Below are 115,343 nucleotides of genomic sequence, written 5' to 3'. Positions count from 1 at the left end.
CCTTTATCTATTTCGCCTGCAAAATTAGGTGCCGACGTGGTGATTCACAGTTTGACCAAATTTATCAATGGTTCTAGTGACACTGTAGGAGGTGTTGTTTGTGGGACACAAGAATTTATTAACGATTTAAGAAATGTTAATGATGGTGCTTCGATGTTATTAGGTTCTACTATGGACAGTTTGCGTTCGGCTTCTGTATTAAAGAATTTGAGAACCTTACATATTCGTATGCAGCAACACAGTTTAAACGCTGCTTTTTTAGCTGAAAAATTTGAACAAGACGGATTGAAAACAGTGTATCCTGGATTGGCGTCTCACCCATCTCATGATTTATTTAAATCGATGATGAATGAAAAATACGGTTTTGGTGGTATGTTGACAATTGATGTTGGTTCATTAGATAAAGCCAATGCGTTAATGGAAATGATGCAAGAAAAAAACTTGGGCTATCTTGCGGTTAGTCTAGGATTTTATAAAACCTTATTCTCTGCGCCTGGAAGTTCAACCTCTTCTGAAATTCCTGAAGACGAACAAGCTGAAATGGGATTGAGTGATGGTTTAATTCGTTTTTCAATTGGTTTAGATGCCGATATTGAACGTACCTATCAAATGATGCGAGAATGTATGGAAGCACTTGATATTTTAGAGAAAGAAGCCGTTTTTTAATTGCTGTTTTTTAGAGCATTTTTAATCACTTCAATTTCGTTTTGAAGTGATTCGAGTTTGGTTTCCAAGGTGTTGTTTTGCGCTTTTAATGTAGCGATTTCATTCTGTTGTTCCTGAATAGCTTTTATGGCTACAACCGTAAAATAATTGTAGTTAACACCATAGAATCCTTCTTCATTCAATTTAACAGCGTCTGGAAAAATATCCATTAATTCTTGCGCCATAAATCCAGCTGATAAAGAAGCGTCGATTTGCTGATCTTTATACTGATACGTATAGGTATTGACGGTATTCAATTTTTGCATTACCTCTGTCATTGGTAAAATATTTTTCTTTAATCGCTTATCTGATGTAACAAAGTAACTACCTGTACCAGCTTCGACATAAGCTCTTCGCACTCCATTTTCAGCAAATGAAAGATGTGTTCCGCTATGGTAAATTTTCCACTCATCAGTATTACTAGGATGTTCTAAAGCTAATCCACCAGCACTAGCTTGTGTTGTGTTGGATTGCTTGATTGTTAAATCATGTGAAGGAGCTGTCGTCATAATGCCTATTCTGTCAAGATTTCCTCTCACAAAGAAAAGATAAGGTTCATTATCACTTTCAACAATAAAATTATTAGAGGCAAGACCTTGATCGTTAAAAACCGTATTTCCTGTAGTAGACATATAGTGCTGTACAATTCCATTACTGTAAAGGTAGAAATTAGCATCATCATTAATATCGAACAAATTTGCTAAAATGGTACCTGAAATAGATTCGTCATACCATTGGGTATCGCCTCCAAAATAAGTATTTCCATTATTTCTGACTTCAAAATGATTGAGTCCTGCACTTTGAACAATAAAATCACCTGCACTATTTAGGTTATGTATTAATGAATAAATACCATGTGTGATGGTCGTATCTTGATTGAGTGCACCACCTAATTGCACAGTACTTCCCAATGTATTGAGTCCGTTAGCTGCTGCTATTGTAGGCGTACTCAAGGTTGCCCAACTTACATTACCTGCACCATCGGTTTGCATCACCTGATTAGCAGTTCCTCTTGAAGCTGGCATGATATATCGATTGCCTGGAGCAGTACCTATGGAAACATTTCCTAAAAAGTAACCAGCATAACTTCCTGATTTTAATGCTTCAGAAAACACGCCATAATGGGTGCCGCCAGCACCTGATATCATTCGATTATACACACCAAACTTAGCGCCGTTTCCCGACCCACTCAATTCATTATAGATACCATAATGAGAGCCATTTCCAGAGCTATAAATATCATTTGATACGCCGTACTTATTAAAATTACTTGAACTACCAATATTATTTTGAACAGCATAATGATTTCCTTGACCCACTCCTGTAAGTAGATTATAAGTTCCAATATGACTACCACTTCCCGAGCCGCTCACTATATGTCTTGAACCATAATGAGTACCGTTTCCATCATTAGTTATCGTTGTATAGTTCCCCGTTTGCTCACCTGCTCCAGTTCCTGTTAAAGAGTTATATGAGCCATAATGTATTCCTGAACCTGAATTGGTGATTTCATTCCTAATGCCATATTGAATTCCGTTTCCATTTCCTTCAAGTTCAGAATAAAGACCATAATGTTCTCCATCTCCTGTATTATTGATATTAGCGTAAAATCCTATTTGATTACCTGTTCCTATGCTTTGAAGCCTTGTCCAGTTACCATAATGCGTTCCAGTTCCAGTTCCTCTTAATACATTATAGGATCCATAATGCAAGCCGTTACCACTGTTATCAATTACATTTATAGTTCCTAATTGTGCTCCAGAGCCTGTGCCTGATAATTGAATTTCAGTTCCGTTATGAGTTCCCGAACCGCTGCCATTCAAACGAATAAATTCGCCGTAGTGCGTATTGTTTCCTGAATTATCAATCCTTGAATAATCACCTATTTGAATACCAGAACCAGATCCTGATAGTAAATTATAAGAGCCATAATGAATACCTGCACCAGTGTTATCAATAAAATTATAATGCCCATATTGCTCACCGTTTCCTGTTCCTGATAGCAAATTATATATTCCATAGTGCAAGTTATTACCGTTATTTGTGATTCTGTTTCTTACTCCAAATTGTTCTCCCAATCCCGAACCACTTAACATATTATCCACTCCAAAATGACTACCAGCACCATTATTATTGATTACTGTAGAAACACCTAATTGAGCTCCACCTCCAGAGCCCGACAAATAGTTATGAAATCCCGTATGCACATTAGTTCCGTTGCCACTTAAAGTGGCTTGAAACCCATATTGCCTTCCATTTCCAGAATTGGTAATATTCGAAGTATAACCTCTTCTCACATTATTATCAGTACCTCCTAATAAAAGATAAGCACCATATTCAGACGTAATACTGCTAATATCTAACGGATAATCTGCTGTGTTTTTACCAATAGCTATATTTCCGAGCGTATATTTATCATCAGAAATATTATCTGGAGCATCTGCTGTGCCTTCCTCATACCAGTCATGATCATCTGTTGCTGTTAATGACGTTACTAAACGTTCCCAGACAGTTCCGTTAAAATAGTAAAAACCAACACCTGAACCTCCTGTAGTTCCTGGATTTGTGTTAAAAATAAGCAACCCTGTAGCTGCTGGATTTACACCATCTAACATGGTATCTGCAACATCTGACAAAGCTACTTTAGGGATTAATACACCTTTATCGGTTGAATTAATATCTAAAACTGAAGACGCTTCAGGATTTGTAGTTCCAATTCCCACTTGAGCACACAAACTATAAGTACATACTATGCAAAAAAATGCGATTAACAATATCTGTTTCATAAATGAATTAACTAAAAATAGACTCATGCAATAAAACTGCATTTTTATTTTTAAATAGTGCCTAACCTTATGGGTTAGTATTTATAAAACATATTTTAAATTATTGATTTTCAACTATATAAAATCATGCAATCAAGTAGACTCTAACATGTATTGAAATGCTTCTTTCCTATTATTCACGCCTAGTTTACTATACGCATTTCGTAAATGAAACTTTACAGTACTTACTGTAACAAACATATCTTCTGCAATATTTGTATTCGTTTTACCAGCAATACAAAGTTTAAGTGTTTCAAATTCTCGTTCAGTAAGAGGGGTTTGAAGTTTTTGATTCAACTCGTCCATATTCAAATCTACAGAAAGTTCAGACGGACTGCTATGAAGCTCCATGAATCGTTTTTGTAATGCTTCAACTTGTAAGGTCTGTGCAATACGTTCTGCTTTTTCTTTTTTATGTTTTATCGTAAAGAAGAGGATTAGCATACTAATAATGGCTAATCCACCAATAATAAGCATTATGTTTTCATTCCTAGCTTTTATCAAATTGGCGCTTTTTAATTGACTTTCATAAGTAAGCTTTTGGATTTCCTTCTCTTTTTTAGTTGTTTCATACTGAGCTTCCAATGCAGCTACACGAGCTTTCACTTCAACATTACTTAGCGAATCTTTAAGTACAATAGATGCATTGAGATATTCTAATGCTTCGCTTGACTTGTTATTTTTTAGTGCAATTTTATAAAGTAAATCGTAGGCTTTTTGCTCACTATTTGCAAATCCGTTAGCTGACGCTTTATCGAGTGCCTGTTTTGCAAATTTTTCAGCTTCAGTTAATTTAAGTTGTTCAATTCTAACATTTGCCATAGCCAATAAAGTCGTAATAGACTCTTCTTGATCACCTAAAACTTTAGCAAATTTATGAGCCTGCTCATAATGAGAATAAGCGCTATCAAGTAAATGTTTTTTCAGAAATATTTTTCCAAGATTAGTTTCAGCATAGACTAACATTGTTGGGTCATTAAGATTCTTGAAGAATCCCCGAGCTTTATTTAAATGATTGATTCCGTTGTCTAGTTCATTTAAATCATTGTACACCATTGCCAACCGTAAATGATTGAGTGCCATATCTGTTGTGTCCTGAATCGTTTCAGAAAGCGCTAAACATTTTTTGGTCGTTTCTAAGGCTTTATCTATTTGACCTAGTTGATAATACACACCTCCTAAATTTCCATATGTTTTGCTTAAAACGTCGTTGAGTTTAGGCTCATTTTTACCTTCAGCTATTTTCATAACTTTTTGGTAGGCATCTAAAGAGGCTTCGTATTCAGCTTTTCCCATAAAAACCAAACCACGTGTATTGTTCACCATTGCCAACAAAAAGTCTGAATGGGTATTTTGAGCAATTTTTTCAGCTTTATCCAGATACCAAAAAGAGGAATCCGCATGATTTACTTGTCCGTAAGCAATTCCCAAATTAAGATAAAAATGACCTTGTAGTGAGTCGCTGGTTTCTTCTACTACATCTTTAAATGAAAGCAAGTTGTTAATCCCTTCTCTTGGATTATCAGTTGTCATAAATTCAGTTAAGGCTTGTTTAATTTGATGTTCAGAAGTTTGGCTAATTCCAAAAAATGATATTAGTAAACAAAAACTAAATATTATTTTTTTCTTAGCATTTTTAAGTTTTAGTTGGCAAAACATATGTGTTAATAGCTTTATTCTCAAACTAATATACTTAAAATATTAAATGATACCAGAATATCTAAGTAATAACATTACCACAATTACACCATTTAAATACCCTTCATACGTTCCCAAAGCGTCGACAAAGTATCACTAAAATCATCAATTTGAGGTTCAAAAGGCTTCATATCTAATCGGTCTTCGGTTTTAAAAAGTTTCAAATTAAAAACTGCTTTATAACCAGTCTTTGTTTTAACAAGTGGGTATCTTAAATCCTTGTAGAGATAATCATTCCCTGCTAATTGTTCTACGTTATAATACCCATTACTAAACCAGGCTAAGTCTTTAATATCTTGATATTTTTCTGGTGTTAAGGCTCTTTGCTTCGGAAGTATTTTCCATTCCGAAAATGAATCAGCAGTATCAAACAACGAGTAAAAAGCAACATGATAGTCTGCTTCAGTTTCAGCAATACCATACCACAAAATATTGTTCAGTATGGAAGGTTGAACACTAAAACGTTCATAAGAAATTCCCTTTTCAGCTAATGATTGTTGAAATACATTATCAATATGGATCTTATTAAAAATGGTAAACACCATATACACAGAACTTATACCAATCCCACATTTTAACCAAAAGCGACGCTTATCACTTTGACGTTTATAACACATCAAAATAATGATACAAATTAAAAAGGGAAGCGTATACAACGGATCGGCTACAGCAATATTGTTAAATGCAACGCGATAATTTGAAAATGGCGCCAATAACTGAGTGCCATAAGGTGTAAAACAATCTAAAATAGGATGTGTACCTAAAGCCCATAAAAATAAGAGTATCCAGTCTTTTCTGGTGGTCGATTCTAATCGCTTACCTGAATCATAGAACTTGTGCACCAGCCAACCTAATAAAAAAGCCGCTAAAACCGAAAACAACAGTGAATGCATAAACCCTCTGTGAAAGAGCATAGCATCAATTTCATTGTTAAAGAAAAGGCTTCCAAAAAATACATCAAGGTCTGGTATTGTGCCACCAATGGCTCCAAACAATAAGGCTTTATTTCCTATTTTCCGACCTAGAACAGCTTCGCCACAAGCCGCTCCTAAAACAATCTGAGTTAATGAATCCATTAGATTTTGACTATTGAAGCGCTAAAGTACGGAACAATTATGATTTGCAGAATAGCCAACATTATTGTAACATTACAAGACTAACTCTAACTAAATTCAAATGAGCGACGATAATAACATTTCAGAATTTAAAGCCAATAATCAAAACATCATTGAAAACAAGGAACTTAGTTTCTTCGAAGCTATGATTCCTGTCGTGATTTTAATAGGATTATTGGCTTTTAATATCTTATTTGTTGAAGATCAAGAATGGTTTGGCACTTACACCAATCAAATTATTTTACTTCTTGGAGGTCTTGTTGCAGCTATTGTTGGTTTTTTTAATAAAGTACCATTCCGTAGAATTCTCACAGAAATATGGGAAAATTTAAAGAGTGTTTTTGTGCCTATTATGATTTTGCTTCTTGTTGGTGCGCTAGCAGGTACTTGGCTTGTGAGTGGTGTAATTCCAGCAATGGTCTATTATGGATTACAAGTATTAAGTCCTGACATATTTTTACCCGCTTCTGTAATTATCGCCGCCATAATTTCTATTGCTACAGGAAGTTCATGGACGACCTCAGCAACCGTAGGTATTGCGCTTATTGGAATTGGAACTGCTCTTGGGGTTCACCCAGGAATGATTGCTGGCGCTGTGATTTCTGGTGCTTATTTTGGAGATAAAATGTCGCCTCTAAGCGATACAACAAATCTTGCGCCTGCTATGGCTGGAACCGATTTATTTACACATATTCGATATATGACACTAACTACTGTGCCAACCATAATCGTAACCCTTATTGTATTTGCAATTTTAAGTGCAACTATTGAAACTTCAGGTAATGCAGATATCAGTGATTTATTGAGTTCTATTGATCATACTTTTAATATTTCACCCTGGCTATTTTTAGTGCCAAGCGCTGTAATTGCGCTTATATTAATGAAAACAAAACCCTTGATTGCTTTAGGTGCTGGTGTTGTGTTAGCTGCCATTTTTGCATTTATTTTTCAGCCTGAAATTTTAACAACGCTATCAGAATCCAAAATTGGAGCCCTTACTAATGCCATTTTTACAGATACTGCTATTGTCACAGAAAACATCAAGTTAAATGATTTATTTGCTGCTGGTGGGATGAAAGGTATGCTCTGGACTATTTACCTTATTATTTGCGCCATGATTTTTGGTGGCGTCATGGATGGGATTGGTGCTTTATCTAAGATCACAAAAGCTTTATTATCTATAGCGACTTCTATCTTCGGACTATTTGCAGCTACGGTCGCGAGTTGTCTAGGTTTGAATATTGCTGCATCAGACCAATATCTCGCCATTGTAATTCCTGGAAAAATGTTTAAGAAAGCTTATGAAGACAGAGGTCTTGCTCCCGAAAACTTAAGTAGAACGCTCGAAGATTCTGGTACAGTAACATCGGTGCTTATTCCTTGGAATACTTGTGGTGCCTACCAATCTGGAGTTTTAGGTGTTGGTGTTGGTGAATATTTTATTTATGCTATATTTAATTGGTTAAGTCCGTTTACAACTTTATTATTTGCTGCTTTCCGAATCAAAATCAGACAAATCTCAGGTAAATTGGCATAGACTATCAGTCTATAATTATTTAAAATAGTTCTTCATTGTTAATCGTATAGCAATACATATCTTTGCAGCCGAATTTAAATTTTAACTCAAAAAAATAAATTAAAAAATGGCTGTATTAGTAGGAAAAAAAGCACCTCAATTTAATGCACAAGCGGTAGTAAATGGTCGCGAATTTGTAAACAATTTTTCTTTGGATCAATTTGTAGGAGAGAAACATGTTGTGTTATTCTTTTATCCAAAAGATTTCACTTTTGTTTGTCCGACAGAATTACACGCATTTCAAGAAAAATTAGAAGAATTTAAATCTAGAAATACTGAAGTTATTGCTGTATCAACTGATACTGAACAATCACACTTTGGCTGGTTACAAATGGAAAAAAATCAAGGTGGTATTAAAGGCATCACTTATCCTTTAGTTGCCGACACCAATAAAACAATCTCTAAAAACTATGATGTTTTGGCAGGAGATTATTTTTATGACGAAAACGATATGTTACAAGCTGATGGAGAATTAGTTGCTTACCGTGGCTTATTTTTAATTGACAAAGAAGGTATTGTTCGTCATCAAATCGTAAATGATTTACCATTAGGTAGAAATGTGGATGAGGCGTTACGTATGGTTGATGCATTACAGTTTGTAGAAGAGAACGGAGAAGTTTGTCCAGCTAACTGGAACAAAGGAAAATCAGGAATGGAAGCGACTCATGAAGGTGTTGCTGAATTTTTAGAAAAGCACGTGAACTAATTCAAGTTCATAACTAAAAAAAAGCCACTCAAAAAGAGTGGCTTTTTTTATTTCAATAGTTCTAACAGGTTTTTAAATTGTTTGTCTAAAGCATGATCATAAGCCGATTTACCTTCATTATCTTTTAAGGATTTATCGGCACCTCTATCTAAAAGTAATTTAATGACAGCTTCTTTATTATACATGGTTGCAAAAATCAGAGGTGTTGTTCCCATTGTGTTTGTCGCATTAATGTTTGCGCCATTGTCAATCAATAATGTAGCTAGTTTTTCATTGCCTTTAAAACACACACCAATCAATGCCGTATTGCCTGTACTATCTTTAGCATCCAGTTCGGCGTGATGCTCTATTAACGTTTTTGCAGCCGCTTCGTTATCAAAATACGTTGCAAAAATAAGCGGTGTAAAACCTCTACCATCTTTAGTATTTACTAATTCTGGATTATGAGTTAACATCGACACAACTGCTACCTGGTTTTTATTTCTTATAGCTTCAAAAAAAAGTTCTATGGTGTTCATCGTTTAAGCTTTAAAATTAAAAAAAGGAATGAGTTGTCGTGTAGCACTCATTCCTTTAAACAGTTATAATTTTCAGATTATTTTAAATCGAAACGATCTAAATTCATCACTTTAGTCCAAGCGGCAACAAAATCTTTAACGAATCGTTCTTCGCCATCATTTGCACCATATACTTCACAAACTGCTCGCAATTCGGTATTAGAACCAAAAATCAAATCTGCTCGTGTTCCTTTAAATTTAACGTCTCCTGTTCTGCGATCGCGTCCTTCAAAAATGGTATCATCTTCAGACGTTGCACGCCACGTATACGTGAAATCAAGAATGTTGGTAAAGAAATCGTTGGTTAAATGTCCGACCTTATCTGTAAATACACCATAGTTAGAATTATCATAATTAGCTCCCAATACTCGTAATCCGCCCACTAAAGCAGTCATTTCAGGAATAGACAATGTTAAAAGGTTGGCGCGATCAATTAGTAAATCTTCAGCAGCCACATCTAATTTAGAGTTCATATAATTTCTGAATCCGTCAGCTAAAGGCTCTAAATAACCAAAGGATTCAACATCTGTTTGCTCCTGAGAAGCATCACCTCTACCTTGCGTAAATGGTACAGCAATTTGATGTCCTGCTTTGCTAGCTGCTTCTTCTACGCCTGCAACACCAGCTAAGACTATCAAATCGGCCATAGAAATTGTTCCGTTGAATTCATTTTGAATACCTTCAAGCACTGCTAAAACTTTGTTTAATTCTGAAGGGTTATTCACTTCCCAGCTTTTTTGAGGTTCTAATCTGATGCGTGCACCATTAGCACCACCACGCATATCTGACCCTCTATAAGTAGATGCTGAAGCCCAAGCTGTTTTTACCAATTGAGACACTGAAAGTCCGGAAGCCAAAATCATCTTTTTTAGAGCAGACACATCAGCATCTGACAACTTATAATCAACTGTAGGAACAGGATCTTGCCATAATAATTCTTCTTTAGGTACCTCAGGACCTAGGTAACGATGGATTGGTCCCATATCACGATGCGTTAGTTTATACCATGCTCTGGCAAAAGCATCTTCAAAGGCTTTATGGTCGTTATGAAAACGCTGAGAAATCTCTAAGAAACCAGGATCCATTTTTAAAGCCATATCTGCCGTAGACATCATTAGAGCTTGTCGTCCGTTTGGGTCTCCAGCTTTAGGAGCCATTTTCGCATTAGAAGCTGCCGTTGGTGTCCATTGATGAGCACCAGCAGGACTTTTGGTTAATTCCCAATCATAATTTAATAAGACATCAAAATACTCATCATCCCAACGTGTTGGACTTGGTGTCCAGGCACCTTCTAATCCACTGGTAATGGTATCATCTAAAACACCTGTACCGAATGTGTTTTTCCAACCAGTACTCATTTCTTCTATAGAGGCGCCATGAGGCTCTATACCTACATATTTTTCTGCATCTGCTGCTCCGTGAGCCTTTCCGAAGGTATGACCACCAGCAATTAATGCGACAGTCTCTTCATCATTCATCGCCATACGACCAAACGTTATACGAATATCATGGGCAGATTTTAAAGGATCTGGATCCCCATTAGGACCTTCAGGATTCACATAGATTAATCCCATATGAGCAGCTCCCAAATGCCCTTCTAAATCACCGTCACTGGTATCATAACGTTCGTCATTGTCTAACCATCCTGTTTCGCTTCCCCAGTATATATCTTGTTCTGGCTCCCAAACATCTTCTCGCCCACCAGCAAAACCAAACGTTTTAAAGCCCATAGATTCTAAGGCGCAATTCCCTGCGAGAATCATTAGGTCTGCCCAAGAAATCTTATTACCATATTTCTTTTTAACAGGCCAAAGTAACAATCGTGCTTTATCTAAGTTTCCATTATCTGGCCAACTATTTAGAGGCGCAAATCTTTGGTTTCCTGAAGCAGCACCACCTCTTCCGTCACCTACACGATAGGTTCCAGCACTGTGCCATGCCATACGTATCATAAATCCGCCATAGTGACCATAATCGGCAGGCCACCAATCTTGAGAGTCTGTCATCAAATCAAGAACATCTTGTTTTAAAGCTGCAAAGTCAACACTATTAAAAGCCTTAGCATAGTCGAAATCTTCACCTAAGGGATTAGACTTTGGCGCATGTTGACGTAAAATATTTAGTTTTAATTCGTTGGGCCACCAGTCTCGGTTTTTTGTTCCGCCACCAGCAGCTTTTTTTTGTGTTCCACTTAAAAAAGGGCATTGTCCAGCGCCTGAATCATTAATTTCCCAAGCATTCCCATCAGAATGTGGATGAGTGTTGTTATCCATAATTATATTGTTTTTAGATGATTTTCGATTCTATAAAGTTAGAAAAAAATAGTGCTAATCCCGAACGGAAATATATTAATATATTATATCAATATTGACAAAATTTATTTAAAACAAAAAAATCATAGCTAAAACAAATTAAATCATTTATCTAATCTAAAATTTTGGAATGACTTACTTTCAATTAAATCAAAATAAGTGGTACTTTTATTGTAACTTATATCTCGATTATACGTCCAATAATTAATCTCAAAATTCAATATTATGTCAGACTCAACTTATACCAAGATATTTTCAGGAAATTTTATTATTGTTCAATTAGCGATGGATCGTTTAAAAAGCGCAGGAATAAATCCGATTATAAAAGACGAATCAGAATCTGGTAGACTAGCAGGTTTTGGCGCTTCCATACAAGGCTACCAAGAGCTTTACGTAAGTGATGAAGAATTAACGCAAGCGCAAGGGATTATTGCCAGTATCAAAGAAGAACTAGAATCTCAATAAGAATTTAATTTTATAAGTGCTAAAATGCGATTACTTAGGCAGTAACTGCGTACATTTTTTCACGTAACTCTTTAATTTTCTTATCGTTCATATACTCATCAAATGTTGTATAACGATCAATAACTCCACTAGGTGTTAATTCTATAACTCTATTGGCAACGGTTTGAGCAAACTCGTGATCATGCGTTGTAAATAAGATAGTCCCTTTGAAGTTTTTTAAAGAATTATTAAAAGCTGTAATACTTTCTAAGTCTAAGTGGTTTGTTGGTTCATCGAGCATTAACACATTAGCTCTAACCATCATCATTCGGCTAAGCATACAACGTACTTTTTCTCCTCCAGAAAGTACATTTGAGGTTTTCAAAGCTTCTTCTCCACTAAAAATCATCTTACCTAAGAATCCGCGTATATAAACCTCTTCACGTTCTTCTTCGGTTGTAGCCCATTGACGTAACCAATCTACAAGGGTTAAATTATTGTTGAAATAGTCGCTGTTATCTAAAGGAAGATAAGATTGTGTGGTTGTAACACCCCAAGAAAATTTTCCAGCATCTGGTTTTTCTTTATCATTTATAATTTGATAAAACGCTGTAGTAGCTCTTGAATCTTTCGAAAAGACAACCACTTTATCTCCTTTATTCAAATTGATATCAATATTACTAAACAACACGTCACCTTCCAAAGAAGCAGCTAAACCTTCAATATTTAAAATTTGATCTCCAGCTTCACGGTCACGTTCAAAAATGATAGCAGGATAACGACGGCTAGAACGCTTGATATCTGCGATATTTAATTTATCGATCATTTTCTTTCGGCTAGTGGCTTGTTTTGACTTGGCAACGTTAGCAGAGAATCGTCGGATAAATTCTTCTAATTCCTTTTTCTTTTCTTCCGCCTTTTTATTTTGTTGCGCGTGTTGTCTTGCTGCCAACTGAGAGGATTCATACCAGAAGGTATAGTTTCCTGAGAAGTGATTAATTTTTCCGAAGTCAATATCAGAAATATGCGTACAAACTGCATCTAAAAAGTGTCGATCATGCGATACAACAATCACACAGTTGTCATAATTTGCTAAAAAGTTTTCTAACCAAGAAATCGTTTCATAATCCAAATCGTTGGTAGGCTCATCCATAATAAGCACATCTGGATTCCCAAATAAGGCTTGAGCTAAAAGGACACGGACTTTCTGTTTACCGTCTAAATCTTTCATTAAGGTATAATGAAACTCTTCTTTAATACCTAAGTTTGATAACATTGCAGCAGCATCACTATCGGCATTCCAGCCATTCATTTCTTCAAACTCAACTTGTAGCTCTCCAATTTTCTCAGCATTTTCATCAGTATAATCGGCATAAAGCGCATCGATTTCAGATTTCAATTTAAACAAGGGCTTATTCCCCATGATAATGGTCTCTAAAACGGTATGCTCATCATACAAGTTGTGATCTTGTTCTAATACCGACATACGTTTACCAGGTTCTAAATGAACATGACCAGAAGTAGGATCCTGTTTCCCTGCAAGAATCTTTAAAAACGTTGATTTTCCGGCTCCATTGGCGCCAATGATTCCGTAGCAATTCCCATTATTGAAGGTCGTATTGACTTCATCAAAAAGAACTCGTTTTCCGAACTGTACTGAAAGATTTGAAACTGATAACATAATGCGTGTTTTAAATATTTTGCAAAAGTAGAAAATTCCATCCATTGAAAGAAACTTAAGCGGCTTATTTTACAGCCAAATTACAGTAAAATCAACATTTAACAACGTATTAACAAGAGATACTATCTGCAAGTTTTATTTTTGTTACAAATAGTAAAGACCTACATTATCGTTATACCTATGAAATTTTACATAGTTGCAATTTTTATATCAACCTTTTTTTTGGGTTGTTCTTCCCATACTGATGATGGAGTTGTTGCTTATTTTGGTGGTGAAATTATTAATCCGAACAACAATTACGTAACCATTTATAGTAATGAATCTGAGCGTGATACCATCTATTTAGACAATCAAAACAGGTTTATCTACAAAATTAAAAACTTAAAATCGGGACTGTATTCATTTACACATGGTGGCGAGTATCAAACCTTACTTATCGAGCCTAATGACAGTATCTTATTTAGACTTAACACCAACGATTTTGATGAGTCGTTAGTATATACAGGCGAAGGTTCTCATAAAAACAATTACTTCATCAGAGCCTTTTTAAACGATGAAAGTGAAAACAAAAAATTTAATAAGCTTCAACGTTTAGAACCTGAAGAATTTGAGGTTCATGTCAAGCAACAAAAAAAACGCAAGCTGGCCAACCTAGAACGGTTTAAAGCTATCCATGAGGTTTCTCCGCTCTTTCTTAAAATAGCAAATGCCAGCATCAATTATGACTATTACGCATACAAGGAAATGTATCCTTTTGGGTATTTTGGAAATAATCAACTTATTCATGTTAAAGACTTACCTGAAGGGTTTTACGATTACCGTTCTGAAATAGATTTTAATGATGAAAGCCTAAGTGGTTTATATTCATACAACCGTTTTTTACTTTGGCATTTTCAAAATATTGGGCTTCAAAAATATTATCACGACGGTTCACACCTAGCGTTTAACAGACATGCATTAGATTATAATATGGATAAACTCACGATGATAGATAGTGTGATTCAAAACAAGACTATTAAAAACTATGTTTTGATGTATGCTACTCGCGAGTTTATTTTTAATAGTGATAATGCCGAAAAGTCGAAAAGCATGTTGGCAGCTTACCTCGAGAAAAGTACCGATGAAGATAATAATCAATATATAAGTGATTTGGTCACTTCTACAATTAATCTGTATCCTGGGAATATAATTCCGAGTCTTGAGATTGTTAATTTTGATAATAAGGTATTGGATTTACATTCGGTTATCAAGCAACCAACAGTAATTTATTGCTGGTCTTCTAATTTTAAATGGAGTTACAGAAATAATCATTACATGATGAAAAGTCTGAAAGCCAGATTTCCTGAAGTAAATTTTATTGCCATCAATATTAACGATATGGATATTCAGTCGTGGAAAAAAACGCTTAAACTCTTGAAGTTTCCTACAGAAAATGAATACATGTTTAAAAACCCAAACAAAGCGGTAAAAACATTTGCTATAGCGTATTCTCAAAGAGTCTTAATTGTTAATGAAAAAGGGACTATTGTTTGTTCTAATGCTGATTTGTTCAGTGATAATATTGAGAAACAAATTGAAAAGGCTTTAGTAGCAAAACAAGCCATGCCATTAACGTATACCGCTAAGTAATTCTTGAAGAGTCATAAAAAAACTCCTGACTATTTCTAATCAAGAGTTTATTCTATAATAAAGGTAGTATTTTAACTAGTTTCCTTTGTTGTAATCTGCTAAAAACTTTTCTAAACCAATATCTGTCAAAGGATGTTTTAATAATCCTACGATTGAGCTTAGTGGTCCAGTCATCACATCAGCACCAAGCTTAGCACAATCAATAACATGCATTGTATGACGCACTGAAGCTGCTAATATTTCGGTTTCAAAACCATAATTATCGTAAATCATTCGTATTTCGGCAATAAGATTTAAGCCATCTGTAGAAATATCATCTAAACGACCAATAAATGGCGACACATACGTTGCACCTGCTTTAGCTGCTAATAAGGCTTGACCTGGTGAAAACACCAAAGTCACATTTGTTTTGATGCCTTTATCAGAAAAATATTTACAAGCTTTAACACCATCTTTAATCATTGGTAATTTAATCACAATTTGATCGTGTAAATCGGCTAGCGCTTCGCCTTCTCTAATCATACCCTCAAAATCGGTTGAAATGACTTCAGCGGAAACATCGCCATCAACAATATTACAAATGTTAACATAGTGTTTCATAATGTTATCATGACCTGTAATACCTTCTTTTGCCATTAACGACGGATTGGTAGTTACACCATCTAAAATACCTAAATCCTGAGCTTCTTTTATCTGGTCAAGGTTAGCTGTATCAATAAAAAATTTCATAGAAAATTTGTTTTTATTTCCTTAGAAAAGGAAACCTATAGTTGTGTTTTAATTTTATGAGCACGAATTTACAATATTATCACACCTTCTGAAGAACTTATTATAAAATAATATTAACAATACCAAGCTTAGTCATCAATCCTAATAGTATAGTCTTTTGAAGTCGACTCAGAACACAACGGATCATCATACGTATCTGTATCAGCATCATAATTAATAGGCGGATTTACATAGAGAACAACTGTAAATGAATAGGTACCTGGATGTGTAGGCAAGCCTTCAATAGAAACGGTTCTATAATTTACTATCATAGATAAACCTTCAGGAAGATCACCATGAATTTCAAACTCGTAGCCATAATCATTATCTCTGGGCTCATTTTTAATTTGGGCGTCAAATTCATCATAATAGTATGAGTTTACAACACCTAATCGAAACGATTTATCTGGTAATTCTGGTCGGCGATTAATAACACAGTCTAAAAAATCTTCACAACTGGTGACTGTAAAAAGGCTTAAAACTAATAGTAGTGGTCGTAATTGTTTCATAGTGATGAATGCTTGTAAAAGCAATCCTCAAAAAATGTACCGAAACTATAACTTGTAGTGATTTAATAGTAACTTTTCATAAACCTTACTTGGCAAGAGATGCTTTAAAACGATAGAGAATTTTTGCATAAGCGCCCCAACCTTATAGTGTACCTTCGGATTTGACGTATTGATGATTTTATAAATCATATGCGACACCATGATTGGGTCATCACCACTATCTACATCGGCATCAATAGCTTTCAAAACGGAACCATAAGGAGTCTCATAAGGCGATCCGTTTAGTATTGGCGCATGATAACGTCCAGCAGCAATATTTGTCGCAAAGTCGCCTGGTGCCAGCGTAGTCATATGGATATTAAAATCTTTAATTTCCATTCTAAAAGCCTCTGTTATCAAACCAAGCGCACCTTTACTCGCACTATAAACACCACGATAGGGTAATCCCATATAACCTGCAATTGAAGTGACATTAATAATGAGTCCGGAATTTTGCTCACGCATTTGTGGCAACACCGATTTAATGACGTTAATAGGACCGAAAAAATTGGTGTCAAAATTCCGCTGGATTTCTTCGTTTGGAATTTCTTCAATTGGCCCAGTGATTCCTGCGCCAGCATTATTGATTAAAACATCTAATTTCCCTTCAGTTACAATAACCGAGCGAATAGCAGCACTAATGCTATCACCATCGGCAACGTCTAAAGCGACTAGTTTAATTTTAGAATCTGGATAACGCTCTGGAGATCGGCTTGTGCCATAAACAACATATCCTTTTTGAGAAAGAAACTCTCCTATAGACTTTCCAATTCCTGAAGAACCACCCGTTATTAAAACAACTTTAGACATACATTACTTGACTCATTTAGTTTCAAAAGTACAATTTAAAATGAAAAAGAAGCTAAGTACTTCATTTGAAAATATCCTGATCTTCACTGGGAATCCAAAATAAAAGATTTTGACTTAATGCCCTTTTAAAAATCTAACTTTTGGGTACAAAAAAAGGCAAGCTACCTACATCACACCGCTACGACCGCGTACCTTTGCTTCGTTCCCGACCTGGAGGATTAAGCAGGAGCTGGTTGTGTAGGACTTGCCGACCGCAAAGATACAATCTTTTAATAGTTTTGCAATGATTTTTTAAACTGAATTTTATTAAATAACTTGCGTCAAAATTACATTCACAATGCAGGCAATTAAAACTTTCATAATCACCATTTTAAGCATCACCATTATCTCATGTGGTAATTCTGGAACGCAAAAAACAAGCTTATCTATTACGACTGATGCCAAAAATAATGTGGTAAAACTTGGCGAAACCATCAAGCTTTCAATAAAAAATCCGAAAGGTTTAGACATTTCAGCTATCCATTATTCCCTTAATGGGCAACCCGTTGAAGCAACGTTTAAGCTCGCTGACGAAAAGTTAGGACTACAAACTCTAAAAGCCACCGTAACTCATGGTGATACTTCGGAAGAGATTTCAACCAAAATTACTATCCTAAACAATACCACTCCAAAAGTTTATGGCTATAAAGTGATTAATGAATATCCTCATGACATTACTTCATACACACAAGGATTAGAATTTCATAATGGCGAATTATACGAAAGCACAGGACAATATGGGGAGTCAAAACTGCGGAAAGTAGATTACAAAACCGGAGAAATATTACAAAATATCGACCTGGCTAATCAATACTTTGCTGAAGGCTTAACGATTATGAACGACCAAATTTATCAATTGACATGGCAAGAAAATATAGGCTTTGTTTATGACGTCAATACCTTTGAGAAAACCAGCAGTTTTACCTACGGAAAAAGTAAAGAAGGCTGGGGCATTTGTAACGACGGAAAAGTCATCTATAAATCTGATGGTACCGATCAAATTTGGCTACTAAATCCTGAAACACTGGTTGAAGAAGACAAAATACAAGCGTATAGAGACAAAGGAAACGTTAAAGGCCTTAACGAGTTAGAATGGATTAATGGAAAAATTTATGCCAATCGCTATCAATATAATGGTGTTGCCATCATAAATCCTAAAAATGGTGCTGTAGAAGGCGTTATTGATTTTTCACCACTCAGAGATAAAGTAACACAACACAACGGCTTAGATGTTCTTAACGGTATTGCTTATAATCCAGAGACGCAAACCATTTTTGTAACCGGAAAACGTTGGGACAAACTTTTTGAAGTTGAAGTGTTTGAAAAATAACACTTAGGTACGTTCACGCATTCAAACCTCTACTTTACTCATTTCTACTTTTAAATAAACAGCTTCTTTTGGTTCTTTGAACCATGAGAACAGCTATACATATCAATATCCCAAACCCTTGTCATGAAGACTGGAATGCCATGACACCTCAAGAAAAAGGACGCCATTGTGCTTCATGTCAAAAAACAGTTTTTGATTTTACATTAGCAACCGATGAGCAAATTGTAAAAACTTTTCTGTCGGAAGACAAACTCTGCGGCCGATTTAAATCAACACAACTCAATCGGGAACTGGTACGCAACCGAAAAGAAAAAAACAACTATTTATCGTATGTTGCCTCTACCCTTTTTGCCTTTTTAAGTTTAGGCACCCAAGAAGTCCTAGCTCAAGGCAAGCCAAAAATTGTAATGACAAACACCTCTCAATTAGACACAATAAGAGGAAAAATTGCTGTATCTGTTCTTAATGAAAAAATAGTCAAAGGCAGTGTTATTGATGCCGAAAATGGCTTAGCTATCTCAGGTGTAAACGTGGTTATTAAAGGTACCGCTCAAGGCACTATAACAGACCATAATGGGCACTTTAGTTTAAAAGTAAATAAGGAAGCTATTTTAGTGTTTTCTTTTCTTGGTTATGATAGAACAGAACTTAAAATCACAGATTCTAATCAATACAACATCCAACTTGTAGAACTCGATATGGATATAACTGGCGAAATAATCATCGAAAAAACTCCAAAAAGGTCACTCAAAAAAGTAAAACGTCAGCTTGTCAAAAACGGAACTATTGAACGCACTAATGTCGGACAATTTTTATATAAACTCTCTTCTATTTTCAGAAGGAAAAAATAATAGCTACTTTTAAGTTTTCAATAAAAGATGCATGCAAATTTACGAGCAAGAGCTTAGTGTAACACAAGCCGATTTAGATGCGAGACAACACGTTAACAATGTAAGATATGTACAATGGGTTCAAGATATTGCTGAAGCACATTGGCTTTTAAAATCTCCCGAAACAATTAGAAGCCAGTTTTATTGGGTGATGATAAGCCACCATATTCACTACAAAGCTGAAGCTGTTCTTGGAGACCATTTAACACTCAAAACCTTTGTAATTCAAACTGAAAGTGTCAAATCTGTAAGACGGGTCGAAATCTACAATTCTAAAACTCAAAAGCTCCTCGCCTCCTCTGAAACCATTTGGTGCTTTATGTCTTACGAGACTCATAAACCCACCCGAATTCCTTCAGAAATAAAAACACTTTTTAGTTAAAATAACATTAAAACTGTTGTTAAATTCTCTTAACGAAGGCAAGTCTATACTCAAAATTGACTTAATTTGAGATATCAACCATCTCAATTATTTTGAAACAGCTACAACTATTTCTGTTTTTTATTATTCCTGTTTTATCAGGTGCTCAAACTGTTAAAGGTTACGTATATGACGCCGAAGCCACAATCGCTGGTGCTAAACTCGTTAATAAAACCCAAAACATCCTTACCTATTCTAATGCTAAGGGGTACTTCGAAATTGAAGCCAAACTCAATGATTCCTTAGTAGTAAGTTCTTATTTTCATTCTGAACAAACCATAGTTATTGATCAAAAGCACTTTGGCCAAGAAGTGGTTTTTGAACTAAAAAAAATCACGAACGAACTAGACGAAGTAGAAATTACTAAAGTGAACGAAAAAGAATTTGATACCTTAGCTTTTTCAAACACAACGGCTAAGCATGGACAAATTGCTTTTAAAGAACGTATGTTTGGAAGTGGTAAAAATTTACAACCAACACTCGATTTATTAAAACTCGCCACAGCTATTGGTAAACTCTTCAAAAGAAAAACAATTGAAACACCAGTAATTAAGACTTCAGATTTTATAACATTATTTGAAACCAACTCTTTTTTTACCCAAAAGATGCTACGTGACGAATTGCATATTCAAGAAACTTATGAATACCTTTTTTTCGAATACCTTACTGCGCAACATCTAAACCTGTCATTGCTCTCCAAAGACAATCAGTTTATGCTTTTAGATTCACTTCTTACACATAGTAAAGCATTTAACGAGCTTCTAACAGAATCACAAAAAGATTAGTTTCTCATTAAATTTTCAGTTTTCATACTAAAAGATGACTTCAAAAGTTATATTTTTAAGGCCTCAAGGCACATTTGATACTTTAGGCTTGTGCAACTGAATGAAAACATACCTATGAAAAGACTAGCATACTTTCTATTTACTATTTCTATTTTAATGCTTTGGAGTTCTTGTCGGAAAGATTTCGACTTTGGACCAAGCACAGGATCATTAGAATTTTCTAAAGACACGGTTTATCTCGATACCGTTTTTACAAACATTGGGTCGAGTACTTATAACTTGAAAGTTTACAACCGAAGCGACGAAGATATTTCTATACCTACGGTTCGTTTAGGTCAAGGGCAAGCCTCTAATTATCGGTTAAACGTTGATGGTCTGCCAGGAAAAGAATTTCAGAATGTCGAATTATTAGCAAATGATAGTTTATTCATCTTTGTTGAAACCACAGCAGATATTCAAACACTGGCACAAAATAGTTTGGAGTTTTTATATACCGATGCCATCGAATTTGATAGCGGAACTAACCTTCAAAAAGTAGAACTAGTCACGCTTATTAAAGATGCTGTTTTTATTTATCCTGATCGCGACAACACTACTGGCGTCATTGAAACTTTAACCTTTGATGCTAATGGTGATGGTGAACCCGATGAAACTTCGATTCAAGGGCGATTTCTTGAAAATGACGAACTCACATTTACCAACGAAAAGCCTTATGTTATCTATGGATTTGCAGCCGTTGACGAAGGCGATGTTTTAACTATCGAAGCTGGAGCGCGTGTACATTTTCATGCTAATTCCGGACTCCTAGTTACCAATAATGCTTCCCTAAAAGTTAATGGTGAACTGAGCACAGATCAAGAACTTTTAGAAAATGAAGTGATTTTTGAAAGTGACAGATTAGAACCTTTGTTTGCCGATGTTCCCGGACAATGGGCAACAATTTGGCTTTTTAACGGAAGCGTTGACAATGAAATTAATTTCGCCACTATTAAAAATGCAACTGTCGGAATATTATGTGAGTTTAACCAAGAGGCTCCAAACGATAAACTCACGATAACCAATTCTAAAATATTTAACTCCAGTAATTATGGCATATTAGCCAGAGCAACTTCTATTAGAGGTGAAAATCTGGTGATTAATAATTCAGGACAATCCTCTTTTGCAGGCGCTCAAGGCGGAAAATATAACTTTACGCATTGTACTCTAGCTAACTATTGGAATAATAGTTTTAGACAATTTCCATCTGTATTTTTGAATAATTTCTTTACTGATGAAAATAATATTGATCAAGGCAATCATCTTACCGAAGCTAATTTTAATAATTGTATCATCTACGGAAATGATAATCCTGAAATTGGCTTAGACGAAATTTCTGGCACTAGCGGATTTGATTTTAACTTTAAATTCACCAATTGCCTGATTCGTTTTCAAGATAGTAACAACACGTTTAATGATCCAAACTACGACATCAACAATTCTGACTTATACGAAAACTGTATCTTTAATAGTGATCCAGACTTCAAGCTACCTTTTGAGAATCTTATGATGATTGGAGACAACTCTGCTGCTAATAACCAAGGAAACGATTTGTACGACTTCTTTGCTAATCAAGTTCCGATTGATATTCTCAATACAAACAGAACAGCAAGTCCCGATTTAGGTGCTTATCAGCATGTGACTTTTGAAGAAGATTGAGTTTTAGTTTTTGGAATAATTATTGTTGCTTATTAGACATTTCATCTTTTAAACTTTAAGCTCATGATTTTCAATAATGTATTCAAAACCTGTATCGTTTTATGGTGCCTATCCCTAAGTTTCACCAATCAAGCTCAAAACCACGAAATTGAACTTTTAGGACTTCAGACTATTTTAAACAATACCAATGACGCTAACGATTATCAATTTTTTGATGGCGAAATTCATTTAAAAACTGAAGAAGTACTCAAAGGAGACATTAGTGTAAACCGGATTAACGAACATCAGAAATACGCTGCAATTATAAGAATTGAAAATGAGTGCTTTTATATTGCCAACACCAAAATTAAAGAGGTGTATTTATATGAACGCATTGATAAAAGGGATACAAAAACAAAATTTGTAACGATTAACGGACACCATAAATTGTTTAGAGAAGTCTATAAAAAAGATACAGAGACTATCGTTTACGATTTAATGGACAAACCCTTTGATGGTAAAATTTTGAATGATGTCCATATCATGGAAAACGGCAACCTCCTTAGTATTTTTAATTTTTGGACTTCTGGTCCCAAAAAAGATTTAATAAACTACCTCAACAAAAGAGATAATAAAAATTATAAACGACGCGATTTTAAATCCTTAGAACAGTTATTTGCTACTTTATAGAGTAACTTAGGATTAACACCTACTTAACAGCATCCTATTCTTTAATTGTTTATTTTTCAAACGATAACCAATCTTTTATAGTCATGAAAAAATTAGTATGCATCGTCATAGTCGCTTTTGTTTCTCATTTTACGATTGCGCAAACCTCTGACACCTCTGGCGTTATTAAAGCTTGTACAAATTATATTGAAGGGTTTTACGAAGGTGATACGTCAAAACTTAAAGCGAGTTTACAACCTACACTTCATAAGTTTGGCTTTTGGAAAGACGAAGGCAAAGACAGCTACCGCCAAGTTAACCACATGTCGTTTGACCAAGCATTAGCATTTGCTCAAAACGTAAAAGACAAGAAAAATTTCCCTGCAGAAGACGCGCCTAGAGATGTCACTATATTAGATATGGGAGATACTATTGCAGCAGCAAGAGTCACGGCCTGGTGGGGCATTGATTATATCCTACTATCAAAACGGGATGACAAATGGATGATTGAACAAGTGCTTTGGGAAGGTCCATTAAAAAAGGAGCATCAAATCAAAAACTAAATAAAAAAGACCTTACGAAATGAAAGGTCTTTTTTTTAATTCTTATTTGATCACCTAAATCAATTTAGTATCATAAGTTGTTTAACTAAACAATGGTTTCCCAGACATCATACCATTAACTTTTTCGGCAATGGCTTCCAATTTACTTTCCTCTTGATAGTTCATTAATGTTTCATCAATATAACCAACAATAGTTTCCATATCCTCTTCTTTTAAACCTCTGGTTGTTATCGCAGCAGTTCCTACTCTTATTCCGGAGGTTACAAACGGACTCTTATCATCAAATGGCACCATGTTTTTATTGACAGTTATATCTGCTTTTCCAAGCGCTTCTTCAGCATCTTTACCAGTGATGTCTTTATTTCTTAAATCGATGAGCATCATATGATTATCTGTTCCTCCAGAAATAATATCATAACCTCGAGCTACAAATGCCTTAGCCATCGCAGCAGCATTATGCTTTACTTGTAACATGTAATGCATAAAATCATCAGAAAGCGCTTCACCAAAAGCAATAGCTTTAGCAGCAATAATATGCTCTAATGGTCCGCCTTGATTCCCAGGAAACACTGCAGAATCCAACAAACCAGACATCTTTCGCAAGTTCCCGTTTTTAAGTCGAAGTCCAAATGGATTCTCAAAATTCTCACCCATCATAATCAAACCACCTCGTGGTCCACGTAGGGTTTTATGCGTTGTTGTTGTAACGATATGACAATGTGGTAATGGATCACTTAAAATACCTTTAGCTATTAATCCGGCAGGATGTGAAATATCGGCCATTAAAATCGCACCTACATTATCGGCAACTTCTCTAAACTTCGCAAAGTTCATATCTCTAGAATAAGCTGAAGCACCTGCAATAATTAACTTCGGACGCTCTTTTTCGGCAACATCAGCTAACATATCATAATCAATAAGCCCAGACTCCTTCTTTACACCATAAAATGTTGGACGGTATAATTTTCCCGAAAAGTTCACAGGTGATCCGTGAGTTAAATGTCCGCCATGCGATAAATCAAAACCCAATATGGTATCACCAGGTTGTAAACAAGCGGCAAACACAGCTGTATTCGCTTGGCTTCCAGAATGTGGTTGCACATTAGCATAAGCTGCACCAAACAAGGTTTTAGCTCTTTCAATAGCTATTTGTTCAACTTCATCAACGACTTCACAGCCACCATAATAACGCTTTCCAGGATAGCCTTCAGCATATTTATTAGTTAAAACAGAACCTGCAGCTTCCATAACCTGGTCACTAACAAAATTTTCTGAAGCAATAAGTTCTAAACCGTTTATTTGTCTGTCTTTTTCAGCATTTATAAGCTCAAAAATCTGTGAATCGCGTTGCATATATAAAGTTTAAATTAAATTTTATCAAAAATAAGAAATCCTCGTATTAAAAGGATTTAAAAATACAGTTAAACCTCAACTTTTATGAGCAGGTTATCAACAGGTAAAATTCATTTAATTTTTTATGGTTTTATGCAATTAAATATGTAGGTTTGACTAGAAAAACAAAATAACAAAATCCTCTATAATATGCCATTATCTGCAAATAATCCTGATCGTTCTTCATGGTTACATGTTGGAAAAAACTCAGACTTCCCGATTCAAAACATTCCTTTTGGTGTATTCCTAACGCGTGATGATATTATCACAATTGGAACACGAATTGGAGATACAGCAATCGATCTTGGCGCTTTGCATCAATTAGGCTACTTTGATGGCATTCCGTTAACCGATGATATTTTTCTTCAGGATACTTTAAATGATTTTATTGCAGATGGAAGAAAAACATGGCGTTTGGTTCGTAATCGTATTGCTCAAATTTTTGATGCCGAAAATGACACTTTAAAAAATAATAATCCGCATAAAGAAATCGTTTTATTCCGTTTGGATGAAATTGAAATGCAATTGCCAATTCAGGTTGGTGATTATACCGATTTTTATGCCAGTAAGGAACATGCCACTAATGTTGGTACGATGTTTAGAGATCCTGATAATGCCTTGCTACCTAATTGGGTTCACATGCCTGTTGGGTATCATGGACGAAGTTCTTCAATTATTCCGTCTGGAATTCCTATACATCGTCCACAAGGACAAACCATGCCAGAAGGTGCAAAAACACCTGTGTTTGGACCTTCAAAACTAGTGGATTTTGAATTAGAAATGGCTTTTATTACAACAGATGCTAACGATTTGGGAGAACCAATTCCTATCGCTGAAGCTGAAGAGTATATCTTCGGATTGGTATTGTTTAATGATTGGTCTGCTCGTGATATTCAAAAATGGGAATATGTCCCACTTGGTCCATTTTTAGGAAAAAACTTCGCGTCATCAATGTCGCCATGGATTGTCACGCTTGATGCGCTTGAACCGTTTAGAGTAGAAAGTCCGAAACAAGATCCTAAACCACTTGAATACCTTCAAACCAAAGGAAAAAAGAGTTTTGATATCAATTTAGAAGTTGGCATCCAGCCAAAAGGCGCTAAAGAAACCACCGTTTGTAAATCCAACTTTAAGTATATGTACTGGAACATGGTTCAACAATTAGCACATCATACCGTTAATGGTTGCCCTGTGAATTCTGGAGACATGATGGGAAGTGGTACTATTTCTGGTCCAACAGAAGATTCGTATGGCTCTATGTTAGAATTATCTTGGAAAGGTACAAAACCTCTTAAAATGAACGATGGTACCGAGCGTAAGTTCATCAATGATTATGATACTGTTATCATGAGAGGTTATTGTGAAAAAGATGGAACACGTATTGGTTTTGGCTCTGTTAAAACACAATTATTACCGGTTTTTAATCCGAAGAAAAAGAAATAAATCACAAGATTTTAAAAGCAAAACTCGAAGTTAGATAACACACATTCTACTTCGAGTTTTTTGTTTGGCATCATATTTGGATTCTATAATCAAAATAATCATTAAAATCCAGAATTATGAAGCAATTACTACTCACAACAGTACTTCTTCTGGTACTAACATCATGTAGCGGAAGAAAACAAATTGAAAAAGCAATCAGTCATGGTAATTATGACCAAGCGATTAATGACGCGTTACGAAAACTCGAAAACAACAAAGACAAAAAACGTAAACAAGACTATATTGTGATGCTTGAAGATGCGTATTACAAAGTTTTAGAGGAAGACCTGCAAGATGTTGCGCATTTAAAAAAGGATGGAAATCCTGAGCAGTATAAAACCATTTACGAGATCTATTTAGATTTAGAGGCTAGACAAAATGCTATTAAGCGTGTGTTGCCATTACAAATTGATGGGAAGACTTTAGATTTAAAATTCAACGATTATACTTCAGAAATCGTCGACTACAGATATAAAACGTCTGATTATCTTATTGATCAAGGGATCGCTTTGTTAGATGCTGAAGATAAATACAAGGCCAGAGAAGCTTATAACATTTTCAGTTATATAGAAAGTATCAATCCAAACTTTGAAGAGACTCGAAGTCTGATAGATGAGGCGCACCAAAAAGGAACCGATTATGTGATGGTATCTATCGAAAATCAAACCCGTCAAATCATTCCGCAGCAACTGGAAGCCGATTTACTCAATTTTGACACCTATGGTTTAAATCAGTTTTGGACGGTTTATCACGCCAATCCTAATGCCGAAATTAATTACGACTTTGCCATGCAACTGCAGTTAAAGCGTATTAATATTTCGCCAGAGCAGGTTAATACCAAACAAGAATTAAAGCAAAAAAATATTGTTGATGGTTGGGAATACCAGAAAGACGCCGATGGAAATGTGATGATTGATAGCTTAGGAAATAAAATCAAGGTAGACAAAATTGTCAATGTAAGAGCACGCTATTTTGAAGTGAATCAGTTTAAATCTACTCAGGTTATTGCTGATGTTGTATATACCGATTTAAGAACGAATCAAATTTTAGATGCCTTTCCAATAGATAGTGAATTTGTATTTGAACATTTCTATGCGACAGTTAGAGGCGACCAAAGAGCTTTAAACAACCAAGAGTATAATTTAACTAGAAATAGGCGTATCCTCTTTCCTACCGATGCTCAAATGGTTTACGATACAGGTGAAGACCTAAAATTGAAACTAAAAAACATCATTAACTCGTATCGAATGAGACGAAGTTAATCATCTATATATTTCAAAAATAAAAACTCCCAAAAGTGTGATGCTTTGGGAGTTTTTTTGTCTTAATATTAAAGCAATATTAAAAATAGAATCTTTTTTCACGCAACCATTTGTAAGAAAGTTCATCTACTTAAAAACTCTAACACATCAGCCATGAAAAAAATAGTGCTTCTTTTAGTGATTGCTTTCTATTCTACATTTTGCTTTTCTCAAGACCCCATAGTGTATCTCACTAACGGCGGTTTAAATTATTCGGTTATTGAGGGAAACACCTACACCTTCTCTGTAAATTTGTTTAGTGCGTCTCCTACAGATGTTGTTGTTGATGTGGTTACTATTGATGGTTCGGCAGATACTTCAGATTATACGCCTATTAGTACAACCGTTACGATTCCGGCAGGACAATTAAGTAGTAATTCACTGAGCATTTCCACAGCTAATGACGCCACTATTGAAGACAATGAAATCTTTTATATAGAAGCTACAGTTACAAGTAATAATACTGAAAATTCAGAAATCAACAGTCAGATTCACCTCTTTGATAACGATGCAACGCCAACAGTTTACATTACAACCAACCCCTATTTAACTGAAGGACAATCTTATAATTACAATGTGAATCTAAGTAATTATTTTAACTCCGATGTCACTATAGATTTTACAACATCTTCTGGAACAGCTGACACATCAGATTATAATGAAACCAATACTTCGGTGACTTTTTTAGCTGGCGAACGTTATTCTCAATTCCTAATAAGTACCATTGACGATGTGCTGGTTGAAACCGACGAAACCTATACCATAACGGCAACTGTGACTTCTGGAAATACGACGAATACTACAATCCCCATTACAGTCACTATTATTGATAATGATGTAACGCCTTCAATGACAGTTTACAGTAGCGACATGCATGAAGGTAACACGGCTTATGTTAGTGTTAATTTAAACAGAGCTTTTAGTAGCGATATTATTGTACAACTCAGCACTTCAAATGGCACTGCAGACCTTACTGATTACACTAGTGTCAATCAAACTAAAACCATTTTACCTGGAAACTATGGTGTTAATTTTCAAATCCCTACGCTTGAAGATACTTTAGATGAGGCCGACGAATCTGTTAATTATACGGTTACGATCCTTTCGGGAAATACAACTAACACTTTAGAAACAGGTGCTTTTGATATCCTTGATGATGACGGTCTACCCAATCTACGTCTTAGAGCCGTTTATGATTATGAGAACTCACAAAATTATGGAGATAGTATTGCGGTTGAAGAAGGTTATCCGCTTAAATTCAGAGTCCTGCTATCAGAACCAAGTCCGGTAGATACAGCTATTAACATCACAACATCTTTTGGTACTGCCGATGCTTCAGATTTGACAAGTTCAACTTTAACAACAATTATTCCTGCAGGACAACTATTTAATTATCAGGATGATTTGAATTATCCAACCATCTTAGATCAATTAGATGAAGATGATGAAAACCTCTTTATTACAGCAGAAGTCAGCTCAGGAAACACCTACAATTCTAGTGTTACTGAAGAAGCCTTTATATTAGATAATTATGCCTTAAATGCGCAGCAAGACCGAATCACTTCTATCTTAGAAGTTGGAACCACATTTCAAGTGTTAGACAATGACACCTTCGAAGGCTTACCTGTAGTGGCCTCTAATTTGAATGTATCCTTAGTTGGAAGCAATACTATTGGTGTCACATTGAGTTCAACAGGTCTGCTCACCATACCTGCTAATGCTCCGTTTGGTAACCATTATCTTAATTATGAAATATGTGATGCTGCCAACCCAACAAATTGCGATATTGCATCTCTTTTGATAAGAGTCGAATCGCCTTTAGAAGTAAGTTCTACTGTCACCTATGTTGATTTTAATGGTGACGGATTTACCAGTGTTGGTGATACCATCGAATATTTGTTCACTGTAACCAATAACGGTAATGCAGATATAACTAATATTGATGCCGATGTATCTTTTCCCGATTTGGATATTGTTGGTGGACCATTAGCGAGCTTAGCGCCTGGACAAACAGATACGACAACATTTACCGCAACTCACATTATTACACAAGACGATATAAATTTTGGGTATTATGGTGGTGATCAGGAAGGGATAAACTTTTACGGGGCTTATTATAATCAAGAAGTTTGGGATAACCTCTATAATCCAAATCAAAATTTTCAGTTACCACAATCTGACGGTATCGAACTTAAAGCCTTTGTTGATACCAATAGTAATGGGATTCAAGATTCTGGAGAAATCAATTTTCCTTTAGGACATTTTAATTATGAAGTGAACAATGATGGTGTCATTCATAACCTTTATGTGTCACCGCATTATTTATATGAATCTAATCCCAATACAACTTACAATTTAAACTATACAGTAGATAGCGATTATGCCGGAAATAATACCACAACAAGTTATACCAATGTAACAGTTCCTGTAGGTTCAGGTATTACAACCTATAATTTTCCAATTACAGTCACGCCTTATGATGATTTATCTGTCAACCTTTCCTCTAATTTAAATGCTGCTGTTCCTGGATTCAATTATTCAAATTATATGACGTTTACCAATAACTCTAATCTTACGGTACCTTCCGGAACTATTAATTTCACAATAGATGAGGCCTTAAACTTAATTAATGTTTATGATACCTCTCAAAACTGGTACACCCTTAATCCTGTAAATTTTGTTACTACAGCTGATGGATTTTCGTATACCTTTTCGAATTTAGAACCGTATGAAACGCGAACACTTAGAGTCCTAATGAGTGTTCCGACATTGCCAACCGTTAGTTTGGGGCAGCTTGTGACCAATTCTGTAGATATCGAATTACTTTCTGGAGATATTTTGCCATTAAACAATACCTCAAGCTTAACACAAACCATTGTTGGCTCTTATGATCCTAATGATATTACTGAACGTCATGGCCCTGAGATAGTACATTCAGAATTTACAACTAATGATTACCTTACTTACACCATTCGTTTTGAGAATACAGGAACTGCTAATGCTATCAATATTAGAATTGAAGATCTCCTAGATGAACAACTTGACGAGTCTACTTTAAAAATGATAGGTGCAAGTCACGACTACACGTTAGAACGTGTTGGTAAATCTTTAGAGTGGAATTTCTTCGGAATTAATTTACCGCCTTCCGAAGCTGATGATTCAACAGTTGGTCATGGCTATTTAACCTTTAAGATTAAGCCTTTTCCTGATTATGCCATCGGTGATATCATTCCTAATACTGCGGACATATATTTTGATTTCAACCCGGCAATTGTAACCAATACTTGGCTGACAGAATTTGTTGAAGATAATTTAAGTGTAACTGAGGTTTCGTTTGAAAGTTTGAAAGTGTATCCAATTCCAGCGAATGACCAATTATATATAGAAAATAATACAGCCATTGATTCGGTTAGAATCACTTCAGTTCTTGGAAAAGAAGTTATGCTAAAAGTTATTGAAGCTTCAACAGCCGAAATAGATGTAACACCACTAACCAGCGGCATCTATTTTGTCACTTTATCCAGTAATGGAAACAAAAAAACAATTAAAATTATAAAAGAATAAATCGTAACATACAAACCATAAAAACGCCCAAAGCAAATCACTTTGGGCGTTTTTGTATGTCACTAAATCCGAAATAACTTAAACAAACTGCTCCAGATCTAACTCATTTATGGCTCCATGAGATGCATGTGCAACAGCAACACCATTTTTGATGACTAATAACTGTGGTGATTGATGTAGCACTTGAAACTTATAACCCACTTCATTCGACACTTCACGATAACTCAATAAGTCTAAATAATATAAATCCATAGCTGCATCTAAATCAAAACTACTTACAAATTGCTTCATCACCATACTACTAATGCCACAACGCGTTGAATGTTTAAAAATGACTTGTGTTTTAGTATTGGATCGCTGCTCTATTACACTTAATTGAGATACTTCCGTTAAAGCTTGCCAAGGCAAGACCTTTTCTTCTTTTGGTTCAGATGTTCCGAATATATTTTTTAAAAATCCCATAGTTAATTTTGTGTATTTTATTTAAAATGAAATGTATTTCTTTACAATAAGTCGTACCTTATTTCTAATCTTACAAACTGACTAAAAGTCACGTTATTACACACTAAATCGGTCATTTTGTCGTTTAAATTTAGTGTTTTGCAATTGGTAAGGTTATTGACTTAATGCTATCGTAAAATACTAATAAACAAAGTTGTCTTTCTGAGCATCAGCGAAGCATCTAAAATGAGATTCTTTCTGTTATTCAGAATGACACACTTAAAAATACTATAAATAACTATGAATTTTAATAATTATACCATAAAATCTCAAGAAGCGATTCAGCAAGCACAACAACTTGCTCAAAGCTTAGGGCATCAGCAAATCGAAAATGAACATATCATTAAAGCGATTTTTGAAGTTGATGAAAACGTATTACCGTTTATTCTTAAAAAATTAAACGTCAATATCGACGTCTTAAAATTAGCTCTAGACAAGCAGTTAGAAAGTTTTGCAAAAGTATCTGGAGGCGAATTAAGCATTTCTAGAGACGCAAGCAAAGCCCTAAACGAAGCATCAATTATTGCTAAAAAAATGAATGATGATTTCGTTTCCATAGAACACTTAATATTAGCCATTTTTAAATCGAATAGTAAGATTGCTCAAATGCTAAAAGACCAAGGTGTTACTGAAAAAGGCTTAAATACAGCTATTGAAGAACTCCGTAAAGGTGATAGAGTCACGTCTCAAAGTCAGGAAGACACTTATAATTCGTTAAACAAATATGCCAAAAACCTAAACCAATTGGCAAAAGATGGCAAATTAGATCCTGTGATTGGTCGTGATGAGGAAATTAGACGAATTCTTCAAATTTTATCACGTCGTACCAAGAACAATCCTATTTTAGTTGGTGAACCAGGAACTGGTAAAACAGCTATTGCCGAAGGTTTAGCGCATCGTATTGTTGATGGCGATATCCCCGAAAACCTAATAGATAAGCAAATTTATGCACTCGATATGGGCGCACTCATTGCTGGTGCTAAATTTAAAGGTGAGTTTGAAGAACGTCTTAAAGCGGTCATTAAAGAAGTTACAACCAGTGATGGTGACATCGTTCTGTTTATTGATGAAATCCATACCTTGGTTGGTGCTGGTGGCGGACAAGGTGCTATGGATGCTGCAAACATCCTAAAACCTGCTTTAGCTCGTGGCGAGTTGCGTGCTATTGGTGCAACAACACTAGACGAGTATCAAAAATACTTCGAAAAAGATAAAGCGCTTGAACGTCGTTTTCAAAAAGTAATGGTCGACGAGCCAGATACCGAAAGTGCGATTTCTATTCTTCGTGGTATCAAAGAAAAATATGAAACACATCACAAAGTACGTATCAAAGATGAAGCGATTATTGGTGCTGTAGAACTCTCAGAACGTTATATCACCAACCGTTTTCTACCTGATAAAGCGATTGACTTGATGGATGAAGCGGCTTCAAAATTACGTATGGAAATCAATTCAAAACCTGAAGAGTTAGATGTTTTAGATCGTAAAATCATGCAACTTGAAATTGAAATCGAAGCCATAAAACGTGAGAAAGATGAAGCAAAATTAAAATCCTTACGTTCAGATTTGGCTAATCTCAAAGAAGAACGCAATGAGATTAATGCGAAATGGAAAAGTGAAAAAGAAGTGGTCGATAATATTCAAACGACTAAATCAAATATCGAAGACTATAAGTTAGAAGCCGAACGTGCCGAACGTGAAGGTGACTACGGAAAAGTGGCCGAAATTCGCTACGGAAAAATTAAAGAAGCTCAAGAAGCTCTCGAAAAATACCAGAATGAATTAATGGAAAATCAATCTGGAAACTCCTTAATTAAAGAGGAAGTTACTTATGATGACATTGCTGAAGTGGTGGCTAAGTGGACAGGCATTCCGGTGACTAAAATGCTACAAAGCGAGCGTGACAAACTTTTAAAATTAGAAGACGAATTGCACAAACGCGTTGTGGGCCAGGAAGAAGCGATAACAGCCGTTAGTGATGCGGTAAGACGCTCTAGAGCAGGATTACAAAATCCGCAAAAACCTGTCGGCACCTTCTTATTTTTAGGAACCACAGGTGTTGGTAAAACCGAATTAGCAAAAGCGCTTGCCGAATACCTTTTTGATGACGAGAATGCGATGACCAGAATCGATATGAGTGAATATCAAGAAAGTCATAGTGTGAGTCGTTTGGTTGGAGCGCCTCCAGGATATGTTGGTTATGATGAGGGCGGACAATTAACTGAAGCTGTGAGACGTAAGCCGTATTCGGTAGTGTTATTGGATGAAATTGAAAAAGCACATCCCGATACATTTAATACTTTATTGCAAGTTTTAGATGAAGGGCGATTAACAGATAATAAAGGACGTGTGGCCGATTTTAAAAACACGATTATTATTATGACCTCTAATATTGGTAGTCATATTATTCAAGAGCGTTTTGAAGCGACCAAAGATGTGGACTCAGCAATCGAAGCTGCAAAGGTAGATGTACTTGCTCTGTTAAAACAAAGTGTTAGACCAGAATTTTTAAACCGAATTGATGATACCATTATGTTCACACCTTTAACAAAAGGCAACATTAAAGATATTGTTGGATTACAATTAAAAGGTGTTCAAAAAATGCTTTCGAAACAAGGCATTACGTTTGACGCAACACCTGAAGCCATCGCCTATTTAGCCGATAAAGGTTTTAATCCCGAATATGGTGCAAGACCTGTTAAGCGTGTGATTCAGAAAGAAGTATTGAATGAATTAAGTAAAGAAATTTTATCTGGAAAAGTCACTACAGATAGCATTATCCTACTCGATGCCTTTGATGACAAGCTGGTTTTTAGAAATGAAGCGAGTTTTGTTTCCGAAGAAATTTAAAACATCCTGTAACAAAATGATTATATAACAGTCTTTTAAGTGGTTGGTTAGTTGAAAAGCAACGTAAGTTTTAGAAATAAAATGCGCGTTGCTTTTCCGTTTTAAAGCCTATACTAATATTAATTTGTTTGAATTTTTAAAACAAAAATATACCAATCAGTATATTTTGTGTATATTTGATCTTATGCAAACAAAAGCAGAACTCACAAAACAGTTTATACTTGAAACTGTGGCGCCTATTTTTAATAAAAATGGTTACGCTGCAACAAGCATGAGTGACTTAACTGAAGCCACAGGTTTAACCAAAGGGGCAATCTATGGAAATTTTAAAAACAAAGAAACCCTTGCTATAGCTGCATTTAAATTTACAGTAAAAGCCTTATTAAAACGTATTTCTAAGCATTTAGAATTGAGCGACTCCCCCATTCAAAAACTCTTTTTAATCTCTGATTTTTACCGAAACTATTATGATTACAGTAAACAATTAGGGGGTTGCCCTGTTTTAAATATTGGTGTTGATGCCAATAATCAAAATGTACTCTTATTAGAGCATGTAAAAATTGTCATTGAGAAAATTCAAGATCAGTTAGCTACTATTATTGAAAATGGCATTGAAGCTGGTGAAATTTCTACCGAAATAAATGCCATGCAATACGCCAAACGTTTAGACACGATGATTCAAGGTGCTATATTTATGACCTATACGATGGATGATGAGTTTTATATCAAAGATACCATGAACCAAATTGATCAAATGATACATAACGAACTTAAAGCCTAATTTTTTTAACCAATAATATACCAATTGGTATAATTTAAAAACATATATATGATGAATTTTCAAAACATTGTTAGTAGCCAAACAAAAATCAGATTTCAACACTGTGACCCTTTCAACCATTTAAACAATGGCAGTTATATTGATTATTTTATGAATCATCGTGAAGATCAATTATTGAAACACTACGACATAGATATTTATAAAATGGCACGTACAAAAGGCATTAGCTGGGTATCAAGCAGCAATCAAATAGCCTATTTAAAACCTGCGCTATTAATGGAAACTGTCACCATAGAGTCTCAACTTATCGCCTATGATACGAGTTCATTAAAAGTAGAAATGCGTATGTACAACAGTGATAAAACACAACTTAAAGCGGTGATTTGGTGTGGTTTTGTTCACTTTAACTTATTGGAACAATCTAGAGCACTTCATTCTGATGAGATGATGAAGTTATTTGAAAGTATTCTTGTTCCTATTGGTACAACCAACTTTGAAGAGCGTCTACTAGAGTTCAAAGCTCAAAAAACGAAACTTTAATATAGTTGTAACGTTTATGCTTTAAACGCTACCTATAAAGAAATCTAAATTCTAATTATGAAAAATTTATTATGTGCTCTTGCGTTCTCTCTAACTGGCTTTTTTTCACTTCAGGCTCAAGAGTTAGACAAAGCATTACTTTGGGAAATTTCTGGAAACGGATTAACTGAAGCATCTTACCTCTATGGAACGATTCATATGACCTGTGATGCCTCTTTAGACCAAAACATCTTAAAGGCCTTAGACCAGACTAAATTACTCGTCTTAGAATTAGATATGGACGATCCTTCAATGCAAATGACGATGATGAAAGGACTTTATATGAAAGATCAAAAAACACTTAAAGACCTTGTTACCGAAGAAGAATATGCGACTATTGCAACATTTGTAAAAGAGCAAATAGGCATGCCAATTGATGCATTAGCTAATATCAAGCCTTTTTTTATAACAGCTATGTTTTACCCTAAATTACTGGGCTGCCCTGTTCAATCTTTTGAAGCAGCACTAATGAAAGTAGCACACGAACAAAAAGAAGAAGTCTTAGGCTTAGAAACTGTAGCAGAACAACTTCAAGTGTTTGATGAGATTCCTTATGAAGATCAGGCTGCAGATTTATTGCGTTCGGCAGAAGACCAACTTGCTAAAGATAAAGCCTCATTTAAAAAACTTTTAGACCTTTATAATAGTAAGGATATTGAAGGTATGATTAAAATGATGGAAGAAGACAAAGAGCTTTCAACATCAAAGCACAGTGATAAAATGCTTGACAACCGAAATAAAAACTGGATTGAAAAGATTAGTGAATTTGCAAAGGAACAACCCACATTCTTCGGTGTAGGTGCGGCACACCTTGCCGGTGAAAATGGTGTTATTAAACTTTTAAGAAAAGCGGGGTATACTGTTAAAGCTGTTCGTTAAAAATCACTTAAAATTAAATAATAAGCCTCTGTAAAAGAGGCTTTTTTGTTCAAAACCTGTTTAAAACTCTCTGTTTAGGCAATAAAACTTTATCATTTTTGGTTATGATTATAAGATTTAATTGCTAACTTTGAATTGCTATTAATTCCCAAATTTACATAAGTTAAAGCAAGCTAATTCTTCTTCAAATCAAGGATTAGTGTATAATTCACCTACTTAAAAATGAATATAAATTCAAAAATAGACCACACCTTATTAAGTGCATCTGCCACTGAACGTGACATTATTGACCATTGTAATGAAGCGAAAAAACATAAATTCTATTCCGTTTGTATTAACAGTTGCTACGTCCCATTAGCAAAACAACTTCTTAAAGATTCTAATGTGAAAATATGTACTGTAGTTGGATTTCCGCTAGGAGCTGCTTCTACAGAAGCCAAAATTTTTGAAGCGAAACAAGCCATCAATGATGGTGCTCATGAAATTGATATGGTTATGAATTTAGGAGTCTTTAAAAGCAAAAACTACGTTGAAGTATTCAAAGATATCAAAGACGTAAAAACGGCGATTGGGAGAATTCCTTTAAAAGTGATTTTAGAAATAAGCGAACTGTCTAAAAACGGTATCGTTAAAGCTTCAGAAATCTGCTTAGATGCCAAGGTTGATTTTGTGAAGACTTCTACAGGATTTACAAAAAGTGGGGCGACACTTACGGCTGTAAAAATCATAAGAAAAACAGTGCGTAACAACTGTAAAATCAAAGCTTCTGGAGGCATTAGTGATTATGAAACAGCAAGAAAATATACCGATATTGGTGTTGAGCGCATTGGCACTTCTAAAGGAGTTGCTATTGCTGTAGGAGCATTATCTGATGCCGATTATTAACTTTTAACCTTACTTTATCATTTTTCTTATAAAAGAGTTTTTATATTTGAGTTGAATCAAACTCGCTTTATATGAAATCGCTTATCACTTTAATTTTAGTCTTGACACTTAGTATTCCTGCTTTAGCTCAAGAAGAAAACCAATCTGAAACCACGACCTACTATTTTATTCGTCATGCTGAAAAAGATAGAAGTGATAAAACCAATAGAAATCCGGACCTTACCGAAGCTGGTAAAGAGAGAGCAATACACTGGAGTGAAATTCTACAACATGTAAAATTTGATGCGGTATATTCTACTAAATACAATCGTACCATACAAACAGCAACTCCAACAGCCAAAAAGAATAATCTTGAAGTCTCCCATTACGACCCAAGAACCTTATATAGCGAAGATTTTGCCAAAGCTACAAAAGGCAAAACGGTTTTAGTTGTTGGTCATAGTAATACTACACCAGCCTTTGTAAATAGTGTTCTGAAACAAAAAAAGTATGAAGACATTGACGATAACAACAACGGCAATCTTTACATCGTAACCATTTCTAATGGCTTAATTCTGGACCAGGTACTCACAATTAATTAAGTGAAACCCTAACGTTTTCTAATTCTATTTTAGAGAGTAGTTTAAGGTTTGCACTTTCAAATAATTGAGGCAATACTGTCAATGATACGGAGGCATCTTCGGGTTTGTAATTGTTATAATCTACAAATCGAATACCCTTCACATAGCGTTCGTTATAAGCCTCTCTAAACCGAATACCTTTGCCGTCATCTTCATTGTAAGAATACGCTAAATAATCAACCTTTTCTGTCGTTTTGTTAACCCAATAAACAAACACATCTTCAAAATCTTCTCCACCTCCATTTTGATCAAAGGTCACTTGAATAGTATAATAGTTTTCCCCTTTAATTGAAGTGTCTTCCAAACGTTTTTTATTAACTGCCTCATCATTCAATCCATAAGGTAATACTGAAAAATAATGCACCGAATTTACGGAAGCCGAATATTTAACCACCATAGAATCGGGTTCATTCATAGGAAAATCATTAACCAAACGCATAAATCCTTTATTATTTAAAATATCTGTGATCTGGGTAATGGTATCAAAGTATTTTAATGATGAATCCCTAAATTTTCGTTCAAAATGATAGGTTCCGTTTTGACGAAAGGCGCTATAATGTTTGTCTCTAAAATCAAAAGCAATCAACGACGAATCAATGAATTCTCCTCCAGAAACTACTATCGATTTATCAATAATGCTTTGAGCAGTGTGCTCTTCTGGCTTTTCTTGTTTGCAATTCAGAAGAAAAATAGATAGTAAAATTAATAACGAATATCTCATGAGTGATGTCTTTCAGAGTTAAGTCGGAAAACTAATCATTTCTTAACATAGGACGAGTCTAAAGTGGATGGAATTGTATTTATTTGAGTAACATTTTTTTTATTAAACTAATTTGCCCCAAATGGTAATAAGCATGTTCAATTAAACCATCAATGTTACGCTCATAACTACCATATTTTATATCTACAAAAGGCTCGTAAAGCTGTGTTTCAGACAATTGTCTGACTAAATCTATCAATCTTTCAGAATCCTCCCAAAACCTTGTCAAAAAAGTAGTCCAGGCTGTTTGAGATGCCATCGGTGGAAAATCAAAACTAAATTGATCACGTATATCTAATGTACCACCTTCAAACACGTTTTTCACCCCATTCACATAATAATGAACATGTTGCGCTAAAATTGCAATGGTATTTAAATTGTCTACTTGGGTTGTTGCAACTTTCCAATCTAAATTGGTTAACTGCGTCTTATAATTTGTATTTGCAATCCATAAGCCGTCCAGTAAAACTTCTTTTAAGCGATTGGCTAGAATAGATGTTTTTTGCATGAGTGTAAAAATTGAACAATTAAGTATAAAGGTAGTTAGTATGCTTAAAAAGCACAATAAAAATATTAGGTATATTATCTTTTTTACTCTACATTATTGAAAATTGTTCAGAAGGCTTACTTCAGTTTAAGCTCTGCCTAGTGTTTTTCTATAAAGCTGCTTTTTTAATTTGACTAAAGACTATTTTAAGTAGTGTTTTCTAAATAATTTTCAATTTATTTAAATTATAATTTACATACCTTTGCCAACCATGCAGAAACCGGTAAACATAAAGAATAAAAAAGCTAAGTTTGAATACGAGATTCTCGATACGTATACGGCTGGTATTGTCTTAACCGGAACCGAAATCAAATCCATAAGAGATAGTAAAGCCTCTATTGCTGAAAGCTTTTGTGAATTTAATGATCGCGGAGAATTATTCGTTATCAATATGACGATTCAAGAATATGTCTTCGGAAATTATTACAACCACAAACCAAAAGCCGAACGCAAACTTTTACTCAACAAACGCGAACTCAAAAAGTTAGAAAAGGAAGTCAACATCAAAGGAAATGCAATCATTCCACTTCGCTTGTTTATCAATGAAAAAGGGCTTGCTAAACTTGATATTGCCTTAGGAAAAGGTAAAAAACTCTACGACAAACGCGACACCATTAAAGATCGTGATAACAAACGCAACCTGGATCGCATTAAGAAAATTTATAAGTAATTTAGGATAGTTTAACAATTGCAACTTGGTTTTATCGTTAAGTTTGAATTTGTTTAGGCAACCATTCTTCGGAATATTACGTCTATATTAATAAGAACCATCAATCAAACTCTAAATGATTCTAAAACTACGCTTCGCATTAGTATTCGCTTTAATTAGCTTTCAAAGTTTTTCTCAAATCACAGGAACGGTTACAGATAGTAACAATCAACCGCTGCCATTTGTAAATATTTATATTGAAAACACTTATATAGGCACTACCAGTAATGAAGAAGGCAACTACGAACTCAATATAAAACAAGCTAAAAATTATACGGTCGTTTTTCAATTTTTAGGCTATAAAACGGTTAAAAAAGAGGTTGAAATTACGAGTTTCCCCTTTACACTTGATACGGTTATGGTTGATGAAGAAATCTCACTAAATGAGGTGGTGATCAATTCTGAAGAAAACCCAGCTGATAAAATTATTCGTGAAGCGATTGCTAAACGCAAGGAAAACCTTGAAAAAATAAAAAGCTATAAGGCTGATTTTTATTCTCGCGGACTCATAAGAATTAAAGATGCGCCCGAAAAAATAATGGGGACAGAAATAGGCGACTTAGGTGGTGGACTCGATTCTACAAGAAGTGGTGTAATTTACTTATCGGAAACTATTTCTAAACTCGAATTTTTAAGACCTAATAAACTCAAAGAAAAAATATTAGCTTCTAAAGTTAGTGGTGATGACAATGGCTTTAGTTTTAACAATGCTATAGATGTTGAATACAATCTCTATGAAAAAACGATAGAACTAGGCAACCTGATCATATCACCAATTGCCAACAATGCCTTTGGATATTATCGTTACAAACTTGAAGGCGTATTTTATGACGACAGAGGCAATCTCATCAATAAAATAAAAGTAACACCCAGACGGGAAAATGATCCTGTGTATGAAGGTCTCATTTATATTGTTGAAGACCAATGGACGATTTATGCAGCAGAATTAGATATTACAGGCGTTCAGGCTCGAATTCCTGCGGTTGATAAAATTAGAATTACTCAAAACTATTCGTTTTCAGAACAGGATGCTATTTGGGCAAAAATTTCTCAAAATATCGATTTTAAATATGGTATCTTCGGAATAAAAGGTGATGGCCGATTTACAGCTGTTTACAGCAATTACGAGTTCAATGCAGGTTTAACACCTAATGATTTTTCTAGAGAAATCGTCTCCTTTGCTAATGAAGCAAATAAAAAAGATTCTATCTTTTGGAAATCGGTAAGACCTGTTCCTTTAACTGAGGAAGAAATTACAGATTACATCAAAAAAGATAGCATACAAGTGGTAAGAGAATCTAAAACTTACCAGGATTCTGTAGATACAGTAAAAAACAAATTTAAACTAGGTGACATTTTTGGCGGTTATACCTATACCAATTCTTATGAGAACTGGAGTGTTGGTGTAACGTCTCCAATTCAAGCCATTAGCTTCAATACCGTTCAAGGTTGGAATGCTAATGTTGGTGCTTTTTACAGAAAAAGTTATGATGATTACAAACGGTATATTTCAATTAGTGGTAATATAAATTACGGCTTTAGTGAAGACCGATTAAGAGGCTCAGTATCGGCCACTTATAAATTTAACGATACCAGCCGACCGTTTATAACACTTTCGGGTGGTGTGGTAACCCAACAATTCAATCCTAGCGAACCTATTTCTAGCGGATTAAATACCGGATTTTCATTATTCTCTGAAAAAAACTTTATGAAAATTTATGAAAAGAGTTTTGCTCAAGTTGCCTATTCTAATGAGTTGTTTAATGGATTCCGACTTGGAGCAACCTTAGGTTATGAAAGACGAAAAGCCTTATTTAATACTACAGATCAAGCTTGGTACCCAAAAGACGACAGGGATTATACCAGTAATAATCCTCTTGATGAAACAGCTTATGGTATAGCGCCTTTTGCAACGCATAATATCATGAAACTTAATCTCTCTGCCAGAATTAATTTTGCACAAAACTATTTGAGTTATCCTGATAGCAAATACAATATCCCAAATTCTAAGTATCCAACGGTCATTTTAGGTTATGAAAAAGGCTTCTCTTCTTCCATTGATGCTTATGATTTTGATCAAGTTAAAATCCGTGTTACTCAAGGGCTTAATGTTGCAGACAAAGGTCGTTTGAGATACAATTTAAAAGCGGGAAAATTCTTTAATGCCGATGATATAGCCTTTGTAGATTACCAACATTTCAATGGAAATCAGACCAATTTTGGAGAAGGTTCCTACCTCAATGTGTTTAATAATTTACCGTATTATACGGCAAGTACGAATGATTCCTATTTAGAAATGCATGCCGAACATGATTTTAATGGTTTCCTCCTCGGAAAAGTGCCACTCTTAAAAAAGCTAAATTTCAATTTGATTGTAGGCGCTCATGCTCTGGCAACTCCAGATAACAATCCGTATCAAGAATACAGCATAGGTTTAGACAATATTGGTTGGGGAAAATTTAGATTTTTACGATTAGATTACGTACGTTCGTATCAAAGCGGATTTCAAAGTGATGCCATAATCTTTGGTCTGAAATTCTTTTAACCTTAGCGATCATGAAAAAACTAATTCTATTTTTTGTTCTAATGAGTACTTGTGTGTATTCTCAAAACAAAACAGATTACACCAAGCATGTTGAAAGTTTAGACAGCACTATCGAAACCTTGTATCGTGTGATTTCGGGAGATAAAGGTGTGGCTCGTAACTGGGAATTATTCAACTATTTGTTCCATGAGGATGCGAAGCTCATTCCGACAGGACCATCTAAAGAAGGCATAATGACAGCGACCTATATGTCTACAGATGATTATATAAAACGTGCTGGCACTTGGCTTGAAGCTAATGGTTTTCATGAAGTTGAAATCAGCCGAAAAACCCAAACGTTTGGAAACATCACTCAAGTTTTTAGTACTTACGAATCCTTTAAACAAAAAAGTGACACCCAACCTTTTATGAGAGGCATCAATAGTATTCAATTATTATATGACGGGAAGCGTTGGTGGATTATCAATATCTACTGGCAACAAGAAACAGATAAGCATCCTATTCCGAAAGAATTCTTATCAAAAGATTAGTCTTTTACAAGCTTAAAATTGCCCTGAACACCTTCTGCCGATACGTTTAAAAAATAAATGCCTGAAGCAAGCCCAGAAGTCTCAATTTCTGACTGGTTTTTATAGTGACTGATGAGTTTTCCGAAGCTATCATAAAGCTTTACCTCAAACTTAGTCAACTGAGATGTGATAGTTAATATATCTTGAAACGGGTTTGGACCTACGGCAATTGAAACGCTATCAACATCAGCAACACTTAACAAATCACAATCAGGATTTACTGTAGATGCTGTAGAAAACGAACCGTTAGTTACCGACCAATCTTCCCAAGTTGCACCTTGCTCATCCGACCAGTTTGTTAGGTCAAAATAATTATCGGCTGCATAGGTTCCAGGAATTTTAGCTACTTTAAGCGCTTCACCTCCTTGATTCCAGGTTAATGCTTGTCCGTCGACACAAGTTTCCGGTAAATAATCACCAACACAATGCGATTGCAAAAAGTAAGCATACTCAGGATAATCGGGATATTCGCCATATACATAAGCGCGACCCGAACTATCAATGCAAACAGCTGTATACTCGTTGCAGGCAATTCCAAAAGCACGTGTGTTATTATCGGTAGCATAACGTGCTAAAAATGCCGCATGACGCGCACGTCTATCAGGGTCATCGTAATGCGTATCGGTAATCACATGTTCTAAAAACGGAATCTCTAAAAAGTCATTATAACCAAGTGTCATCCGATTATGATACGGATTTGATAAAGCCTGAGCATTGGTTACGGTTCCGTTTTCAGCAGAAAAATAACCACCTCCTAAAATGGCCATTCCGGCACTGGTTCCTCCTATGACACCTTGCTTGACGTTGATGAAAGTATTGAGAACATCCTCCATCGCATTGTCTTTAAAATAACTCACATAATCATATTGATCGCCTCCAGCAAACCAAATCGCTTCGGCATTTGCTACTTTTTCTAATACATAGGGCTGTAATGCTCCAGAAGCATTATGAATCACAAAAGTTGTTACAGAATTGATGGTTACTCCTAATTCTGAATACATATAATCATTATAACCATCACTTCCTGAAGCTCGTAAAACCACCACATCGCCACCATTAGCTTTTTCTAAAAACCAAGTCATGGCATCGTCATTTTCGCTGGCGCCACCCATCATACAAATACCAAATTCATGATTAGTAACCACATCGGTAGCACTTCCTGTGGCATATTCGGTGTAACTCTGGGCAACACCAAAATAGGACACAAGCATAAAAAAACATGTAATTATTCTCATAGAGCATTATTATTTAGGAGTTTCTAACCAAGCGCAACAAGACAAAACTAATTTTTATCTTCTAAAAGTGGGACAAACCGAAATTCACCAAATTCGTGCTTTTCAAATTCTTTGGGACCTTTTCTAATAAACAAGGTCATTACTTGCACTTCGTCACCCACAGGAATCACTAAGCGTCCGTCAATTTTCAGCTGACTCAATAAAGGTTTAGGCACAAATGGAGCACCAGCAGTCACAATTATACTGTCAAAAGGCGCTTCAGATTCTAAGCCAATATAGCCATCTCCAAAAATAAGTTTTTTAGCTCTGTAACCTAATTTTGGTAAGAACTTGCTCGTTTTTTTATAAAGTTCATTTTGACGTTCAATACTAAATACTTTAGCACCTAACAAGCACAATACAGCTGTTTGATAGCCGCTTCCTGTTCCTATTTCTAAAACAGTATCACCCGATTTTACCTGCATCAATTCGGTTTGAAATGCAACCGTATAAGGTTGAGAAATGGTTTGATCGGCAGCAATTGGGAAAGCTTTGTCTTGATAAGCATGATCCAGAAAACTAGAATCCATAAATAAATGCCTCGGAATCTTACCAATAGCATCTAATACTTTTTTATCTGTAATGCCTTTCGCTTTTAATGTCGCTACTAATTTTTGTCTCAGGCCTTGGTGCTTAAACGTGTCTTTCAAAGTCGTTAGGTTTTCTATGCTAAAATAACTGAAACATTTTTATACTGAAAGTTAAAATGAATCGAATTATCAAATTGTCAAAAACTCCGATTATTTATCATTGAATTCACATAAAAAAACTCCGAAAAATCTTATTTTTGTTGAAAACGTAAAACTATGCTAAAAGCAGGCGTACTTGGTGCAGGGCATCTAGGTAAAATTCATTTAAGACTTCTCAATCAATCTGAAAAATATGAACTCGTAGGGTTTTATGATGCAGATGAAACTAATGCCAAAAAAGTAGAAGCCGAATATGGTTACAAATACTTTAATTCTATTGATGCACTTATTCAAGCTGTAGATATGGTTGATATTGTTACACCCACCTTATCACATTATGATTGTGCTAAAAAAGCGATTTCATTTGGCAAGCATATTTTCATTGAAAAGCCCATTACAAATACGGTTGAAGAAGCCGAGCATATAAGAGAATTATTAGCAAAGCATGATATTCGAGGTCAAGTTGGTCATGTAGAACGTTTTAATCCTGCATTCACTGCCGTTAAAGAACAAATTAAAAATCCGATGTTTATTGAAACGCATCGTTTGGCAGAATTTAACCCGAGAGGCACAGATGTTCCTGTGGTACTCGACCTCATGATTCACGATATTGATATCATATTGAGTGTGGTTAAGTCTAAAGTGAAAAAGGTATCGGCAAGTGGCGTTTCTGTTATTAGTGACACACCAGATATAGCCAATGCGCGTATCGAATTTGAAAACGGATGTGTTGCCAACTTAACCGCTAGTCGTATTTCATTAAAAAATATGAGAAAAACCCGTTTCTTTCAAAAAGATGCGTATATCGCTGTCGATTTTCTGGAAAAGAAATGCGAAGTGGTTAAAATGAAAGATGCTCCAGAAAACCCTGGAGACTTTGATATGATTCTTCAAAATGCTGAAGGCATCAAAAAGCAAATCTATTTTGACAATCCAGAAATTGCTAATAATAATGCCATTTTAGACGAACTGGAAACTTTTGCAGATGCTATTAATAACAACACAACCCCTATTGTAACCTTACATGATGGTACAGAAGCGTTACGTGTTGCAACTCAAATCATCAATCAGTTTTAACACTAAAAAGGCCATGAAAAATTACCTGTTGTTAACTCTAATTATTTTTATCCTGTTCCCAGCTTGCAACAGCCATAAAAAAGATGTGGTTGAAAAAATAAATCCCTTGGAAGGATCTTGGAAAATGCAAGAGATTCATTATATCTATGCCGATACCACTTATGTTGGAGAAATCACCTACGGAACACTTTTATTTGCACCAAAACGATACAGTCTGTTATATAATCCTTGGACAACAGAACGAAAAGCATTCGATACTTTGTCTAAACCCACAGATGCCGAAATTAAAGCGGCCTTTCAATCTATTGTGTTTAATTCGGGAAGTTATACTTACACAGACTCCACAGTGACGACTACTGCAGATATGGCAAAAGTACCTGGTTTTGAAGGCGGAAAACAATTTTACAATTATAGTATTAAAGCTAACAACTTAGACATTATGATGTTTGACGAAACCTATCCCGATGGTAACAAACCTGAATGGTCTGGCAAGTTGAAAGTCTTATTTAAAATGAAAAAAGAATAACAAAACATATATAAATGAAAAATGTAGCAGTAATTGGAGCAGGAACTATGGGCAACGGAATCGCCCACACCTTTGCTCAATCTGGATTTAAAGTACAACTTATAGATATTAGTGAAGCCTCGCTTCAACGTGGTATGGCAACCATTACCAAAAACTTAGACCGAATGGTCGCTAAAGAGAAAATTTCGGAAGCAGACAAACAAGCCACACTTGACAATATCACCACATTTACAGATATGACTGCTGGTGTAGAATATGCCGGACTTGTTGTTGAGGCAGCTACCGAAAATATCGATTTAAAGCTTAATATTTTCAAGCAATTAGACGAAGCTTGCGGTGAAGACACCATCTTAGCGACCAATACATCATCTATTTCTATCACTCAAATAGCCGCAGTAACCTCGCGTCCCGAAATGGTGATTGGAATGCACTTTATGAATCCTGTCCCAATTATGAAATTGGTTGAGATTATTCGTGGTTATAACACCAGTGATGCTGTGACAAACACTATCATGGAACTATCTAAAACCTTAGGTAAAACTCCAACCGAAGTCAACGATTATCCTGGATTTGTTGCCAACCGTATTTTAATGCCAATGCTTAACGAATCTATTGAAACCTTATACAATGGTGTTGCGGGTGTTGAAGAAATTGATACTGTTATGAAATTAGGAATGGCGCATCCCATGGGACCTTTACAGTTGGCAGATTTTATTGGATTAGATGTGTGTTTATCTATATTAAATGTGATGTATGATGGCTTTAAAAATCCGAAATACGCTCCTTGCCCCTTATTAGTAAATATGGTAAGAGCCGGAAAATTAGGCGTGAAATCTGGTGAAGGTTTTTATGATTATTCGGAAAGCAGAAAAGCAGAACAAGTCGCTAAACAGTTTCTGAAGTAAAATAACTTTAGGCAATAGTGATCAAAAATTCGCGTTAATTTTAACTATGAAGCACGTCTTTGTTTATTGTTTTATACTATTATCAGCTTTAGCTTGCAAAAAAAATGAAACAGTAAACGACGTCCTAAAACCTTCAGAAAACAAAGACATTATAATTGATACTGTCAGCATTTCCGAAGCAAAAACCAATGTTAGTATCCTATTTAAAAACAATTCAGAATACGTATCTGATGGTTTTGACTTTCCGGTTGGTAAACCCAATGCTCGTGGTTATTATAATGCACAAAAATTTCAGAAAAATAATCATTTAGGAGACGACTGGAATGGTGTTGGTGGCGGAAACAGTGATTTAGGTGATCCTATCTATTCTATTGCAAATGGCTATATTAGTGACGTAAAAAATTATGAAGGTGGCTGGGGACATGTTGTAAGAATCATCCATCAAGTTGACGGAAAGCTGTTCGAATCCCTTTACGCGCATTGTGACAGTACGCTGGTCACTCCAGGTGAATTTATAAAAAAAGGAATGCAAATTGCCACCATCGGAAATTGTAACGGATTATACTATGCGCATTTACATCTCGAAATAAGAGATGTTGTAGGATTAGATATTGGGCCTGGATATTCGGAAGATACCACAGGCTATGTAGATCCTACAGAATTTATAATAAAACACAGAAATTAAGTAATGTTAACTCATTTTTTTCTAAAATTTACGACTTAATGTATGGCTAAAATACGTCCGTTTAAAGCAGTAAGACCCACGCGTGATAAAGTTAGTTTAGTGGCGTCACGTTCCTATCAAACTTATACGCAAGCCGAACGTGAAGCGCGTTTAGACTACAATCCGTTTTCATTTTTACATATCGTGAATCCGGGTTATAAATACGCCCGAGAAATCACAGGAACCGAACGCTATCAATTGGTTAGAAATCGCTATCAGGAATTTAAAGAAGACCATGTCTTTGTTCATGATGATGCCGAAAGCTATTACATCTATAAAATTGTTGATAGAGATGGCCAGGTTTTTAATGGCATTGTAGCTGCTGCGAGTGCTGAAGATTATGAAGCTAATGTGATAAGAAGGCATGAAGACACCATCGAATACCGCGAACGCATTTTTAAAGATTATCTCAAAACGGTAGGCTTTAATGCAGAACCCGTCCTTCTTACCTATCCAGATAACCAGGTTATTTCTACCATTATAAAAGACCTACAACAAACACGTGCTGAGTTTGAATTTACAACAACCTATCGGGATACACATTACCTTTGGAAATTAGACCAACCCGAACGTATTGAAATTATACAAAAAGAATTTGAGAACATGCCAACCATTTACATTGCAGATGGTCATCATCGCTCGGCATCCTCCTATTTACTTTATAAAGACGAAAAAGCCCTAAATACCAATCATACGGGAAAAGAATCGTACAATCAGTTTATGACTTTTTTAATCCCAGAATCAGAATTACGTATCAACGAATTTAATCGCTTAGTTAAAGATCTGAATGGATTAACTAAAGAAGAGTTTTTAATACAACTGGATACCATTTTCAGAATAGAAAACAGAGGGATTATGCCTTATAAACCGTCAAAAAAACATCATTTTAGTATGTATTTAGATGGCGAATTTTATTCCTTATACCTTCGGAAGTCACTCTATGATTTTAAAACATCTTTGGATGCTTTAGATGCTCAGATCCTCTATAAAACCATTTTACAACCTCTTTTAGGTATTGAAGATTTACGCAACGATGTACGAATTGATTATATCAACGGAAAAAAAGACATCATCAATGTAAAAGATAAAATCGATCATGGCGAGTTTGCTGTGGGTTTTGGTATGGTTCCTGTGGATATTCATGAAATGAAACAGATTGCTGATGACGGACTCAAAATGCCGCCAAAAAGTACATTTATAGAACCTAAATTAAGAAGTGGTGTTACCATTTATGAATTTTAATGTATGAGTATTCAAAATAATTTAAATACAATCCTTTCTCAAATCCCTGAACATGTGACGCTTGTAGCTGTCTCTAAAACCAAACCTATTAGTGATTTAATGGACGCTTATAATGCTGGTCAGCGTATTTTTGGTGAAAACAAAATTCAGGAGATGACCGAAAAATATGAACACATGCCTAAAGACATTCAATGGCATATGATTGGTCATGTACAACGTAACAAAGTGAAATATATGGCTGAGTTTGTAAGCTTGATTCATGGCGTTGACAGTTTAAAATTACTTACTGAAATAAATAAACAAGCCAAAAAACACAACCGAGTTATCAACTGCTTGCTTCAGATTAAAATCGCTGAAGAAGACAGTAAATTTGGAATGTCCAGTAATGATGCTAAAGAATTATTATTATCTGAAGACTTTTCAGAATTAAAAAACGTTAGAATTACCGGTGTGATGGGAATGGCTACTTTTACAGATAATAATGCTCAAATTGAACAGGAATTTAAGCGTCTTACAGCTACGTTTGAAACCCTTAAAACCATTGATACATCTTTAGAAATCATCTCTATGGGAATGAGTGGTGATTATTCATTAGCAATTGATTGCGGAAGTACTATGATTCGGGTTGGAAGTAGTATATTTGGCAGTCGAAATTATAATAACTAACACTGTTATTTGTTATAAAGCAATACATAAAACAATAATATAATGCTTTGTGCCTCAGAGCCTCTGCAAGAAAAAAAAGCAAGAAAATTTACGCAATATTAGACATAGAAACTACAGGTGGAAAGTACAATGAAGAAGGCATTACAGAAATAGCTATCTATAAATTTGACGGTCATACAGTTGTAGACAAATTTATAAGTTTGGTTAATCCTGAACGTGAAATTCAACCCTTTGTAGTTAACCTCACAGGTATAAATAGCAATATGCTTAAAAGCGCTCCAAAATTTTATGAAGTCGCTAAACGCATCGTAGAAATCACTGAAGACTGTATCATTGTGGCTCACAATGCGCAGTTTGATTATCGCATTTTACGAACCGAATTTAAACGCTTGGGCTTTGGTTTTAAACGAAAAACCTTGTGCACTGTTGAGCTCTCTAAGCAATTAATTCCTAATCAGGCTTCCTATAGCTTAGGAAAATTAACCCGAGCTTTAGGTATTCCTGTAAGCGATAGACATCGCGCCAATGGAGATGCTATGGCAACAGTCAAACTCTTTAAAATGTTACTCTCCAAAGATTTGGAAAAACACATTATTAAAGACCATGTTAAAACAGAAATCGTCAAACGCCTTAACGATACTCATAGAACAATTATAGACAAATTACCTGCTGTTACTGGTGTTTACTATATCCATGATGAAAATGGAGATATCATCTACATAGGAAAAAGTAAAAACATCAAACATCGCATTAATCAGCACTTAACCAATACCAGTACAAAATCTAAAAAATTACAGTTACTCGTTAAATCGGTAACCTATGAAGCTACAGGAAGTGAATTGGTTGCTTTACTTAAAGAAAGTGAAGAAATTAAACGCAATAAACCTATTTATAATAGAGCTTTAAGACGAACTATATTTACACATGCGCTCTACAGTTTTATCGACGACAATGGCTATATCAACTTAAAAATTGATAAAACTTCAATGGACAAAAAACACATCACGAGCTTTAGTAATATGCAAAGTGCTAAAAGTTTTATGTTTAGAGTGGTCGAACAATACGCACTTTGTCAAAAATTAACCGGTCTCTATCCCACTAAATCCAATTGTTTTAATTACACGATCAAAAGTTGTCATGGAGCATGTATTAATGAAGAACCTCCTGAAAGCTACAACAAACGTGTTAAAGAACTTATCGCAAAAAACAGCTATGACAATAAAAACATGGTGATTATAGACCAAGGTCGAGATATTGATGAAAAAAGTGTCATCTATATAGAGAATGGTGTTTTTAAAGGTTTAGGCTTTTACGACCTCAACCATCAAATTAATAATATAGACGTTTTAGAATCTATCATCACACCAATGGAAAACAATAGAGATACACAGCACATTATTCAAAGTTATTTGAGACGAAATAAGCGTTTAAAAACAATCTCTTTTTAACACTATGAACAAAATTACCTTGCTTTTTTTATTAGCAGGCATACATCTTAGTGCTCAAAACGATCAATATGCCCTTAGTTATGAAGTTACAAGACCAGATATTGAGCGCAATCATTATGCAAAAGACTCAACAGCCAACGCCTTAATAATTTATAAAAAAGGACATAGTTTTGTTGATAAAAACTCATTCGATTTAAACACAACAATTAAATGTAAATTAAAAATACTGAATCGAAAAGGGTTTAATCACGCAGAAGTAACGATTCCTTTATACGATGACGGAAAAGGGCAAAGAGAAAGAATAAAAGCTATTAATGCCACTGTTTATAATATAGAAAATGGTAAAGTAGTTAAAACCACACTCAAAAAAACAAACATTTTCGAAGAGAAATACAATGACAATTACACACTGGTAAAGTTCGCTTTCCCGAGTATTAAAGAAGGTTCTGTTGTAAACTACAGCTATGTGATTGAATCGCCCTTTATGTACAAGTTTAAAGGCTGGGATTTTCAAACTGTGATTCCAACATTACATAGTGAATACATTGCTAGTATTCCTGGAAACTGGGAGTATAATGTCAAATTGGTTGGTGGTAAAAAACTAAGCACCAACACCATGAGGGTAGAAAAAAGATGTCTCACTGCTGGAAATGCTAGCGCCAATTGTAGTGTAAGCAACTATATCATGCTGGATGTTCCTGCCTTTATTGAGGAAGACTACATGACCACCAAAAAAAATTATTTGGCACGTATTGAATATGAATTAAAAACTTTTAGAGGCTTTAACGGAAGTGTCAACAACATTACAAAAAACTGGAAAAGTACTGATGATGAAATTAGAAAGGAAACAGATTTAGGCAAAGAACTCAACCAGCAAAATAAAGTAAGAAACCTGCTTCCTGATGCCATATCTCAACTGGACAACCCTCTTGAAAAAGCTAAATCTATTTTAAGGTTTGTTCAAGATAATTACAATTGGAATGAAGAATTTAACTTATTTCGTAATGTTTCAATTAAAGAGTTACTAAAGGACAAAACAGGTTCGGCTGGTGATATCAACATCCTTTTATACTTATTACTCAAAGAACATAATATCGATGTCAAACCTATGATTCTTTCAACAAGAAACAATGGTTTAGCAACACAATTATATCCTGTACTATCTGATTTTAACTATCTGATTGCAAAAGCAACTATTAATGGTGAAACCTATCTTCTTGATGGTACAAATGACTATCTAGCCTTTGGGCAATTACCGTTTAGATGTTTGAATCAATATGGCCGCATATTAGATTTTGAAAACGGAAGTTCTTGGTATGATTTTGAAGTAAAAACGCCAAGCCTCAAAGCCTATAATTATGAATTTGATTTAAATGAAAATGGGGTTTTAAATGGGCATACAGCTTATAAAACAACGGGATATCATGCCCTGTATTCAAAAGAAGCTTATTTAAGCAATCCTACGGCCTACACCGAACGCTTTGAAAACCAATACAGCACTTTAAATATTTCTGAATTAGAGATTGGTGATATTGTTAAATCAGAAGCTGATTTTACTGCTGATTTTAATATGGAGACAACACCAGATAGGGTTGGAAACACCCTATATATCAATCCGTTTTTAATCAAATTTTTCTCTGAAAACCCTTTCAAACTTCAAGAACGTAGTTATCCCATAGATTTTGGTTACAAAGATGTTTATATACATAGCATAAAAATAAATGTAGACCCAACTTATAAGATTACCGAATTACCCAAAGCAGCAAACTTAAAATTACCCGAAAACAAAGGTGCTTTATTATTTTCGGCCCAGCAAAATGAAAACACAATCATGTTGTTTTTTAAATTATCCTTTAATGAACCGCTCTATGAACCGGTATTTTACGATGGCTTAAAAACAATTATGTCAAAAGTAGTCGACATACAAAACAACTCTCTTATCGTCTTAGAGAAAAAAGAATAATCTTTTTAGTACATTTGATTTAATGAGTTCAAATACGACACAGCGAAATTGGAAAGATAAACTTCATGAAATTATTTATGAAGCCGACACACCTGCTGGAAAATTATTTGACATAGTGCTCCTCATATTCATTCTTGCCAGTATTGCATTGGTAATGTTAGAGAGTGTTGAGCACATTGACAGAAAGTACCACAAGATTCTCTACTATGGTGAATGGCTTGTAACCATTTTGTTTTCGATTGAATATATCGCAAGAGTTATAACCGTTAGAAAACCTTGGAAATACATTTTTAGCTTTTATGGAATTGTTGATTTTCTATCGACCATTCCTATGTACTTATCGTTTATCTTTGCCGGATCTCACGCCCTTGTAACACTAAGAGCATTACGACTATTACGTGTGTTCCGGATTTTAAAGTTAGCACGTTATTTAGGTGCTTCTAATCAGCTTAAAGATTCAATAATTGCCAGTCGTGTTAAAATTGCAGTGTTTTTATTTGCTGTTCTCGTTACTTCTGTCATTTTTGGTACAATTATGTATTTGGTAGAAGGCGAAGAAAATGGATTTACTAATATCCCTAAAAGCGTCTACTGGTGTATAGTAACCCTTACTACTGTTGGTTTTGGTGATATTGCTCCGCAAACACCTTTAGGACAATTTATTACTTCTATTATTATGATTTTAGGATATGGTATTATTGCTGTTCCTACCGGAATTGTTTCTGCTGAATATGTGAGAAGTAGCAATAAAAAAGATAAGGAACTCGCTGAAGGAAAAACGACAGAACAACTGCATTTAAATTCTCAGGTATGTAGCAATTGTAATAGCGGAAACCATAAAGACAATTCTAATTTTTGTCATAAATGTGGTTATAACTTACACACCTAAATTACGATTTAAAACCTCAAAACCATCGTATCAAACCCTCCAATATTAATTTCAATTGTTGGCCCAACAGCCATAGGCAAAACGGCTTTAAGTATAAAACTAGCCAAGCATTTTAATACTGAAATTATTTCAGCAGATTCAAGGCAATTTTATAGTGACATGCAAATTGGAACAGCAGCGCCTACACCTGAAGAACTTGCTGCAGCTAAACATCATTTTATCAAGCATATTCCTGTAGACACCTATTACAGTGTGGGTACGTTTGAAAAAGATGCTATCGCTCTATTAAAAACGTTACATGCTAATCATCGTGTTGTGATCATGGTTGGCGGCTCAGGATTGTATGTCAATGCCGTTACCAAAGGACTTGACAAATTACCTAAACTAGATCCTGCGGTTAGAGACACATTAAATTCGAGACTTTTAGCTAATGGACTCGAAGCTTTACAACTGGAACTGAAAGCATTGGATCCAAAAGCATTTAACACCATCGCTATTGATAATCCGCAGCGTGTCATTAGAGCTCTAGAAGTTTGTATCACTAGCGGAAAGCCCTATTCTTCATTTTTAAAAGCAACAACGAAAGCACGTGATTTTAAAACGATTACGATTGGTTTAACAGCACCACGAGAAGTCATCTATGAACGTATCAATAAACGTGTAGATCTAATGATAGCTGAAGGTTTGCTGGACGAAGTGAAATCACTTCAGCAGAAACGTCACTTGAATGCCTTAAATACGGTTGGATACAAAGAGTTATTTAAGTATTTGGATGGTGAATGGACCTTAGAGTTTGCCATTTCAGAAATTAAAAAGAATACAAGACGCTTTGCCAAACGCCAACTCACTTGGTTTAAAAAGAGTGAGGACACCATTTGGTTTGATTATGAAACCGACATTACAGACATTATTGCTGTCATAACTAGACAACTAAGTTAAACTTAAAGACTTTCTTTAGAAATAAAAATCAAAAACCCTTATTTTCAATTAATTAACACTACCTTCGTGGCTTAATATAATTTAATATACATTATGAGTAAAGGTACCGTAAAATTCTTCAACGATTCAAAAGGATTTGGATTTATCACTGAAGAAGGAAATGACAAAGAACACTTTGTACACATTTCAGGTTTAATCGATGAAATTAGAGAAGGAGATGAAGTAGAATTCGATTTAACAGAAGGAAAAAAAGGATTGAACGCAGTAAACGTAAAAGTTGTCTAATATTTCGATATTTTTTAAAAACCAAAAAAGCCAATCATAATTGATTGGCTTTTTTTATATCTGGATTTACTATTTAGGCTTCTTGATTGACAACTAATCTGAATCCTTCACCATGAATATTTAAAATTTCAACATTAGGGTCTAATTTTAAATACTTACGAAGCTTGGCAATATATACATCCATACTTCTGGATGTAAAATAGTTATCATCTCTCCATATTTTAGTCAACGCCAATTCTCTAGGCATTAAATCATTTTCATGAAGCGCCAGCATACGTAACAATTCGTTTTCTTTTGGTGATAATTTAATAGGATCTTTACCATCAAACTTTAAAAAGCGTAATTTAGAGTTTAAATCAAACCTTCCAATTTTAAATTCAAATTGTTTGCTGTCAGCAATAGTATCTGTTGCTTTACGCTGCATGATAGCTTTAATTTTCATTAATAGCACTTCGCTGTCAAAAGGTTTGTTTAGATAATCATCTGCCCCTACTTTATAACCTTTAAGCACATCTTCTTTCATCGCTTTAGCGGTTAAGAAAATAATAGGTACATCTGTATTTTTTTCTCTAATTTCTTTAGCTAAAGTAAAGCCATCTTTATAAGGCATCATAACGTCCAAAATACACAGATCGTAATCGTCTTTTTTAAACTTTTCGAAACCTTCCATTCCGTTTTTAGCATGAACCACATCATAATCGTTCATGTTTAAGTAGTCCTTTAAAACGGTTCCGAAGTTTGGATCGTCTTCAACTAAAAGAATTTTTTTATTTTGCTCTTCCATAATTTATGATATTAATGGTAGTTTTATTATAAACGTGCTACCTTTTCCTTTTTCACTTTCTACTGATATATGACCTTGATGGTCTTCTACGATTCGCTTAACATAAGCCAAGCCTAAACCGTGTCCTTTTACATTGTGTACATTTCCTGTGTGTTCTCTATAAAATTTTTCGAACACTCTTTTTTGAACCTGTTTTGACATTCCATTTCCTTGATCTGAAATTTTAAGCAATACATTGGTTCCTACATTTTCGGTATAAACATCAATTTTGGGCGCATCATCACTATACTTAATGGCATTGTCTAAAATATTGACAATCACATTAGTGAAATGCGTTTCATTAGCTAACACCGAAGATTTATCGGCATCTAAATGCGTTTTCACATAGCCTTTTCGATCTTCAACAATTAACTCGACGTGAGTCACAGCATCTTCTACTAAGTCGTGTAACCTCACCCGTTCCTTACTTATATTGAGTTCGTTTTTCTCTAATTTTGAAATTCGCAGTACATTTTCAACCTGAGCATGCATTCGTTTATTTTCATCTTTTATCATTCGTAAGTAACGCATTACCTTCTCTTGATCACCAATAATTTTTGGATTCTTGATAGAATCTAAGGCCAGGTTAATAGTCGCAATAGGCGTTTTAAACTCATGCGTCATATTATTGATAAAATCGGTTTTGATTTGCGAAATTTGACGCTGTTTAATTAATTGATAAATCGCACTAGAATAGGCTAAAATGATAATAGATGTAAACACAATCGATAAAACAATCATTCCTAAAATAGTAGATAACAAATACTCTCTACGTTCAGGAAAATCAACATATAAAGCATATTTACTTTTATTTTGATTGTCTTTAAAAACCGGAATCCCAATCGTTGTTTTTACATTTTTTTCAAAATTATCAGATCTAATTTTAGTAGATAAATCTTTATCGTAAATCGCGTATTCAAACTCAGTTTGTATACCACTTATAGAAAATTGAGATTCTAATAATTCTGAAACCTCCTCATTCGTGATACGTTTGTAAACTGGGTAATTGCTGTAAACTTTTTTATAATTTTCTTTAAAAATCCGTCTACCAACATCATCCATCGTACTGTAATCTGAGAATGTTTGCACAGGATCTAGACTTAATTTACCATCGATCGCATTTCGATCAAAAATTTTAGTTTCACTAAAATTACTAATTCGGCTAATGTTTATACTGTCTGTACCAATGTCAATGAACAATGATGGCACTTTAAAACTTTCTTCAGAAATTGCATTTCTAAATTGCACCGATTGGTTGGTTTCTTCATTAAAAGACTCAAAAATCAAGAGTTGTTTAATTTCAGAAGTATCTGGTGTTCTCCCATTTTCAATAGCTTCTTTGTATAATCTATTATAACTTAGAAGTTCTTTGTCTTCAATAGCCTTAGAAACTGCAAACAGAGAACGTTTAACATCAGATGTGAATTGCTTCTCCTCATTTCTATAGGTATTATTGATGAAAAATGATTGAACAAATATGATACCAATGAGTGATAAACTCATTAAAACCACCAATAAAATGAATAGCTTTTTGCCCATCGTTCAAATTTAGTATTTTAACATTTAGAACTATTAGGGTTTAACCTTACATTAACAAATATGTTAATTTTTAAGTTTCTTGATATGTTTTAGTATGGATTCATGTGTCTTCAACACTTGATTTTTAGTGCTATATAAGTCATCGTTGCGAATGACATAGTGCGACTTATCCATCTTCTCTTGATCGCTCCATTGATTCTTTAAAATAGATTCAATTTTAGACCGATTGGTATCATCTCTTTTCATAACACGTCTAATGCGCTCTTCAACATCGGCAGTAACCAAAACGATAAGATCATACTCGGAGGCTTTATCTATTTCAAAAATAATAGCCGCTTCTTTAATCACATAAGGGGAATTCTGCTTTTTTAACCAGCGTTTAAAATGAGAGGCAACCTTCGGATGAACAATCGCATTCATGGCGTCTAAATCCTCTTTGTTATTGAAAATTTTGGATGCGATATAAGGTCTGTTCAGTTCTTTACCTTCGTATGCTTTATCACCAAATAACTGAATTAATTTTCGTCTAATCACTTTTGAAGTAACCATTAGTCGTTTGGCTTCAATATCAGCTATATACACAGGAATGCTTAGCGCTTTAAAAAAAGATGCGACTGTAGTTTTTCCACTACCTATTCCTCCTGTAAGTCCGACTACTATCATTTTACAATAATAAATTCAACTTTGTTTTGTTTCATTTTGGCTGATTTCACCTGTTCTGAAAGACTAATAAGTTGAGGCGTAAAAAACGAATTATTTAGTTGTAAGGCCTCTTTATAATCACATTCTATTTTGAAATCTGTCACTTTGATATCGTTATAAGCCTCCAAACTCACATAGTAGGCTACTTTTATATGCTTCGGAAAGTAATTTAACTCCATAGCATTGGGTTTGTTTAAAATCGTAATAGGGATTTCAAAAGTTCCTTCGGTAAACTTTTCTACATTCGCATTAATTTGCACCTTGTCTTCAGACAGTTTTAAACGCTCCGATTTATTAGCAAGTTCGAGACCAATGGTTGTACTAATATCGGTTTTAATTTGATTCAAATCAAAAGGCTTTGTTTCTATAAAGTCAATTTTAGAAATTTCTTGCTGCGAGCCAATAATTTTCACCGAATCAGGAATAATCTTAACACCATTGGTCGTATCATAACCCGAAGCATAATGTATTTTAGATTTTAGAACCACCGGAACCGTTTTAGTACTTAAAATACCAAAAGGTAATACCAGCGTATCAGGTTTTACAGACACGATTTTAACCGTTTTACCTAATTGTTCTTGCAAGCTATACAACCCCTTATCTGCAGTCCAGAGGTATGTATTTTCTTTTTGGGTTGTATGATTTTCAATATCTAATTTATAGGTATTACTGTAAAAATAATAGGATAGCAAATTAAAGCCGTGTGTAGAAACGGTAACATTCACCTTTGGTGTACTATCCAGAGTAATAATATTGGTATCCGGAAGGTTATTATAAGCAATATTAAAAGGGATGGTCTCTACATAAGTTTCAGAAAGCTTTGTTACCACCAATATCAAAAACGCAATCAAGAAAAAAAGTCCGAAAACATTGAGTCTTTTGTTTTTGACTGACTTTAATAGTTTTGATTTTATACTATTTAGCATGTTTAAAGAATAGTTTTGGAAACTGTTTCTGTGGATCTTTATTTAAAACGGCTACAGCAATTGTCGATTTTAAAAATCCGTAGCCATATCCAAAGAACTGAATAAAAATAGCCAAAATAGATTGAATAGCGACACTTAAATTTTTGGTAGCTACTAATGCAAAAGCAAAGGCAATAATTATATACGATATAAAGCCAAACAAAAGCCATTTAAAACCTACTACAAACGCAAGAACCGACACTATAAAACCAAGTAAAAACACTGTTGGAAACCAATAGGTTAATCGCTTGGTGTTAGGATGCCATTTATTGAGAATAGGTCTTACCAAACCAAATTTATGTACTTGCTGATAAAACTTTTTCCAAGATATGCGGCGCTTATGATAGACATAAGCCTCTTTTAATAAAACTGTTTTAAACCCTAATGTATGAAGTCTTATCGATAAATCGGGATCTTCCCCTGGATGAATGACACCAAAACCACCTGAGGCTATAAATGCTTTTTTAGACAAGCCCATATTGAAACTACGTGGTTGAAATTTGTCAGTATTTGCTTTACCACTTCCACGAATACCTCCCGTAGTTATTACAGAGGTCATTGCAAAATTGATGGCCTTTTGAAGGTTGGTAAACGACTGATGAGCCGCATCAGGACCACCAAAACAATCCACATCGTTTGAAGACAAGTAAGCATTCACTGTTTCGAGATACTGAGGCGGAAGAAGACAGTCTGAATCTAGAATAATAAAGTAATTTCCTTTGGCTTTTTGCATGCCGTAATTTCTGGAATCACCTGGTCCAGAATTAGGCTTCGAATAGTAAGAAATGTTGAGATCGTTAGCATAGGTGTCAACAACAGATTTGCAATCTATAGAAGAACCATCTTCGACAATAACTATTTCATACAAAAAAGCACCTTGTAAGCCCTTAAAGCTTCTAAGGAGTTCATCAACCTCATCAGGTCGATTGTACACTGGGATAATAAAAGAATAATGTAAAGTAGTCATACTTTACAAAGGTAAGTAAACAAAAAACAAAAGCCACCTTTAGGGTGGCTTTTGAAAACTTATAAATTAAAGCTTATTGCTTAATAATTCTAATTGTTTCTGTAACATTACCGATAGTTACTTTTACGAAGTAAGCACCTTGGCTCATTCCGTTCATATCGATTGTACTTTCAACAGCATTAGGAGCTGTTCTAAGAACTTCTTGACCTAACATGTTATAGATAGCAACATTTTGAATGTCTTTTTGAGCAGCACTCAATGTTAACTCGTTTTTAACTGGATTAGGGAAATATGTAAATGCATTTTCATTTTCAACAGTTTCTGTACTTAATGTTGTACAGCTAACCACCATTTCAAATAATCCAAAGTCATCATTAAAACCACCTACAGAAATCCAGTACGTTGATGTTCCATCAGATGTAAAAGTCGTTTCAAAGTGATAACCTTCAGCAGAACCTCCACATTCATCATAACCTTCTCCAACATAAGTTAAATTACCAGCAGTTCCTGTATAAATAAGAGCTTCTGTATCATAATCTGTATTGGTTAATCCACAAGTTGAAAGTGTCACCTCTTCCGCAGTTCCAGAACCTGTATAAGAGTACCATACATTTCTAGAATCAGAATCAGAATTTGGACCATCAGGCGCAGTATCTTGATCTAAAGTAGCATTGGTTGTATTACCAGAGTAAGTACCTCCACATGCAATTGCAATAGCATCAGCAAAATTATTATTAGCTGGAGGTGGGCCTAAAGCTGTAGTAAAGCTAATTCCTACATAATCAGATGTGCCATCTCCTCCGCAATCAGTTTGAACATAGAACTCATACGTTGTTCCAGCAGCTAAAGCAACTGTAGACGCACTAGTTCCTGCTGCAACACCAGAATCAACAGGTCCAGCAGTACCTTGAGCAACACCATCAGGTTGGATTTCCCAATTATAACCTGTAGGAGTTCCTGCTAATGGAACAAACCAATTAATTGTAGCGCTTGTTTCCTCTGGAGTAGCATCAACATTAAGTGGTACTGAACAACTTGGAGGCGGTAAAAGTGTTACAACAATGTTAGTCCATTCTGCTTCAGAGCCTCCAAATGATTGATTTAAGGCTAAATCTAAAGCTCCATCTACTGATGGATCATAAATTCCAGCTAAATCTCCTTCAAAAAGCAAAGTTGCAGGATCACCAGAATCGGCAGCTCCGATAGGGTCAACATTAACAATTCCAGCAGCTGTAGTAACTGTTAAATCTGCTTCACTAGCCCAAGCGTTATCGGTACTAACCCAATCCGCAGTAATACTAAAAGAGGTGTAAGTACCAGCAGTAACGCCCGCTATGTTACCAGCATCATTTACAGTAATTGGTAATGCTCCATCATCAGCAACAACCGTGTAAACCGTTGCGTCAGTTGGAAAAGTAAATTGCGCAAAGGCGGTTAAAGAACCGAATAACATTGCGACAAACAATAAAGTAATTTTTTTCATATTTAGTTGAATTTAATTAATAAAACGTCTTAAAATTATGATAATTAAATTACAAACTAAAAAGAAACCTGTTTAATCGATAAAAAACATATATCATCGATGAATAGCAGTTTATAATCTGATATCCAAGAAGTTATTGTTTTATAAATTTATGGTTGATTTTACCATCATTCGTTTCTACAATTAACATATAGTGCCCCGGATTTAGGGTACTAACATTTATGGTGTTGTTAACAGGGTTTGAGACTTCTTTTACTTTTCGACCTAACACATCAACTATTGTGATGGATTTAATAGTCGCTTCCCCATAAATTTTAAATACATCTTTTACCGGGTTTGGAAAAACATAGCTTATACTTTCTTGATGTGTATCTACACTTAGTGTACTGCCTTCAATTAAATTTAGGGTTTGATTTGCAGGTATGTTATAATAAGTTTCTTCAATACCACTGAGCCAGGTAATTTTAATATAGTCAATAACAGTCGCATCATGTAATCCAAAATGTTTAGTTTTTGAATTCTGACTCATATAACCTTCTCCCAAATGTGTATAGCCATATTGTTTTTGACCATTAACAGAGAGCTCAATTCGTGAACCTATACCATCTGTATTACTGATAGTTCCAGTTAAATTTAACTTTATCCAATTAGACGTATTTACAGTCATGTTTTTCCATAAAAACACATCCATATCATCTGAATTAGTGACCACTACATCCATAAAACCATCATTATCTATATCTCCAATAGCGTTAGAGTAGCTCTCTCTATTATCATTAGGAAAACAAGAATTATTTAAGGCAAAGGTATAGTTGCCATTGTTTTGATAAAATGCTGCTGAAAGGTAGCCACCTGTAGATCCATCAAATTCACCACTAACGTATAAATCTAAATCTGTGTTATTATCAGCATCAAAAAAAACAGCCCCCCAACCTATACTATTGAAACTTGTTCCTGTTGGACCTGCGACATTAGTAAAGGTTTCATCGCCATTATTTCTTAACAAGTAATTACCACCTTGAGTGTTGGTGACATAAATGTCAAACCAGCCATCTTTATTATAATCACCTACGGTTACCGACATGGCATCTGCACTGATATCGGTTCCTGAGGACATACTAATATCTTCAAAAGTGCCATCCCCATTATTTTTATACAGTTTGTTTAGAAAACTTAACTTATCGTTGGACACATAAATATCTTGAAATCCGTCATTATTTATATCCAGAAAAGCAGAGCAAAAAGAAAATAATGGATTGGGATCTATTCCTGAAAACAAAGACACATCAGAAAATGTTCCATTACCATTATTTCTATACAGTTTATTAGGTACAATTAAGGTTCGGTTGCTTAAAAAAACATCTAGAAAACCATCATTATTATAATCTCCCCATGAAGCGCCATAGGTATACAAGTTATTTGTAGACATTCCTGTTGTAGAGGTTATATCTTGAAATGTCATGTCACCAAGATTCTCGATAAGCTTATTACCTTCGGTTTCGCTGGTAACAAATAAATCTTTGTCACCATCATTATCAAAGTCCACCCAAGTTACTGATTTGGTTTCATAGGATAAATACCCTAAGCCTAAGTTCACATCTACAAAACTACCATTGACATTTTTCAAAAACCGAACACCATCACCATCTGCTGTAGCTAAGGTAATATCATCCCAACCATCATTATCAAAATCACAAAACGATACGCCGTTACCTAAGTAAGTATCGCCAGTAGCAACATCAGCATTCAAAATTCCTGCCTGGTTTTCAAATTCTATTTGAGAAAAACTCAAGAGCATTGAAAATAAAACAAAGCAAGTTGATAAATAATACGTTTTCATTATACCAAGTTTAATCAAATCTATGAAAAATAAATATATTAAAACAAAAAAGAGGTCTTTTTACAGACCTCTTCTTTAATAGGATAAAGCAATTCTTATTCCTTAATTACTCTAATCGTTTTTATTTGGTTCTCAATAGAAACTTTCACAAAGTAAGCGCCTGCTTGAACATTTGACATATCAATGTTTTGGATTGTATTCTGGCTATCAATAGCTACAATACGTTGTCCTAAGACATTAAACACTTCTATCTTGTCAATAGTTCTTGCCGATTCTAATGTTAACACATCTTTTATTGGGTTTGGATAGTAAGTAAATCCGTCAAAAGTCGTATCATCAACTCCTAAACTAGAAGGAGACCAAGCACAAATATTGAAGTTTCCTTTAGAATTATCTTGCCATTCCCAAACTCTGATTAAAAGTACATCACCTGGTGTAAGTCCTGTTAATTCTAATAAAGAGAAACTATCTACACCACCTTCATCATCACAATCAATTTGAGTTAAATTACCTGGAGACCCAGTAAACACTTCAATCACAGTGTCAAATATTGGATTAACAGCCGCTTCAGAAGTTTCAATAGTTACTTCTCCTGAAGATGGCACTGTAAGTTTAAACCATACATCGCCTCCAAAAGATGATGTACCACATTCTGGGAATGTTTCTCCAGAATCTGTAGCTCCAACATTCGTTCCAGTATATAAATCTTCACATACTGTATCTCCAACTTCTAAATTGATAGCTCCTGCTATGTCATCATTAACTGGCGGACATACATCTGTTGAGTATTGTTGCGTGCTAAAACAAGTATCATCAGCTGCATCTTCAATTGTAATATCATAATCTGTAGCAGATGTTAAGCCTCCAACACTGTAAGGAGAACCTGATAAATCTACACCTGAATATACTGCTACTCCATCTTGCAAAATATTAACCGTTGTAGCTGTTCCTAAGCTAGAAATATCTACATCAATAACGAAACCTCCATCTGACGGACAGGTATTTCCACCATTAGATAAGGTGAATTCTGCAGGAATACATGATGGTGGTGGTGTACAGGTTACTGAAAGCCCAAATGCACCTACAGTTGTTGGATTCCATCCTTCAATAGAAATCCAATACTGAGTTCCTGCTACAGACGTAAATGACGTTTCGGCAGCAAAGCCATCTGACGATCCACACTCATCATACCCATCATCGATACAAGTTAATGCTCCTGAAGAACCGGTAAACACAAATATTTCAGTATCAAAACTTCCTGTTCCACAAGTAGATAAAGTCACTACATCTCCTGTACCTACAAAGCTATACCATACGTTTGGTGAATCTGTATCCGCATCAGTATCTTCCTCTACTGTTGCAATATCTGGTGCGTCCTCTTCATCAATTGTAGCCAAGGTTGTGTCTCCTGTATAAGTCCCTCCACATACAATTGGAATAGCATCTTCTAAGTTATCATTTTCTGGAGCTGGCTCTGGACATGTAAATTCAAATGTTCCTACTGTAAAGCTACAGTCAGAATCTAAAGCAACTAATTCGATAGTTACTTCTTCTCCACTATCATAGGGTCCAGCAGTTACTGTACCTGCTACAACTGGATAGGTATTAGTCCCATCATCAAAAACGCTTCCTGCGTCTCCAGCATTTGTCACTTCTATTTCAACAACATAAGTACCTGTTCCATCTGGATTACAAGTATCTTCTACTTCTGTTGCACTATCGATAACTGCTGCAGTACACGTTGGAGGTGCAACACAAGAAACATCTAAAGTATATTCTCCTGCATTATCTAAAAACCCATGAACTAACACATAATACTCCGTTCCAACTGTTGTTGGGAATGTAATTAAAGAAGTGGTTCCGTCTCCGCCATCATCATCACCATCTAAACACGTTAAATCGCCACAAACTCCAGTAAATACTCTAATTTTTGTATCAAATGTTGACAAACTCAAATCTAATGTAACTTCATCTCCTTCTGTACCAGCAGCTGCACCTGCGTTATTAGAATTAGCACCTACAAAGGTATACCAGACTGCTCCTCCACTACCTGCAGTGGTACCACATTCGCCTGGATCATCGTCGCCTTCAGATGAAGCAAACGTTGTATCTCCAATATATTGACCTCCACAAACGATGGTTTCAGCATTTACACACTCATCATTTGCTGGCGGTGTTTCAGAATCACATATTAATGATAATTGGTAATCACCAGCTGATGTATTAAAGCCTTCAACTCGTATTAAATAGGTTGTTAGGCCATCTGACAACCAAGATACCTCAGATTGCAATCCGCAAAAATCATCGTTGGTAGCGACTTCTGCGCCGTCACATGCGTCATAAATAGTAATAACTGTATCAAAACTAGAACCACAAAGACTTGCTGTGATATTATCATCAACGACTGTTCCTGTATAAGAATACCATACATCTAAACTTCCGTTTAAATCTGAATCACTAGCAAAAGTTGTTTCTCCAGTCACCGTATCATTACATCCTATAGCTTCAGCAGAAAGACAATCATCGTTATCTGGAATGTTTTCAGAAGCACACTCTAAAGTAAGATTGTAATCTCCAGATTCAGCATCAAACCCTTGTATCGAAATTAAATAGGTCGTTACACCATCTGAAGTAAATGTAACTTCAGATTGTAATCCACAACTATCATCGTTTGTTGCAATCTCCGTTCCGTCGCATGCATCATAAATGGTGATAATTGTATCAAATCCTGAACCACATAAACTTGCAGTTATGGGATCATCTACAACAGTTCCAGTAAATGAGAACCATACCTCACTATCAACTGATGAACTATTGCTTCCTGAAGCAGTGTTATTTACACAATCTAATGCAATTGCGTTGACACAATCATCATTAGCAGGAGGTGGCGGAGGACCGAATGTAAGCGACCAGCTATCTACAGTACCTATATCACCATCTGCACTGTCGCAAACAATTAAGCTCCAATCACCATCAGCACTTAAACCATTAAATCCAGCTAAAGCTTCGAGTGGTAAAAATGTTCCAGTAACTGGAGATGTAAAACTAGTTGGTAATGTTTCTGAGGCTGAATCATCTAAGATACAATCTGTAAAACCGTCTCCACTACTACCAATTGAATCAATTAAAAGTACAGTAATTGCTCCTGAAGGGTCTTGTAAACTCACCGTAATATCAGCATTCCAAGTGTGTGTTGCATTAAAAGTTACACTTTGCAAAACGTTACTTGAAGCATCAAGAGTACCTACACCTGAAACCGTTAATGGTAATGTTAGCTCATCTATTGTTCCGCAGGTTGCGTCTGTTCCCCCGTTTCCATTTTGAATGTCATGCACAACTCCATCTGTAAAGGTTTGAGCAAAACCGAAGGTTGTTGCCATACAAAAGCACAGCAACCATAAAGTAATTTTTTTCATTTTTGTTGGTTTTTAGTTATTGAATTAATTAACAGCACGTAAATTATTCATATTAAAAGCCTTACGAATAAAAATGACTTAACAAGATATTAACAATTCGATGAATTATAAGAAAAAGCCGACAAGATGTAATTTGGTTTTAATCATTATTTAAAGTTTTAACTAAAAAGACATACAATTGATAATAAAATTCATTTTTTAATCAAAACAATCCTAAAAATCACCTAATAAACATCGGATTTTACTGCATTTAATCTATATGGTTTGACATAATGATTAAACATTTTACAAACGATAACTAAAAAAAAGAGACCATTACTGGTCTCTTTTCAGAATAATGAAATTCTTTTATGCCTTATTGCTTTATTATTCTAATTGTATTTGTTGCGTTGTTTATAGTAACTTTCACAAAATAAGTTCCAGTTTGTAGTTGAGACATATCAATCACAGAATCCATACTATTTGGAGCCATAACCAATACTTGTTGTCCTAACATATTAACTACAGTTAGATTATCAATAGCATTTTGAGCATTTAATGTCAATGTATTTTTAACTGGATTAGGGAAATATGTAAAGCCTAGAGTTTCAAAATCATTAACAGATAATGAATTATCTACAGTTAGCTTATAATCTTCTACTTCACCTCTACCTGAACCAAAAGAACATGGTGCATCATTACCAGGATTAGAATCATTGAAATCAATCATCACACGCATTCTGTAATCTCCGTCTGAGGTTGCATCAGGAATAGTTATTGACCCTGTAAAAGGTCCGTTAGAATATCCTGTAGTACTAAATGACACCTCAGAAGTATCAAAAGTTAAATCATTATTCCAATCTACCCATACAGCACATCCTACTGTACCAGAAACGATATCAACAGTAAAATCAATAACATCATTTGATGCTCCACTCACAGTTGCTGTATCAAAATTATCCTCGTAATTACCTGTTGTAAAGCCAGATCCTAAATTAGAAATATTTACTGCGCCTCCAGTAGTACTAAAATTATCAATGTAAGTTGATTCACTAGTTCCAGATGGTACACAATGCCCCGTAAAAAATGTAAACGGACCAACCCAAGCACTTACGTCTGTTGTATTATCCATACCACAATCTGCTCGTACATAATAGTCATAAGACGTTTCAGCAGTTAAGGCAGATAAGTTATAAGGATTATCACCTGTATCGTCAACATTTGGTGTTCCTGTTGGCGTAAAGCCTTCAATACCCCATTCAATATCCCAGTTTGATATACCTCCTAACTGGGTCCATCCTAAATCTGCAGAAGTCAAAGTTATATTAGAAGCTGTCAAATCTGTTGGGTCTGGACATGTTGGAAATGGTGTACATGTAGCACTAATTTCAAACACAAGTCCAGGGCTCCCATTAACCCAATGTCCAACTTGTATGTAATATATGTTACCTGCAGCAGCAGCAAAAGTAACCGATGTAGGGTTTCCTCCTAAATCATCAACCGAAGCAATACAAGAACCTAAGGTGAATCCGCCACAAGTTCCGTCTGTGCTTTCAAAGACACCAATTTGAGCTTCTTCAACAGAGGCATCTACAGTAATAGTAACATCATTATCATTACCTGTAAATTGATACCAAACATCATCTCCAATTGAACCATTACAAGATGTACCACTTCCACCTGTAGCAGATATTGTGGTTTGATCTATAAGCGTATCACCACAAGCAATAACTGTAGCATTTTCACATAAATCATTCCCTGGAGCTGGTGGTGGTGTTCCTATACAGATATCAAAATCTGTTTGCGCTGTATTGGTTGATCCCCATCCATATACTCTAACATAATAAGTGTTTCCACCAGTTAGACCTGTTAAGTTAAGTATATTTGGATCACTCTCCCCAACTTCATTTGTAGCTGTCATATTACATCCTGCAGCATCATCAAAAACACTCATTCCCATATCTACTGAAGTTCCAATAACAGCAGTAATATTTAAAAGTGAAATTCTATGATTAGTTCCTGTTGCAACAAAGGTAAACCAAACGTCATTGTCGGGAGTACCAGTCGCATCATCAGGTTGCGGAGAAGCTGTAGCTCCTACAACCGTTGCGCTAGTTACAACATCGCAACTAAAATCGGCATTAACTGTTAAGCCTATAGCATCAGAACATTCATCATTTGCTGGTGGTGTAGGTGGTGTTATTGTTAAAACTCCAGAATCATTATTCCAAGCGCCACCTGCGCCTCCATAAGTTAACGGACCGCCATTAAGGCTAAAACGACTTGCATAGTAATAAGTACCTTCTGCAAGACCATCAGCTAAATTTGTAAAATATTCATCGTTATTTCCGACTTCAACATTAAAATCTGCAGGAATCCATGTCCATCCAACTTCTAAACTAGGATCTGTATCAGTGTCACTATATCCAATCCAAGCTGATATTCCAGGAGACTGACCTGCAGTCACATCGGTTAAACCTGCCTCATAAGCCTGAGCATAGACAAGGTACGTATCTCCTAATGGCGACGAATTTGCTCCAGTAGGGAATTGTAAATTGTAAAAGTCTAAGGTATCTGTAACAGGATCACCAACTATTACTTTATAGTCTTCTACTTCTCCTCTTCCACTAGCAAATTGAAAAGAACAAGGCTCATCATCTGGATTAGAATCATTCCAATCGATCATAATTCGCATACGATAGTCACCATTAGCTGTCCCCGTAGGCACCGTTATAGATGCTTCAAAAGGTCCGTTAGAATAACTTGTGGTGTTAAATACACCTTCTGTAGCAACATCAAAAGTGTCATCATTATTCCAATCTACCCAAATTGCACAACCAACCGTTCCGCCTTCAATAGCTACAGTTAAACCAAAAGCGCCATCAGCAAAAGAAGTTACCGCATTAGTATCATAAAAATCTTGGTACCTATCATCTGCTGCATTTAAACCCGTACCCAGGTTAGAAATATTGGTCACAGCTCCCGATGTAGAAACCTCGTCAATAAAAGTGGTAGTATCTGTAGTTGTAGAACTAAAACTACTACAAACCTGAGCATAGCCTTGCAAAGTAAAGGCTAAGGTTAATAAGAAAATTAACGTATTTTTTTTCATAGTAAAAAGTTTTAAATTAGTAATCATTGAAGTTAATTCAATTAATTCTAACCTTGAAAAAGCTTAACATCTTAATCGATTAAACGCAAAAAAGCACGACTAAAACACATAAAAAAAGCCATTATACTAATACTAATATAATGGCTTTTCAATATGAAATAGAGATTTACTCTTCTGTAAACTTATCCATGATAGCATCACTTACTCCCATGTTACTAAAGCCTCCATCATTGTATAGGTTTTGCAAAGTAACACGTTTGGTTAAATCACTAAATAGTGTCACTGTATAATTAGCACAGTCTTCTGCTGTCGCATTTCCTAATGGCGACATCTTTTCGGCATAAGCGATAAAACCATCAAAACCTTTAACTCCTTGCCCTGCAGTAGTTGGTGTTGGAGACTGCGAAATCGTATTCACGCGTACTTTTTTATCTTTTCCGAAGAAATACCCAAAACTACGTGCGATACTTTCTAAATAAGCCTTATTATCTGCCATATCATTATAATCTGGAAACACGCGTTGAGCAGCCATGTAGGTTAAAGCTACGATGCTTCCCCATTCGTTCATCGCATCAGCCTTGTATAAAGTTTGCATCACTTTATGAAATGACATGGCAGACACATCTGTTCCTTTTTGGGTCCAGTCATATTTTTGATCGGTATAAGCTCTTCCTTTTCTAACATTTATTGACATCCCGATAGAATGTAAAACAAAATCAATTTTACCGCCAAGAATTTCCATAGATTGTTCTACAAGGTTTTGTAAATCTTCTTCAGAAGTTGCATCAGCAGGAATAATTTGAGATCCCGTTTTTTCAGCCAATTCATTAATTTGCCCCATACGCATAGCAATTGGAGCATTTGTAAGTACAAAGGTTCCACCTTCTTCATGTACGCGTTCTGCTGTTTTCCAGGCGATTGAATTTGAGTCTAATGCGCCAAATATAATTCCTCGTTTTCCTTTTAATAAATTGTATGACATGCTATTATAATTGTTTAGTTCGTTGATATTAAGTTTTCAAAGATAGTATTAATTGAGTAATTGCTTGGCATGTTCTATTGCCGAATTAGAAACATTTGCGCCTCCAAGCATCTGAGCAATCTCAACAATACGTTCATCGGCTGTCAATTGTTTAAGTTGGGTTTGTGTAACCTCGTTGACATCTTCCTTATATACTTTAAAATGCGAATCGCCTTTTGCTGCTATTTGCGGTAAATGGGTAATCGTAAATACTTGCATCGCTTTACTCATTTCTTGCATGATTTGAGCCATTTTGTTAGATATCTCACCCGAAACGCCTGTATCAATTTCATCAAACATAATGGTTGGCAACTGTGTATACTTTGATAACACCGATTTTATGGCCAGCATAATTCTAGACAACTCACCTCCCGAAGCTGCTTTTTTTAGATCGTTAAACTGACCACCTTTATTAGCTGAAAATAAGAACTGCAACACATCTGTTCCATTAGATAAGAACGTATTTGAGCTCTCTAATGCAATATTGAACTTAGCATTTGGCATTCCTAAATTGGCCAAAATTGACTCTAACTGATTAATTAAGTTAGGAATAACCCCAACTCTATTAGCATGAATCGTTTCAGAAAGTATTTTTAATTGTTGCTCTGTCGCTTTTATCTCATCAGCTTTTGCTGAAATAGTCGCATCAAGATTCTCTGTTACTGATACCTTATGAGTGAGCTCATCTTTAATCTCTATAAGTTCTTCAACCGAAGACACCGTATGCTTTTGCATTAAATTATGAAGCGTTTGAAGTTTTAAGTTCACCACTTCCAAGCGATTAGGATCGGCTTCCAGGTTTGCTTCCAGACTTTCAATTTCTGAAAGTACATCGTCCAGCTCAATCAAACTACTAGTAACCCGATTAAAAATGTCGTTGTACGATGTTCCGTAGCCAGATAGCTTTGAGAGCTGACTTTTGACTTCAGTAAGGTGAGACACAACACCTATATCATCATTGCTTAATAATTGATGTGAATGCGACAATTTATCTTTAATCTCTTCAATATTATTAAGGGTTTCATATTCACTCTCTAAAGTGTCGAGTTCACCAGTCACTAGTTTAGCATCTTCAAGTTCTTTTAAAAGAAACAAGTTATAATCGAGCTCTTTAATGGCTTCGGATTTTTGCTGCTGAAGAGTTTCCAATTCCACAACAAGTTTTTTAAAGGTTTTAAGTGCTAATTTATACTGATTTAGTACATCGTTGTTTTCGGCTAAGGCATCAATAATCTGAAACTGAAAATTATCATTAGTCAACTGTAAGGTTTGGTGTTGAGAATGGATATCCAGCAAACGTTCCCCTAACAATTGAAGGCTATCCAAATTCACAGGAGTATCATTGATAAAAGCTCTGGATTTGCCTGATGGTAAAATCTCACGCCTAAGGATGGTAAGCGATTCATAATCTAAATCTTCACTATTAAAAAGCGATTTTAAATTGTATTTAGCAATGTCAAATGTCGCTTCAATAACACATTTTTTCGTCGCATCTTTAACCGAACTCAAATCGGCACGTTTCCCTATGATTAACGATAATCCACCCAACAGAATAGACTTACCAGCTCCTGTTTCACCAGTAATAATTGTAAGTCCGCTATTAAAACTCACATGGAGTTCATCAATAAGGGCATAATTTTTTATGGATAATTGTGTCAGCATAAGTTAGTAGAAACCGTTTATAGGTACCATGCAAATTTACTCATTACAAGTTATTAAATGCAAAACATTAATACGAATAAACTTGTAAATTATACAGATTGAAATTACAGAAATTTACCTAAACTATAATAAACGCTTAGAATTTTATTTTGCGCCATTTTGAAGCATGCATAGGCGCAATTTTTGTTAAGGTTTCAATTAATTCGGCAACATTAACTATTGGACCACCAGAGAACACTTGCTGAATTTCATCTGCTTTCGCATCAAAAAACACACGCATTAAATAAGAATTTGGCCTACGGCTGTTTAACGATTGCAGTGTTGTCATCGATTCAGCCACATTTTGTTTTCCTTTTTTAGCATCTGTACTCATTGCATCTAAACCTTGACGATGATATGTATACATAGCGTCTCTAAACGGTTGAAAGGTTGGCGACAACATATTGTCGATTAATACAAAACGTGTTTGTTGTCCGTCAGAAAGCTTCCAGCCTTTCGAATTATTTTGCTGTGAATAGTTTAAAATTGTTTGGGCTTGTTTAAAATACGTTTCGCCACCATTTGGAGCAAAAGTATCACCATCTAAACCAAGAATCATATAGACATGAAATGCTATCATTGAGACCAAATTTGATTCAAATTGGTTGGGGTTGTAAACAAAATTCTGAAATTCTAAATACTGAAAATTAAACTCTTTATCATTATAGTTATAAACTGGCGATCCGTAATTAGAACCAAACACAGGTCTTGAACTTTGCACCTGAAGTGTTCCCTGAAACACATCGGTATCATAATTAGTAATGGTAATAACCATGCTACAATCGATACGCTCTTGTGTTTTAAAAGTTTTGTTGGTCCACTGCGTATTATTTACAAATTCTTTTAATTGACGTTCTAGCGTTTTAAAAATCTGTACGTTTTCATTACCGGTTTGCTGGGCATTTACAACAATTTCACAATTGAGTTCTTGCGACCATGATCCTAATGAAACTAACAGTAAAAGAATAAATAAATAATTACGCATGTGTTTGTTTTAAAATTTGTTGCATTATATCTTGAGCCACTTCTGTTTTAGATTTAAGTTCGTGCTGAACGATTTCTAAAGACCGTGTTATAAAAGTAACTTTATTTGTTGAACCACCAAAACCTGCGCCTTTATCGTTTAAAGAATTTAAAACAATTAAATCCAGGTTTTTAGATTCTAATTTTCCTTTAGCATGTTCCAGTTCATTATTAGTTTCTAAAGCAAAACCTACAAGAAACTGTTCTTTTTTAATGGCTCCCAAAGATTTTAAAATATCCTTCGTTTTCTCCAACTCAATACTAAACGTTGCTGATGCCTTTTTTATTTTTTGATCGGCCACATTTTTTGGTCTATAATCAGCCACAGCTGCAGAAAGAATAGCCATGTCTACGCTATCAAAATAGCGATGGCAAGCTTCATACATTTCTTGCGCACTTGTGACACGAATAACTTCAATAAAACTATGTGCTACTGTTTCGTGTGAAGGTCCAGAAACTAAGACCACCTCAGCACCAAGGTTAGCTGCTGCTTTAGCGATTTCAAAGCCCATTTTTCCACTGGAATGATTGCCAATAAAACGCACGGGATCTATAGCTTCGTAGGTTGGTCCAGCCGTAATTAAAACTTTTTGTCCTTTGAGTGGTAATTGATCTAAAATATCTGCTTCGATAAATGCCAGAATTGCTTCGGGTTCTGCCATACGACCTTGCCCTACTAATCCGCTGGCTAATTCTCCAGATGTTGCAGGAATCATAATATTTCCGTAGGACTTAAGCGTTTCAAAAGAATGCTTTGTAGATTGATGCTTGTACATATCTAAGTCCATCGCCGGAGCAAAATAAACAGGACATTTCGCTGAAAGGTAAGTAGCCATCAACAAATTATCACAAGTTCCATTAGCCATTTTAGACATGGTATTTGCTGTTGCTGGTGCAATGATAAAAAGATCGGCCCAGAGTCCGAGTTCCACATGATTTGTCCACATATCATTATCATTTTCTTCATTAGTAAATGAAGAATGCACAGGATTTTTAGATAATGTAGAAAGGGTTAAAGGTGTAATGAAGTCTTTAGAAGCAGGCGTCATAACGACCTTTACGTTGGCGCCTGCTTTAATAAATAGCCTAACTAAGTTAGCTGTCTTGTAAGCGGCTATACCGGCAGTTATGCCTAACAGTATATTTTTACCACTTAGTATAGAAGACATGTTTGAATTATTCCTTAACGTCGTCGTCAGTATTTCTGTAATAAATTTTATCGTCTAACCATTCTTGAACCGCTAAAGCGTGTGGCTTTGGTAATTTCTCATAGAATTTAGACACTTCAATTTGCTCTTTGTTTTCAAAGATTTCTTCAAGACTGTCGTTATAAGTTGCAAACTCTTCAAGTTTATCAACCAACTCACGTCTAATGTCTGTGTTTATCTGCTCGGCTCTTTTAGAGATTACAGAAATCGCTTCATAGATATTATCTGTTGGAGCATCAATGATATTTCTATCATAGGTTTCTGTTGAAACAGGAGCATTGGTCTTTTTTAAATCCATTGTATATATAAATTAACTTTTCGTATTGTATTCTTGTAATGCTGATGTCATTTCACTGTTCATTTTATCAACTTCTGAAGTAAATTCAGAATTAGGATAAAACTTCTTAAATGAATTGTAATAATTCATTGCTGTATTTAATCTAGCCTCTTTTTTAGCATCTATACTATTAATGCCTAGTTTATAAGCAGAATCTAATCTGTAGTACATCGCTTGTTCTTTAAAACTTGTACCAGGATAATCCGCTAAAAAATTATCAAATGCTTTGATAGCAGCTTCATAATCGGAAGACTCAAAATAAGCAATTTGATTGTATTGTTTTGCTATTTCAAAAGCTTTTCGTTCGAGTTTATAATCTAATTCCTTAATCAATTCATTAGCTTGTGCTAAGTATTCTGAGTCTGGATATTTATTTACAAACAATTGCAATTTTTCCAGTGCTTCGATGGTTTCTTGCTGTTCTTTACTGTAAACAGGCGATACGTCATAATAACTTTTAGCCGACAAAAATGCAGCCTCTTCCACCTTTTCACTTTGCGGGTAGCTTTTCTCAAAACGAGATAACTGATACCCAGCAGCTAAGTATTGTTTGGTTAAATAAAATGTTTTGCCATACATATACATTAACTTTTCAGCTTGAGGCTTTCCAGCATAATTAGGTACAATTTGAGCAAACAAACGATTGGCCTTATTGTATTTCCCTTCTTCGTATAGCTTAGTACCTAGTTCGAACTTGGTTTTGATATCTTCAGACTTTAACGCCTTTTGAAATTCGCTACACGAGTTGAACGTTACTACAATGGCAAATAAGTAAACTAATTTCTTCATAAATAAAAACAGGTTGCAAAAGTACGTATTAATAACGTATTATAAAAACAAAAAATTACACCCAAAAATAACAGTTGAAATTAGGCTCTTGTTATGTTTAAGTAATATTTAACTTTTAAATATTTAATCTAATTTTTGGAGTGCTATTTTGACCTTTTCTTTAAGCTCATTTGTGGCTTCAACTAGAGGTAATCTCACCGTAGATTTTGCTAAATTTAAAGCCTCTAAAACAGCTTTAATTCCAGCTGGGTTATTTTCAGAAAAAATAAGCGATGTTAAGTCCATTAACTCAAAATGAATTTTATAAGCCGCTTTAGCTTTTCCTTCTAAACCTAAGTTAATCATATTGGTGAATTGCTTAGGTACAGCTTGTCCTAACACTGAAATCACGCCTGCTCCACCAGCCAGAACAACACCTAAAACTAAGTCGTCATCGCCAGAAATAATTAAGAAGTCATCAGGCTTGTCACGCAATAACTTTAAATACTGATGTACATTATTTCCTGCTTCTTTAACTGCAATAATATTTTTAAAATCATTAGCCAAACGCAAGGTCGTTTCTGGCAACATATTTGACGAGGTTCTACCTGGCACATTATATAAAATAATATCAACTGGTGAGACTTCAGAAATCGCCTTAAAGTGCTGATAAATGCCTTCTTGTGTTGGCTTGCTGTAATAAGGAGACACCGATAATAAGGTATCTATTTGGCTTAAGTCTGTCGCTTTTATCTCTTCAATTACAGCCGAAGTATTATTTCCTCCAATCCCTAAAACTAATGGCACTCGGCTATTATTCGCGTCAATAATTGTCTTTATTATAGCTTGCTTTTCCTGTTTGGTTATGGTTACACTTTCGCCTGTGGTACCACAAATAACAATATAATTTGTTCCGTTTTTGATATTAAAATCAACCAGGTTTGCTAACGCATGATGATCAACACTAAGATCGTCATTAAAAGGTGTGATAATGGCTACACCTGTGCCATGAAATTTAGTCATTACAATTTATTTAATACAGTTAAATATTTTTTTAATTCCGTTTTAAAGACATTAAAATCTTTAGTTTTTACATCAATCATTAAATCATATAATCGATCATCTTCATTAGTGATTCCTACTTTGAAATTTGCATTAGACGACGCCGTAATCAAATCAAGTTCGAGATGGCTTTCCGAATAAAAGCTAATCAACACATCAAACTGAGTATCAATAAAGCTCTGTAAGTCGATATTATTGATTTTACCTTTCCATCCAAAATCTTTCGGATTAAAATAAGTATCCCAAAGCACATTTGAATCTTTAGGATCTTCTACAAAAGCAATAATTTTTGTTTTTGCTTGCTGAAGTCCTAAACTTTTAAAAAAAGCTCTAAATGCCTCAAAATCTGAATACTCACTTATATTCAAAATAACACCAACAGTTTCCATTTTGGTATTGCTTACGGCAACACGTCTAGCATTTAACAATTTGTTGATGTATTTTTGGTTTGATTTTGCCTTAAATGCCTTTAAAATCATTTATATTTATGCTTTGTACAAATGTACTAAAAACACCTTGTACGATTTCGCTAACTTATTATAATAAAATCCATGAATTATAAACATAGTTTATTCCTCATTTGCCTGCTAATTTTCTGCTCTTGCAAACAAGAAGTCCATCTTTATAAAATTGAAGGTCAACAAATTAATATTTCAGATAGCTTAACTTCTAGTTCTGAAATTGAAGATTTCATCAAACCTTACAGAGATAACGTTAATAAAAACTTAGATAGTATTCTAGCTTATGCCGTTGACACCTACTCTAAATCTGATGGCGAATACAATACAGCTATTGGTAATATGATGGCCGATGCTGTTTATGAAGAAGCGAATCCGGTTTTTAAAAGCAGAACCGGTGAAGACATTGATTTTGTGTTATTAAATCATGGTGGCATTAGAGCTATTATTTCTAAAGGATCTGTAACCACTCGAACAGCTTATGAGATTATGCCTTTTGAAAACTCTACTGTGGTGGTTAAACTAAAAGGCGAGCAAGTTCAAGAACTTATTGATTATCTCGTTAAAGCTAAACGCGCGCATCCCATCTCTAAATTAAATATTGTTTTGGATGCTGATGGAAATTTAGAATCTGCCGGACTCAACGGAAAGCCCATCGATTTTACAAAAACTTATAATGTCGCTACAAATGACTACTTATATAATGGTGGAGATCGAATGGATTTCTTTAAAACCAATGATAGTCTTTATGTTTTAGATTATAAAATTAGAAATGTCCTTATTGATTACTTTAAAAAAACAGACACGCTTAATCCCGTTATTGACAACCGTTTTATTCAGCTAAACAATTAATTATGAAAAGAAGAGATTTTATACAACAAACAGCTGCAGCTTCGGCGTTAATTGGTTTAGGCGGAATGGGATTAACCTCATTCGCACCTGCAACAAAAAAAATCACCATTTTACATACTAATGACGTTCACAGTCATATTGATGCCTTTGGACCTGATGATGGCCGAAACCCCAACCAAGGTGGTGTGTCGAGACGTGCCACTTTAATTGCTAATATTAGAAAAGAAAACCCAAATACCCTACTCTTGGATGCTGGTGATATTTTTCAAGGCACACCTTATTTTAATTACTATGGAGGTGAACTCGAATTTAAACTTATGAGCATGCTTAAATACGATGTTGCCACAATTGGAAATCATGATTTTGATAATGGCATTGATGGTTTATTTGCTCAATTGCCTCACGCAAAATTTGATTTTGTTTCTGCTAATTATGACTTTTCTAATACGATTCTAGACACTCACGTTAAACCGTATAAAATCCTAGTAAAAGATGGTATTAAGATTGGAATCTTCGGATTGGGAATTGAACTTAACGGACTCGTAGAACAGCGTATGTATAAGGAAACTAAATATCTGGATCCTACGGAAACAGCTCAGGAAATGACCCGAATTTTAAAACAAGATGAGCATTGCGATTTAATTATTTGCCTCTCACATTTGGGTTATAATTATCGTAATCGCCCTGAAAAAATTAGTGACCTTAAGCTCGCTGAAACAACAAAAGATATAGATTTAATTATTGGCGGACATACACATACATTCCTTAAAAAACCTACGGTTGTTAAAAATTCTGAAGGCAAAAATCTACTTGTGAATCAGGTGGGATGCTACGGAATAAACTTAGGAAAAATTGACTTCTACTTTGATGCCGATAAAAATAAATCTGCCAACGGCACCTCTATTATTGTCTAGTTTATAGATGGACTCTAATTTGTTTTAAAGTTTCAGTTGTCGGAATAAAGTATTCTGAAAAATTTATGCGCTTATCACTGTTTCTATGTGTGTGGTGATCGTACACGTATTTATACAATAGAAATAAACCTGCAATGTGAAGAATAACTTCAAAAACTTCAAATATCCAGTAGTAAACATATAAATTACAGATGTAGTTGAGCACATCAGAAAAGACAAAGCAAAATACCATTAGTAGAAAGGTGATAGATTGTGCTGTTTCCCGACTTAAATACACAGCAAAGGCAAAATAAGTCATCCCAATAAGTGTCACACCATGACATATATAAAGAACTAAATTTACATCATCGACAAAATTTTCTTTTGCGACTTCATAAAGTGCATATAAAAAATAGGAGTTTAACAGCAGTACCAAAACCAGATAAACGGTCACTAAGCCTTCAAATCTAACCTTTTTTAGCTGTCCGAGTAATACAAATATCAACAATAAATAAGCACCTATATATGTAGCTTTAGAAAGTTCGGCAGATAAATTTCCAATGTCAAAAACCGAGAAAGCATCACCTATAAAAAAGACTAAAAATATCGTGAGAAATATATTAGCCATTTTATTCAACTGGCAGAAATAAAAGGTCAACAAAATAGTTACGGTCACTAGTTTTGTAATCATTGGCACCATTTCAATATCAAAATAGGTGGCCACAAAAGTGCATAGCGACAACAAACATAAGACGATAACCAACGCCATATTTGGCTTTAATTTTTGCGTTTTCTGCATGGTAGATTTAATAATAGGGTAAGCAAATATAACAAAAAATATGTATTTCAACGTATAAAATGAACATTTTATCGATTATTTTATGTTTTAAACAACTTTCTGTAGGGTTTCAATTTCTAAACGTCTAATAGACAATACATTTAAGTTATGAAAAAATACCTGCCATTTATTCTAAGATTGATTATTGCTGTAATTCTAATCCAAACCTTACGATTTAAATTTACAGCACATCCAGACAGTGTGTATATATTTACAAAAGTTGGCTTAGAACCCGTAGGTAGAATAGCTATCGGTATTGTAGAACTTATCGCTGGCCTATTATTGCTTTTCAAAAAAACAGCTTGGGCTGGTGCAATCTTAACTTTAGGTGTCCTAGGTGGAGCCATTAGTATGCATCTCACACAATTAGGCATTGAAGTTAAAGGAGATGGTGGCGTTTTGTTTTATACAGCAGTTATAACATTCTTACTTGCTGCAACGGTTCTCATCATCAATAGAAAGGACATTCCTATACTTGGAAAAAAACTCTAAACTTTTAAATCCTGCTGTACAAAAGACACATTTTTATCCTTGTGTACTAATCTGGATTGAAGATAAAAAAACAAAAAAGCAGCAACCAAAAACGCTGAACATAAAACATTTAAAACGTTGAAATCTGCTGCTATATAGAAATAGGCTAATTGTAATATTTCAGAAAAAACAATGCAAATAGATCCTATTAATAAATTCATAGATTTTTTGTCATCCCTATACATGTAATTTAATAGCGATAAGTTCATCAACACCATGATTACAGCATTATAGGTAAACTCTAAGGTATATTCTGAATTGTTTAAAGTTTCTCGTGTAGTATCTGTTACTAAGTAAACAACAAATACACCTAAAACAATTAATAATAGTGATTGTAACGGAAATTTAGACATAGCCTTAACTATCGAAAACCCTACCAAAATTCTGAAAATCAATAATAAATACGCCAATATATATAATGCGTTACCAACATAGTAGAAATAGTCAAAATTGGGGTCTATATCAAAGTTTTTTAACCAAGTTGCCCAGTTGAATAATTCGGCGATAGTAAAAACAATCAAAAATGATAAAAATAATACATGCTTATTTTTCACTCGCACTAAATAAAGTGCCGTAAGCAACAACATTGTAAATGCTCTTACCCCTGAAGCTTCAAGCTCAAGTGCTTGAGACTGTAGACCTAAAAAAAAGACACTAAGACTAATAATTATTACTCCTAATAGTTTACTTATGTTCATAATCTGTTCCTTAATAGCAAGAACAAATATAGACATATTTAACATATAAACGAATAAAAATGCTTTTAATCGATGAAATTAATATAAACGTAGGAAATTTACTTCAATTTTAATAAAAAATCGTTTTCTGAAATTATAGTGACTCCTAGTGTTTCTGCCTTAGCACGTTTACTTGGTCCCATTTTATCGCCAGCAACTAAAAAATCGGTCTTTGAAGATATTGAAGATGAGACTTTTCCACCATTATCTTCTATGAGTTTTTTAAGTTCTGTTCTCGAAACAGTTTCAAATACTCCAGAAACTACTATCGATAAACCTTTCAATTTATTAGTTTGATTGGCTAGCTTTTCTGCGGAAATCTCAAGCTGAAGTCCGTGATATTTCAACTTCTCAATGATCATTTTATTGTCTTGCGAAGCAAAAAATTCGACGACACTTTCAGCAATTCGATCGCCAATTTCATCCACCGAAACTAAATCTTCAACCGTGGCTTGAGCAATCGCATCAATATATTTATAATGTTTTGCTAATTTCTTAGCAACAGTTTCGCCAACATAGCGTATTCCGATAGCAAACAACACGCGTTCAAAAGGAATAGCCTTTGAGGCTTCGATGCCTTTAATAAGGTTATCTGCACTTTTTTCGGCCATGCGCTCCAAAGGCAACACCTCTTCTTTTGTTAATGTATATAAATCTGAATAATTTGAAATCAGTCCTTCATGTACCAAAAGCGCCACAGTTTCACCTCCAAGACCTTCAATATCCATCGCTTTTCTGGAAATAAAATGTTGAATCCTACCAATAATCTGCGGATTGCAACCATTATAATTGGGACAATAATGCTTGGCATCCCCTTCTTGTCTCACCAATTCAGTATTACATTCGGGACAATGCGTAATATATTGAGTGACTTGAGAATCTTGCGGACGCTTACTTAAGTCGACAGCAATAATCTTCGGAATAATTTCACCACCTTTTTCAACAAAAACCTCATCGCCTACTCTAATATCGAGTTTTTCAATTTGATCTGCATTGTGTAAAGAAGCTCTTTTTACAGTCGTTCCTGCCAATTCAACAGGTTCCAGATTAGCAACTGGTGTAATAGCTCCCGTTCTTCCAACCTGATAAGTAATCTCATTTAAACGTGTCGACACCTGTTCGGCTTTAAACTTATAGGCTATTGCCCAACGTGGTGCTTTTGAGGTAAAGCCTAATTCTTCTTGCTGCTGAAGGCTATTCACTTTAATCACCACGCCATCGGTTTCATATGGTAAATCGTGTCGGTGTTTATCCCAATACTCCACAAATTCTAAAACCTCATCAACCGATACTGCTAATTTTGCAGCATCTGGCACCTTAAACCCCATTTGTCTTGCTTTTTCAAGACTTTCAAATTGTGTGTCAAACCCTAAGTTACGTCCAGTGATATTATAAAGTAAACATTCTAAAGGACGTCTCGCAACTTCAGCACTATCCTGAAGTTTCAAACTTCCAGAGGCTGTATTTCTCGGATTTCTATAAGGCTCCTCTCCTGCTTCAAGACGCTCTTCATTCATTTTATTGAAACCATCAAAAGGCAAAACTATTTCGCCTCTAATATCAAATTTCTGCGGAAAATCGCCTTTTAATTGCAAAGGAACCGATTTAATGGTTTTTATATTTGTTGTCACATCATCACCTTGTGTACCATCACCTCGCGTGACCGCTCTTAACAGTTTTCCATTTTCGTAAGTGATACTAATCGATGCGCCATCATACTTTAATTCACAGGTGTAATGAACCGTTCCATCCACTAACTTTTTGATACGTTTTTCCCAATCCAGCAAATCTTCTTTAGAATATGAATTATCTAAAGAATACATCCGATACTCATGAACTATTGTATTAAAATTTTTAGTCACCTTACCTCCCACTCGTAACGTCGGAGAATTCGCATCATAAAACTCAGGATGCGCTTCTTCTAAAGCTTGAAGTTCTTTTAATTTAATATCAAAATCGTAATCACTAATGGTTGGATTATCTAAAACATAATAGTTATAATTGTGTTCGCGAAGTTCATTGCGAAGGCTATTTATTTTTTGTGCTACACTCATTAAAATCGTCGTGAAAAAAGTTATCTTTAAAGCATCTAATATACTAAAATGTCTTTCAAAAAAATCCTTGCACTTAGTGTTTTTATCAGCTTTTTATTCAATTGCAAATCTGAAGAGTATATTGCTGAAACTCCGAAAATTATACCCATCCCTTCCAACTTAACAATCAATAAAGGCCATTTTGTTTTAGATCATAGTGTTGGTATATCTTATGACGACAACTTTAATATTTCCGGTGATTTTCTTCGGAATTATATCGAAAACGGAAGCGACATTGAGTTAGACGATAATTCTGATATTCAATTTATATTAGACGAAACTATCAAAAACGCTGAAGGGTATCAGCTCAATATTGAACCTTATCAAATTACTATTAGAGCTAAAACCGATCGAGGCGCCTTTTATGCGGTTCAAACCTTACGTCAATTGTTACCGCTTGAATTTGAAAACAAGACGCTTTCCGAAGCAAAGATAAGCATCCCGTGTATGACGATTACAGATGCACCACAATTTCAATATCGCGGGATGCATTTAGATGTGGCACGACATATGTTTTCGGTAGACTTTATCAAACAGTATATCGATGCGATTGCCATGCTTAAAATGAATACTTTTCATTGGCATTTAACCGATGATCAAGGCTGGCGAATCGAAATAAAAAAATTTCCAAAACTTCAGGAAATTGCAGCTTATCGTAACGAAACACTTATAGGACATTACAGTGATCAACCGCATCAATTTGATGGAAAGTCCTATGGCGGATTTTACACCCAGGACGAAGTTAAATCCATAGTCGCTTATGCACAATCCCGTCATGTGACTGTGATACCTGAAATTGAACTTCCTGGTCATGCACAGGCTGCCATTGCCGCCTATCCAAATTTGGGATGTACTGGAGAATCAATTGATGTTGCTACAAAATGGGGTGTGTTTGAAGATATTTTTTGCTCCAAAGATGAAACTTTTGAATTTTTAGAAGCTGTTTTAGATGAAGTGATTCCCTTATTTCCTAGTGAATATATCCATATTGGTGGTGATGAAGCTCCTAAAACACATTGGAAAGCCTGTGCACAATGTCAAAACCGAATTAAATCTGAAGGCTTAAAAGACGAGCACGAACTTCAAAATTATTTTATTACGCGAATAGAACGCTACCTCAACTCTAAGGGCAAACAAATTATTGGTTGGGATGAAATTCTGGAAGGCGGTCTTGCGCCAAACGCAACGGTGATGTCCTGGCGCGGCACAAAAGGTGCTATCCAAGCCGCTAAACAACATCACAATGTGGTCATGACACCTACGTCGCACTGTTATTTTGATTATTACCAATCTACAAATGAAGATGAACCTACAGCCATTGGTGGTTTTCTTCCTTTAGAAAAAGTATATCATTTTAATCCGGTTCCATCAGAATTAAATACAGATGAAGCCCAATATATTTTAGGTGCTCAAGGCAATTTATGGACCGAATATATCCCTACCGAATCTCAGGTGGAATACATGATATTTCCCAGAATACTAGCCATGAGTGAAGTCGTATGGTCGCAGAATGACACAAAAAACTATGCGGATTTCACAAAGCGTATTGAACATTTCAACAAGCGTTTGGATGCTCTAAATATTAACTATGCCAACCATTTGTACGAGGTTTTGGGGAATGTCTCAAAAAATAATAACGAATTAGAATACGCACTATCTACAGTAACCGAAGGAAAAGTGATACGTTTAACCATGAATGGTGACGAACCCGATTTTGAATCCCGAGTGTATCAAAGCCCGATTGCCATTGATACCACAAAAATGATTAAAGCTGCCGTGTTTCACCCTGAAACCAACGAAAAATTGAGTCCGACGTTTACCAAACATTTTAATTATCATAAAGCCGTTGGCAAAACCATCACTATTGATAAAACGCCTCATAAATCTTATGCTGGAAGTGGACCAGACGGACTCCTAAATAGTATTTCCGGAAGTGATTCACGTTATGGCGATAAAGAATGGTTAGGCTTTTGGGGCGAAGACATTGAAATCACAATCGACTTAAATGAAGAAGTAGAAATCCATTCTATTGAAACCCGATTTCATAATGGAAACGGCCAATGGATATATGCACCTGAAAAAGTTAAATTAGAATTAGACAATGATTTAATTATTAATAACCTGACCTTAAGAGACAGCTTGATAATTCCAACCCTATTTGATGTCAACCAACGCTCGAGATATGTCAAACTCCGCATTCCAAATTATGGTATTATTCCTGATGGCAGACAAGGTGCAGGACAAAAAGCATGGACTTTTATTGACGAAATTATAATTAAGTAATATGCTTTTAGAAATCTGCGCCAACTCATACCAATCTGCAAAAAATGCTCAAGATGCTGGAGCTGATCGCATAGAACTCTGTAGTGAGTTAGCCGTTGGAGGCATCACACCAAGTTATGGTGTCATTAAACAAGTAGTTTCAGAATTGGATATTGAAACCTATGTTTTGATTAGACCGCGAAGTGGAAACTTTTGCTATTCTGAAAAGGAAATTGAGGTCATTAAAAAAGACATTCAAATTTGCAAAACTCTTGGTTGTCACGGCATCGTTTCAGGTGTTCTTAAAAGTGACAACTCCATTGATATAGAGCGAACTCGTGAGCTTATTGAACTTTCAAAACCGCTCCCTTTTACCTTTCATCGTGCGTTTGATCTCGTCCAAAATCCGAAGGAAGCCCTAGAACAACTAATCGACCTAGGTGCCAACAGAATTTTAACATCAGGACAACAACCCAAAGCCATGGCTGGTATTGCATTACTCAAAGCGCTGAAGCGACACGCTCAAAACCGTATTATAATACTAGCTGGAAGCGGCATATCTTCGGAAAATGCAGCAGCCTTCAAAACTGCAGGTTTAGATGAAATCCACGCCTCGGCTTCAGAACTCATTTCACCCGAATCTTCTGAATATTTTGGCAATACACCACAAACCGTTTCAAGCTTAACTGAAATTAGAGCCATTTTAAAAGCGATTCGATATGATCTATAGAATTTGCTTTCTCATAATACTGACATTTTTAAGTTGTCAGTCGAAACATGACTTACCAGTTACAATCACTTTAGATAACAACTGGCAATTTAAAGCTGTAAATGATTCCGTTTGGAGGTCGGCAACAGTTCCCGGAAACGTACACTCCGACTTGCTAGACCATCAATTAATCGAGCATCCTTTTATGGGAAATAACGAAGATAGCCTGCAATGGATTTCGGAAACTGATTGGGAATACAAAATGACTTTTTCCGTTAGTAAAGAAACACGAGACAAAAAGCATATAGAACTCAATTTTGATGGCTTAGACACCTATGCTTCCGTCATTTTAAATGATCGTTTAATTCTGAAAACCGACAATGCCTTTAGAGATTTTTCGGTAGATGTTAAATCGGTACTCAAACCTCAAAATGAATTGCGAATACGCTTTGAACGCACTTTTGTTTCCGAAGCAAAAGCAAAGAAAAAACTAAACTACCAACTTCCTGAAGGCAATCGTATTTTCACCAGAAAAGCCCAATTTCAATACGGTTGGGATTGGGGTCCAGAATTAAATACTAGCGGAATTTGGCGTCCTATAACTTTAAGTGCCTGGAATGATTTGAAAATTGAGGACATTTATATACATCAACTTACATTAAACGATACACTTTCTAATCTTCTTATTGAACAAAGCTTTAAACTGGATACCGAAAAGAAACTTACCTACGAAATACACATTAATGACAGCATTCAAAATATAATTGATTTAAATGATGCAACACCACAAAAAGAGGTACTCATACAAATCAAAAACCCAAAACGCTGGTGGCCGCACAATTTAGGTGATCCTTATTTATATGACATCAAAGTTGTGGTAAGAGATGACAAAAAAATTCTTGATAGTATGTCGGTAAAAAAAGGACTTAGAACCATTGAACTCGTCACAGAAAAAGACAGCATTGGCGCATCGTTTTACTTTGAAGTCAACGACCTTCCTGTGTATATGAAAGGTGCGAATTATATTCCGCAGAACAGCATGCAAAACAAAGTCACAAAGGCGCATTACAACCAACTTTTAAACGATGCTGTAGATGCCAATATGAATATGCTACGCGTTTGGGGAGGCGGTATTTATGAAAACGATATTTTTTATGAATTATGTGATGAGAAAGGCATTCTAATCTGGCAAGATTTTATGTTTGCCTGTGCCATGTATCCTGGTGATAATGACTTCTTAAACAATGTTGCCCAAGAAGCAACTCAAAATGTTAAAAGCTTACGCAATCATGCTTCAATTGCACTATGGTGTGGTAACAATGAAAACTCTGAAGGCTGGCATCGTTGGGGCTGGCAAGCAGACAGAAGCGATGCTGAGAAAGATGAAATTTGGAGTAACTATCTTAAAGTCTTTGATTCTATATTACCAGAAACCGTTAATCGTTTGACCGATACAGACTATTGGGAAAGCTCACCAAAATACGGTCGTGGCAATCCTAAATATAAAACTGAAGGCGATGCGCACGATTGGTGGATCTGGCATGATGGCTACCCTTTTGAACACTTAGAACAGAATGTTCCACGGTTTATGAGCGAGTTTGGATTTCAATCGTTTCCAAGTTATGAAGCAATTCGGTATATCAATCATAAAGATGCTATCGATATTACTTCGGAAGGCTTTAAAAATCATCAAAAGCACAGTCGCGGATTTCAGATTATTGACGATTATATGCAGCGTGATTTTCCAGTACCAAATCATCATGAAGATTACGTTTATGTGAGTCAGTTGTTACAAGCCTACGGAATTACCAAAGGAATTGAAGCGCATCGTCGAGCGAAACCATATAATATGGGAACGCTCTACTGGCAACTTAACGATTGCTGGCCAGCGGTATCTTGGTCGAGTATAGATTTCTTCGGTAATTGGAAAGCCCTTCATTATCGTGCAAAAAAGAGTTTTGAGCCTATTTTAATCACTTCACAACTTGAAAACAACACATTAAAAACGTACATCATTAACGACACTTTTGAAGGCATTGGTAATACACTGCAGATAGAGATTATGGATTTTAATGGCTCCAGCATTTGGAATACGACAGAACAAGTTTACGTTTCCGCAGATTCTAGTACTTTAAAACACGAACTGGATTTAAATGCGCTGAACATGAATAAAAATAATGTTGTAGTCGTTTCAAAATTCGGTAATGAAACCGCTTATTATTATTTGACAAAACCAAAAGATTTACAACTTCATAAAGCACCTATTGAGCAAACGATTTCAAAGACGACTCAGGGATTCCAAATCACTTTAAAAAGTAAGACACTACAAAAAGACGTATATCTTTATACAGCTGAAAAAGGACATTTTAGTGATAATTATTTTGATTTGCTGCCTAATGAAACTCTCACAATTGAGTTTGAAACTGACGCTAAAAGCTTAAACGATTTTAAGATAAAAACCCTGAATAATTTACTCTAATGTGCTTCTGAAACAAGTTCAGTGTGATGTTTTACTGAAAATTAATCCTGCTTCACCGCTTTTAGCATTCGGTCTTTACCAAACAGATCTTGTTTTAATTCGATAGCTTTAAAATTGAAAGTTGTCATTAAATCAAGCATTTCCTTTCCGAGGTATTCATTAATTTCAAAATAAAGCACACCGTTGGTTTTAAGCTTTTCTTGTGCAAACTCACAAATTGCTTTATAAAATTGTAACGGATTCTCATCATCAACAAACAAGGCTGAATGCGGTTCGTTATCCAAAACGTTGGATTGTATGTCGGCTTTTTCAAGATTGCGAACATAAGGCGGATTAGAAACAATGATGTCATAATAATGTGATGCTGAAACAAGTTCAGCATGACCCGGATTTAAAATATCGTCGTGAATGAATTTGATTGTCACATCATTCAATTTTGCATTTTGTTTGGCAATATTTAAAGCACCTTCAGAAATATCTAAGGCGTGAACCTTGGCATTTGGAAGATTTTTAGCTAACGAAATTGCAATACATCCAGTGCCAGTGCCAATGTCTAAAATGTTCAGTTGAGATGCATGATTTGGTTTTGAATGATTGGTAAGTATCCAATCGACTAACTCTTCGGTTTCAGGACGCGGAATTAAAGTATGTTGATTGACTTTAAAAGGCAAGCCATAAAATTCAGTTTCACCAAGAATATACTGAATAGGCTCTTCTAATTTCAGCCGATTTAACGCTTCAAAAAAGGGTTGTTCTTCGGCTTTAGTTATACTGTAGTCTGGCTCTAAAACCAAATGAATTCTATCCAGTTTCAGATAATGCTCAATCAATAGATTGAAAAATGAATCCACTTCATTATTTCCGTAGATCACATCTAATTCCTGATGGTAAATAGCTTGAATATCTTTTAATCTCATAATTGCTTTGTCATCCAAACACCACAGGAATAATGTCCTGTATTTCCTAAAGGTTCGGTTAAGTGCCTAAACCCGAAATCTTCATAAATATGAATCGCAGCTTTAAGTTGAGATGCCGACTCTAAATAACAAGTATCATAGCCAAAATCTTTAGCCGCTTTTAAGCAGTGTTCAAATAGCTTTTTACCAAAACCTTTTCCTCTTACTACAGGCGAAAAGTACATTTTTTGTAGTTCGCAAATATTACCTTCAAAATCCTTGAGTCGCTTTATTCCTGCACCACCAAGCACTTCCTTGTCTGTTGCCACGACGTAATACACTTCTCTTTCTCCTTGGTAAGATTCGTACATAAATGGCGTTTCGGCATCTTCGTAGGCTGTCCCTTTTAACGGGATTCCAAACTCTGGAAAGCAGCCTTTGATAACAGCTTCTATTTGCGGATTATCTTCCGGGCGAATTTCTCTAATAACGATATGGTCTTGACTCACTTTATTATAGTATTTTTGCTGAGGTGAAGATACAGATAAATCCAAATTAAAAACATGCGAAATATCCTTTTATTATTAACAGTTTGTATAACTATTTTAAATTGTAGTGTTAAAGAAAAACCAGTTTTTATTGCTGTTGAAGAAATCGAATTGGTAGAGTCGACCTCTAAAACTGTTACCTTAAAAGCCGATGCTATATTTCAAAATCCAAATGATGTTGGTGGCTCCTTAGAAAGTGATGATATTTCGGTGTTTGTAAATGATATCAAAGTGGCTCAGGTGTCTTCAGAACGTTTTAAAGTGCCTGCTAAAAAAGAATTTACGATTCCGTTAAAAGTCAAAATGAGCACCGACAGCATCTTAAAACTGAAAGGAACAGACGCTATTGGGACTCTACTAAACAGTCTCTTAAATAAAAAAATTAAAGTCCAATACAAAGGTGATATCATCTATAAAACGTTTGGCTTTTCGTACACCTACCCGATTGATGAAACTGAAATGGTAACTATTAAATTTTGACAATCCACGACACTTACATAAAACGCTGTATAGACATTGCCAAAAACGGATTGGGCACCACAGCTCCAAATCCGATGGTTGGTGCTGTTATCGTACATAATGACCAGATAATAGGTGAAGGCTATACCAGTGCTTATGGTGGACATCATGCCGAAGTTAATGCTATTAATGCTGTAAAAGACAAAGCACTACTGAAAGAAGCGACGCTATATGTCACGTTAGAGCCTTGCTCTCATTTTGGAAAAACGCCACCATGCAGTGATTTGATTATCAAACATCAAATTCCGAATGTGGTGATTGGATGCGTTGATGACAACCCACAAGTTGCAGGTAAAGGTATCGCCAAATTAAAAGCTGCAGGATGCAAAGTGACAGTTGGTGTTTTAGAACACGAATGTAAAACACATCATAAGCGCTTTTTTACCTTTCATAACAAAAAACGTCCCTATATCATATTAAAATGGGCCGAAACTAATGATGGTTTTATAGCACCTGAATCAAAAGACAAAAAGCAACCCGTTTGGATTACCAATGAATTTTCCAGACAATTAGTGCATAAATGGCGTGCCGAAGAACAAGCTATTTTAGTAGGAACCCATACCGTTTTAGAAGATAATCCGAGTTTAACCGTTCGGGATTGGAAAGGAAAAAATCCCATACGTATTGTGATTGATCGCGAGCTCAAATTGTCAAAAGGTCTGGCGATCTTTAATAAAAAAGCTGAAACGCTCGTGATTTCTGATGCTGTAATTGATTTTAATAAACCAATTGCTCAGGAGATTTGCTCGTATTTACATGCGCAAGATATCAATTCGGTAATCATCGAAGGAGGCGCAAAAACCCTTCAAACCTTTATAGATGAAAACCTTTGGGATGAAGCGCGGATCTTTACAGGAAACTTAAATTTTTCTAACGGAATTAAAGCGCCACAATGTTCAGGGAAACTTATTTCCGAAGAAAAAATAATAGAAGATACCTTAAAAATTTATGCCAACAATTAATACCCTTATATTCGATTTTGGAGATGTTTTTATCAACCTCGACAAACAAGGCGCTCTTCAAAATGCATTGGACTTATTTGAACTGGAAGACTTCCCAGAAGACCTTATCGCAATTAATACCTTATACGAACAAGGTTTGATGTCTACGGAAGAATTCTTAGAGTTTTACACTGATAATTTTCCGAAGCTGTCCAAAGCACAAATTATTGACGCGTGGAATTACATACTGAAAGACTTTCCGAAGGAACGCTTAGCGTTTATAAAACAACTGGCTAAAGACTCCAAATACAAACTTATTTTATTGAGTAACACCAACGATTTACATATCAACTGGATTAAAGAACATGTTGCGTTTTACGAAGAATTTAAAGCCTGTTTTCATGAGTTTTATTTATCACATGACATCAACTTAAGAAAACCTAATGCCGATATTTATGAGTTTGTACTCAACCAAAACCAGCTCCAACCCGAAAACTGCTTGTTTATTGATGACACCAAAGACAACACCGACAGCGCTTCGGCTTTAGGCATTCATGTTTGGAATATCGATGAAACCCAACAAGATGTGATTGATTTATTTGAGATTAATAAGACTTTATTTTGATATATCTTTTACTCAGCATAGCGGCATCGACACTCATTTTTATCATTTTTAAATTATTTGATAAGTATAATATCAATCCGTTACAAGCTATCGTTGTCAATTATTTTGCGGCTTGCCTTTTCGGACTCTGGAGTTACGATGCGCCAATAGAAGTTGGTGATATTGCATCAGCACCATGGCTGTATGGCGCGATTATTCTCGGGTTTTTGTTTATTGCTGTTTTTAATCTTATGGCAGTTACAGCACAACGCAACGGACTCTCAGTGGTGTCGGTTGCCACAAAAATGAGTGTGATTATTCCGGTCATTTTTGGAATTTACGTCTATAACGAAAGTGCCAATCTTCAAAAAATAGGAGGAATTATCTTAGCCTTATTCGCTGTGTATTTCACCTCAGTAAAACCAAAAACGACAAAAAATAGTACGAAAGGTTTATGGCTTCCTATTTTACTCTTTTTTGGAGCTGGAATTATAGACACTTCAGTAAAATATATTGAAACTACTTATTTGGCCGAAAATGGAATCCCCATCTTCTCTGCTACGATTTTTGCGTTTGCCTTTTGTATTGGAAGTATCATCCTGATCATTAAAAGGATTAAAGCGCCTTATAAACTTCCGTTAAAAACGATCCTAGGTGGCAGTGTTTTAGGAATCACCAATTACTTCTCCATATATTATTTATTAAAAGCACTCAACCATGAAAATTTAGAAAGTTCGACATTATTTACCATCAATAATGTTGCAATAATAATGACATCAACACTTATTGGTTTATTGTTTTTTAAAGAACAGGTTACAAAAACCAATTGGATAGGAATAGGAATAGCAATGGTGTCAATAGTATTAATAACTTTGGCCTAATGGAAGTTAAAGACACTTATAAAACAATTACAAAGGCTTCTCCCGAAGTGCTATTTAAAGACCGAAACAGTAAGTTTTTTGGCTATGCTTTTCCTGTGACTTCAGAAACGGAAGTCAGAATCATTTTAGACGAATTAAAAAAACAACACCACCAAGCCCGACATTGGTGCTATGCATACCAATTTGGAATGCAAGAAAAAGACTATGTTTTTAGAGCCAATGATGATGGTGAACCCAGTAACAGCGCCGGAATGCCAATCTACGGACAAATACAATCTTTTGAAGTTACCAACATATTAATAGTCGTGGTGCGCTATTTTGGAGGCACAAAGCTTGGTGTTGGCGGATTAATAAACGCTTACCGAACTGGTGCACAAATGGCGCTTGAAGCCTCAAAAATTATCTCAAAAACAGTCAATATCAATTACGCTATTGCTTTTGATTATAAAAACATGAATAAAGTCATGCGAATTATAAAAGAAAAGCAACTTCGGGTTGTAAATCAAACTTTAGAATTAAGTTGTGAGATTATTATTTCTGTACGATTAAAAGATGCCGATGCAATTTTCGAAATTTTCGACACCCTTTATGAAATTGACATAAAGAATTTAAACGATTAAATATGCAGTTGGTCTAAAATATAATCTGGACATCTTGTAGGTCGATTCTTATTAATATCCATAAATACCAAAACCGAATTTCCTGTTGTCAAAATTTCATTATTTTCATTTAAGATTTCATAATCAAATTCAATTTTTACACCAGGTATTTTTGCGAGTTTAGTTTTTACTTTAATGAGATCATCATAACACGCTGACTTTTTGTAATTTATACTTAAATGAATAACTGGCAACATAATGCCATCTTCTTCCATTTTCCGATACGAAAATCCCATCTTGCGCAACCATTCAGTTCTTCCCATTTCAAAATATTGGGCATAATTCCCATGGTAAACAACGCCCATTTGATCGGTTTCACCATAACGAACTCTAAACTGTATTTCATCGGATTTGGAAAGGTTTCCCATAGTTTTTGATATTTTTTTTGTATTTTCGAAGCGATTTAAACATGCAGAAAAATTTATTAAAAATCAACACATTTTGATTTTTTTATTAAAAATTTTGTTCACATATTTGTCATGTAAAAATTGACACAAGAGAAACTCGAATTTCTCTTTTTTTTGCTAACTAACTAACAATACAAAAAATTAAACTTAGAGAATGGATGTAACTGCGCAATCGGTTTGGAATAACTGTCTCTCATTTATAAAAGACAATATACAACCTCAAGCCTACAAAACTTGGTTTGAACCTATAGTAGCAGTTAAGCTTACAGATAATGCACTGAGCATTCAAGTTCCTAGTAAATTTTTCTACGAGTGGTTAGAAGAGCACTATGTTAAAATCCTTAAAGTGGCTTTAACCAAACAATTAGGTGAAACAGCAAAGTTGGTGTACGTTATCAAAATGGAAAACACTTATGGTAACAAACAACCGTTTACTGAAAAAATTCCGAGCTCTAATCGTGGTGCATTAAAATCTCAAGATGTTGATGTTCCTTTAAATAATAAAAGTCCGGAACTTAAAAACCCATTTGTAATCCCTGGGATTAGAAATGTAAAAATTGAATCGCAACTCAATCCTAATTACAGTTTTGAAAATTTCTTAGAAGGAGATTCGAATCGTTTGGCAAGAAATGCAGGAATTGCCGTAGCCAATAAACCTGGAGGCACGTCGTTTAATCCTTTATTAATTTTTGGTGGTGTTGGTCTTGGAAAAACGCATTTAGCGCATGCTATTGGTGTGGATATCAAAGATAAATATCCTGAAAAAACGGTCTTATATATTTCTGCGGAAAAGTTTACACAACAATATATTGACTCTGTAAAAAAGAATAATCGCAATGATTTTATTCATTTTTATCAAATTATAGATGTTTTGATTATTGATGATGTCCAGTTTTTATCTGGGAAGTCAGGAACACAAGATGTATTCTTCCATATCTTCAATCATTTACATCAAAACGGAAAACAAGTCGTATTAACGAGTGACAAAGCGCCTGTTGATATGCAAGATATTGAACAACGTTTATTATCTCGTTTTAAATGGGGACTTTCAGCAGAATTGCAAAGCCCAGATTTTGAAACCAGAGTTTCTATTCTGAAGAACAAACTGTATCGCGATGGTGTTGAAATGCCAGACGAAATCATTGAATATGTGGCAAAGCATATTAAAACCAATGTACGTGAATTAGAAGGAGCTATTATTTCTTTGATTGCGCAATCGTCTTTCAATAAAAAAGAGATTACGGTTAACCTTGCTAAGGAAATCGTTGAGAAGTTTGTAAAGAACACCAAACGCGAAGTATCTATCGATTATATTCAAAAGGTTGTATCCGATTATTTCCAAATGGATGTCAGTACACTTCAGTCTAAAACTAGAAAACGTCATATTGTACAAGCGAGGCAATTAGCCATGTTTTTTGCTAAGAAATATACAAAAGCATCATTGGCAAGTATCGGATCTCAAATTGGAAAACGTGATCATGCTACTGTACTTCATGCCTGTAAAACAGTAGACAACCTATCCTCTACAGATAAGCAATTTAGAAAATACGTTGAAGATCTTTCTAAAAAGCTATCCCTTTAAACAGTTACTATGACTCGTATTTTAATGGTTTGTTTAGGCAACATATGTCGCTCGCCATTAGCTCATGGAATTTTAGAATCAAAACTGCCTAAAGACACATTTTATGTTGATTCTGCTGGAACGGCAAATTACCATGTAGGAGATCTACCTGACCAACGCTCTATTACTGTTGCTCAAAATCATGGAATTTATATTTCTCATCAAAGAGGTCGTCAATTTAAAACTTCAGATTTTGACACTTTTGATTATATCTATGTCATGGACCAATCCAACTATGACAATGTCACTAAACTGGCAAGAAACACTAACGACATAGGAAAAGTGAAGCTTATACTGGAGGTTGACGATACCGTCAAAAACAAAAGAGTTCCCGATCCTTATTATGGTGAAATTTCAGATTTTGAACACGTATTTACACTTTTAGATCTGGCTTGTTCTATCATTTCAAAAACACTTACCAACAAAGACCTATAAGAGATTTCCTATAAAACTCTTAATTTTTTCGTATTTTGTCAAAAAAATTCCTTTAAAACTAGAAAAATGAAAACAATTACCCTTTTCCTAGCCTGCCTTTTTATATCTATTAACTACGCCCAAGACATCGAATTAGAGACTTTTGGCACTGGATTCACAAACCCTGTAAACATTAAACATGCAGGTGACGATCTACTTTATGTGGTTGAACGTGATGGGTTTATAAAAATATTAAATTCGGATGGTACTGTAAATCCCACAGCCTTTTTAGATATTGATGATCTTGTAATTGATTTTGGAGGTGAGCAAGGCTTATTGGCTGTCGCTTTTCATCCTAATTATATCACTAATGGCTTCTTTTATGTGAATTATATCAACAATGATGGCGATACTGTTATCTCGAGATTTACCAGATCCACACCAACTACTGCTGATGAAAATTCTGAAGTAGTTATGTTAACGATAACACAACCTTATTCAAATCACAATGGAGGTGATTTACATTTTGGAACCGATGGTTATTTATACATTTCCTTAGGTGATGGCGGTTCTGGTGGAGACCCAGAAAATTATGCCCAACGTTTAAACACCTTGCTTGGAAAAATGCTTAGAATTGATGTTAACGTGAGTCAGGTACAAATTGATGCCGGGACGACCTATCTCATTCCTTCAGACAATCCGTTTGTTAGTGATTCGGCAGCACTAGATGAAATTTGGGCTTATGGCTTAAGAAACCCTTGGAAGTTTTCATTTGACAGAACGACTGGAGATTTATGGACTGCCGATGTTGGTCAATTACAAATTGAAGAAATTAACAAAGTTTCTGCGACTTCTGTAGGTGGTGAAAATTATGGCTGGAAATGTTTTGAAGGAACTATGACATTTCAAACCTCAACGACTTGTGATGAAATAACTCACCATGAGCCTATTGCTGAATATAACCATGGAGGCGGACGTTGTTCAATAACTGGTGGTTACGTGTATCGTGGTACCGAGCAAAGCTCATTACAAGGTTTATACTTTTTTGCAGATTTTTGCAGTAATGATATTGGCTATGTAGAAGAAACCTCTCCAGGCAATTTTAACCTTACGCTTTTAGGTGCATTTTCTGGTGGCGGCTGGTCGGCTTTTGGAGAAGATATTAATGGCGAATTATATGTTACCAGTCTTTTTAATGGTATTGTTTATAAAGTGGTGGAATCTAATTTAAGCGTCGATGAACCTTCAATAAGTGACATAAAAATGTACCCAAATCCGGCTACGAATAATGTTACGTTTGACTTACTCAACAACTCTAATCCTATTCAGGAAATTAATATTCATGACGTTCAGGGAAAATTAGTAACTTCCAGAACTAATTTTGACGCACAATTAATAACAATTTCAACAAAAGCACTCACAAGCGGTTTGTATCTTGTTGAAATCATAAGTAGTCAAGGTAGAAAAAGCATTCGTAAACTGGTTGTGGAATAATTATGAATAACACTTTCGGAAAACTTTACCTTATACCAACACGTCTTGGTGATAATCCGCCTTTGGAAGTCTTACCCATTTCAGTAAAAAAAGTAATTGAATTGGTAGACGATTATATTGTTGAAAACGAAAAAACAGCAAGACGCTTTATCAAAAAAGTAGTCTCTCGAAAACAACAATCTGGATTGCATTTTGAACTTTTAAATAAATATACACAACCTGAAGAAATTCAGCATTTTTTAGACGCTTGTAAAAAAGGCAAACCCATGGGCTTATTGTCAGAAGCTGGTTGTCCAGGCATTGCCGATCCAGGAGCAGACATTGTGCGTCTGGCACATGAGAATCATATTCAAGTCGTTCCTTTGGTTGGTCCATCATCAATAGTTTTGGCATTAATGAGTTCTGGAATGAACGGTCAAAGCTTTGCTTTTAATGGTTATATACCCATTGATAAATCGGAACGAAAAGCAACATTAAAGCGTTTGGAACGCTTATCGTTTGAACAAAATCAAACACAACTTTTTATAGAAACACCTTATCGAAACCAAAAAATTCTCGATGATATTTGTGCAACATTACATCCTAACACGAGAGTTTGCATTGCTTGCGATATCACATTACCTACAGAATATATAAAAACACAGACCGTCAAAGATTGGAAACACACTAATATTGACTTACATAAGCGACCAGCTATTTTTGTGATTCATAAAGACTAGAATGATTGTAATAGATCATAAAATAGAAAAGGCTAGTAAATGATACTAGCCTTTTGTTTTATGTGTTGAAATTGTATACGATATGTTTACAAAATAGCCTTAGCTTTTTTATCTGCCTCAACAAACGATGTATCATAACCTGAAAACTTTTTCATATAGTATCGTACTGAAGAACCATAGGCATCAGATACATTTTGACTACCGTAGCTTCGTAAAAACTTTTTAACGCTTCCTGGTCCTGCCAAGTGAGCAGCTGCTAGAATTCCCGATTCGGTAACTAATACACCACTAATCTTCTTACCTTCAAAACGTTTGATGTCTTTTCTTAAAATCCATTTGTTACGTTCGGCATTAGCTAAAAATGCTTTTTCTTGTAGCTCTGGATTGTACAAAAAATTAGTTGGATTATGAATGCCAATCATTTTTAAAGTTTCGGCACCAAATTGGTACTTTCCTAAATAACCTAGCGTATTAACTGTAAAATAGTTTCCTCTGGACTCTTTAAATGCTAAAGCTTCTTTAAAACCGTTAAACGATTTACCTAAGTAAGGAAAATACGAGTGTGGCGATTGAAATGGATTAGACAATTCAACACTATACATCTCATCAGCATCAGTATTAAATGCTAAATCTTTGGATATGGTGTAGTCAATCTCTAAACCGTGTGTAGAATAATCATCATAATTTAACGATTTTCCTGGTTTAAGTGCCATAAAAAGTGTGACACAAATAGCTAATGGAACAACAAAATAATTACCTATTTTTTTTATCATAATAGTTAATTTTAGTGAGTCTAATATTCCCCTTACAAAGACTCACAAATTGCGGCTGCAAATATACGCCTTTTTCTATATATCTGAAAATAAGCTGTTAAAGTGTTGTTAAAAGTAGATATAATGGAACTTTATGCTGTTTTTTCCGTCGTATGAAAACGCAGGAAATGGCACTTTTATGACGTTTAAAACGTCAAATACAGTTCTCAACACCCGAGAATTTGTCTGTATTTTAGACAAATCTACATCCAAACTCAAGTAAAATTGACGCCTGCGATTTTGAGTTATGAATAAGTTATCAACGTTTTCTGTTTTTCCGGTTAACATTCCCTCTGCACCATAGCCCAATGCAAGGTTTAACCATTTTGGTAAGTGACTCTCTTTAAAAAACGAATGTAGGTTAGCACTTAACCAATAGGTCTGACCATTATAATCTTTGAGCATTTCTTCAAAAAAACCGTCTCCTAATTTATCTGGACGCTGATTGGCGTATTGGGTTTGATGAAACGAGTATTTCATTGTAATTCGTTGTTCATTCCACAGTAATTCTTGTCCGACATACAACCCAGTACCCAATCCGTTAGCCGCCATATCAGACCATGAAAATCCCCATTCATCAGAATAACCATCAAAAATTTCGACTGCTGTTAAAAAACCAAACCCTAAGGTAGCGCCATAGATAAGCTGATCTTTTTTCCGGACACCTGCCCAATTTAAAGCATTAGCACCTACTCTGCCGAGTTGATATGACGAAAAAACATGTCCGAGTTTATCCATCTGCAACCACTCATCAGTATCATCAATGGTTTTAAATTTGGACCTTGGGAAATCTGCATACCATAATTGATCGAGCCCTATCAAAGTAAGCGACGCTAAAGTCGCTTCAGTAATAATAACGGCATTTCGCCTTGGAATATGAAGTGTATCACTAGGTGTTAAAAAGGCCTCTGTTTTAGTTTGTGCACATACAGCATAAGTTAACAAACCCCATATTAAAACAAGTGTATATCGCCGCTGCACAATTACTTATTTATACCTTGAGACGACAAATAACGTTGATAGTCTCTTGCATTGATATTATGCTGAGACAAAGTTTTTGCAAATTTATGAAAGCCTAGTTTCCGAGCATCAGCTGCAAAATAAAGATAGTTATGCTTTTCATAATTAAGAACCGCATTTATTGCCGAAATATCTGGCATTGCAATTAAACCTGGAGGTAAGCCTGTATGCATATATGTATTATAAGGAGACTTAATTTCTTTGTGTTTATTCAAGACACGCTTAATAATGGTGTTTTGATATTCGGGTAACTGATAAGCTGCAAATTTTAAAGTTGGATCTGCCTGAAGCGGCATTCCTATTCGTATTCGGTTCATATACACACCAGCAATTCTAGGCTGTTCGCTAGCTTGTTTGGACTCTTCATGAACAATAGAAGCCAGAGCCATAACCTGATCTCTAGACAAACCTATAGCTTTTGCTTTTGCGTTTCTGTCTGCATTCCAAAACCGATTGTACTCCTTAAGCATTCGGTCTCTAAATTGTTCTGAAGATGTATTCCAGAAAAACTCATAACTATTAGGTATGTACATTCCTAGAGCCGTTTGCTTTGTGAATCCACTATCGCTTAAAAAAGCTTCATCAGTCATTGCTGTTACTAAGGACAAACTATCGGCTTCTATTTGTGCGCTAATTCGACCAGCCAATTTAGCAATGCTTTCTTGATTGTTAAATGAAATTTTAATAGGTAGATTATTACTTCTAATTGAATTGATGATATCGTTATTACTCATTCCTTTTTTAATAACGAATCGTCCCGCTTTCAAATTACTGGTATATTTTTTTCTTTCAGCTAAGGCATCAAAAGCATCAATATCGTCTAGAAGCGGTTCCAGTTGTGATCTTACATCAGCATAACCTGCATTGGTTGGCACAAAAATATAAGCCTCTTCATTATTAAAAGCCGTATTTGGTGACAACATCGCGCTATAAACAAAATAAGCAAAGTACGCGGCTACAACCAATCCAATAAGAGCAATTGCCCAAAGTATTTTTTTAATGTACATTTAATTCAGTAGTATTTGTAAAAGGTATTCGTTTTTATAGGAACCATTAACGTAGTTCCAGTCTTTTTTGAGTCCGATAATTTCAAACCCATGATTTTTAAATAATTTTAAACTCTTTTCATTGTCTTCGGAAATATTACAAAACAATTGATGCATGTCTAAATGTGACTTGCAATACTTGGAAAGCAATTCCAAAGCTTCCTTTCCATAACCTTTTTGACGGTCTTCAACAGCTTTAATCAATATCCCAACACCTGCTCTTCGGTTTTTAAAATCAAAGTCAAACAAGTCGATTATCCCAATAGCCAAATGAGCATCATTACAAATCACCAAACGCAATTGTTTAACTTCAAAAATATCTTTATGCGCATGATCAAGGTATTGTTTTATTAAAAACTTAGAATAAGGCGTTATCGTATTACTAATCTCCCAAATGTCCTGATTATTTTCAATCTCGTGAATAAAATTCAGATCTTCAGGTTCTAAAGCTCTCAAATAAATAGTATCGCCTTTAAGTGTTCTCATGAGATTTCACCTTTAAAAACTTGAGTTGCTGGCCCTATAAGCCAGATATTTTGATAGCCCTTAGCTGTGTTGTCGAAAGTTACATTAAGTATTCCACCTTCAGTTTGTAAAGTAATATTATTTTTTTCTGTTTCACCTATATAATGCATGGCAACAGCGACAGCTGTAACACCTGTACCACAAGAATACGTTTCATCTTCAACACCTCTTTCATAGGTTCTTACAGAAAAATTATCATCGGCATTTTTGCAAACAAAGTTCACATTACTTCCAGCATCATTATAAGGCGCGCCATATCGAATGGCTCGTCCTACAGTTTTTATATCAAGGATCTTTAAGTCTTGTTCCATCTGTACATGATGAGGCGAACCTGTATCGAGAAACACATGAGCTGGATGTTTTTCTACACGCTTCACATCTTGCATTTGAAGGCTAACCAATCCGTTAGCAATAGTAGCCTTGTGCAACCCGTCAATAGCTTCAAAAGTAGCTTCATTTGCTATGACACCCAAAAACTGAGCAAAAGCTGTAATGCATCGTCCACCATTACCACACATCGAACTTTCATTTCCATCGGCATTAAAATAAACCATTTTAAAATCGTGAAGATCATGGTTTTCTAGAAGGATCAATCCATCTGCACCAATACCAAAGCGTCTATCGCATAAAAAGGCAATATGTTTGGTATTTGTTTTATCAAAGACTTGCAGACGATTATCAATCATCACAAAGTCATTTCCGGTTCCTTGGTATTTATAAAATGTAAGTCGCATATCTCATGCAAATATAGGAATAATGCTAGGATATTTACAGTGTTAAATGAGCGTTAAAAACGACGTTAAAAATCGTTAAAGTTGAATTTGAAAATCAATAATTAAGTAATTTTAATCGTTACCTAATTATTAAACAATTTTAAATATGAAAAAGCTTTTAACCTTAGTATTTGTTTCGGTGTTAGGTGGAATTATAACATTATCTGCCTACAAATTTTTAATAGAAGACGAGCAAGCCGTTACTCTTGAAACCACTCAAGAGCAACCGCAGTTTATCAATGCCAATTATGATGCAAAAACAGCAAACTTGCTTGCTGAAGATCAGCCCGATTTTACTATTGCTGCTGAAAACACAATTCACGCAGTCGTTCACGTAAAAAATATGTCTACAGTAACTTCGCCAACCTCTATGGAAGATTTATTCTTCGGAAGGCGAACTCCTCGTGCTCAAGTTGGATCAGGAAGTGGCGTGATTATTAATAAAAGCGGATATATTATTACGAATAATCATGTGATTTCTGGTGCGAATAGCATTTCTATTACTTTAAATGATAATCGTGTATTTGATGCTGAACTTATAGGTACCGATGAAAAAACCGATATTGCCTTATTAAAAATTGATGCTCCTGAAGATTTACCATCTATTGCCTTTGGGGACTCAGACACTTCAAAAGTTGGCGAATGGGTTTTAGCTGTAGGGAATCCATTCAATTTAACCTCTACTGTAACTGCTGGAATTATAAGTGCAAAAGCACGTGACTTAACGGGTCAAAATTCACAATCGTTTATTCAAACTGATGCGGCTGTAAATCCGGGAAACTCTGGTGGTGCTTTGGTAAATTCAAGAGGTGAACTCATCGGAATTAATACCGCTATTTCCTCACAAACAGGATCGTATATAGGATATTCATTCGCTGTACCTAGCAATATTGCGCGTAAAGTGGTTGAAGATATCATGGAGTTTGGCGATGTTCAAGAAGGCGTTTTAGGTGTTTCTATTTTGAACAGAAACTCTAAAGAAGCTATAGAGCAAGGACTTAACGAAATTCAAGGTGTGTACATTAGTAGTGTTGAAGATAATTCTGGAGCTAAAAAAGCGGGTATTAAAGATGGTGACATTATCAAAAAATTAGACAATGTTGAAATTTCTAAGTTTACAGATTTAAGTGGATACTTAAAGACCAAGCGTCCTAATGATATTGTAAACGTTGAAGTTTTAAGAGATAATGAGTCTAAAACTATTCCAGTAAAACTTACAAAAAGTGAAACTGTAAGTGTCGACTTTATTAATATGGAATTGCGAAACCTTCCATCTTCTGTAAAGAAAAAATACGACATAAAGCATGGTGTAATTGTTCAGGATAATAAAAACGGATTCTTGTATTCTCGCGTTGGAATTCGACCAGGATGTATTATTACAGCTATTAACGATATTGAAATTAATAGTGTATCAGACATCTCTAAATTTTCAGAAAAATATGGTTCAAATGCACAAGATGAAATTTTTAAGCTTGAATTCTTAAACCGAAACCTCGAACGTAAAGAAGTTATCTTCGGAAATTAAAACCCGTCATAAAGTTAACAACACAAACCCTTTAGAATAAAAAAACTAAAGGGTTTTTTATTTTCCAAAAAAACGCTACGAAAACGTTTGAAATATACTATTTTTGCAAAAATTTTTAAACACAACAACCCATCTACCTAACACGTAGATCAACTAAAATTAAAACAATGAGTTTGAACGGAACTTACGAAAAAGAACTTGCTTTTCAAGCCGATCGCAGAAGAGCTACAGTTGAATTTATTAAAATTGTTAGCGACCTTTGGTATGACAAATCAATTGAATTGGTTCTTTTTAGAAATCAATTAATCGATCGCAATGTCAGCGAAATTTTAAATCTTCACGAATATGCAGGAGAATTTGTACAAAAGCCTATTTCTATTTTTGATTCTGTAGAAATTGCTCAGGCAATAAAAACTTTAGATCTTCCACCAGCAAAATTGGATATCGGAAAATTAACCTATGAATTTCATTTAGAAGACCAAAAGTATAGTAATGCGACAGGTTTTGTTGCCGCTAAACTCAAAGATGCAAAGAAGAACAAAAGTATTCAACCAAAAGACGTCGTGCTTTATGGTTTTGGAAGAATTGGGCGTTTGGTTGCCAGAGAATTAATGACCAGAACTGGTAAAGGAAGTCAATTGCGATTAAGAGCTATTGTGACTCGTGGCGCTATAGACGAGGTGGTTTTAGAAAAACGGGCCTCTTTATTACGTAATGATTCTGTGCATGGTGAATTCTCAGGAACTGTCGTTGCCGATACCAAAAACAGTGCATTAATTATTAATGGTACTACGGTTAATATTATTTCGGCTAATGCACCTGAAGATATTGATTATACCAAATTAGGCATTAATAATGCTTTAGTTATTGATAATACTGGTGCTTTTAGAGATGATGAAGCTTTAGGCAGACACTTAAAATCTAAAGGTGTAGATAAGGTATTATTGACTGCTCCAGGAAAAGGAGTTCCAAATATTGTGCATGGGGTAAATCATTTAGAAAATAACCCAGATAAAGTTGATATATTCTCAGCAGCATCATGCACCACTAACGCCATCACGCCAATTTTAAAAGCTATTGAAGACACTTATGGTGTTGTTAGCGGACATTTAGAAACTATTCATGCCTATACTAACGATCAAAACTTAGTTGATAATTTCCACAAAAAATACCGTCGTGGTAGAGCTGCAGGTTTAAATATGGTCATCACTGAAACTGGAGCAGGAAAAGCCGTATCAAAGGCCTTACCATCTTTAGAAGGGAAATTAACATCAAACGCTATTCGAGTTCCTGTACCTAACGGATCTTTAGCTATTCTAAATTTAGAATTAGAAAAAGAAACTTCTGTTGACGGAATTAATACCATCATGAAGAAATATGCGCTTGAAGGCGATTTGGTTGAACAAATCAAATATGAAATGAGTGACGAACTTGTTTCTAGTGATATTGTTGGAAGTTCGGCACCTTCAATCTACGATAGTAAAGCGACAATTGTTCGCCCAGATGGAAAAAATGCCATCCTTTATATTTGGTATGATAACGAGTATGGGTATAGCCATCAGGTTATTAGATTAGCTAAGTATATTGCTAAAGTTAGACGTTTTGCCTATTATTAGAAACAAGCAACATCCAAAATAAAATTTGAACCGTATATAATTTAGCCTCACAATTTGTGAGGCTAAATGTTTATATCAACCATCAATTTACTTATAAATTATTATATAAATCACTATATTGCTGACCATTAATTAAGCTATTAAATTCAACCAAAACCAAAATGAGATTTTTTAAAACGCTTCTACTCACTACAATTACGATTTTAACATTTTCTACTACATCGGCGCAAACAAGTAATGACGATGAAAAATTATCACTAAACAGCGGCACAATAGATAATCAATTTGAATACGTAATTAGACGGTCAAACAGCTGGCAAGATTATAAAACGGTAAAAAAGACGTGGTTATATGCACTTAAAGCACATACTATAGATTCGTTAAAGGCTGTTCATAAAGATTTAAATGACACTCAAGCCATAGTTGAAACACAAGCTAAAGAAATTGAAGATTTAAAAGGAAGCTTATCAACAACCAAAGTAGAATTAGATAATACAATTGCTGAAAAAGACAGTATGACATTGTTTGGCATGCCAATGACCAAACCAAATTACAGCATGGTACTATGGAGTATTGTTGGCGTATTATCGGCTTTATTATTGTTTTTTATCTATAAATATAAAAACAGTAATACAACGACTAAACTTGCTAAAAAGACACTTGCTGAAATAGAAGAAGAATTTGAAGAACACAGACGTGTCGCTTTAGAGCGTGAACAAAAAGTAAGACGTCAATTACAAGACATGATTAACGAACAGAAAAAAGCCTGATTAATAAACGCTCTGAAATTATAGATTTCAGTAACACTATATAATATCAATAAAAATCTGTAATTTCGATTACAGATTTTTTTTTATGGTCATAACACGCGCAAAACTCAAAGACTTAGATAGATTAGTTAACTTATTTGATGGCTATCGTACTTTTTATAGGCAAGAATCTAATCCTGCTGCAGCTAAACGGTTTTTAACGCAACGGCTCGTGCAAGGTGATTCTGTCATCTATATGGCTTATATAAACGAACAGGCGGTTGGTTTTACACAACTTTACCCCTTGTTTTCATCAGTATCTATGAAAGCTATGTATATACTCAACGATTTATATGTTGATGCAAATTGTAGAAATCAAGGAGTTGGTGAAGCTTTAATTAATCGTGCAAAAAGCCTATGTCAAACAGAAAATAATAAAGGGCTTGCCATTCAAACAGCTTTTAATAATCGAGCACAGTATTTATATGAGAGATTAGGTTTTGTAAAAGATAACGACTTACAATTTTTTTGGAAAAACACATAAACATATTAATGTACTACCCTTCAGGTTTCAAGTAAACAACTACCATAGGTTTAATCAATTAAGCTTACCTTTGCAATCCATAAAAAAATAATCATGCGCATAGACATTATCACCGTTTTACCAGAATTATTGAAAAGCCCATTTGAAGCCTCTATCCTTAAGCGCGCCATAGAAGCTGATTTGGTAAATGTCCATTTTCATAATTTAAGAGATTATGCCACAGGTGGCTACAAAGCGGTTGACGACACCCAATTTGGAGGCGGTGCAGGAATGGTCATGATGATAGAACCTATTGACAAATGCATTACTAAATTACAAAGAGAACGTCAATACGATGAGATAATTTATATGACTCCTGATGGCGAATGCCTTAATCAAAGTATTGCAAATCAAATATCCCTAAAAGAAAATATCATCATTCTATGCGGCCATTACAAAGGTGTGGATCAACGTGTACGCGATAAGTTTATCACCAAGGAAATTTCAATAGGAGATTATGTATTATCTGGTGGTGAATTAGGTGCTGCAGTGTTATGTGACGCCATCATAAGATTAATCCCTGGCGTGTTAGGAAATGAAACTTCTGCGCTCACCGATTCTTTTCAAGATGGATTATTAGCACCTCCCATTTATACAAAGCCTAGAGAATATGATGGTATGAAAGTCCCAGAAGTATTATTTAGCGGAAATTTCCCCGAAATTGAAAAATGGCGTGAAGAACAAGCCTACCTTAGAACCAAAGAACGCCGACCAGATTTATTGGAAGATTAATTATTTGTGTTAGCTATAGATAAGAAACTCCAAAGAATTCGGAAAAAAGCCTTATATCTGTTAATAAATATAAGAAGTAGAAGACCCTCCAAAATATGTCATAAAAACTTTTTATATTTTGCTTTTTACTTATAACTTTTTAACTATCTTTGCAGCCACTTTTGGATTAACCTCTGGCGAAAATCGTGAATGTTGGTTTGAAATAATACACTTAAACATAAAAAGATGAGTTCTTTAGTAAAATTTGTACAAGACGAATTTGTAACAAAAAAAGATTTTCCAGAATTTGGAGCGGGTGATACGATCACTGTTTACTACGAAATTAGAGAAGGAGAAAAAGTACGTACACAGTTTTTTAGAGGTGTAGTACTCCAAGTTAAAGGAACTGGTACTTCGCAAACATTCACTATTAGAAAAATGTCTGGTACGATTGGAGTAGAACGTATATTCCCAATTAATTTACCTGCACTTCAAAAAATAGAGGTGAACAAAAGAGGTAAAGTTAGAAGAGCAAGAATCTACTACTTTAGAGGTCTTACTGGTAAAAAAGCAAGAATCAAAGAAGTTAGAAGATAAGCTTCATCGACCCTATAAATTTCAAAAAGCCTTAACCAACGTTAAGGCTTTTTCAGTTATGAACTTTTGTTAATAACTCTGGTTCATAAAATGTGAATATCTATATAGGCTTAAAATTTGCAATTCTCAAACAAAAACCTACTTTAGCTAAACAATTAACAACAAACAGTGTTTGGTTTTAAATTAAAATTTAGATTTATGTTAAATTGTAATAAAGAAACGTTCTTTATATAGTGCTGTTTTTTGAGGTTCAATAGCTACACGTGTAGGCGTGTGAAGCGAAAAAACCATGAAACTTTTGAAACTAACAAATGCTTAGGCAGTTGAGAGCAGATAAAGTGGAAAGCTTTGAAAAAGTAACATAAGCGAAAGTAAGTGTGAAGAGGACAAGCAATGTTTATTGAGGCTATTCAACACGTAAGTGTAGGATAAGGAAATAAATATCAAGAAAAACAAAACTAAACCGAAACAGAGTAATAACAGGTCAATACATTTTGAAAGTTATAAAATGTTTCATTGAAATAGTGAGTCTTGAACCGATACAAGACGAAGGAATGCAAATTCAGCTGTCTTGGTTTTAACTTTAATGTTAAATAAGTCACGAAACACTATCTCAAAAAAGCCATGTCAAAGTAGTCAGCTACAGTGATATGGCTTTTGTTTTTTTATACCAATCAACTAATCTCACTTCAATATAGCCATTACCAAATTTTACTACGCAGTTAAATTTCTATAAAAAAGCACTCTTGACTTCTTAGCATAGTATCAAATTAATAGCAATTAATAATTTAAAATAGCGTTGTTTAAAATATTCTCAATCGCATTAATATTTTACTTTAAAAACCTTTGCTTATACAAGTCTTATATTTCAGAAAAACTCTAGTTTTTTGTATATTTGCCCAGCTTAAAAATTAAGCCTTTTCAACATACTAAATTCTAAACAGTTTATGGCAAATACTCCTACAATCATTTATACGAAAACAGATGAAGCTCCTGCCCTTGCAACACATTCATTGTTACCTATTATAAAATCGTTTACCAAGTCGTCTCATATCAATATCGAAAGTAGAGATATTTCTCTAGCGGGACGAATTTTAGCAAACTTTCCAGATTTTTTAACAGAGTCTCAACGTGTTCCTGATGCTTTAGCCGAATTAGGAGAATTAGCAAAGAGTCCGGAAGCAAACATCATCAAGCTTCCTAATATCAGCGCCTCTATTCCTCAGTTAAAATCAGCTATTAATGAGCTTCAAGCTCAAGGCTATGCTTTACCAAATTATCCTGATGAACCAGAGAATGCTAATGACAAAGCGATTAAGATTCGTTATGACAAAATTAAAGGAAGTGCTGTAAACCCTGTCCTTCGTGAAGGAAACTCTGATCGTCGCGCACCAAAAGCCGTTAAAAACTTTGCCAAGATGAATCCACATTCTATGGGTGCTTGGTCTTCAGACTCAAAAAGTCACGTGGCTACTATGACTCATGGTGATTTTGCTCATAATGAAATCTCTGTAACACTTCCTAAAGCAACAACTGTTAAAATAATTCATACTGATAACTCTGGAAATACTACGGTATTAAAAGAGGGCTTAGATTTATTACCTGGAGAAATTATTGACGCTACAGTCATGAACAAAAGAGCTTTATTAGCCTTTTTAGATGAGCAGGTAAAAGACGCAAAAGACAAAGGCGTTTTGTTTTCATTACACATGAAAGCAACGATGATGAAAGTCTCAGATCCAATTATCTTTGGTCATGCTGTTCGTGTATTTTTTGCTGATTTATTTGCTAAACATGAAACTACCTTCGAAGAAATCGGTGTTGATGTTAATAATGGTTTTGGAAACTTGGTGACCAAATTAAATGAGCTTCCTGAAGCAAAACGCTTGCAAATTGAAGAAGATATTGCCACGGCATTTGCTAATGCTCCAGATGTAGCTATGGTTAATTCTGATAAAGGAATTACAAATCTACATGTACCTAGCGATGTTATTATTGATGCTTCAATGCCAGCAATGATTCGTACGTCTGGACAAATGTGGAATGCACAAGGAAAACAACAAGACACCAAAGCAGTCATTCCAGATAGCAGCTATGCTGGAATTTACACTGCAACCATAAACTTCTGTAAAAAACATGGTGCGTTTGACCCAACAACAATGGGAACTGTTCCTAATGTTGGACTTATGGCTCAAAAAGCTGAAGAATATGGTTCTCATGACAAGACTTTTGAAATCGCGTCCCATGGTAAAGTAGAAGTTATAGACGCCACAGGTAACATATTAACTTCACATAATGTTGAAGAAGGTGACATCTGGAGAATGTGTCAGGTAAAAGATGCTCCTATTCAAGATTGGGTGAAATTAGCCGTAACACGTGCACGAGCTTCTCAAACACCTGCTGTTTTCTGGTTAGACGAAAACAGAGCTCATGATGCCGAATTGATCAAAAAAGTAAACACGTATTTACCAAATCACGATACGTCTGGTTTAGACATCAGAATCCTCTCACCTATTAAAGCTACAGAGTTTACGCTAGACCGAATTAAAGCTGGTAAAGACACCATTTCTGTGACTGGAAATGTATTACGGGATTATTTAACCGATTTATTTCCTATTCTAGAATTAGGTACAAGCGCCAAAATGCTATCTATAGTTCCATTGATGAATGGTGGTGGCTTATTTGAAACCGGAGCTGGTGGATCAGCGCCTAAACACGTTCAACAATTTACTGAAGAAAATCACTTACGTTGGGATTCTTTAGGTGAATTTTTAGCATTAGCTGTGTCTTTAGAACACTTCGGAACGGTAAATAATAATCCTAAAGCCATTATTTTATCAGAAACATTAGATGATGCTACCGAAAAATTATTAGCCAACGGAAAATCACCTTCAAGAAAAGTTAACGAATTAGATAACCGAGGTAGTCATTTCTATCTGGCCTTATTTTGGGCAGAAGCACTCGCTAATCAAACTAAAGATCAAGACTTAAAGAATGAATTCGCTCAAGTCTTCAGAGACTTACAAGCGCATGAAGCTAAAATTGTTGAAGAACTCAATACGGTTCAAGGACAACCAGTAGACATTGGTGGATATTACGAACCTAATGAAACCAAAACATCTCAAGCTATGCGTCCAAGTGAAACCCTCAATAAAATTATTGGCTAAATCGGCTAAGTATATTAAATTTAAAGACTGTCTTAAAAGGCAGTCTTTTTTTTATCGGTCACTTATTGTAAATTTACATTATGACTAAAGAAAACCTAATAGACTGCCACAATAGAATCTTACCATTTATTCATAAAACACCAGTCTTATCTTCAAGATTAGTCAACGAACGTATTGAGGCCAAGGTCTACTTCAAATGCGAAAATTTTCAAAAAGCGGGCGCTTATAAAATGCGAGGCGCAACTAATGCCATCATGCAATTAACTAATGCTCAAAAACAAAAAGGTGTGGTCACACATTCGTCCGGAAACTTTGCACAAGCCTTATCCTTAGCTGCAAAAAGCCTGAATGTAAAAGCAACAATCGTCATGCCATCCAATGCTCCTGTAGTTAAGAAAAATGCGGTGAAGCAGTATAACGGACAAATAATAGAGTGCGAACCAACAATTGAAGCTCGGCAAAACGCAGCTAACCAAATCGTTCACTCTACGGGCGCCACATTTATCCATCCATCCAACGATCCTAATGTGATTTTAGGTCAGGGCACTGCTTGTATTGAATTGCTGAACGAACAGTCTGATCTAGACGTTGTATTTTGCCCTATTGGTGGTGGTGGACTCATCGCTGGATCTGCACTTGCAGCACATCACTTTGGGAACTCTTGTAAAGTGATTGGTGCCGAACCCTTCGAAGCAGATGACGCTTATCGTTCGCTATTGAGTAAAAAAATTGAAACAAATAAAACCGCAAATACGATTGCTGATGGGTTGCGAACGCAGCTTGGCCACCATAATTTCCCTATCATCTTAAAATATATCAATCAAATTATCAGAGTGACAGAAGCTGAGATTATTGAAGCCATGCGCTTCATTTGGGAACGTATGAAAATCATAATCGAACCTTCAAGTGCTGTAGCTTTTGCGGCGCTTATCAAAGAGAAAGAGCAATTCAAAAACCAAAATATCGGCATCATTATTTCTGGCGGAAATGTTGATGTTACTAAATTACCGTTTTAATTTATTGATGTTAAGATGGGCGTTCCCCTTTAAAGCAAACCTTTAAAGCGTCTTGTCATCCGTTATATCTTTTTGTAAAAAAACAAAAAGGATGCCACTACTACCACTAACGCAGAAAAAAAATTAGCTATTTTTACATTATGACATTTATCAAAACAACAGAACAAGATTCTAACTACAATCATTTAGAAAAAATGACTGTTAACGAATTATTGGTCAACATAAACAATGAAGACACAGCTGTTCCTATAGCAGTTAAAAATGCAATTCCTCAAATTGAATCCCTAATAGAACAAGTGATTAGTAAACTCAAAATTGGAGGGAGATTATTTTATATTGGGGCAGGAACCAGTGGTCGTTTAGGTATTTTAGATGCCTCAGAATGTCCGCCTACTTTTGGTGTCACCCATGATTTGGTTATCGGACTCATAGCTGGTGGTGATACCGCAATTAGAAAGGCAGTAGAATTTGCTGAAGATTCAACAACACAAGGATGGGAAGATTTAAAAGCTTATAATGTTTCAACTAACGATGTTGTTATAGGTATCGCTGCCTCTGGAACCACACCTTATGTGATTGCTGCACTAGAAAACTGTAATGACAATGGTATTATTACGGGATGTATCACCTGTAATAAAAAGAGTCCTCTATCGCAAATTTCACAATATCCCATCGAAGTCATTGTCGGCCCTGAATTTGTCACTGGGAGCTCACGAATGAAAGCTGGAACAGCTCAAAAACTGGTACTAAATATGATTTCTACTGCGACCATGATAAAACTTGATAAAGTAAAAGGTAATAAAATGGTAGATATGCAATTAAGCAATAATAAACTAGTTGATCGAGGAATTAAAATGCTAGCAAAAGAATTGAGTATTAGTTATGAAGATGCTCAATCATTGTTAGAAAAATATAAAAATGTAAGAGCTGCAATTCAAAATTACAACTATGGATACTAAACGAACAGACAAAGATGTATTAGTCAAAGGAATTAAAACCATGGGTTTAACATTAATACTAATGTTTTTAGGACCTACGCTATTATATGTAGGACTTAGTAATCCAGACAAACCTTTGTATATACCTATACTTATTGTTGCATCGATACTCTGCATTCTAGCCATATTCTTTGCTTTTAAGGGTTTAAAGACAATCATGGATAGTATGTTTAAATAAGTTTAGATCAAAATAGAAAAAGAAAAAAATCAATACATATACGTGTATTGATTTTTTTATTTCTATAAAAACAAAAAACCCTTTTCATTTTGATATGAAAAGGGTTTCAAAAAAGGCGACGACCTACTCTCCCACAACTGGCAGTACCATCGGCGCAAATGGGCTTAACTTCTCTGTTCGGAATGGTAAG

At 35.1% G+C, this 115,343-nt stretch carries 103 protein-coding genes and 1 other RNA gene (1 of these 104 running past the window's edge); 60 read left to right on the top strand and 44 right to left on the bottom strand.

All coding sequences use genetic code 11. The features are described from left to right. A protein-coding gene (locus N4270_RS09490) for an aminotransferase class I/II-fold pyridoxal phosphate-dependent enzyme (RefSeq protein WP_260096829.1) crosses the window boundary here: on the top strand, positions 1-666 show its 3' portion. 552 nt of this gene lie to the left of the window's left edge; 666 of the gene's 1,218 nt are visible here — the last part of the coding sequence; the start codon falls outside the window, past its left edge; the stop codon is at positions 664-666. Here N4270_RS09490 and N4270_RS09485 read toward each other — a convergent pair. The 3 genes from N4270_RS09485 to N4270_RS09475 form a co-directional block, all read right to left on the bottom strand. Then, positions 663-3,491: a tail fiber domain-containing protein gene (locus N4270_RS09485; RefSeq protein WP_260096828.1), complete on the bottom strand. Its 2,829-nt coding sequence runs from the start codon at positions 3,489-3,491 to the stop codon at positions 663-665. The two genes, N4270_RS09490 and N4270_RS09485, sit on opposite strands and share 4 nt — an antisense overlap. A 132-nt stretch (positions 3,492-3,623) precedes the next feature. Beyond that, positions 3,624-5,063: a tetratricopeptide repeat protein gene (locus tag N4270_RS09480; protein ID WP_260096827.1), complete on the bottom strand. Its 1,440-nt coding sequence runs from the start codon at positions 5,061-5,063 to the stop codon at positions 3,624-3,626. A 218-nt stretch (positions 5,064-5,281) separates the two neighbouring features. Further along, positions 5,282-6,304 carry a metal-dependent hydrolase gene (locus N4270_RS09475; RefSeq protein WP_260096826.1) on the bottom strand — a complete coding sequence of 341 codons (1,023 nt, stop codon included), beginning with the start codon at positions 6,302-6,304 and terminating at the stop codon, positions 5,282-5,284. A 100-nt stretch (positions 6,305-6,404) separates the two neighbouring features. Between N4270_RS09475 and nhaC the strand changes: the two genes are divergently transcribed. Further along, positions 6,405-7,880, top strand: a complete 1,476-nt coding sequence (nhaC, locus tag N4270_RS09470) for a Na+/H+ antiporter NhaC (protein WP_260096824.1) — start codon at positions 6,405-6,407, stop codon at positions 7,878-7,880. Between the two features lie 106 nt (positions 7,881-7,986). Then, on the top strand, positions 7,987-8,625 hold the full coding sequence (locus N4270_RS09465; protein WP_204345390.1) for a peroxiredoxin: 639 nt from the start codon (positions 7,987-7,989) through the stop codon (positions 8,623-8,625). Positions 8,626-8,672: 47 nt separating this feature from the next. On the opposite strand, the gene N4270_RS09460 is transcribed toward N4270_RS09465, so the two are convergent. Then, positions 8,673-9,143, bottom strand: coding sequence for an ankyrin repeat domain-containing protein (locus tag N4270_RS09460; RefSeq protein WP_260096822.1), 471 nt, complete (start codon positions 9,141-9,143; stop codon positions 8,673-8,675). 77 nt (positions 9,144-9,220) lie between these two features. After that, positions 9,221-11,455, bottom strand: a complete 2,235-nt coding sequence (katG, locus tag N4270_RS09455; protein WP_260096821.1) for a catalase/peroxidase HPI — start codon at positions 11,453-11,455, stop codon at positions 9,221-9,223. Positions 11,456-11,719: 264 nt separating this feature from the next. Between katG and N4270_RS09450 the strand changes: the two genes are divergently transcribed. After that, positions 11,720-11,959, top strand: coding sequence for a DUF2007 domain-containing protein (locus N4270_RS09450; RefSeq protein WP_260096819.1), 240 nt, complete (start codon positions 11,720-11,722; stop codon positions 11,957-11,959). A gap of 34 nt (positions 11,960-11,993) precedes the next feature. Here the strand turns inward: N4270_RS09450 and N4270_RS09445 are convergent, their stop codons facing one another. Beyond that, complete coding sequence (locus N4270_RS09445; protein WP_260096816.1) at positions 11,994-13,619, bottom strand: ABC-F family ATP-binding cassette domain-containing protein; 1,626 nt, start codon at positions 13,617-13,619, stop codon at positions 11,994-11,996. 180 nt (positions 13,620-13,799) lie between these two features. On the opposite strand from N4270_RS09445, the gene N4270_RS09440 reads away from it, so the two are divergent. Then, positions 13,800-15,248 (top strand): hypothetical protein, encoded by a 1,449-nt coding sequence (locus tag N4270_RS09440; RefSeq protein WP_260096815.1) that lies wholly within the window; start codon positions 13,800-13,802, stop codon positions 15,246-15,248. Positions 15,249-15,323: 75 nt separating this feature from the next. Here N4270_RS09440 and fsa read toward each other — a convergent pair whose 3' ends face one another. The 4 genes from fsa to ffs all read right to left on the bottom strand — a co-directional run bounded on the left by fsa (position 15,324) and on the right by ffs (position 17,624). Next, positions 15,324-15,977, bottom strand: coding sequence for a fructose-6-phosphate aldolase (gene fsa, locus N4270_RS09435; protein WP_260096814.1), 654 nt, complete (start codon positions 15,975-15,977; stop codon positions 15,324-15,326). A gap of 128 nt (positions 15,978-16,105) precedes the next feature. Then, a complete protein-coding gene (locus N4270_RS09430; RefSeq protein ID WP_260096812.1) occupies positions 16,106-16,525 on the bottom strand; it encodes a hypothetical protein in 420 nt (139 codons plus the stop codon). A 45-nt stretch (positions 16,526-16,570) separates the two neighbouring features. Next, positions 16,571-17,374: an SDR family oxidoreductase gene (locus N4270_RS09425; protein ID WP_260096810.1), complete on the bottom strand. Its 804-nt coding sequence runs from the start codon at positions 17,372-17,374 to the stop codon at positions 16,571-16,573. Between the two features lie 151 nt (positions 17,375-17,525). After that, positions 17,526-17,624: signal recognition particle sRNA small type (gene ffs, locus N4270_RS09420), an RNA gene on the bottom strand. An 87-nt stretch (positions 17,625-17,711) separates the two neighbouring features. Between ffs and N4270_RS09415 the strand changes: the two genes are divergently transcribed. The 7 genes from N4270_RS09415 to N4270_RS09385 all read left to right on the top strand — a co-directional run bounded on the left by N4270_RS09415 (position 17,712) and on the right by N4270_RS09385 (position 23,745). Further along, positions 17,712-18,743, top strand: a complete 1,032-nt coding sequence (locus tag N4270_RS09415) for a glutaminyl-peptide cyclotransferase (protein ID WP_260096808.1) — start codon at positions 17,712-17,714, stop codon at positions 18,741-18,743. An 83-nt stretch (positions 18,744-18,826) separates the two neighbouring features. Further along, positions 18,827-19,594, top strand: coding sequence for a carboxypeptidase-like regulatory domain-containing protein (locus N4270_RS09410; protein WP_260096807.1), 768 nt, complete (start codon positions 18,827-18,829; stop codon positions 19,592-19,594). A gap of 31 nt (positions 19,595-19,625) precedes the next feature. Then, on the top strand, positions 19,626-20,015 hold the full coding sequence (locus N4270_RS09405; protein WP_260096806.1) for a thioesterase family protein: 390 nt from the start codon (positions 19,626-19,628) through the stop codon (positions 20,013-20,015). A gap of 92 nt (positions 20,016-20,107) precedes the next feature. Next, positions 20,108-20,839 (top strand): carboxypeptidase-like regulatory domain-containing protein, encoded by a 732-nt coding sequence (locus N4270_RS09400; RefSeq protein WP_260096804.1) that lies wholly within the window; start codon positions 20,108-20,110, stop codon positions 20,837-20,839. Between the two features lie 114 nt (positions 20,840-20,953). Beyond that, positions 20,954-22,534, top strand: coding sequence for a hypothetical protein (locus N4270_RS09395; RefSeq protein ID WP_260096802.1), 1,581 nt, complete (start codon positions 20,954-20,956; stop codon positions 22,532-22,534). Positions 22,535-22,597: 63 nt separating this feature from the next. Beyond that, a complete protein-coding gene (locus N4270_RS09390; RefSeq protein ID WP_260096800.1) occupies positions 22,598-23,203 on the top strand; it encodes a hypothetical protein in 606 nt (201 codons plus the stop codon). Between the two features lie 83 nt (positions 23,204-23,286). Then, complete coding sequence (locus tag N4270_RS09385) at positions 23,287-23,745, top strand: nuclear transport factor 2 family protein (RefSeq protein WP_260096797.1); 459 nt, start codon at positions 23,287-23,289, stop codon at positions 23,743-23,745. A gap of 81 nt (positions 23,746-23,826) precedes the next feature. On the opposite strand, the gene glyA is transcribed toward N4270_RS09385, so the two are convergent. Beyond that, on the bottom strand, positions 23,827-25,098 hold the full coding sequence (glyA, locus tag N4270_RS09380) for a serine hydroxymethyltransferase (RefSeq protein WP_260096795.1): 1,272 nt from the start codon (positions 25,096-25,098) through the stop codon (positions 23,827-23,829). A 189-nt stretch (positions 25,099-25,287) separates the two neighbouring features. On the opposite strand from glyA, the gene fahA reads away from it, so the two are divergent. The 3 genes from fahA (at position 25,288) to N4270_RS09365 (ending at position 31,484) form a co-directional block, all read left to right on the top strand. Next, complete coding sequence (gene fahA, locus N4270_RS09375) at positions 25,288-26,580, top strand: fumarylacetoacetase (RefSeq protein WP_260096794.1); 1,293 nt, start codon at positions 25,288-25,290, stop codon at positions 26,578-26,580. A 116-nt stretch (positions 26,581-26,696) separates the two neighbouring features. Then, positions 26,697-27,881 (top strand): hypothetical protein, encoded by a 1,185-nt coding sequence (locus N4270_RS09370; protein ID WP_260096793.1) that lies wholly within the window; start codon positions 26,697-26,699, stop codon positions 27,879-27,881. A 153-nt stretch (positions 27,882-28,034) separates the two neighbouring features. After that, the gene (locus tag N4270_RS09365; protein ID WP_260096792.1) at positions 28,035-31,484 is read left to right on the top strand and encodes a Calx-beta domain-containing protein; all 3,450 of its coding nucleotides are present in this window, start codon (positions 28,035-28,037) and stop codon (positions 31,482-31,484) included. A gap of 78 nt (positions 31,485-31,562) precedes the next feature. Here the strand turns inward: N4270_RS09365 and ytxJ are convergent, their stop codons facing one another. Beyond that, a complete protein-coding gene (gene ytxJ / locus N4270_RS09360) occupies positions 31,563-31,946 on the bottom strand; it encodes a bacillithiol system redox-active protein YtxJ (RefSeq protein ID WP_260096791.1) in 384 nt (127 codons plus the stop codon). A 279-nt stretch (positions 31,947-32,225) separates the two neighbouring features. Between ytxJ and clpB the strand changes: the two genes are divergently transcribed. The 6 genes from clpB to N4270_RS09330 all read left to right on the top strand — a co-directional run bounded on the left by clpB (position 32,226) and on the right by N4270_RS09330 (position 38,540). After that, positions 32,226-34,835: an ATP-dependent chaperone ClpB gene (gene clpB / locus N4270_RS09355; RefSeq protein WP_260096790.1), complete on the top strand. Its 2,610-nt coding sequence runs from the start codon at positions 32,226-32,228 to the stop codon at positions 34,833-34,835. Positions 34,836-35,019: 184 nt separating this feature from the next. After that, on the top strand, positions 35,020-35,616 hold the full coding sequence (locus tag N4270_RS09350) for a TetR/AcrR family transcriptional regulator (protein WP_260096788.1): 597 nt from the start codon (positions 35,020-35,022) through the stop codon (positions 35,614-35,616). A gap of 48 nt (positions 35,617-35,664) precedes the next feature. Then, positions 35,665-36,156 (top strand): thioesterase family protein, encoded by a 492-nt coding sequence (locus N4270_RS09345; RefSeq protein WP_260096787.1) that lies wholly within the window; start codon positions 35,665-35,667, stop codon positions 36,154-36,156. Between the two features lie 57 nt (positions 36,157-36,213). Further along, positions 36,214-37,074 carry a TraB/GumN family protein gene (locus N4270_RS09340; RefSeq protein ID WP_260096786.1) on the top strand — a complete coding sequence of 287 codons (861 nt, stop codon included), beginning with the start codon at positions 36,214-36,216 and terminating at the stop codon, positions 37,072-37,074. A gap of 222 nt (positions 37,075-37,296) precedes the next feature. Next, positions 37,297-37,959 carry a deoxyribose-phosphate aldolase gene (gene deoC, locus N4270_RS09335; RefSeq protein WP_260096784.1) on the top strand — a complete coding sequence of 221 codons (663 nt, stop codon included), beginning with the start codon at positions 37,297-37,299 and terminating at the stop codon, positions 37,957-37,959. 71 nt (positions 37,960-38,030) lie between these two features. Beyond that, positions 38,031-38,540, top strand: coding sequence for a histidine phosphatase family protein (locus N4270_RS09330; protein ID WP_260096782.1), 510 nt, complete (start codon positions 38,031-38,033; stop codon positions 38,538-38,540). Here the strand turns inward: N4270_RS09330 and N4270_RS09325 are convergent. Both N4270_RS09325 and N4270_RS09320 read right to left on the bottom strand, forming a co-directional pair. Beyond that, positions 38,533-39,300: a DUF6503 family protein gene (locus N4270_RS09325; RefSeq protein WP_260096780.1), complete on the bottom strand. Its 768-nt coding sequence runs from the start codon at positions 39,298-39,300 to the stop codon at positions 38,533-38,535. The genes N4270_RS09330 and N4270_RS09325 overlap by 8 nt on opposite strands. Before the next feature lie 79 nt (positions 39,301-39,379). Beyond that, positions 39,380-39,847: a DUF1572 domain-containing protein gene (locus tag N4270_RS09320; protein WP_260096778.1), complete on the bottom strand. Its 468-nt coding sequence runs from the start codon at positions 39,845-39,847 to the stop codon at positions 39,380-39,382. Positions 39,848-40,097: 250 nt separating this feature from the next. On the opposite strand from N4270_RS09320, the gene smpB reads away from it, so the two are divergent. The 3 genes from smpB to N4270_RS09305 all read left to right on the top strand — a co-directional run bounded on the left by smpB (position 40,098) and on the right by N4270_RS09305 (position 43,670). Continuing rightward, complete coding sequence (gene smpB, locus N4270_RS09315) at positions 40,098-40,556, top strand: SsrA-binding protein SmpB (protein WP_204345414.1); 459 nt, start codon at positions 40,098-40,100, stop codon at positions 40,554-40,556. A 115-nt stretch (positions 40,557-40,671) separates the two neighbouring features. Next, positions 40,672-43,140: a DUF5686 and carboxypeptidase regulatory-like domain-containing protein gene (locus N4270_RS09310; RefSeq protein ID WP_260096776.1), complete on the top strand. Its 2,469-nt coding sequence runs from the start codon at positions 40,672-40,674 to the stop codon at positions 43,138-43,140. Positions 43,141-43,151: 11 nt separating this feature from the next. Further along, the gene (locus N4270_RS09305; RefSeq protein ID WP_260096775.1) at positions 43,152-43,670 is read left to right on the top strand and encodes a hypothetical protein; all 519 of its coding nucleotides are present in this window, start codon (positions 43,152-43,154) and stop codon (positions 43,668-43,670) included. Here N4270_RS09305 and N4270_RS09300 read toward each other — a convergent pair. Together N4270_RS09300 and N4270_RS09295 are read right to left on the bottom strand one after the other, a co-directional pair. Next, on the bottom strand, positions 43,667-44,944 hold the full coding sequence (locus N4270_RS09300; RefSeq protein ID WP_260096774.1) for a T9SS type A sorting domain-containing protein: 1,278 nt from the start codon (positions 44,942-44,944) through the stop codon (positions 43,667-43,669). The genes N4270_RS09305 and N4270_RS09300 overlap by 4 nt on opposite strands. A gap of 47 nt (positions 44,945-44,991) precedes the next feature. Continuing rightward, positions 44,992-45,633, bottom strand: a complete 642-nt coding sequence (locus N4270_RS09295; RefSeq protein WP_260096773.1) for a protein-L-isoaspartate(D-aspartate) O-methyltransferase — start codon at positions 45,631-45,633, stop codon at positions 44,992-44,994. A gap of 156 nt (positions 45,634-45,789) precedes the next feature. Here N4270_RS09295 and N4270_RS09290 point away from each other — a divergent pair, with 156 nt between their 5' ends. From N4270_RS09290 to N4270_RS09240, 11 genes are all read left to right on the top strand, one after another. Next, positions 45,790-46,749 carry a Gfo/Idh/MocA family protein gene (locus N4270_RS09290; RefSeq protein ID WP_260096772.1) on the top strand — a complete coding sequence of 320 codons (960 nt, stop codon included), beginning with the start codon at positions 45,790-45,792 and terminating at the stop codon, positions 46,747-46,749. Positions 46,750-46,762: 13 nt separating this feature from the next. Beyond that, positions 46,763-47,275 carry a lipocalin-like domain-containing protein gene (locus N4270_RS09285; protein ID WP_260096770.1) on the top strand — a complete coding sequence of 171 codons (513 nt, stop codon included), beginning with the start codon at positions 46,763-46,765 and terminating at the stop codon, positions 47,273-47,275. Between the two features lie 14 nt (positions 47,276-47,289). Then, positions 47,290-48,180 carry a 3-hydroxybutyryl-CoA dehydrogenase gene (locus N4270_RS09280; protein WP_260096768.1) on the top strand — a complete coding sequence of 297 codons (891 nt, stop codon included), beginning with the start codon at positions 47,290-47,292 and terminating at the stop codon, positions 48,178-48,180. 46 nt (positions 48,181-48,226) lie between these two features. Next, positions 48,227-48,865 carry a M23 family metallopeptidase gene (locus N4270_RS09275; protein ID WP_260096766.1) on the top strand — a complete coding sequence of 213 codons (639 nt, stop codon included), beginning with the start codon at positions 48,227-48,229 and terminating at the stop codon, positions 48,863-48,865. A gap of 42 nt (positions 48,866-48,907) precedes the next feature. Beyond that, the gene (locus tag N4270_RS09270) at positions 48,908-50,146 is read left to right on the top strand and encodes a DUF1015 domain-containing protein (protein WP_260096764.1); all 1,239 of its coding nucleotides are present in this window, start codon (positions 48,908-48,910) and stop codon (positions 50,144-50,146) included. Between the two features lie 3 nt (positions 50,147-50,149). Next, positions 50,150-50,812, top strand: coding sequence for a YggS family pyridoxal phosphate-dependent enzyme (locus tag N4270_RS09265; RefSeq protein ID WP_260096762.1), 663 nt, complete (start codon positions 50,150-50,152; stop codon positions 50,810-50,812). Positions 50,813-50,898: 86 nt separating this feature from the next. Further along, positions 50,899-52,260, top strand: a complete 1,362-nt coding sequence (locus N4270_RS09260; RefSeq protein ID WP_260097107.1) for an exonuclease domain-containing protein — start codon at positions 50,899-50,901, stop codon at positions 52,258-52,260. Positions 52,261-52,264: 4 nt separating this feature from the next. Then, on the top strand, positions 52,265-54,223 hold the full coding sequence (locus tag N4270_RS09255) for a DUF3857 domain-containing protein (protein ID WP_260096760.1): 1,959 nt from the start codon (positions 52,265-52,267) through the stop codon (positions 54,221-54,223). Positions 54,224-54,245: 22 nt separating this feature from the next. Further along, positions 54,246-55,112: an ion transporter gene (locus N4270_RS09250; protein WP_260096759.1), complete on the top strand. Its 867-nt coding sequence runs from the start codon at positions 54,246-54,248 to the stop codon at positions 55,110-55,112. 24 nt (positions 55,113-55,136) lie between these two features. Beyond that, positions 55,137-56,051 carry a tRNA (adenosine(37)-N6)-dimethylallyltransferase MiaA gene (gene miaA / locus N4270_RS09245; protein WP_260097105.1) on the top strand — a complete coding sequence of 305 codons (915 nt, stop codon included), beginning with the start codon at positions 55,137-55,139 and terminating at the stop codon, positions 56,049-56,051. Positions 56,052-56,144: 93 nt separating this feature from the next. Continuing rightward, on the top strand, positions 56,145-56,336 hold the full coding sequence (locus N4270_RS09240; RefSeq protein ID WP_260096758.1) for a cold-shock protein: 192 nt from the start codon (positions 56,145-56,147) through the stop codon (positions 56,334-56,336). Between the two features lie 73 nt (positions 56,337-56,409). On the opposite strand, the gene N4270_RS09235 is transcribed toward N4270_RS09240, so the two are convergent. From N4270_RS09235 to N4270_RS09155, 17 genes are all read right to left on the bottom strand, one after another. Beyond that, the gene (locus N4270_RS09235; protein ID WP_260096757.1) at positions 56,410-57,120 is read right to left on the bottom strand and encodes a response regulator transcription factor; all 711 of its coding nucleotides are present in this window, start codon (positions 57,118-57,120) and stop codon (positions 56,410-56,412) included. 3 nt (positions 57,121-57,123) lie between these two features. Beyond that, on the bottom strand, positions 57,124-58,698 hold the full coding sequence (locus tag N4270_RS09230) for a sensor histidine kinase KdpD (protein WP_260096756.1): 1,575 nt from the start codon (positions 58,696-58,698) through the stop codon (positions 57,124-57,126). A 63-nt stretch (positions 58,699-58,761) separates the two neighbouring features. Further along, positions 58,762-59,361 carry a dephospho-CoA kinase gene (gene coaE / locus N4270_RS09225; RefSeq protein WP_260096755.1) on the bottom strand — a complete coding sequence of 200 codons (600 nt, stop codon included), beginning with the start codon at positions 59,359-59,361 and terminating at the stop codon, positions 58,762-58,764. Then, positions 59,358-60,326: a YbbR-like domain-containing protein gene (locus N4270_RS09220; RefSeq protein WP_260096754.1), complete on the bottom strand. Its 969-nt coding sequence runs from the start codon at positions 60,324-60,326 to the stop codon at positions 59,358-59,360. Before N4270_RS09220 ends, coaE begins: the two co-directional genes overlap by 4 nt. Beyond that, positions 60,316-61,332, bottom strand: a complete 1,017-nt coding sequence (locus N4270_RS09215) for a glycosyltransferase family 2 protein (RefSeq protein WP_260096753.1) — start codon at positions 61,330-61,332, stop codon at positions 60,316-60,318. Before N4270_RS09215 ends, N4270_RS09220 begins: the two co-directional genes overlap by 11 nt. Before the next feature lie 73 nt (positions 61,333-61,405). Beyond that, the gene (locus N4270_RS09210) at positions 61,406-62,815 is read right to left on the bottom strand and encodes a T9SS type A sorting domain-containing protein (protein WP_260096752.1); all 1,410 of its coding nucleotides are present in this window, start codon (positions 62,813-62,815) and stop codon (positions 61,406-61,408) included. 133 nt (positions 62,816-62,948) lie between these two features. Next, complete coding sequence (locus N4270_RS09205) at positions 62,949-64,655, bottom strand: FG-GAP-like repeat-containing protein (RefSeq protein ID WP_260096751.1); 1,707 nt, start codon at positions 64,653-64,655, stop codon at positions 62,949-62,951. A 95-nt stretch (positions 64,656-64,750) separates the two neighbouring features. After that, positions 64,751-68,071, bottom strand: a complete 3,321-nt coding sequence (locus tag N4270_RS09200; protein WP_260096750.1) for a T9SS type A sorting domain-containing protein — start codon at positions 68,069-68,071, stop codon at positions 64,751-64,753. 355 nt (positions 68,072-68,426) lie between these two features. Next, entirely contained in the window at positions 68,427-71,162 is a 2,736-nt protein-coding gene (locus N4270_RS09195; protein WP_260096749.1) for a GEVED domain-containing protein, read from the bottom strand. Between the two features lie 166 nt (positions 71,163-71,328). After that, positions 71,329-72,144, bottom strand: a complete 816-nt coding sequence (locus N4270_RS09190) for an enoyl-ACP reductase (RefSeq protein ID WP_260096748.1) — start codon at positions 72,142-72,144, stop codon at positions 71,329-71,331. Between the two features lie 48 nt (positions 72,145-72,192). Further along, a complete protein-coding gene (recN, locus tag N4270_RS09185; RefSeq protein ID WP_260096747.1) occupies positions 72,193-73,845 on the bottom strand; it encodes a DNA repair protein RecN in 1,653 nt (550 codons plus the stop codon). 136 nt (positions 73,846-73,981) lie between these two features. After that, positions 73,982-74,869 (bottom strand): DUF4835 family protein, encoded by an 888-nt coding sequence (locus N4270_RS09180; RefSeq protein ID WP_260096746.1) that lies wholly within the window; start codon positions 74,867-74,869, stop codon positions 73,982-73,984. Continuing rightward, on the bottom strand, positions 74,862-76,076 hold the full coding sequence (gene coaBC, locus N4270_RS09175; protein ID WP_260096745.1) for a bifunctional phosphopantothenoylcysteine decarboxylase/phosphopantothenate--cysteine ligase CoaBC: 1,215 nt from the start codon (positions 76,074-76,076) through the stop codon (positions 74,862-74,864). Before coaBC ends, N4270_RS09180 begins: the two co-directional genes overlap by 8 nt. 7 nt (positions 76,077-76,083) lie before the next feature. Next, positions 76,084-76,413, bottom strand: coding sequence for a DNA-directed RNA polymerase subunit omega (locus N4270_RS09170; protein WP_260096744.1), 330 nt, complete (start codon positions 76,411-76,413; stop codon positions 76,084-76,086). Between the two features lie 12 nt (positions 76,414-76,425). Continuing rightward, positions 76,426-77,241 carry an outer membrane protein assembly factor BamD gene (locus tag N4270_RS09165; protein ID WP_260096743.1) on the bottom strand — a complete coding sequence of 272 codons (816 nt, stop codon included), beginning with the start codon at positions 77,239-77,241 and terminating at the stop codon, positions 76,426-76,428. Between the two features lie 123 nt (positions 77,242-77,364). Then, positions 77,365-78,243: a 4-hydroxy-tetrahydrodipicolinate synthase gene (gene dapA, locus N4270_RS09160; RefSeq protein ID WP_260096742.1), complete on the bottom strand. Its 879-nt coding sequence runs from the start codon at positions 78,241-78,243 to the stop codon at positions 77,365-77,367. Then, positions 78,243-78,761, bottom strand: coding sequence for a hypothetical protein (locus N4270_RS09155; RefSeq protein WP_260096741.1), 519 nt, complete (start codon positions 78,759-78,761; stop codon positions 78,243-78,245). Before N4270_RS09155 ends, dapA begins: the two co-directional genes overlap by 1 nt. Before the next feature lie 72 nt (positions 78,762-78,833). Between N4270_RS09155 and N4270_RS09150 the strand changes: the two genes are divergently transcribed. Together N4270_RS09150 and N4270_RS09145 are read left to right on the top strand one after the other, a co-directional pair. Further along, a complete protein-coding gene (locus N4270_RS09150) occupies positions 78,834-79,592 on the top strand; it encodes a 5'-nucleotidase C-terminal domain-containing protein (RefSeq protein WP_260096740.1) in 759 nt (252 codons plus the stop codon). 2 nt (positions 79,593-79,594) lie between these two features. Continuing rightward, positions 79,595-80,506, top strand: a complete 912-nt coding sequence (locus N4270_RS09145) for a bifunctional UDP-sugar hydrolase/5'-nucleotidase (RefSeq protein WP_260096739.1) — start codon at positions 79,595-79,597, stop codon at positions 80,504-80,506. A 1-nt stretch (position 80,507) separates the two neighbouring features. Here N4270_RS09145 and N4270_RS09140 read toward each other — a convergent pair whose 3' ends face one another. Then, on the bottom strand, positions 80,508-81,284 hold the full coding sequence (locus tag N4270_RS09140; RefSeq protein ID WP_260096738.1) for a hypothetical protein: 777 nt from the start codon (positions 81,282-81,284) through the stop codon (positions 80,508-80,510). 147 nt (positions 81,285-81,431) lie between these two features. Between N4270_RS09140 and N4270_RS09135 the strand changes: the two genes are divergently transcribed. Further along, positions 81,432-81,815, top strand: coding sequence for a DoxX family membrane protein (locus N4270_RS09135; protein ID WP_260096737.1), 384 nt, complete (start codon positions 81,432-81,434; stop codon positions 81,813-81,815). On the opposite strand, the gene N4270_RS09130 is transcribed toward N4270_RS09135, so the two are convergent. Both N4270_RS09130 and ligA read right to left on the bottom strand, forming a co-directional pair. Beyond that, on the bottom strand, positions 81,812-82,588 hold the full coding sequence (locus N4270_RS09130) for a hypothetical protein (RefSeq protein ID WP_260096736.1): 777 nt from the start codon (positions 82,586-82,588) through the stop codon (positions 81,812-81,814). The two genes, N4270_RS09135 and N4270_RS09130, sit on opposite strands and share 4 nt — an antisense overlap. 62 nt (positions 82,589-82,650) lie before the next feature. Continuing rightward, positions 82,651-84,645, bottom strand: coding sequence for an NAD-dependent DNA ligase LigA (gene ligA, locus N4270_RS09125; RefSeq protein ID WP_260096735.1), 1,995 nt, complete (start codon positions 84,643-84,645; stop codon positions 82,651-82,653). Between the two features lie 48 nt (positions 84,646-84,693). Here ligA and N4270_RS09120 point away from each other — a divergent pair, with 48 nt between their 5' ends. The 3 genes from N4270_RS09120 to N4270_RS09110 are packed head-to-tail and all read left to right on the top strand — an operon-like array spanning position 84,694 to position 90,134. Continuing rightward, the gene (locus tag N4270_RS09120) at positions 84,694-86,967 is read left to right on the top strand and encodes a beta-N-acetylhexosaminidase (protein ID WP_260096734.1); all 2,274 of its coding nucleotides are present in this window, start codon (positions 84,694-84,696) and stop codon (positions 86,965-86,967) included. A 1-nt stretch (position 86,968) separates the two neighbouring features. Then, on the top strand, positions 86,969-87,676 hold the full coding sequence (locus N4270_RS09115; RefSeq protein WP_260096733.1) for a copper homeostasis protein CutC: 708 nt from the start codon (positions 86,969-86,971) through the stop codon (positions 87,674-87,676). Then, entirely contained in the window at positions 87,666-90,134 is a 2,469-nt protein-coding gene (locus N4270_RS09110; protein ID WP_260096732.1) for a glycoside hydrolase family 2 protein, read from the top strand. Before N4270_RS09115 ends, N4270_RS09110 begins: the two co-directional genes overlap by 11 nt. Positions 90,135-90,175: 41 nt before the next feature. On the opposite strand, the gene prmC is transcribed toward N4270_RS09110, so the two are convergent. Both prmC and N4270_RS09100 read right to left on the bottom strand, forming a co-directional pair. Continuing rightward, a complete protein-coding gene (gene prmC, locus N4270_RS09105; protein ID WP_260096731.1) occupies positions 90,176-91,051 on the bottom strand; it encodes a peptide chain release factor N(5)-glutamine methyltransferase in 876 nt (291 codons plus the stop codon). Continuing rightward, positions 91,048-91,584, bottom strand: a complete 537-nt coding sequence (locus N4270_RS09100) for a GNAT family N-acetyltransferase (RefSeq protein ID WP_260096730.1) — start codon at positions 91,582-91,584, stop codon at positions 91,048-91,050. The genes prmC and N4270_RS09100 overlap by 4 nt, the downstream gene beginning before the upstream one ends. A gap of 9 nt (positions 91,585-91,593) precedes the next feature. On the opposite strand from N4270_RS09100, the gene N4270_RS09095 reads away from it, so the two are divergent. Genes N4270_RS09095 through N4270_RS09075 form a run of 5 tightly spaced genes read left to right on the top strand, consistent with a single transcriptional unit; the run spans position 91,594 to position 95,143 of the window. Further along, positions 91,594-92,058: an LEA type 2 family protein gene (locus tag N4270_RS09095; protein WP_260096729.1), complete on the top strand. Its 465-nt coding sequence runs from the start codon at positions 91,594-91,596 to the stop codon at positions 92,056-92,058. Then, a complete protein-coding gene (gene ribD, locus N4270_RS09090; RefSeq protein ID WP_260096728.1) occupies positions 92,055-93,059 on the top strand; it encodes a bifunctional diaminohydroxyphosphoribosylaminopyrimidine deaminase/5-amino-6-(5-phosphoribosylamino)uracil reductase RibD in 1,005 nt (334 codons plus the stop codon). The genes N4270_RS09095 and ribD overlap by 4 nt, the downstream gene beginning before the upstream one ends. Then, the gene (locus tag N4270_RS09085) at positions 93,046-93,663 is read left to right on the top strand and encodes an HAD family phosphatase (RefSeq protein WP_260096727.1); all 618 of its coding nucleotides are present in this window, start codon (positions 93,046-93,048) and stop codon (positions 93,661-93,663) included. Before ribD ends, N4270_RS09085 begins: the two co-directional genes overlap by 14 nt. Beyond that, on the top strand, positions 93,660-94,523 hold the full coding sequence (locus N4270_RS09080; RefSeq protein WP_260096726.1) for a DMT family transporter: 864 nt from the start codon (positions 93,660-93,662) through the stop codon (positions 94,521-94,523). Before N4270_RS09085 ends, N4270_RS09080 begins: the two co-directional genes overlap by 4 nt. Beyond that, the gene (locus tag N4270_RS09075; RefSeq protein ID WP_260096725.1) at positions 94,523-95,143 is read left to right on the top strand and encodes a YigZ family protein; all 621 of its coding nucleotides are present in this window, start codon (positions 94,523-94,525) and stop codon (positions 95,141-95,143) included. Before N4270_RS09080 ends, N4270_RS09075 begins: the two co-directional genes overlap by 1 nt. Here the strand turns inward: N4270_RS09075 and N4270_RS09070 are convergent. After that, a complete protein-coding gene (locus N4270_RS09070; RefSeq protein WP_260096724.1) occupies positions 95,140-95,550 on the bottom strand; it encodes a thioesterase family protein in 411 nt (136 codons plus the stop codon). The two genes, N4270_RS09075 and N4270_RS09070, sit on opposite strands and share 4 nt — an antisense overlap. A gap of 193 nt (positions 95,551-95,743) precedes the next feature. Between N4270_RS09070 and dnaA the strand changes: the two genes are divergently transcribed. The 4 genes from dnaA to N4270_RS09050 all read left to right on the top strand — a co-directional run bounded on the left by dnaA (position 95,744) and on the right by N4270_RS09050 (position 99,837). Continuing rightward, positions 95,744-97,171 carry a chromosomal replication initiator protein DnaA gene (gene dnaA / locus N4270_RS09065; protein WP_260096723.1) on the top strand — a complete coding sequence of 476 codons (1,428 nt, stop codon included), beginning with the start codon at positions 95,744-95,746 and terminating at the stop codon, positions 97,169-97,171. A gap of 9 nt (positions 97,172-97,180) precedes the next feature. Further along, on the top strand, positions 97,181-97,645 hold the full coding sequence (locus tag N4270_RS09060; protein WP_260096722.1) for a low molecular weight protein-tyrosine-phosphatase: 465 nt from the start codon (positions 97,181-97,183) through the stop codon (positions 97,643-97,645). Positions 97,646-97,711: 66 nt separating this feature from the next. Continuing rightward, entirely contained in the window at positions 97,712-99,118 is a 1,407-nt protein-coding gene (locus N4270_RS09055) for a PQQ-dependent sugar dehydrogenase (protein ID WP_260096721.1), read from the top strand. Between the two features lie 2 nt (positions 99,119-99,120). Continuing rightward, positions 99,121-99,837: an SAM-dependent methyltransferase gene (locus N4270_RS09050; RefSeq protein WP_260096720.1), complete on the top strand. Its 717-nt coding sequence runs from the start codon at positions 99,121-99,123 to the stop codon at positions 99,835-99,837. Positions 99,838-99,923: 86 nt separating this feature from the next. Here the strand turns inward: N4270_RS09050 and N4270_RS09045 are convergent, their stop codons facing one another. From N4270_RS09045 to dapF, 5 genes are all read right to left on the bottom strand, one after another. Further along, positions 99,924-100,610 (bottom strand): peptidoglycan-binding protein LysM, encoded by a 687-nt coding sequence (locus N4270_RS09045; RefSeq protein ID WP_260096719.1) that lies wholly within the window; start codon positions 100,608-100,610, stop codon positions 99,924-99,926. 108 nt (positions 100,611-100,718) lie between these two features. Continuing rightward, on the bottom strand, positions 100,719-101,630 hold the full coding sequence (locus tag N4270_RS09040; protein ID WP_260096718.1) for a YfiM family protein: 912 nt from the start codon (positions 101,628-101,630) through the stop codon (positions 100,719-100,721). A gap of 2 nt (positions 101,631-101,632) precedes the next feature. Beyond that, entirely contained in the window at positions 101,633-102,676 is a 1,044-nt protein-coding gene (gene mltG, locus N4270_RS09035; RefSeq protein ID WP_260096717.1) for an endolytic transglycosylase MltG, read from the bottom strand. Then, positions 102,677-103,201 (bottom strand): GNAT family N-acetyltransferase, encoded by a 525-nt coding sequence (locus N4270_RS09030; RefSeq protein WP_260096716.1) that lies wholly within the window; start codon positions 103,199-103,201, stop codon positions 102,677-102,679. Next, complete coding sequence (gene dapF, locus N4270_RS09025) at positions 103,198-103,974, bottom strand: diaminopimelate epimerase (RefSeq protein ID WP_260096715.1); 777 nt, start codon at positions 103,972-103,974, stop codon at positions 103,198-103,200. The genes N4270_RS09030 and dapF overlap by 4 nt, the downstream gene beginning before the upstream one ends. A 145-nt stretch (positions 103,975-104,119) precedes the next feature. On the opposite strand from dapF, the gene N4270_RS09020 reads away from it, so the two are divergent. The 10 genes from N4270_RS09020 (at position 104,120) to N4270_RS08975 (ending at position 115,153) form a co-directional block, all read left to right on the top strand. Further along, positions 104,120-105,538, top strand: a complete 1,419-nt coding sequence (locus N4270_RS09020; protein ID WP_260096714.1) for a trypsin-like peptidase domain-containing protein — start codon at positions 104,120-104,122, stop codon at positions 105,536-105,538. A gap of 167 nt (positions 105,539-105,705) precedes the next feature. Then, positions 105,706-107,154 (top strand): glyceraldehyde-3-phosphate dehydrogenase, encoded by a 1,449-nt coding sequence (locus tag N4270_RS09015; RefSeq protein WP_260096713.1) that lies wholly within the window; start codon positions 105,706-105,708, stop codon positions 107,152-107,154. A gap of 161 nt (positions 107,155-107,315) precedes the next feature. After that, positions 107,316-107,924 carry a tRNA (guanine-N1)-methyltransferase gene (locus N4270_RS09010; RefSeq protein WP_260096712.1) on the top strand — a complete coding sequence of 203 codons (609 nt, stop codon included), beginning with the start codon at positions 107,316-107,318 and terminating at the stop codon, positions 107,922-107,924. 85 nt (positions 107,925-108,009) lie between these two features. Next, complete coding sequence (locus tag N4270_RS09005; protein ID WP_260096711.1) at positions 108,010-108,447, top strand: GNAT family N-acetyltransferase; 438 nt, start codon at positions 108,010-108,012, stop codon at positions 108,445-108,447. A gap of 93 nt (positions 108,448-108,540) precedes the next feature. Further along, on the top strand, positions 108,541-109,218 hold the full coding sequence (gene trmD / locus N4270_RS09000; RefSeq protein WP_260096710.1) for a tRNA (guanosine(37)-N1)-methyltransferase TrmD: 678 nt from the start codon (positions 108,541-108,543) through the stop codon (positions 109,216-109,218). Positions 109,219-109,443: 225 nt separating this feature from the next. After that, entirely contained in the window at positions 109,444-109,794 is a 351-nt protein-coding gene (gene rplS / locus N4270_RS08995) for a 50S ribosomal protein L19 (RefSeq protein WP_260096709.1), read from the top strand. 947 nt (positions 109,795-110,741) lie between these two features. Continuing rightward, a complete protein-coding gene (locus tag N4270_RS08990) occupies positions 110,742-112,961 on the top strand; it encodes an NADP-dependent isocitrate dehydrogenase (protein ID WP_260096708.1) in 2,220 nt (739 codons plus the stop codon). Positions 112,962-113,041: 80 nt separating this feature from the next. Further along, positions 113,042-113,977 (top strand): threonine/serine dehydratase, encoded by a 936-nt coding sequence (locus tag N4270_RS08985; RefSeq protein ID WP_260096707.1) that lies wholly within the window; start codon positions 113,042-113,044, stop codon positions 113,975-113,977. Positions 113,978-114,117: 140 nt separating this feature from the next. After that, entirely contained in the window at positions 114,118-114,936 is an 819-nt protein-coding gene (murQ, locus tag N4270_RS08980; protein ID WP_260096706.1) for an N-acetylmuramic acid 6-phosphate etherase, read from the top strand. Next, positions 114,926-115,153 carry a DUF6095 family protein gene (locus N4270_RS08975; RefSeq protein WP_260096705.1) on the top strand — a complete coding sequence of 76 codons (228 nt, stop codon included), beginning with the start codon at positions 114,926-114,928 and terminating at the stop codon, positions 115,151-115,153. The genes murQ and N4270_RS08975 overlap by 11 nt, the downstream gene beginning before the upstream one ends. Positions 115,154-115,343: the final 190 nt, after the last annotated feature.

Source organism: Psychroserpens sp. SPM9, assembly GCF_025153525.1.
GTDB lineage: Bacteria > Bacteroidota > Bacteroidia > Flavobacteriales > Flavobacteriaceae > Psychroserpens.
The sequence above is the reverse complement of the archived record's forward strand: the minus strand, read 5'-3'. Positions and strand labels throughout refer to the sequence as shown.

Excerpts from the sequence above, each read along its gene's own strand:
- N4270_RS09425 (WP_260096810.1), bottom strand. The coding sequence starts at position 17,374 with ATGTCTAAAGTTGTTTTAATAACGGGTGGTTCTTCAGGAATTGGAAAG.
- N4270_RS09070 (WP_260096724.1), bottom strand. The coding sequence starts at position 95,550 with ATGGGAAACCTTTCCAAATCCGATGAAATACAGTTTAGAGTTCGTTAT.
- N4270_RS09250 (WP_260096759.1), top strand. The coding sequence starts at position 54,246 with ATGAGTTCAAATACGACACAGCGAAATTGGAAAGATAAACTTCATGAA.
- trmD (WP_260096710.1), top strand. The coding sequence starts at position 108,541 with ATGCGCATAGACATTATCACCGTTTTACCAGAATTATTGAAAAGCCCA.
- N4270_RS09110 (WP_260096732.1), top strand. The coding sequence starts at position 87,666 with ATGATCTATAGAATTTGCTTTCTCATAATACTGACATTTTTAAGTTGT.
- N4270_RS09045 (WP_260096719.1), bottom strand. The coding sequence starts at position 100,610 with ATGATAAAAAAAATAGGTAATTATTTTGTTGTTCCATTAGCTATTTGT.
- N4270_RS09385 (WP_260096797.1), top strand. The coding sequence starts at position 23,287 with ATGAAAAAATTAGTATGCATCGTCATAGTCGCTTTTGTTTCTCATTTT.
- N4270_RS09365 (WP_260096792.1), top strand. The coding sequence starts at position 28,035 with ATGAAAAAAATAGTGCTTCTTTTAGTGATTGCTTTCTATTCTACATTT.
- murQ (WP_260096706.1), top strand. The coding sequence starts at position 114,118 with ATGACATTTATCAAAACAACAGAACAAGATTCTAACTACAATCATTTA.
- N4270_RS09055 (WP_260096721.1), top strand. The coding sequence starts at position 97,712 with ATGAAAACAATTACCCTTTTCCTAGCCTGCCTTTTTATATCTATTAAC.
- N4270_RS09485 (WP_260096828.1), bottom strand. The coding sequence starts at position 3,491 with ATGAAACAGATATTGTTAATCGCATTTTTTTGCATAGTATGTACTTAT.
- N4270_RS09390 (WP_260096800.1), top strand. The coding sequence starts at position 22,598 with ATGATTTTCAATAATGTATTCAAAACCTGTATCGTTTTATGGTGCCTA.
- N4270_RS09310 (WP_260096776.1), top strand. The coding sequence starts at position 40,672 with ATGATTCTAAAACTACGCTTCGCATTAGTATTCGCTTTAATTAGCTTT.
- N4270_RS09005 (WP_260096711.1), top strand. The coding sequence starts at position 108,010 with ATGGTCATAACACGCGCAAAACTCAAAGACTTAGATAGATTAGTTAAC.
- N4270_RS09195 (WP_260096749.1), bottom strand. The coding sequence starts at position 71,162 with ATGAAAAAAAATACGTTAATTTTCTTATTAACCTTAGCCTTTACTTTG.
- N4270_RS09285 (WP_260096770.1), top strand. The coding sequence starts at position 46,763 with ATGAAAAATTACCTGTTGTTAACTCTAATTATTTTTATCCTGTTCCCA.
- N4270_RS09020 (WP_260096714.1), top strand. The coding sequence starts at position 104,120 with ATGAAAAAGCTTTTAACCTTAGTATTTGTTTCGGTGTTAGGTGGAATT.
- N4270_RS09180 (WP_260096746.1), bottom strand. The coding sequence starts at position 74,869 with ATGCGTAATTATTTATTTATTCTTTTACTGTTAGTTTCATTAGGATCA.
- N4270_RS09290 (WP_260096772.1), top strand. The coding sequence starts at position 45,790 with ATGCTAAAAGCAGGCGTACTTGGTGCAGGGCATCTAGGTAAAATTCAT.
- N4270_RS09215 (WP_260096753.1), bottom strand. The coding sequence starts at position 61,332 with ATGACTACTTTACATTATTCTTTTATTATCCCAGTGTACAATCGACCT.
- N4270_RS09300 (WP_260096774.1), bottom strand. The coding sequence starts at position 44,944 with ATGAGAATAATTACATGTTTTTTTATGCTTGTGTCCTATTTTGGTGTT.
- N4270_RS09405 (WP_260096806.1), top strand. The coding sequence starts at position 19,626 with ATGCAAATTTACGAGCAAGAGCTTAGTGTAACACAAGCCGATTTAGAT.
- N4270_RS09475 (WP_260096826.1), bottom strand. The coding sequence starts at position 6,304 with ATGGATTCATTAACTCAGATTGTTTTAGGAGCGGCTTGTGGCGAAGCT.
- N4270_RS09140 (WP_260096738.1), bottom strand. The coding sequence starts at position 81,284 with ATGCAGAAAACGCAAAAATTAAAGCCAAATATGGCGTTGGTTATCGTC.
- N4270_RS09145 (WP_260096739.1), top strand. The coding sequence starts at position 79,595 with ATGAAAAGAAGAGATTTTATACAACAAACAGCTGCAGCTTCGGCGTTA.
- fsa (WP_260096814.1), bottom strand. The coding sequence starts at position 15,977 with ATGAAATTTTTTATTGATACAGCTAACCTTGACCAGATAAAAGAAGCT.
- N4270_RS09480 (WP_260096827.1), bottom strand. The coding sequence starts at position 5,063 with ATGACAACTGATAATCCAAGAGAAGGGATTAACAACTTGCTTTCATTT.
- N4270_RS09210 (WP_260096752.1), bottom strand. The coding sequence starts at position 62,815 with ATGAAAAAAATTACTTTATTGTTTGTCGCAATGTTATTCGGTTCTTTA.
- ytxJ (WP_260096791.1), bottom strand. The coding sequence starts at position 31,946 with ATGGGATTTTTAAAAAATATATTCGGAACATCTGAACCAAAAGAAGAA.
- N4270_RS09200 (WP_260096750.1), bottom strand. The coding sequence starts at position 68,071 with ATGAAAAAAATTACTTTATGGTTGCTGTGCTTTTGTATGGCAACAACC.
- N4270_RS09190 (WP_260096748.1), bottom strand. The coding sequence starts at position 72,144 with ATGTCATACAATTTATTAAAAGGAAAACGAGGAATTATATTTGGCGCA.
- dnaA (WP_260096723.1), top strand. The coding sequence starts at position 95,744 with ATGGATGTAACTGCGCAATCGGTTTGGAATAACTGTCTCTCATTTATA.
- N4270_RS09395 (WP_260096802.1), top strand. The coding sequence starts at position 20,954 with ATGAAAAGACTAGCATACTTTCTATTTACTATTTCTATTTTAATGCTT.
- N4270_RS09060 (WP_260096722.1), top strand. The coding sequence starts at position 97,181 with ATGACTCGTATTTTAATGGTTTGTTTAGGCAACATATGTCGCTCGCCA.
- N4270_RS09235 (WP_260096757.1), bottom strand. The coding sequence starts at position 57,120 with ATGGAAGAGCAAAATAAAAAAATTCTTTTAGTTGAAGACGATCCAAAC.
- nhaC (WP_260096824.1), top strand. The coding sequence starts at position 6,405 with ATGAGCGACGATAATAACATTTCAGAATTTAAAGCCAATAATCAAAAC.
- N4270_RS09230 (WP_260096756.1), bottom strand. The coding sequence starts at position 58,698 with ATGGGCAAAAAGCTATTCATTTTATTGGTGGTTTTAATGAGTTTATCA.
- N4270_RS09345 (WP_260096787.1), top strand. The coding sequence starts at position 35,665 with ATGATGAATTTTCAAAACATTGTTAGTAGCCAAACAAAAATCAGATTT.
- ligA (WP_260096735.1), bottom strand. The coding sequence starts at position 84,645 with ATGAGTGTAGCACAAAAAATAAATAGCCTTCGCAATGAACTTCGCGAA.
- N4270_RS09075 (WP_260096725.1), top strand. The coding sequence starts at position 94,523 with ATGGAAGTTAAAGACACTTATAAAACAATTACAAAGGCTTCTCCCGAA.
- N4270_RS09015 (WP_260096713.1), top strand. The coding sequence starts at position 105,706 with ATGAGTTTGAACGGAACTTACGAAAAAGAACTTGCTTTTCAAGCCGAT.
- N4270_RS09445 (WP_260096816.1), bottom strand. The coding sequence starts at position 13,619 with ATGTTATCAGTTTCAAATCTTTCAGTACAGTTCGGAAAACGAGTTCTT.
- N4270_RS09030 (WP_260096716.1), bottom strand. The coding sequence starts at position 103,201 with ATGAGAACACTTAAAGGCGATACTATTTATTTGAGAGCTTTAGAACCT.
- prmC (WP_260096731.1), bottom strand. The coding sequence starts at position 91,051 with ATGAGATTAAAAGATATTCAAGCTATTTACCATCAGGAATTAGATGTG.
- N4270_RS09115 (WP_260096733.1), top strand. The coding sequence starts at position 86,969 with ATGCTTTTAGAAATCTGCGCCAACTCATACCAATCTGCAAAAAATGCT.
- N4270_RS08985 (WP_260096707.1), top strand. The coding sequence starts at position 113,042 with ATGACTAAAGAAAACCTAATAGACTGCCACAATAGAATCTTACCATTT.
- N4270_RS09130 (WP_260096736.1), bottom strand. The coding sequence starts at position 82,588 with ATGTCTATATTTGTTCTTGCTATTAAGGAACAGATTATGAACATAAGT.
- dapA (WP_260096742.1), bottom strand. The coding sequence starts at position 78,243 with ATGACTAAATTTCATGGCACAGGTGTAGCCATTATCACACCTTTTAAT.
- N4270_RS09120 (WP_260096734.1), top strand. The coding sequence starts at position 84,694 with ATGTCTTTCAAAAAAATCCTTGCACTTAGTGTTTTTATCAGCTTTTTA.
- N4270_RS09155 (WP_260096741.1), bottom strand. The coding sequence starts at position 78,761 with ATGATTTTAAAGGCATTTAAGGCAAAATCAAACCAAAAATACATCAAC.
- N4270_RS09430 (WP_260096812.1), bottom strand. The coding sequence starts at position 16,525 with ATGAAACAATTACGACCACTACTATTAGTTTTAAGCCTTTTTACAGTC.
- fahA (WP_260096794.1), top strand. The coding sequence starts at position 25,288 with ATGCCATTATCTGCAAATAATCCTGATCGTTCTTCATGGTTACATGTT.
- N4270_RS09415 (WP_260096808.1), top strand. The coding sequence starts at position 17,712 with ATGCAGGCAATTAAAACTTTCATAATCACCATTTTAAGCATCACCATT.
- coaE (WP_260096755.1), bottom strand. The coding sequence starts at position 59,361 with ATGATAGTAGTCGGACTTACAGGAGGAATAGGTAGTGGAAAAACTACA.
- recN (WP_260096747.1), bottom strand. The coding sequence starts at position 73,845 with ATGCTGACACAATTATCCATAAAAAATTATGCCCTTATTGATGAACTC.
- rplS (WP_260096709.1), top strand. The coding sequence starts at position 109,444 with ATGAGTTCTTTAGTAAAATTTGTACAAGACGAATTTGTAACAAAAAAA.
- N4270_RS09465 (WP_204345390.1), top strand. The coding sequence starts at position 7,987 with ATGGCTGTATTAGTAGGAAAAAAAGCACCTCAATTTAATGCACAAGCG.
- N4270_RS09410 (WP_260096807.1), top strand. The coding sequence starts at position 18,827 with ATGAGAACAGCTATACATATCAATATCCCAAACCCTTGTCATGAAGAC.
- N4270_RS09305 (WP_260096775.1), top strand. The coding sequence starts at position 43,152 with ATGAAAAAACTAATTCTATTTTTTGTTCTAATGAGTACTTGTGTGTAT.
- N4270_RS09220 (WP_260096754.1), bottom strand. The coding sequence starts at position 60,326 with ATGCTAAATAGTATAAAATCAAAACTATTAAAGTCAGTCAAAAACAAA.
- N4270_RS09255 (WP_260096760.1), top strand. The coding sequence starts at position 52,265 with ATGAACAAAATTACCTTGCTTTTTTTATTAGCAGGCATACATCTTAGT.
- N4270_RS09010 (WP_260096712.1), top strand. The coding sequence starts at position 107,316 with ATGAGATTTTTTAAAACGCTTCTACTCACTACAATTACGATTTTAACA.
- N4270_RS08990 (WP_260096708.1), top strand. The coding sequence starts at position 110,742 with ATGGCAAATACTCCTACAATCATTTATACGAAAACAGATGAAGCTCCT.
- katG (WP_260096821.1), bottom strand. The coding sequence starts at position 11,455 with ATGGATAACAACACTCATCCACATTCTGATGGGAATGCTTGGGAAATT.
- N4270_RS09370 (WP_260096793.1), top strand. The coding sequence starts at position 26,697 with ATGAAGCAATTACTACTCACAACAGTACTTCTTCTGGTACTAACATCA.
- N4270_RS09350 (WP_260096788.1), top strand. The coding sequence starts at position 35,020 with ATGCAAACAAAAGCAGAACTCACAAAACAGTTTATACTTGAAACTGTG.
- N4270_RS09170 (WP_260096744.1), bottom strand. The coding sequence starts at position 76,413 with ATGGATTTAAAAAAGACCAATGCTCCTGTTTCAACAGAAACCTATGAT.
- N4270_RS09325 (WP_260096780.1), bottom strand. The coding sequence starts at position 39,300 with ATGAGATATTCGTTATTAATTTTACTATCTATTTTTCTTCTGAATTGC.
- N4270_RS09450 (WP_260096819.1), top strand. The coding sequence starts at position 11,720 with ATGTCAGACTCAACTTATACCAAGATATTTTCAGGAAATTTTATTATT.
- N4270_RS09240 (WP_260096758.1), top strand. The coding sequence starts at position 56,145 with ATGAGTAAAGGTACCGTAAAATTCTTCAACGATTCAAAAGGATTTGGA.
- N4270_RS09150 (WP_260096740.1), top strand. The coding sequence starts at position 78,834 with ATGAATTATAAACATAGTTTATTCCTCATTTGCCTGCTAATTTTCTGC.
- N4270_RS09085 (WP_260096727.1), top strand. The coding sequence starts at position 93,046 with ATGCCAACAATTAATACCCTTATATTCGATTTTGGAGATGTTTTTATC.
- mltG (WP_260096717.1), bottom strand. The coding sequence starts at position 102,676 with ATGTACATTAAAAAAATACTTTGGGCAATTGCTCTTATTGGATTGGTT.
- N4270_RS09320 (WP_260096778.1), bottom strand. The coding sequence starts at position 39,847 with ATGCAAAAAACATCTATTCTAGCCAATCGCTTAAAAGAAGTTTTACTG.
- clpB (WP_260096790.1), top strand. The coding sequence starts at position 32,226 with ATGAATTTTAATAATTATACCATAAAATCTCAAGAAGCGATTCAGCAA.
- deoC (WP_260096784.1), top strand. The coding sequence starts at position 37,297 with ATGAATATAAATTCAAAAATAGACCACACCTTATTAAGTGCATCTGCC.
- N4270_RS09440 (WP_260096815.1), top strand. The coding sequence starts at position 13,800 with ATGAAATTTTACATAGTTGCAATTTTTATATCAACCTTTTTTTTGGGT.
- N4270_RS09460 (WP_260096822.1), bottom strand. The coding sequence starts at position 9,143 with ATGAACACCATAGAACTTTTTTTTGAAGCTATAAGAAATAAAAACCAG.
- N4270_RS09280 (WP_260096768.1), top strand. The coding sequence starts at position 47,290 with ATGAAAAATGTAGCAGTAATTGGAGCAGGAACTATGGGCAACGGAATC.
- N4270_RS09265 (WP_260096762.1), top strand. The coding sequence starts at position 50,150 with ATGAGTATTCAAAATAATTTAAATACAATCCTTTCTCAAATCCCTGAA.
- glyA (WP_260096795.1), bottom strand. The coding sequence starts at position 25,098 with ATGCAACGCGATTCACAGATTTTTGAGCTTATAAATGCTGAAAAAGAC.
- N4270_RS09275 (WP_260096766.1), top strand. The coding sequence starts at position 48,227 with ATGAAGCACGTCTTTGTTTATTGTTTTATACTATTATCAGCTTTAGCT.
- N4270_RS09340 (WP_260096786.1), top strand. The coding sequence starts at position 36,214 with ATGAAAAATTTATTATGTGCTCTTGCGTTCTCTCTAACTGGCTTTTTT.
- N4270_RS09165 (WP_260096743.1), bottom strand. The coding sequence starts at position 77,241 with ATGAAGAAATTAGTTTACTTATTTGCCATTGTAGTAACGTTCAACTCG.
- N4270_RS09330 (WP_260096782.1), top strand. The coding sequence starts at position 38,031 with ATGAAATCGCTTATCACTTTAATTTTAGTCTTGACACTTAGTATTCCT.
- N4270_RS08975 (WP_260096705.1), top strand. The coding sequence starts at position 114,926 with ATGGATACTAAACGAACAGACAAAGATGTATTAGTCAAAGGAATTAAA.
- dapF (WP_260096715.1), bottom strand. The coding sequence starts at position 103,974 with ATGCGACTTACATTTTATAAATACCAAGGAACCGGAAATGACTTTGTG.
- N4270_RS09205 (WP_260096751.1), bottom strand. The coding sequence starts at position 64,655 with ATGAAAACGTATTATTTATCAACTTGCTTTGTTTTATTTTCAATGCTC.
- N4270_RS09135 (WP_260096737.1), top strand. The coding sequence starts at position 81,432 with ATGAAAAAATACCTGCCATTTATTCTAAGATTGATTATTGCTGTAATT.
- N4270_RS09050 (WP_260096720.1), top strand. The coding sequence starts at position 99,121 with ATGAATAACACTTTCGGAAAACTTTACCTTATACCAACACGTCTTGGT.
- N4270_RS09270 (WP_260096764.1), top strand. The coding sequence starts at position 48,908 with ATGGCTAAAATACGTCCGTTTAAAGCAGTAAGACCCACGCGTGATAAA.
- N4270_RS09095 (WP_260096729.1), top strand. The coding sequence starts at position 91,594 with ATGCGAAATATCCTTTTATTATTAACAGTTTGTATAACTATTTTAAAT.
- coaBC (WP_260096745.1), bottom strand. The coding sequence starts at position 76,076 with ATGTCTTCTATACTAAGTGGTAAAAATATACTGTTAGGCATAACTGCC.
- smpB (WP_204345414.1), top strand. The coding sequence starts at position 40,098 with ATGCAGAAACCGGTAAACATAAAGAATAAAAAAGCTAAGTTTGAATAC.